The 115,343-nt window shown below is 41.3% G+C and carries 97 protein-coding genes (2 of these 97 running past the window's edge); 69 read left to right on the top strand and 28 right to left on the bottom strand.

The window, feature by feature from the left end; genetic code table 11:
* Positions 1 to 202: the 5' end (the start) of a TetR/AcrR family transcriptional regulator gene (locus EQG49_RS01505; RefSeq protein WP_133362306.1), read on the bottom strand. 362 nt of this gene lie to the left of the window's left edge; 202 of the gene's 564 nt are visible here — the first part of the coding sequence; its start codon is at positions 200 to 202; its stop codon lies beyond the left edge, outside the window.
* 177 nt (positions 203 to 379) lie between these two features.
* On the opposite strand from EQG49_RS01505, the gene EQG49_RS01500 reads away from it, so the two are divergent.
* The 4 genes from EQG49_RS01500 (at position 380) to EQG49_RS01485 (ending at position 3,541) form a co-directional block, all read left to right on the top strand.
* Entirely contained in the window at positions 380 to 1,114 is a 735-nt protein-coding gene (locus EQG49_RS01500; RefSeq protein WP_133362305.1) for an SDR family NAD(P)-dependent oxidoreductase, read from the top strand.
* Positions 1,114 to 1,482, top strand: a complete 369-nt coding sequence (locus EQG49_RS01495) for an exonuclease/endonuclease/phosphatase family protein (protein ID WP_133362304.1) — start codon at positions 1,114 to 1,116, stop codon at positions 1,480 to 1,482. The genes EQG49_RS01500 and EQG49_RS01495 overlap by 1 nt, the downstream gene beginning before the upstream one ends.
* Before the next feature lie 224 nt (positions 1,483 to 1,706).
* On the top strand, positions 1,707 to 2,192 hold the full coding sequence (locus EQG49_RS01490; protein ID WP_133362303.1) for a phosphatidylglycerophosphatase A family protein: 486 nt from the start codon (positions 1,707 to 1,709) through the stop codon (positions 2,190 to 2,192).
* A gap of 122 nt (positions 2,193 to 2,314) precedes the next feature.
* Positions 2,315 to 3,541, top strand: a complete 1,227-nt coding sequence (locus EQG49_RS01485; RefSeq protein ID WP_133362302.1) for a GH25 family lysozyme — start codon at positions 2,315 to 2,317, stop codon at positions 3,539 to 3,541.
* 105 nt (positions 3,542 to 3,646) lie between these two features.
* Here EQG49_RS01485 and EQG49_RS01480 read toward each other — a convergent pair whose 3' ends face one another.
* Positions 3,647 to 3,859, bottom strand: coding sequence for a hypothetical protein (locus tag EQG49_RS01480; protein WP_133362301.1), 213 nt, complete (start codon positions 3,857 to 3,859; stop codon positions 3,647 to 3,649).
* Positions 3,860 to 4,072: 213 nt separating this feature from the next.
* Between EQG49_RS01480 and EQG49_RS01475 the strand changes: the two genes are divergently transcribed.
* The 5 genes from EQG49_RS01475 (at position 4,073) to EQG49_RS01455 (ending at position 10,747) form a co-directional block, all read left to right on the top strand.
* A complete protein-coding gene (locus tag EQG49_RS01475; RefSeq protein WP_133362300.1) occupies positions 4,073 to 4,633 on the top strand; it encodes a GNAT family N-acetyltransferase in 561 nt (186 codons plus the stop codon).
* 84 nt (positions 4,634 to 4,717) lie between these two features.
* Positions 4,718 to 6,508: a DNA-binding protein gene (locus tag EQG49_RS01470; RefSeq protein ID WP_133362299.1), complete on the top strand. Its 1,791-nt coding sequence runs from the start codon at positions 4,718 to 4,720 to the stop codon at positions 6,506 to 6,508.
* A gap of 918 nt (positions 6,509 to 7,426) precedes the next feature.
* Positions 7,427 to 8,725, top strand: coding sequence for a GntP family permease (locus tag EQG49_RS01465; protein ID WP_133362298.1), 1,299 nt, complete (start codon positions 7,427 to 7,429; stop codon positions 8,723 to 8,725).
* Between the two features lie 33 nt (positions 8,726 to 8,758).
* On the top strand, positions 8,759 to 9,889 hold the full coding sequence (locus EQG49_RS01460; protein ID WP_133362297.1) for a glycerate kinase family protein: 1,131 nt from the start codon (positions 8,759 to 8,761) through the stop codon (positions 9,887 to 9,889).
* A 243-nt stretch (positions 9,890 to 10,132) separates the two neighbouring features.
* Positions 10,133 to 10,747 (top strand): NAD(P)H-binding protein, encoded by a 615-nt coding sequence (locus EQG49_RS01455; RefSeq protein ID WP_165964716.1) that lies wholly within the window; start codon positions 10,133 to 10,135, stop codon positions 10,745 to 10,747.
* A 66-nt stretch (positions 10,748 to 10,813) separates the two neighbouring features.
* Here EQG49_RS01455 and EQG49_RS01450 read toward each other — a convergent pair whose 3' ends face one another.
* On the bottom strand, positions 10,814 to 11,173 hold the full coding sequence (locus EQG49_RS01450; protein ID WP_133362295.1) for a DUF898 family protein: 360 nt from the start codon (positions 11,171 to 11,173) through the stop codon (positions 10,814 to 10,816).
* 319 nt (positions 11,174 to 11,492) lie between these two features.
* Between EQG49_RS01450 and EQG49_RS01445 the strand changes: the two genes are divergently transcribed.
* Complete coding sequence (locus tag EQG49_RS01445) at positions 11,493 to 12,776, top strand: glycerophosphodiester phosphodiesterase family protein (RefSeq protein ID WP_133362294.1); 1,284 nt, start codon at positions 11,493 to 11,495, stop codon at positions 12,774 to 12,776.
* Positions 12,777 to 13,215: 439 nt separating this feature from the next.
* Here the strand turns inward: EQG49_RS01445 and EQG49_RS01440 are convergent, their stop codons facing one another.
* Positions 13,216 to 13,863 (bottom strand): FMN-dependent NADH-azoreductase, encoded by a 648-nt coding sequence (locus EQG49_RS01440; protein WP_133362293.1) that lies wholly within the window; start codon positions 13,861 to 13,863, stop codon positions 13,216 to 13,218.
* Positions 13,864 to 14,022: 159 nt separating this feature from the next.
* Between EQG49_RS01440 and EQG49_RS01435 the strand changes: the two genes are divergently transcribed.
* Positions 14,023 to 14,631, top strand: a complete 609-nt coding sequence (locus EQG49_RS01435) for a MarR family winged helix-turn-helix transcriptional regulator (RefSeq protein WP_165964715.1) — start codon at positions 14,023 to 14,025, stop codon at positions 14,629 to 14,631.
* Between the two features lie 52 nt (positions 14,632 to 14,683).
* Here the strand turns inward: EQG49_RS01435 and EQG49_RS01430 are convergent, their stop codons facing one another.
* The 9 genes from EQG49_RS01430 to EQG49_RS13575 all read right to left on the bottom strand — a co-directional run bounded on the left by EQG49_RS01430 (position 14,684) and on the right by EQG49_RS13575 (position 26,011).
* On the bottom strand, positions 14,684 to 15,517 hold the full coding sequence (locus EQG49_RS01430) for an oxidoreductase (protein WP_133362291.1): 834 nt from the start codon (positions 15,515 to 15,517) through the stop codon (positions 14,684 to 14,686).
* A 105-nt stretch (positions 15,518 to 15,622) separates the two neighbouring features.
* Positions 15,623 to 16,201 (bottom strand): TetR/AcrR family transcriptional regulator, encoded by a 579-nt coding sequence (locus EQG49_RS01425; RefSeq protein ID WP_133362290.1) that lies wholly within the window; start codon positions 16,199 to 16,201, stop codon positions 15,623 to 15,625.
* A 224-nt stretch (positions 16,202 to 16,425) separates the two neighbouring features.
* Complete coding sequence (locus EQG49_RS13580; protein ID WP_165964714.1) at positions 16,426 to 16,590, bottom strand: hypothetical protein; 165 nt, start codon at positions 16,588 to 16,590, stop codon at positions 16,426 to 16,428.
* Between the two features lie 504 nt (positions 16,591 to 17,094).
* Positions 17,095 to 17,613, bottom strand: a complete 519-nt coding sequence (locus tag EQG49_RS01420; protein WP_133362289.1) for a periplasmic substrate-binding domain-containing protein — start codon at positions 17,611 to 17,613, stop codon at positions 17,095 to 17,097.
* A 3-nt stretch (positions 17,614 to 17,616) separates the two neighbouring features.
* Positions 17,617 to 18,879, bottom strand: a complete 1,263-nt coding sequence (locus tag EQG49_RS01415; RefSeq protein WP_133362288.1) for an ABC transporter substrate-binding protein — start codon at positions 18,877 to 18,879, stop codon at positions 17,617 to 17,619.
* A gap of 492 nt (positions 18,880 to 19,371) precedes the next feature.
* A complete protein-coding gene (locus EQG49_RS01410) occupies positions 19,372 to 21,159 on the bottom strand; it encodes an ABC transporter substrate-binding protein (protein WP_133362287.1) in 1,788 nt (595 codons plus the stop codon).
* Between the two features lie 59 nt (positions 21,160 to 21,218).
* Positions 21,219 to 23,003 (bottom strand): ABC transporter substrate-binding protein, encoded by a 1,785-nt coding sequence (locus tag EQG49_RS01405; RefSeq protein ID WP_133362286.1) that lies wholly within the window; start codon positions 23,001 to 23,003, stop codon positions 21,219 to 21,221.
* A gap of 708 nt (positions 23,004 to 23,711) precedes the next feature.
* Positions 23,712 to 25,601 (bottom strand): acyltransferase family protein, encoded by a 1,890-nt coding sequence (locus EQG49_RS01400; RefSeq protein ID WP_133362285.1) that lies wholly within the window; start codon positions 25,599 to 25,601, stop codon positions 23,712 to 23,714.
* 266 nt (positions 25,602 to 25,867) lie between these two features.
* A complete protein-coding gene (locus EQG49_RS13575; protein WP_165964713.1) occupies positions 25,868 to 26,011 on the bottom strand; it encodes a hypothetical protein in 144 nt (47 codons plus the stop codon).
* 273 nt (positions 26,012 to 26,284) lie between these two features.
* On the opposite strand from EQG49_RS13575, the gene EQG49_RS01395 reads away from it, so the two are divergent.
* The 5 genes from EQG49_RS01395 to EQG49_RS01375 all read left to right on the top strand — a co-directional run bounded on the left by EQG49_RS01395 (position 26,285) and on the right by EQG49_RS01375 (position 32,889).
* The gene (locus EQG49_RS01395; protein ID WP_165964712.1) at positions 26,285 to 27,169 is read left to right on the top strand and encodes an ADP-ribosyltransferase; all 885 of its coding nucleotides are present in this window, start codon (positions 26,285 to 26,287) and stop codon (positions 27,167 to 27,169) included.
* A gap of 100 nt (positions 27,170 to 27,269) precedes the next feature.
* Positions 27,270 to 28,382 (top strand): glycerol dehydrogenase, encoded by a 1,113-nt coding sequence (locus tag EQG49_RS01390; RefSeq protein WP_133362283.1) that lies wholly within the window; start codon positions 27,270 to 27,272, stop codon positions 28,380 to 28,382.
* A 106-nt stretch (positions 28,383 to 28,488) separates the two neighbouring features.
* Entirely contained in the window at positions 28,489 to 29,217 is a 729-nt protein-coding gene (locus EQG49_RS01385; RefSeq protein WP_165964711.1) for a LytR/AlgR family response regulator transcription factor, read from the top strand.
* A gap of 109 nt (positions 29,218 to 29,326) precedes the next feature.
* Complete coding sequence (locus EQG49_RS01380) at positions 29,327 to 30,664, top strand: FAD-dependent oxidoreductase (RefSeq protein ID WP_133362281.1); 1,338 nt, start codon at positions 29,327 to 29,329, stop codon at positions 30,662 to 30,664.
* Positions 30,665 to 30,855: 191 nt separating this feature from the next.
* Positions 30,856 to 32,889: a KUP/HAK/KT family potassium transporter gene (locus tag EQG49_RS01375; protein WP_423245968.1), complete on the top strand. Its 2,034-nt coding sequence runs from the start codon at positions 30,856 to 30,858 to the stop codon at positions 32,887 to 32,889.
* Positions 32,890 to 33,355: 466 nt separating this feature from the next.
* Here EQG49_RS01375 and EQG49_RS01370 read toward each other — a convergent pair whose 3' ends face one another.
* Positions 33,356 to 34,660 carry an ISL3 family transposase gene (locus tag EQG49_RS01370; protein ID WP_133362279.1) on the bottom strand — a complete coding sequence of 435 codons (1,305 nt, stop codon included), beginning with the start codon at positions 34,658 to 34,660 and terminating at the stop codon, positions 33,356 to 33,358.
* A 511-nt stretch (positions 34,661 to 35,171) separates the two neighbouring features.
* Here EQG49_RS01370 and EQG49_RS01365 point away from each other — a divergent pair.
* The 7 genes from EQG49_RS01365 (at position 35,172) to EQG49_RS01335 (ending at position 55,182) form a co-directional block, all read left to right on the top strand.
* Positions 35,172 to 37,214, top strand: coding sequence for a cation:proton antiporter (locus tag EQG49_RS01365; protein ID WP_133362278.1), 2,043 nt, complete (start codon positions 35,172 to 35,174; stop codon positions 37,212 to 37,214).
* A gap of 731 nt (positions 37,215 to 37,945) precedes the next feature.
* Positions 37,946 to 39,376 carry a C69 family dipeptidase gene (locus tag EQG49_RS01360; RefSeq protein ID WP_133362277.1) on the top strand — a complete coding sequence of 477 codons (1,431 nt, stop codon included), beginning with the start codon at positions 37,946 to 37,948 and terminating at the stop codon, positions 39,374 to 39,376.
* 356 nt (positions 39,377 to 39,732) lie between these two features.
* Entirely contained in the window at positions 39,733 to 40,920 is a 1,188-nt protein-coding gene (locus EQG49_RS01355) for an acetyl-CoA C-acetyltransferase (protein WP_133362276.1), read from the top strand.
* Positions 40,921 to 41,142: 222 nt separating this feature from the next.
* A complete protein-coding gene (locus tag EQG49_RS01350; protein WP_133362275.1) occupies positions 41,143 to 42,294 on the top strand; it encodes a metallophosphoesterase in 1,152 nt (383 codons plus the stop codon).
* 937 nt (positions 42,295 to 43,231) lie between these two features.
* On the top strand, positions 43,232 to 45,751 hold the full coding sequence (locus tag EQG49_RS01345) for an LPXTG cell wall anchor domain-containing protein (protein WP_133362274.1): 2,520 nt from the start codon (positions 43,232 to 43,234) through the stop codon (positions 45,749 to 45,751).
* Positions 45,752 to 46,658: 907 nt separating this feature from the next.
* Positions 46,659 to 48,722 carry an LPXTG cell wall anchor domain-containing protein gene (locus EQG49_RS01340; RefSeq protein WP_165964710.1) on the top strand — a complete coding sequence of 688 codons (2,064 nt, stop codon included), beginning with the start codon at positions 46,659 to 46,661 and terminating at the stop codon, positions 48,720 to 48,722.
* A gap of 670 nt (positions 48,723 to 49,392) precedes the next feature.
* Complete coding sequence (locus EQG49_RS01335) at positions 49,393 to 55,182, top strand: lectin-like domain-containing protein (RefSeq protein WP_133362272.1); 5,790 nt, start codon at positions 49,393 to 49,395, stop codon at positions 55,180 to 55,182.
* A 908-nt stretch (positions 55,183 to 56,090) separates the two neighbouring features.
* Here EQG49_RS01335 and tkt read toward each other — a convergent pair.
* Positions 56,091 to 58,073, bottom strand: coding sequence for a transketolase (gene tkt / locus EQG49_RS01330; protein WP_133362271.1), 1,983 nt, complete (start codon positions 58,071 to 58,073; stop codon positions 56,091 to 56,093).
* A 414-nt stretch (positions 58,074 to 58,487) separates the two neighbouring features.
* Between tkt and EQG49_RS01325 the strand changes: the two genes are divergently transcribed.
* The 3 genes from EQG49_RS01325 (at position 58,488) to EQG49_RS01315 (ending at position 62,086) form a co-directional block, all read left to right on the top strand.
* Complete coding sequence (locus tag EQG49_RS01325; protein WP_133362270.1) at positions 58,488 to 59,192, top strand: CAP domain-containing protein; 705 nt, start codon at positions 58,488 to 58,490, stop codon at positions 59,190 to 59,192.
* A 339-nt stretch (positions 59,193 to 59,531) separates the two neighbouring features.
* Entirely contained in the window at positions 59,532 to 61,304 is a 1,773-nt protein-coding gene (locus EQG49_RS01320) for an Ig-like domain-containing protein (protein WP_133362269.1), read from the top strand.
* Positions 61,305 to 61,615: 311 nt separating this feature from the next.
* Positions 61,616 to 62,086, top strand: coding sequence for a hypothetical protein (locus tag EQG49_RS01315; protein ID WP_133362268.1), 471 nt, complete (start codon positions 61,616 to 61,618; stop codon positions 62,084 to 62,086).
* Positions 62,087 to 62,198: 112 nt separating this feature from the next.
* Here EQG49_RS01315 and EQG49_RS01310 read toward each other — a convergent pair whose 3' ends face one another.
* Positions 62,199 to 63,191, bottom strand: coding sequence for a phosphatase PAP2 family protein (locus EQG49_RS01310; protein ID WP_165964709.1), 993 nt, complete (start codon positions 63,189 to 63,191; stop codon positions 62,199 to 62,201).
* Positions 63,192 to 63,464: 273 nt separating this feature from the next.
* Between EQG49_RS01310 and EQG49_RS13570 the strand changes: the two genes are divergently transcribed.
* Positions 63,465 to 63,641, top strand: a complete 177-nt coding sequence (locus EQG49_RS13570; RefSeq protein WP_165964708.1) for a hypothetical protein — start codon at positions 63,465 to 63,467, stop codon at positions 63,639 to 63,641.
* 133 nt (positions 63,642 to 63,774) lie between these two features.
* Here the strand turns inward: EQG49_RS13570 and EQG49_RS01305 are convergent, their stop codons facing one another.
* A complete protein-coding gene (locus tag EQG49_RS01305) occupies positions 63,775 to 65,232 on the bottom strand; it encodes a PTS transporter subunit EIIC (RefSeq protein ID WP_133362266.1) in 1,458 nt (485 codons plus the stop codon).
* 86 nt (positions 65,233 to 65,318) lie between these two features.
* On the bottom strand, positions 65,319 to 65,813 hold the full coding sequence (locus EQG49_RS01300) for a PTS sugar transporter subunit IIA (RefSeq protein ID WP_133362265.1): 495 nt from the start codon (positions 65,811 to 65,813) through the stop codon (positions 65,319 to 65,321).
* 218 nt (positions 65,814 to 66,031) lie between these two features.
* Here EQG49_RS01300 and treR point away from each other — a divergent pair, with 218 nt between their 5' ends.
* From treR to EQG49_RS01265, 7 genes are all read left to right on the top strand, one after another.
* The gene (gene treR / locus EQG49_RS01295) at positions 66,032 to 66,745 is read left to right on the top strand and encodes a trehalose operon repressor (RefSeq protein ID WP_133362264.1); all 714 of its coding nucleotides are present in this window, start codon (positions 66,032 to 66,034) and stop codon (positions 66,743 to 66,745) included.
* A 57-nt stretch (positions 66,746 to 66,802) separates the two neighbouring features.
* Positions 66,803 to 68,458, top strand: a complete 1,656-nt coding sequence (gene treC / locus EQG49_RS01290) for an alpha,alpha-phosphotrehalase (protein WP_133362263.1) — start codon at positions 66,803 to 66,805, stop codon at positions 68,456 to 68,458.
* 379 nt (positions 68,459 to 68,837) lie between these two features.
* Positions 68,838 to 69,368 (top strand): hypothetical protein, encoded by a 531-nt coding sequence (locus tag EQG49_RS01285; RefSeq protein WP_133362262.1) that lies wholly within the window; start codon positions 68,838 to 68,840, stop codon positions 69,366 to 69,368.
* Positions 69,369 to 69,804: 436 nt separating this feature from the next.
* Positions 69,805 to 70,755, top strand: a complete 951-nt coding sequence (locus tag EQG49_RS01280; RefSeq protein ID WP_133362261.1) for a glycosyltransferase — start codon at positions 69,805 to 69,807, stop codon at positions 70,753 to 70,755.
* Positions 70,756 to 71,063: 308 nt separating this feature from the next.
* On the top strand, positions 71,064 to 72,275 hold the full coding sequence (coaBC, locus tag EQG49_RS01275) for a bifunctional phosphopantothenoylcysteine decarboxylase/phosphopantothenate--cysteine ligase CoaBC (RefSeq protein ID WP_133362260.1): 1,212 nt from the start codon (positions 71,064 to 71,066) through the stop codon (positions 72,273 to 72,275).
* Between the two features lie 25 nt (positions 72,276 to 72,300).
* Positions 72,301 to 72,924: an ECF transporter S component gene (locus EQG49_RS01270; protein WP_243115721.1), complete on the top strand. Its 624-nt coding sequence runs from the start codon at positions 72,301 to 72,303 to the stop codon at positions 72,922 to 72,924.
* A gap of 632 nt (positions 72,925 to 73,556) precedes the next feature.
* Positions 73,557 to 73,862: a helix-turn-helix domain-containing protein gene (locus EQG49_RS01265; protein WP_165964707.1), complete on the top strand. Its 306-nt coding sequence runs from the start codon at positions 73,557 to 73,559 to the stop codon at positions 73,860 to 73,862.
* Between the two features lie 318 nt (positions 73,863 to 74,180).
* On the opposite strand, the gene EQG49_RS01260 is transcribed toward EQG49_RS01265, so the two are convergent.
* Complete coding sequence (locus EQG49_RS01260) at positions 74,181 to 76,913, bottom strand: leucine-rich repeat protein (RefSeq protein WP_133362258.1); 2,733 nt, start codon at positions 76,911 to 76,913, stop codon at positions 74,181 to 74,183.
* A gap of 249 nt (positions 76,914 to 77,162) precedes the next feature.
* On the opposite strand from EQG49_RS01260, the gene EQG49_RS01255 reads away from it, so the two are divergent.
* From EQG49_RS01255 to EQG49_RS01235, 5 genes are all read left to right on the top strand, one after another.
* Positions 77,163 to 77,855, top strand: a complete 693-nt coding sequence (locus EQG49_RS01255) for a carbonic anhydrase family protein (protein ID WP_133362257.1) — start codon at positions 77,163 to 77,165, stop codon at positions 77,853 to 77,855.
* A 236-nt stretch (positions 77,856 to 78,091) separates the two neighbouring features.
* Positions 78,092 to 78,481 carry a hypothetical protein gene (locus EQG49_RS01250; protein ID WP_133362256.1) on the top strand — a complete coding sequence of 130 codons (390 nt, stop codon included), beginning with the start codon at positions 78,092 to 78,094 and terminating at the stop codon, positions 78,479 to 78,481.
* 139 nt (positions 78,482 to 78,620) lie between these two features.
* Positions 78,621 to 78,944, top strand: coding sequence for a hypothetical protein (locus tag EQG49_RS01245; protein WP_133362255.1), 324 nt, complete (start codon positions 78,621 to 78,623; stop codon positions 78,942 to 78,944).
* A gap of 144 nt (positions 78,945 to 79,088) precedes the next feature.
* Positions 79,089 to 79,610, top strand: coding sequence for a helix-turn-helix domain-containing protein (locus tag EQG49_RS01240; RefSeq protein ID WP_133362254.1), 522 nt, complete (start codon positions 79,089 to 79,091; stop codon positions 79,608 to 79,610).
* Positions 79,535 to 80,482, top strand: coding sequence for an IS3 family transposase (locus EQG49_RS01235; protein WP_133362253.1), 948 nt, complete (start codon positions 79,535 to 79,537; stop codon positions 80,480 to 80,482). Before EQG49_RS01240 ends, EQG49_RS01235 begins: the two co-directional genes overlap by 76 nt.
* A 104-nt stretch (positions 80,483 to 80,586) precedes the next feature.
* Here EQG49_RS01235 and EQG49_RS01230 read toward each other — a convergent pair whose 3' ends face one another.
* Positions 80,587 to 81,024, bottom strand: coding sequence for a hypothetical protein (locus tag EQG49_RS01230; protein ID WP_133362252.1), 438 nt, complete (start codon positions 81,022 to 81,024; stop codon positions 80,587 to 80,589).
* Positions 81,025 to 81,589: 565 nt separating this feature from the next.
* Here EQG49_RS01230 and EQG49_RS01225 point away from each other — a divergent pair.
* The 6 genes from EQG49_RS01225 to EQG49_RS01205 all read left to right on the top strand — a co-directional run bounded on the left by EQG49_RS01225 (position 81,590) and on the right by EQG49_RS01205 (position 86,539).
* Positions 81,590 to 81,919, top strand: coding sequence for a ribonuclease G (locus tag EQG49_RS01225; protein WP_133362251.1), 330 nt, complete (start codon positions 81,590 to 81,592; stop codon positions 81,917 to 81,919).
* 162 nt (positions 81,920 to 82,081) lie between these two features.
* Positions 82,082 to 82,216: a hypothetical protein gene (locus EQG49_RS14020; protein ID WP_279232815.1), complete on the top strand. Its 135-nt coding sequence runs from the start codon at positions 82,082 to 82,084 to the stop codon at positions 82,214 to 82,216.
* A gap of 322 nt (positions 82,217 to 82,538) precedes the next feature.
* Complete coding sequence (locus EQG49_RS01220; protein ID WP_133362250.1) at positions 82,539 to 83,282, top strand: ABC transporter ATP-binding protein; 744 nt, start codon at positions 82,539 to 82,541, stop codon at positions 83,280 to 83,282.
* Positions 83,282 to 84,436, top strand: coding sequence for an ABC transporter permease (locus EQG49_RS01215; protein ID WP_133362249.1), 1,155 nt, complete (start codon positions 83,282 to 83,284; stop codon positions 84,434 to 84,436). Before EQG49_RS01220 ends, EQG49_RS01215 begins: the two co-directional genes overlap by 1 nt.
* Before the next feature lie 335 nt (positions 84,437 to 84,771).
* Positions 84,772 to 85,962, top strand: coding sequence for an MDR family MFS transporter (locus EQG49_RS01210; RefSeq protein ID WP_133362248.1), 1,191 nt, complete (start codon positions 84,772 to 84,774; stop codon positions 85,960 to 85,962).
* 103 nt (positions 85,963 to 86,065) lie between these two features.
* Positions 86,066 to 86,539, top strand: a complete 474-nt coding sequence (locus tag EQG49_RS01205; protein ID WP_133362247.1) for a glutathione peroxidase — start codon at positions 86,066 to 86,068, stop codon at positions 86,537 to 86,539.
* 154 nt (positions 86,540 to 86,693) lie between these two features.
* Here EQG49_RS01205 and EQG49_RS01200 read toward each other — a convergent pair whose 3' ends face one another.
* Positions 86,694 to 87,092 carry a hypothetical protein gene (locus EQG49_RS01200; protein ID WP_133362246.1) on the bottom strand — a complete coding sequence of 133 codons (399 nt, stop codon included), beginning with the start codon at positions 87,090 to 87,092 and terminating at the stop codon, positions 86,694 to 86,696.
* Positions 87,093 to 87,096: 4 nt separating this feature from the next.
* Positions 87,097 to 87,225: a hypothetical protein gene (locus tag EQG49_RS14015; protein WP_279232814.1), complete on the bottom strand. Its 129-nt coding sequence runs from the start codon at positions 87,223 to 87,225 to the stop codon at positions 87,097 to 87,099.
* Between the two features lie 308 nt (positions 87,226 to 87,533).
* Between EQG49_RS14015 and EQG49_RS01195 the strand changes: the two genes are divergently transcribed.
* The 13 genes from EQG49_RS01195 to accA all read left to right on the top strand — a co-directional run bounded on the left by EQG49_RS01195 (position 87,534) and on the right by accA (position 98,280).
* Positions 87,534 to 88,094, top strand: coding sequence for a hypothetical protein (locus EQG49_RS01195; protein WP_133362245.1), 561 nt, complete (start codon positions 87,534 to 87,536; stop codon positions 88,092 to 88,094).
* A gap of 471 nt (positions 88,095 to 88,565) precedes the next feature.
* Positions 88,566 to 89,006: a 3-hydroxyacyl-ACP dehydratase FabZ gene (fabZ, locus tag EQG49_RS01190; RefSeq protein WP_133362244.1), complete on the top strand. Its 441-nt coding sequence runs from the start codon at positions 88,566 to 88,568 to the stop codon at positions 89,004 to 89,006.
* Between the two features lie 4 nt (positions 89,007 to 89,010).
* A complete protein-coding gene (locus EQG49_RS01185) occupies positions 89,011 to 89,994 on the top strand; it encodes a beta-ketoacyl-ACP synthase III (protein WP_133362243.1) in 984 nt (327 codons plus the stop codon).
* Positions 89,995 to 90,024: 30 nt separating this feature from the next.
* Positions 90,025 to 90,264: an acyl carrier protein gene (locus EQG49_RS01180; RefSeq protein ID WP_133362242.1), complete on the top strand. Its 240-nt coding sequence runs from the start codon at positions 90,025 to 90,027 to the stop codon at positions 90,262 to 90,264.
* A 27-nt stretch (positions 90,265 to 90,291) separates the two neighbouring features.
* On the top strand, positions 90,292 to 91,233 hold the full coding sequence (locus tag EQG49_RS01175) for a nitronate monooxygenase (RefSeq protein WP_279232813.1): 942 nt from the start codon (positions 90,292 to 90,294) through the stop codon (positions 91,231 to 91,233).
* A 43-nt stretch (positions 91,234 to 91,276) separates the two neighbouring features.
* Positions 91,277 to 92,236, top strand: a complete 960-nt coding sequence (locus EQG49_RS01170; protein WP_133362241.1) for an ACP S-malonyltransferase — start codon at positions 91,277 to 91,279, stop codon at positions 92,234 to 92,236.
* Positions 92,226 to 92,957, top strand: coding sequence for a 3-oxoacyl-ACP reductase FabG (gene fabG / locus EQG49_RS01165; protein ID WP_133362240.1), 732 nt, complete (start codon positions 92,226 to 92,228; stop codon positions 92,955 to 92,957). The genes EQG49_RS01170 and fabG overlap by 11 nt, the downstream gene beginning before the upstream one ends.
* Before the next feature lie 39 nt (positions 92,958 to 92,996).
* Positions 92,997 to 94,229, top strand: a complete 1,233-nt coding sequence (gene fabF, locus EQG49_RS01160) for a beta-ketoacyl-ACP synthase II (protein WP_133362239.1) — start codon at positions 92,997 to 92,999, stop codon at positions 94,227 to 94,229.
* On the top strand, positions 94,229 to 94,672 hold the full coding sequence (locus tag EQG49_RS01155; RefSeq protein WP_133362238.1) for an acetyl-CoA carboxylase biotin carboxyl carrier protein: 444 nt from the start codon (positions 94,229 to 94,231) through the stop codon (positions 94,670 to 94,672). The genes fabF and EQG49_RS01155 overlap by 1 nt, the downstream gene beginning before the upstream one ends.
* 69 nt (positions 94,673 to 94,741) lie before the next feature.
* Positions 94,742 to 95,176: a 3-hydroxyacyl-ACP dehydratase FabZ gene (gene fabZ, locus EQG49_RS01150; RefSeq protein WP_133362237.1), complete on the top strand. Its 435-nt coding sequence runs from the start codon at positions 94,742 to 94,744 to the stop codon at positions 95,174 to 95,176.
* 83 nt (positions 95,177 to 95,259) lie between these two features.
* Entirely contained in the window at positions 95,260 to 96,681 is a 1,422-nt protein-coding gene (locus tag EQG49_RS01145) for an acetyl-CoA carboxylase biotin carboxylase subunit (RefSeq protein ID WP_133362236.1), read from the top strand.
* Complete coding sequence (locus EQG49_RS01140; RefSeq protein ID WP_133362235.1) at positions 96,665 to 97,492, top strand: acetyl-CoA carboxylase carboxyltransferase subunit beta; 828 nt, start codon at positions 96,665 to 96,667, stop codon at positions 97,490 to 97,492. Before EQG49_RS01145 ends, EQG49_RS01140 begins: the two co-directional genes overlap by 17 nt.
* A gap of 5 nt (positions 97,493 to 97,497) precedes the next feature.
* Entirely contained in the window at positions 97,498 to 98,280 is a 783-nt protein-coding gene (gene accA, locus EQG49_RS01135; protein WP_133362234.1) for a carboxyltransferase subunit alpha, read from the top strand.
* Between the two features lie 287 nt (positions 98,281 to 98,567).
* Here the strand turns inward: accA and EQG49_RS01130 are convergent, their stop codons facing one another.
* Genes EQG49_RS01130 through EQG49_RS01120 form a run of 3 tightly spaced genes read right to left on the bottom strand, consistent with a single transcriptional unit; the run spans position 98,568 to position 100,813 of the window.
* Positions 98,568 to 99,305: a LytR/AlgR family response regulator transcription factor gene (locus EQG49_RS01130; protein ID WP_133362233.1), complete on the bottom strand. Its 738-nt coding sequence runs from the start codon at positions 99,303 to 99,305 to the stop codon at positions 98,568 to 98,570.
* Positions 99,299 to 100,624, bottom strand: a complete 1,326-nt coding sequence (locus tag EQG49_RS01125) for a sensor histidine kinase (protein ID WP_133362232.1) — start codon at positions 100,622 to 100,624, stop codon at positions 99,299 to 99,301. The genes EQG49_RS01130 and EQG49_RS01125 overlap by 7 nt, the downstream gene beginning before the upstream one ends.
* Positions 100,625 to 100,627: 3 nt before the next feature.
* A complete protein-coding gene (locus EQG49_RS01120; RefSeq protein WP_133362231.1) occupies positions 100,628 to 100,813 on the bottom strand; it encodes a hypothetical protein in 186 nt (61 codons plus the stop codon).
* Positions 100,814 to 101,090: 277 nt separating this feature from the next.
* Here EQG49_RS01120 and EQG49_RS01115 point away from each other — a divergent pair, with 277 nt between their 5' ends.
* Together EQG49_RS01115 and EQG49_RS01110 are read left to right on the top strand one after the other, a co-directional pair.
* Positions 101,091 to 101,831 (top strand): hypothetical protein, encoded by a 741-nt coding sequence (locus EQG49_RS01115; RefSeq protein WP_133362230.1) that lies wholly within the window; start codon positions 101,091 to 101,093, stop codon positions 101,829 to 101,831.
* Between the two features lie 282 nt (positions 101,832 to 102,113).
* On the top strand, positions 102,114 to 102,818 hold the full coding sequence (locus EQG49_RS01110; RefSeq protein ID WP_175577943.1) for a YczE/YyaS/YitT family protein: 705 nt from the start codon (positions 102,114 to 102,116) through the stop codon (positions 102,816 to 102,818).
* Between the two features lie 134 nt (positions 102,819 to 102,952).
* Here the strand turns inward: EQG49_RS01110 and EQG49_RS01105 are convergent, their stop codons facing one another.
* Positions 102,953 to 103,354 (bottom strand): hypothetical protein, encoded by a 402-nt coding sequence (locus EQG49_RS01105; protein WP_133362229.1) that lies wholly within the window; start codon positions 103,352 to 103,354, stop codon positions 102,953 to 102,955.
* A gap of 121 nt (positions 103,355 to 103,475) precedes the next feature.
* Between EQG49_RS01105 and EQG49_RS01100 the strand changes: the two genes are divergently transcribed.
* The 3 genes from EQG49_RS01100 to EQG49_RS01090 all read left to right on the top strand — a co-directional run bounded on the left by EQG49_RS01100 (position 103,476) and on the right by EQG49_RS01090 (position 105,742).
* A complete protein-coding gene (locus EQG49_RS01100; RefSeq protein ID WP_133362228.1) occupies positions 103,476 to 103,754 on the top strand; it encodes a hypothetical protein in 279 nt (92 codons plus the stop codon).
* Between the two features lie 307 nt (positions 103,755 to 104,061).
* Entirely contained in the window at positions 104,062 to 105,360 is a 1,299-nt protein-coding gene (locus EQG49_RS01095) for a Y-family DNA polymerase (protein ID WP_133362227.1), read from the top strand.
* Entirely contained in the window at positions 105,353 to 105,742 is a 390-nt protein-coding gene (locus EQG49_RS01090) for a DNA polymerase III subunit alpha (protein WP_133362226.1), read from the top strand. The genes EQG49_RS01095 and EQG49_RS01090 overlap by 8 nt, the downstream gene beginning before the upstream one ends.
* Positions 105,743 to 105,815: 73 nt before the next feature.
* Here EQG49_RS01090 and EQG49_RS01085 read toward each other — a convergent pair whose 3' ends face one another.
* Positions 105,816 to 106,307: a hypothetical protein gene (locus EQG49_RS01085; RefSeq protein WP_133362225.1), complete on the bottom strand. Its 492-nt coding sequence runs from the start codon at positions 106,305 to 106,307 to the stop codon at positions 105,816 to 105,818.
* A 365-nt stretch (positions 106,308 to 106,672) separates the two neighbouring features.
* Here EQG49_RS01085 and EQG49_RS01080 point away from each other — a divergent pair, with 365 nt between their 5' ends.
* Both EQG49_RS01080 and ndk read left to right on the top strand, forming a co-directional pair.
* Positions 106,673 to 107,830, top strand: coding sequence for a helix-turn-helix domain-containing protein (locus EQG49_RS01080; protein ID WP_133362224.1), 1,158 nt, complete (start codon positions 106,673 to 106,675; stop codon positions 107,828 to 107,830).
* 263 nt (positions 107,831 to 108,093) lie between these two features.
* Complete coding sequence (gene ndk / locus EQG49_RS01075; RefSeq protein WP_133362223.1) at positions 108,094 to 108,516, top strand: nucleoside-diphosphate kinase; 423 nt, start codon at positions 108,094 to 108,096, stop codon at positions 108,514 to 108,516.
* 153 nt (positions 108,517 to 108,669) lie between these two features.
* Here ndk and EQG49_RS01070 read toward each other — a convergent pair whose 3' ends face one another.
* Complete coding sequence (locus EQG49_RS01070) at positions 108,670 to 109,269, bottom strand: TetR/AcrR family transcriptional regulator (RefSeq protein ID WP_133362222.1); 600 nt, start codon at positions 109,267 to 109,269, stop codon at positions 108,670 to 108,672.
* 356 nt (positions 109,270 to 109,625) lie between these two features.
* Between EQG49_RS01070 and EQG49_RS01065 the strand changes: the two genes are divergently transcribed.
* The 4 genes from EQG49_RS01065 to EQG49_RS01050 form a co-directional block, all read left to right on the top strand.
* Positions 109,626 to 111,854, top strand: a complete 2,229-nt coding sequence (locus tag EQG49_RS01065) for a YhgE/Pip family protein (protein ID WP_133362221.1) — start codon at positions 109,626 to 109,628, stop codon at positions 111,852 to 111,854.
* A 671-nt stretch (positions 111,855 to 112,525) separates the two neighbouring features.
* On the top strand, positions 112,526 to 114,028 hold the full coding sequence (locus EQG49_RS01060) for a gluconate:H+ symporter (protein WP_133362220.1): 1,503 nt from the start codon (positions 112,526 to 112,528) through the stop codon (positions 114,026 to 114,028).
* 147 nt (positions 114,029 to 114,175) lie between these two features.
* On the top strand, positions 114,176 to 114,673 hold the full coding sequence (locus tag EQG49_RS01055; protein WP_165964706.1) for a hypothetical protein: 498 nt from the start codon (positions 114,176 to 114,178) through the stop codon (positions 114,671 to 114,673).
* Between the two features lie 121 nt (positions 114,674 to 114,794).
* Positions 114,795 to 115,343, top strand: partial view of a dihydrolipoyl dehydrogenase family protein gene (locus EQG49_RS01050; protein WP_175577942.1) — the 5' end (the start) only. The gene runs 777 nt beyond the window's last position; only the first 549 of its 1,326 coding nucleotides appear in the window; the start codon lies at positions 114,795 to 114,797; its stop codon lies beyond the right edge, outside the window.

Raw genomic sequence — 115,343 nt, 5'->3', positions numbered from 1 at the left:
GAATTGGTGCTTCAGTCGTCAATAACCATTGTTTAGTTAGTTCCTCAAATAAATCATCTTTATTTTTGAAATGTTTATATAGCGCTGCATGGGTGGTTCCTAGGCGTTTTGCCACATCGGAAACCCGCGCTTTTTCCATGCCTAGTTCTTCGACGACGGCTTTGGCCGCAGTAAGTATTGAAGCGCGTGTTAGTGTTGCCATTTGCGATTCACCTCGTTCCTTAATGCTTAGTTTAAGGCTTTTAAAATAATATTTCAAGAAAATTAGTTACAGTTGTTGATTTTTGTAACCAGAGCGTTTATAGTATAAAACACCAAGTTACAAAAAGTGGAAAATGTAACTCAAGAACACAATTAACTATTAAAGGTGAAGAAAATTATGACAAACAAAGTATTGATTACTGGCGCAAATAAAGGAATTGGTTTTGAAACGGCACGACAATTAGGTGAATTAGGGTGGTCAATTTTACTTGGTGCCCGCAATGAAGAACGTGGTTTGGCTGCGGTTGCTGAATTACAGCAAGCTGGAATCACGGCTGAATGGATTGAACTTGATTTGAATGCAGTTGCGACAATTCAGCAAGCAGCAGACTACATTAAAACAAATCATGCTGACTTGAATGTCTTGATTAATAATGCAGGCATCCCTGGTGACATGCAAAAATCACCATTAGATTTTACTACGGCTGAATTACGTGAAGTTGTGGATGTCAATTTCTTTGGAAACTTTGAAATGATTAAAGCCTTCACACCAATTTTACAAGCAAATAACGGGCGGATTTTGAATTTGAGTATACCAACGGTTGCCAGTCCTTATTTCCATCCCTTTGCGTACATGACGAGTAAGGCACCGTTGAATGCAATGATTCAAGCATTTGGTATGGAGTATACGCAAAGGAACATTGCAGTTGAAATTTTTGGTGTGATGCCGGGTGGGGTTACGACTGATCTGAATGGTAATGCGGAGGGGAGCTTCATGAAGACGTTACCCGAAGGCGGTAAGGTGATTGTAGATCTTTTAACAGATGGTAAACATCGTCAAGGACAAGTCGTGAACGAATACGGCGTTGCGATGGACTATGAAGCTAATTACTTATTGAAGGAAGAAATGTAATGAAATTAACAACTTATCAAGAACTAGCAATTGGATACAATGCGCATGCTTTAGCGAACTTGCGATTACCAAATGAACCTACCGCACACGTTTCAAATGGTGAAGAAACTCTTGATTTAACCCTGACAGGTGATGAAGTAACTATGATTACTATTTCGGCGACTGATCCAAAAGCCAAAGCGTATGGCACCACATTCATGGCGTTTGAACATGGGATGGATTGGGGTTCAATCAATTTCTACAACGCTTATAAAGCCAGTTTGGTCCAACCGAATGAAGTTATCATCGGTAAAGCCCACGGGTTGATTGCTGAACATGTTTTTGATGGTGCGGGTTTGATTGTAAAAATCTACCCAGATACAAAATAAAATTGCCGGCTAGGTTTTATGTGGCCGAAAGCTACTACGTCAATTTTTTATTTGGGCGCGCAGTAGCACTTACTCACGCATAATATTATGGTGAAAAAGCCGAACCGAATTCTTAATTGAGTTCGGTTTTTTTATGCTAACAGCGTATAATGGCAATTATTATACGAAGTGTGGCGGGTTATTTATACGTTGTAAAAAATAGGGAAACTATGAGGGCATAGATAATGGAACAATTACAACAAGCAAGTATTGATCGATTAGCGCAACGTGGGGTTGCAATTAGCGATATTGAGGCGGGGACACGCGCATTTTTGGAGCCTAAGTATCATTTGACTGTCGAGGCGGTGCGCTTGAGTGAAGCGGTTACTAAGGTGCTACATAAGGATGAAGTTGCCGATATTATTTTGACAGCATTGTACATTGATGAACAGGCTGAAACGATGTCTGATAGTAACCCACTCAAAGCGCGCTTGGCACGTGATGCCAATGGTCACAATGTTGACGAATTGATGGCCATCGGGATTACGCAACAATTTTCGGCCGCGGCTACGGTGCACTATGGTTTGCTAGATGATCAAAAGCCAGGCTTAATTGGTGAAATCAATGATCGCACGGATTCAGTTAACGTCTATTTGGATGATATATTAGCGGCATTAATTGCGAGTGCTGCGATGACTTATTTGGAGCTGGCAGGTGGCAATAACTACTAGGTCCGGTATTTCTCAACCTGAGGTATGAATCGTAATTTTGTTGCCTTTGCTAATCCAATTTGTCGGGTAACTAATAAATTCATGAAATTACGCTATTACATTTGAAAAAAGAGGTGGGAAGAATGAAAAAAGGTTTGTTAGTGGCAATGTTGTCGGTCGTGGCACTTGGTGGTATGGTAGCCACGCCACAAGTTGATGCCAGCACTAAGTATGTCCAAACGAGTCAAAAAAAGGTAAAAAAGGCGACGTACCATGCTAAAAAAGCTAGCGGAGTCATTTACCGCCTTGGCGGGTCGAAAAAAGCTCGGACATTGAAAGCTAAGCGGGTGCTAAAGAATTACTATCATAAAAAACTAACGGTCACTAAGACGCTTAATTTGAAAAAAGGTCATAAGACAACTAAATACTATTATGTTAGTAATTTAAAAGGTTATGTGAAGACTAGCGTACTCAAAAAAGGTGGACCAGTAGCGAAATATGTTACATCGAGCAAGAAGGTGGCTAAGAAGGCGTATCACGCAAAGTTAGCACAAGGGACCATCTACACGTTCAAAGGCAAGCAAACCGGTAAGACGGCTAACATGCAGCTTAAAACGGTCGCTAAACTCACCAATGCTAATAATGCAACTAGAACCTACAATGTTACCAAGCAACTGAAGGTAGTTGAAGGGACGAAAACTAATAAATATTATTATGTAACGACTAATAACACCAAAGTAAAAGGGTATGTTAAAGCCAGTTACTTAACGAGTGGACAATACAAACGTATCATTGATGTTTCGGAATTTCAAAATACCATCAATTGGGCGCAGCTAAAGCCAACGACCCGTCTGGCAATTATTCGGATGCAACACGACGCGAAATCCGATACACAAAGTAACAACAATGTTGCCCAAGCCAAAAAGTACGGAATTGCATTTGCCCAATACAAGGTCGTGGCGTTTGGCAGTGTTGCGGATGCTAAAAAAGAAGCTGATGACTTTGCTAAGGGTAGCGACGGCACTAAAATGGATCCAGCGGCAAAATTCTATGCAGTCGATGATGAATACCGCCAGCAAGCCAATGCCTCTGAAACGGCGATGTTGAATGCGTATTATACGCAGTTACGTAAGTACACGAAAAAGCCAATTGTTTTGTTTACGTTTCAGTCATATGTATTAGACAATAAGATTAATTACAGCAAGTTCAGTGGGGCGTGGATTGCCAATTATTCAGCCAATGCCACCCTCCAAACAAACGGTCAACCTGTTGATCTATGGCAATTCAGCGAAAGCAGTACGCTTGGTGGGGTACCAACTAAGGTCGATGAAAGTGTATTAATGAGTAACAAAGCTAATCAATGGTTTTAATTAAATCATACTAAAAAAGCACAGCCGGCAAACGAATTGTCAGCTGTGCTTTTGATATTGTAAGGTCACATAAATAATAGTGTGTTTTTTGCCACGGCGAATCTGTTATTTTATGCGGCGTTGCGTATCACTAAAGCGTGTCCGGTATGAAACAACCAGATATAAAGCTGCCGCAAAAACTAATAGCATTACCGCGATAATGTTTGCGTTAGTGAATGGTTCCCCCCAAGTCATACCTACGATTGTCAGAATGATAGTAACAAGTACAAGGATGCTGACATTTTGCATGGTTAACAGTTTGTTGACTATATTGTGCATTGGTTCTCCCTTTAAATGTATTGAATATATATTATAGTAACATACAAATGGGTTAATGAAAAAATGAAAAGTGTTATTATTCTAATTTTATTTTAATATTGGTGCCCATTTTCTAATGTGGATACTGTATAATCAGACTAATTGAAGCACGCCAAATTTCAGATATTGGTATGGCGTAAGCTAAGCGTTTTGGGAAATAGATGAGGTAGACAAATGACTTTGAAAGCACAGTTAGCGGCATATACGACAATTACAACGGAACGGTTAACTTTACGACCAGTAACGTTAGCCGATGCGGCAGATATTTATGCGTACTTACGCGACGAAGAAACCGTCAAATTTATTTCTGTACCGCCGGCTAAATCAATTGAGGATGTAATCGAAAATAGTATTAAGAGTTACTTCATGCTCAATCCATTGGGAAAGTGGGGGATTGAGTATGCTGGTAAATTGGTAGGAACAATTGATTTACGGCTGGATGATAATAATCGGTCTGCCGAAATCGGATATGTTTTGAATCAAGCGTACTGGGGACAAGGAATTATGCCGGAAGCTGCTAATGCAATCGTGCAACTTGGTTTTGAGAAGTTGAATTTAGTGCGCATCCATGCGGAACACGATGTCCTTAACCCCAAGTCTGGTCGCGTAATGATTAAAATAGGCATGCAACGCGAAGGAATTGCTTTAAAGTCGTTGATTGTCAAAGGCATCGTTAGTGATACGGTGCAATATGCTATTACTGATGAAATGTATGCTAATTACAAATTAATGTAAAATAACGAATGTCTCGAGGATTACTGCGGCTCGAGGCATTTTTTAGTATAATGAATATATTATGCAAATCGAAAGGAATAATAAATGCTTTTAAATTTACTTAATGTTACCGTCGTTTTTGGGGGTGGCTTGTTACTAGCTAACCTGATTGCGTTATTCTATAGTCGTAAGTGGAAGTGGTTTATCGGCTCAACCGTGATTGAGCTGGTTGTAATCATGGCGTTCTTGTATGTTTCATTGCCCGCTAAAAACCTCTCAACGTTGCTTGCGGTGAACTTGTTCTTGGGCTTTATGGCAAGCGTTATCAACTTGATGAGTTTGTCAGTGGGTGACTCACTAGCTAGCATGCTTGAATCACTCATGGATCGGGCCAATAGTAATCACAAAAATCGCAAGCACACGCCGAGTGGTTTTGCGAAAAAATACATTTTAATCACCGTTTTGTTCGTGCTTTTGGGAATTGTCTTAGTGGCAACACAATCAGTCACACGGGTAACGAGCATTAATAATGTCTATGACACGCTACCAAGCAAAACTGAAAATAAATCAGAACTCTTAACGTCGGCGCGGGACATGCCAATTGCGATTGCACCAGATACTGCAAAACGTAAAATGCAACAAAAATTCAGTGTAATCCCTAACTCGAACATGTACTCACTGGGTGGAATTACCGCACAAGTGTATCAAGGCAAATACGTGTATGTCGCAACCGTTGAATTTAACGGGTTCTGGCGCTGGTTGAAGAATCGTGATGTCCCAGGATACTTCATTATTAGTGCGACTGATGTCGACGCACAACCGGAATTTATTCAAAAGCCGTTGAAATATTCACCTTCAGCATATTTAAATTATGATGCTGCCCGGCGAATTTATGCAGCATTCCCAACATATGCAAGCACGGGTGCGTTGAATTTAGAACTCGATGATCAGGGAACCCCATACTACGTGCAAACACTTTACAAAGAATATGGTGTTTCAGGTCGGATGCATTTTAATGAATTTAAGACCGCTATTTTAAATGCTACCACTGGCCAAGTGAAATTGTATGATGCAAATAAAGCACCGAAGTTTGTTGATGCGCCAATCACTAGTGCTGCCGCGAATGATATGAATGAATATTTCGGTCGTTATGGTAAAGGTTGGTGGAACCAAACATCATTTGGTGCCAAACGTGGCGTGAAAATTCCAACTGACAATGGTATCTATGAAGGTGGTAAATTGACCCCATTATTAGATACGAAGGGCCAATTGATGTACTTCACCGATTTCACAAGTGGTAATTCGGAACAAGATTCAGCACTAGGGTACAGCTTAATCAACGCTCGGACAGGTAAATTAACATATTACCGTGATGCCAATTCTGGGATTATGGATTCCGATGGGGCAATTTCGATTGCTGATAAAATTTATCCGGAAAAGAAATGGGAAGCGAAGATGCCAATCTTGTATAACATCGATGGCGTGCCAACGTGGATTATCTCATTACTTGATTCAAAGGGAATTTTCAAAAAGTACGTTTACATTAATGCGATTGATAATGATATTGTAATTGATGGTGACTCGGCCCAAGAAGCACTCGATGGCTATCGCAATGAGTTGGCAACTAAGGGTAGCAATAACCACTCAACTGACCCAACGCAAATGAAAGACATTACGGGTAAGGTTTATCGGACGGCAACTGTTAGTGATACAAAACAAACAATTGTCAGTTTCGTATTGGCTGGTCGTCCAACCGTGTTCAACGTGAATACTGCCAACGCCCCAGATGCGTTGTTCTTACAAGCTGGTGATGAAGTGAGTTTCAAGGCCGATGTCCTCGATGACACCAAGGTCGCAACTATTGATACAATAGAGATTAAGAATTTTAATAAGTAATTATGGCAAGGGAAGTGGGACAAAAGGCGATCTGCAACCTTGATATAATGAAACTTAATTCGTCAGCGATAGCGAGCAAAGCGAGCGTGGTGATGAATTAAGTGAGTTATATCAACGATTGCAGCCTTTTATTCGTTAATAAGCCGAATTTCTACCTTACTAAGATAAGGAGAAATTCGGCTTATTTTGCGGGCTGGACTTTAGCTCGCACCGTGATGGCATAATCAGTAACGGGTTTCGTTACTGGTTATGGATTTGTGAAGATGGTTAGCGCGTTAGCGAACCAAGCTTCGCAAATATTTGAAGACCGCACTGTGGCTTCAAATGCTTGTCTTCCATCACGGTGTCCAGACTGGTTCCAGCCTCGTAGTGGGAATCAATCTGAGACACATATCTAAATTCCGCGCTAGAAAAATTTTAGTCATTTTTCATTGCCCCAAGTATTGGCGGCGGCCAAAACGTTACACGAATAGCTGACTAATAGTATTCTAAGTAGTTAGTGTGTTAGAGTTAACGGAGGGGGATGAAAAACATGCTAATATTTTTAACTATTTTACTAATTGTTGGTTTTTTGCTATTGTTTTTTGGTAAAGATCACCATAACCCAAAAATTATTTGGGTTTCGGCGGGCTTTCTAGTGATTATCGTAATCTTGTTTGCGCTATATTTGCATTTTAATTAACAGGTCATGGGCTGGACATTTTGTCGGGCCTTTTTTAGTATGTTCAATTGAGGATATTGAACGAATATGGGAGCTGCTTAGACACATAATTGTGGAAAATTGGCACACATGTGAAAAATATAACAACAAAATACGTGCAATTTTGAATCCACAGAGTATAATTGGAAAAGTCGTTAAGTTAAACGTTTTACTTAACTTATCATTACTATTATATATTTTATTGGAGGAATTCAAAGATGCCTGGTGTCTCAGTTAGCTGGATTGGCGCTTTAGTCGGCTTGGCTTTAGCAATTATTCTTATTTTACGACGTCTCAATCCCGTCTATGCATTGTTGTTAGGAGCCGTGATTGGTTCGCTTGTTGGTGGGGCTAATTTAGTTCAGACCACACAAATTGTTATCACTGGTTCACAAAGTGTCATGGGGACAGTAGTTCGTGTGATTGCTGCCGGTGTTTTGGCTGGTGCAATGATGGAAAGTGGTGCCGCTGATGTGATTGCGCGGACAATTGTTAATAAACTCGGCGATAACATGGCAATCTTTGCCTTAGCACTGGCGACAATGTTGATTACCTCCGTTGGTGTGTTCATCACGGTTTCAATCATTATTGTTGCACCAATTGCGATGGCAGTTGGGAAAAAGCTGAATATTTCGAAGCTTGCCTTACTGGTAGCCTTGTCTGGTGGTGGTAAAGCAGGGAATATTATTTCACCTAATCCCAACACGATTGCTGCAGCAAGTGGTTTCCACATTGAAACAAGCGCATTGATGATTGCCGACTTTGTTCCTGCCTTGTTTGGTTTGGCAATGGCTGTCTTGGTTGCGTCACTTCTCCGGAACAAAGGGGAAATGCCAACTGATCGTGATATTGTTGAAAAAGAAGAAGAAAATCAAAATCACCCAAGTGTTGGTGCATCATTTGTCGCTCCCGTAGTGGCAATTGTCTTATTATTGATTAATCCGATTGGTGAAATCCTCCACGTGCATGCGTTAGAAGCTTTCCAAGTTGACGCGATGTATATTTTGCCATTTGCAGGGATTGTCGGTATCTTGGCAATGAAGCAAGGTAAACACATTATGGACTACACGCGTGCCGGTTTGATGCGCATGACTGATGTGGTCTTAATTTTGATTGGTGCCGGAGCCATTGGTGGCTTGATTTCATCATCAAACTTGTCAGTTGAAATTGTTAAATTAATCAATGAAGCAGGTATTTCTGGTACCTTATTAGCACCAATTGCTGGTATTTTGATGGCTGCAGCAACTGCCTCAACTTCAACTGGGGTTATCTTGGGAACTGGTTCATTTGGTAAAACTATCTTGTCATTTGGGGTTTCACCAGTTGGTGCTGCCGTAATGATGCACACTGGTGCCACTGTGATTGATGAATTACCACATGGGAACTATTTCCACGTTACTGGTAACGCGATGCACATGGATATCAAACAACGTTTACGCGTTATTCCATATGAAGCAATTGTTGGGTTAACGATGACAATTGTCGGTACGATTATGTACGGTTACTTAATGAAGTAGGAAATTACTTTATCAAATATGAGGTGAAAAACGATGAAATTTGTAATTGCGCCGGATTCCTTTAAACAAAGCATGACGGCTAAGGAAGCAGCTAATGCCATTAAACGTGGTTTGCTCAAAGTTTTCCCTAACGCCGAATACGAACTTGTTCCCATGGCTGATGGTGGTGAAGGAACGGTTCAATCATTGGTTGATTCCACTGATGGGGTTTTGAAAACTGCTACTGTGATGAATCCACTCGGTGAAATGGTGAGTGCCGAATACGGTATTTTAGGAAATGGCACGACAGCCGCTATCGAAATGGCAGCAGCCTCAGGAATCCAATTCATTGACGAAAACACGGCTAACCCATTAATTGCAACGACTTACGGGACTGGTCAATTGATTAAGGCAGCTCTTGATGATGGCATGCAAGAAATCATTATTGGTATTGGTGGCTCAGCGACTAACGATGGTGGTCAAGGGATGGCTGAAGCATTGGGGGTTAAATTCCTCGATGCCGCAGGTGAACCAATTAAACGTGGTGGTGGTGATCTTAATCGCTTAGTTACCATTGATATGAGTGCGGTTGATGCGCGTCTTGCGAACGTGAACATTCGGATTGCCTCTGATGTGACGAATCCCTTGGTTGGTGAAAAGGGTGCATCATACGTCTTTGGTCCCCAAAAGGGTGCAACCCCAGCAATGGTAGCAACGTTGGACGCCAACTTGACGCACTATGCGCAAGTTATCAAGGAACAACTCGGCAAGGACTTGGCTGATTATCCTGGTGCCGGTGCTGCCGGCGGCTTGGGTGCTGGTTTGTTAGCATTTACAAATGCCAACCTCGAACCTGGGATTCAAATCGTTGTCGAAGCGACAGGTTTAGTTGCTAAAGCTAAGGACGCCGATTATGCTTTCGTTGGTGAAGGTGGAATTGATTTCCAAACGCAATACGGTAAAACGCCAATTGGTTCAGCCAAGGCGATTAAACAGGCCAGTGCAAACGCCAAAGTCATTGGTTTAGCCGGTTATGTTGGTGAAGGTATTGACGTGTTGTACGATCTTGGCATTGATGCAATCTTTGGGATTGTGCCTAGTGCAATGGACTTGAAAAAAGCCATGACAACTGGTGAAGCCAACCTCGAACGGACAGCTGAAAATATTGCACGATTAATTAAATAGTTTATTAATGCTGGGGTACATTGTATCTTAAGCCAAAAAAGCACCGATTCTGTCATAGGATCGGTGCTTTTTCGTAATGGAGTACTTAATATTAGTGGCATGTTGATTCCACGGCCAAACTTTCACAACACCCATAATTTCATTTTTGGGAACTAGTCTCCAGTAGCGGCCATTTTATGTATTCACTATTAGTAAGCAAAGTGCTATCATTGAAACTTCAGAATGAAACGAGGAAATCATAATATGACAAAAGTACTAGTATTGGGTGCGACAGGGACAATTGCACAACACGCAGTGAAGTTCATGCATGCGAATGGCACGGACGTAATTCAGTTTGTGCGGACGCCAAGCAAATTGCGCCAATCTTTGAACGTAATTCAAGGGGATGCAGCCGATGTAGTTGCACTTAAGGAGGCCATGACGGGAGTTGATGTAGTGTATGCCAACCTTGGACCAACAAACATGCCTGTTTTTGCGCAAGCTGTTATGGATGCAATGCACGCAACTGGTGTGACCCGGTTGATTTGGACAGCGACAGCGGGGGTTCATGATGAACTACCTGTCAGCCACCAAGCTAACGCAGCGAAGATGTTAGGCACTACCGATGATCCAACATCTTACATGGGTGATCAAGCAGCTGCGGTTAAATTAATTATGGCGAGTGACTTGGATTATACGATTATTCGCCCGAATTGGTTAACCAATGATGATCAAGTCCAAGCGGTCATCATTGCGCAATTTGGGACTGAATTACCAGATGGGGCCATCAGCCGTAAAACGGTCGGCCACTTTGTCAGTGATTTAGTTAATAATTTAACACAACACCAACGTGGATCAATTTCATTAAGTGGCAAATAAATATGCTAAAAATGACGGCTCACTAGAAAATTAGTGAGTCGTCATTTTTAGGGAGACATAAGAAGGTTAATTGCTGAAAGTGGTGTTCTTAGCTTTCCAGTCTTCCAGTTTAATTTGGACCCAGAAAAGGTAAATGCCAATAGTGATGATACTGAGTAATAACCATTTAATCCAATTACCGAATAAACCAACCGCAGAGCCGCTAAAGTGCATGCGATGGCCATCAATAACGGTATGATTTATTTTCCAGCCATAGACCATTGTGATTGACCACGGATAACAAATTCCCAAGGTCAATGCAGTCACAAAAAAGCCGAGAATGTACCAGCCAATGAGCGAAACAACGCCACCATCGAAAAATGAATTGCGACCGTGTTTCATTTCGCCACCAGTTCCGCTGTTCACAGTAATATTAATGTCTGCCATGAGACTAATCCTCCTTCCAAATTTTATTACATGATAATTACTTGGAATACCTAAAGTAATATGTATCTAGCATAACTTTTTAATGTGAAGAAATCGGCATAAAAATGGAGATTATTGTGGTAAGTCAATTGTGTATTTGGCATACCAGGAAACATGAAGCGCTCTCATTAAAACCGGCAAGCATCTGACCACATTTCGTAATGAAGATTGTGCTAAACTGAAACACAAAGAACGAAAAATTATTGTAAAATATTTAGTATTAGGGAAATTATGAGGGTGTGGATATCATCATTGATGGAATACGAGGAGGTAGGCACATTTGAATCGGGAAATGAACCATCAAGAATTAGAAGCAAAACGGAAAGTATTGCAGCGTAAAAGAATGAACTGGAGTTTTCGGATAGCGGGAATTTTGTTAGTAATTGCGCTAGTTGTCTTAGGCACAATCGACTATCGCGCGAATGCCACCGCTGCTCGCCAACAAGAGGCCAAGCGGGCATTGAAGGCTAAGCAATTCCAAGCGGCTAAAGTTTTGGCTAATACCGGCTTTGTAAATTTAGATACGGTTATGAAATTAGCCGGGTATCAAGTGGGAACAACTGAAAACCCAAAACAGTTAAAGTACTTGAAGAGTGAACATGGTGTCAACGAAGATATTGTGTTTGATCAAGCAACCGGCCAAGCACATAAGGGACCATTTAACTACGAAATTAAGGATAAAATCAAGCAAGAAAACGGTGCATACTACATGCAAACCGACGCGCTTGCACCAATCATCAACAAGGTGATTACCGCCAATTATGGGCAACCAACCGTCGCTGATATTAGTCATACAACGACGTCATGGCGTTCACAGTCAGTGATTGCACACGCGGGTGGTGCATTGCGTAAGGATGGGAAGACATTGAGTTATACGAATTCCTATGATGCAATGGTCCAAAGCTATAACTTAGGTTATCGGACAATTGAACTCGACATGTGTTTAACGAGTGATGGTAAATTAGCGTTGGTGCACGACTGGCAAGATGCAGGGTATGCCAAAGCTCCCACGGCAGCCGAATGGATGAAAGATGGCGTTCGTAATCCTCAGGACGGAATCCACTATCAACCGATGTTACTTGATGATGTATTTAAGTTAATGGAAATGAACAAAGACTTGTATATCATCACGGATAGTAAATCATTTGAATATACGAATGCTCAAATCAAAGAGCAATTCCGTGATATGGTTGATGCCGCTAAGCAATATAGTCCCGATGTGCTCGATCGCGTGATTCCCCAAATTTACAATGAACAGATGTATCCTGTGATGACGAGTGTCCACAAGTTTCCGTCAGTCATTTACACGTTATATCGTTCAAAAGATTTGGAATGGCAAGTGGTTGATTTTGTAAAAGCACACCCCGAAATCAACACAGTCACCGTACCCAAGGCGCGTCTTGATAAGTATTTATACTCATTAGTGAAAAATAACGTGGTAGTTTATACGCATACCATTGATGACATTAATCAGTTAAAAGCTTTGCATAGCAATGGAGTACGTGGTTTCTACTCAAACGATATTACCCCGCAAGCATATAATAGTATTTTTGCTGGATCGTAATCAGGTAGGAAATGTGAAAATAGGCTTTATTCCGCCTGGCGTGGGATTGAATAGACTTGACCACTACGCGCCAGTAAATTGCTTGGCGCACCACGCTGGAAGCAACCTCCCAAGCCAAAGTGCGGTCTTGGGAGGTTCGGATAAGCTGGGACTCTAAGGAATAAATTCCTAAGACTCCTCATCTCATCCTCAGCGGCGATATGTGTTGCACACATATCACCCCAGTCGTGGTGTAAAGGCTGCGCCCGCCAAGCAATTTACCGGCGCTCCGCTAGTTAGTAATAATTCTCAGACTAGTGTCCAAAGTATATTCCATGGTAAATGAATATACCTTGGACAAAAGTACAGAAATGAGAATTCTACACTAGAATAAAAATAGAGAAAAAAAGGACGAATCGGATTATCGATTCGTCCTTTTATTTTCTTAATGCCCGCTAGCTTATAAAGTTACCGCCAAATTTTGAGCTTCCGTTTTGGCAGCTGTGATGATGGCATCACGTTGCGCTGGATTAGAGTCTGCTCCTTCGATAAAAATAGTGTGGTATTCATCATCAATACTCAAACCGATAAATTCGACCATTGCTTGCAAGTAAGCATCACCAAAGTCTGCGCGCATTGAAGTGTGATCGTAAACACCGCCAGCTGATTGAATGTGGATGATTTGCTTATCACTAAGTAACCCGACTGGACCATGTGCAGTGTATTTGAAGGCGACACCAGCTTGTAGGACATCATCCAAATATTGCTTCAAAATAGCGGGCAAGAAGTGGTTCCACATTGGGTTAGCGAAGACGACAACATCAGCGTTAACAAATTGGTCAATCAACGTGTTGAATTGGCTCAATAAGGCGTTTTCATCCGCTGACATTGCAAGCGGTGCGCCTAAACCAATCTTCTTTTGCTTCAACCACGTACCAAAAACATCCTTATCTAAAGTTGGAATGTTAGCTTCTGATAATTTTAAAGTTTCAATGTGACCAGTAGGGTTAGCCGTTTGCCAAGCCGCGACAAAGGCATCAGCAACTTGTAAAGTTTTTGATTCAGCAGCGGTAAGTGGGTGAGCATCGACGTAAAGTAAAGTTTTCATGTTAATAATTATCTCCAATTTTAATATTGTTTCATTTGCAACTATTTGGTTGCTGTGGAATAATATAGTACAATGTAACAATAAAGTCAAATATTATTTCTCGAGAAAACAAAATTAAAATTAATGTTTCTTGAAAAACAAAAAAGAAAGGTAACTATTATGCAAAACGAATTAGTTATTACCGATGTACTTGAAAATTTCTATGCATTGGAAAAACGGCTACAAGCAGAGCAAGATGATGAACAAAAATGGTTACAAGCACAGATACACGACGCGACGTTGGGTGATGTGTTTGAACAGTTAAGCACTTTGAAATTACACGTGTTAGCGGCGATTGGTCAGTTACAACCAGCCAATGGGACGTTGATTGCGCAAACAACTGCCATTCCCAAGGGAACGGTTTCGAAGACGACTAAGAGTTTAATTGCACTTGGACTGGTCGTAGCTGAATCAATGCCAAATAATAAGAAAGAAGTTTTATTCGCGTTAACGGCGAAAGGAATCGCAATCGACACGCAACATGCCGCATTGCATCGCCGTATCGAACAAAATTTGACGATGTATCTACAATCCTTTGATGATAATGAGTTGCAGTTAATTAATCATTTCTTACGGCAAGTTGCTACGCGGTCGTGGCTGGATACTGAAGCAGCAGTACCAGACTTGTCAGCAAAAGATCAAATTGCCCAACAAGTTCACCAAAAAATTAATCAGTTAAACGCCACAGACTTAAATAAAGTCGCGGGTTTACTGGAAATTTTGTTTTAAAATAGACAAAAATCCTAGCCGCCTTAAAGTTGGCGACTAGGATTTTTCGTGATTATTTCATCATGCGTTTAAACGTACTCATGGTGAGAGCTTGGTACGTGCGAACTGGGAGGTGACGGGCGGCAAATACCATCGCCCGTTCAAAGAACCCAGGTAAGTAGCGTAGCTTGGGTTTCTTGGCAGTCGCAGCTTGCCACATTAGTTCAGCAATCTTTTCTGGTGTGGCTAATGGAACTGATGTGTTACCGGTAGTGACTTGGTCGAAGGCGGTCATGTATTTTGCATAAGGAGAGGTGTTAGCGGTGGAAGCTTTTCCGGCTTTCATGGCGACATCGGCCCATTCGGTGGCAGTTCCACCAGGTTCGATGACCGAAACATTAATCCCAAATTCTTGGACTTCCATGCGTAAAACGTCTGAATAAACTTCTAACGCATGCTTTGAGGCGTGATACCAGCCACCAATTGGCATATAGACACGGCCACCAATCGAAGAGTTATTGATAATTCGGCCCGAATGTTGTGCACGCATGGTTGGTAAAACCAGTTGTGTCATATTGGCGAGGCCGAAGACATTCACGTCAAATTGTGCTTTGGCTTTCGCCATTGTAACTTCTTCAAGTGCACCATATTCGCCGTAACCAGCATTGTTAATAAGCACATCAATCCGGCCTTGGTCAGCAATAACACGATTAACAATGGCTTGAGTTGATGCTTCATCGGTGACATCAAGTGCTTGAACGTGAATCCCCGCCGCGGCTAAATCGGCCATTTGATCAATTCGCCGTGCCCCACCATAGACAATCCAATTGCGCTGATTGAATAAGAGGGCGGCAGCGCGGCCCATGCCTGAACTAATTCCAGTAATGATTACAACTTGTTTGGTCATGTTATTATTCCTATTCCTTTTGTGTGGTTAGAGTTAGTGTGAGTTACGCGTAGTAGTTAATTAAATGAATACTCATTCACTTAATGATGAAAATAAATGCCGAACTTAATCGGCAAAAACAGCATGCAATGTGAGGTTGATTAAATCATCAAGATCGGCATCACTAACGGGTTGTTTGTTTTGAAATTTTTGTTGCAAGTAAGTCGTCATGGCGCCAAACGTCAACGCAATAATCTTGTCCACATCGTTGGTTCGCAAGGTTTCAGTTGCTAGCGCCTTCGTCAATAAATCAGTTAGCGGTTGGGCCAGTGCAAATGACTGTTCATATGCTTTAGCATTGATTTCATCCGGATTAGCTTGAACAGCTTGCATGAAGTTAGCTTCCAAGGGGTATTGAATGAAACGGTGGCCAAAGTGCCGTAACGCTGCTGCTACTTGTTGACGTAAATCATGTTGTGACAAGAGGCTTTCAGCCAAACCGGTATCCATCAAGACTTTGACTTCAAGGAAAATTTGACTTAACATGTCAGTTTTGTCAGCATAGTAGATGTAGGCTGTTGCAGGACTAACACCAGCGGCTTTGGCAATCTTACCAATGGAGAGGTGGGCGAGTCCTTCATGCAAAGTGATTTCAAAAACCGCCGTCGAAATAGCTTTTATTTTATTTTCATCTCGTGTTCGCATGAGGTAATAATAAATGATTATTCATTTATGGTCAAGCATAATATAAAAATATTTCTGATTTACTGTCACTGCGTTAGTTAATTATTTACTTTTTTGAGAAGATCCAATACAAAATTCTGCAACCAATACAAAAAGTGCCTTACCAATCAAATGACTGGCAAGGGCACTTTTTGTATAGCTGGTAGGCCAAGTATCCATCTACATAAAGACGGAATATTGGCTAGTTAGTTTTGGTTACGGTGTTGTTGCACGTCGTCTTTAGTCACAATAGGGGCTAAGGCGGGACGGGCATTTTGATCAGTGAGCAGGTCAAGTGCTTTACGTGCTAACTTAAGGCCAGCAGCAATTAAAATGAACGCAAAGATCAGAATATTGATTAAATTAAACATAATTAACCCTCCTATATTTTTTTATGCAAGCCAGTGCTTACGAGTTCCCCAAACCATCAGTTTAGATGATAGTGTTATTATACACTTGCCAAGGTTAAATGAAAGTAAAAATGAAGCATTTATGACAAAAATGTTGCGAAAACATTTCGACGGCTTGTCTAGTATGTGCGGTAAGTTAGACAAAACAGGGCAAACAAACTAACACAAAATGTATCGTAGCTGATACGAAATACTGGGCAATCATAAAATTTAGTTACCGCCGATAAAGATGTAACGACAAAAGGTCACGCTTACACTAACGTAAGGGTGACCTTTTGTAGGGATGCGGGTGTAATTCTCAGTTACACCAGGAAAGAATAATGGGGGTTATTACGGCGGGAAGAGCTAAGCAAGCACAACTACTCATTTCTTCCCATAATCAAAGGCCACCGCAGTGACCTCATTAAAATTTGCAACCCATTTGACTGAAGTGGCTAGCTAATGGGATGACTGCTAAAACAAAGATTATTTAGGTGAAGTGGCTGAAACGGCTAAATTACCGTAGTTATTATACGCACTGGCCGCATTGTTCCAACCAATCACGCGTTTGTTGACCGGCTTCCAATCAATTGAGAAATTCAGTGGAATTACGGCAGCTTCGCGTTGCATATATTCCTGGAAAGCATTAAATTGTGTTTTCCGGTAGTTCGTATCAAAAGATTTCTCTGAATCAATATTGGCGATGATTTTTGTTAATTCAGGTGAGGTGAAGTGACCGAGATTATATGGCGTGGTTGGAATAAATAATTTTGGTGAAGGGTCTTGGTTCAATGACCAACCTCCTTCAGTGATATCCCAATCGCCGGAATTCCCCAAAACAATCTGTGCCCAAGTGTTGAAGTCAGTTAGGCGATCTTTATACAACGCAACATTGATTCCAATAGCTTTCCATTGCTGAATATTATTTTGTGCTATTACTTTTGTATTAGCATTTTTGTCAGCGACTAAGTAAGTTAACTGGAATGGCTTGCCATCCGTATTCAACCGCTATTCATGTTTGGCATCCCATTTAAAGCCGGCCGCATCAAGTAAACTATCAGCCTTTTTAACGTCAAATGGGAAACCTTTAACAGCCTTGTCATTATATCCTTCGAAGGCCGTTGGAATCATTGTATTGGCCCGTGTTTGTAAACCGTGATTAAATTTCTTGTTAACTTGATCAGTATTTAAGGCATAGCCCATGGCTGCGCGTAAAGCTTTGTTTTGCAGCGGTGTTTTACGATCTTGGATGTTACGGTCTTTTTGCTGATCAAAATGTCCCAGGTTGAAGTAGGTCGCACTAATTTGTAATGCGGATTGACCAGTTTGAACAAAATCTGCCAAATTTTTTATTGTAGGATATGCGTTCCCTGGTACTAAATAGGCCACAGCAAACTTCTTGGCTTTTAGTGCGGCTGCGATACTAGTTGTTGAAACAACTTGCAGATTAATTTTAGCTAGCTTGGGTTTGGCACCATAGTAGTAAGGGTTACGGGCATATTCAACTGCTTGACCGGCAACCACTTTAGTGACTTTGAAAGGTCCCCATGAAAGTGGCGCTTGGCGAACTTGTTTAGATCCAGAAAAATCAGCCGGCTTAATGTTCTTATAGTAATGGTAGGGGGCAACTGTTTGCATGTAATTGCCTGAGCCAATTTGGGTCAAACTAGGTGTGAGTTTAGTGAATTGAATCTTAATAGCTTGCCCGTTTTGACCATCCGGGTAGGTAATGCCACTAATAGTTTTGGCTTTACCAGTATGAAAAGCATCCATTCCCTTGATATTGGCAGTTGCATCCGCATAAGTTGTGCCACCATAAGCTGGATTACCAACAATTTCGTAAGGAAATTCAAGATCCTTAGCGACAACCGGATGACCATCGGACCAAGTTAAGCCCTTACGCAAGGTAATCGTGGCGGTTTTTGTTGCCTTATCAAGCTTGAAGTTGGCGGCTCCACCATCAACAATTTTGAATGAATCATCGGACTTGAAAATGTCGTTTCCCAATGGTTCAGCGAGAATTGTATCGGTGGTTGAAGTTGCGAGTTCTTGTGCAAACATACCGGTGAAGGGCTGATCGAGAGTTAAACCAACGTTCAAAGTGCCATCTTTAAGGGGCTTGGCATGATTCGTGTAGGCTAATTTAAAATCGCCCACCTGGGCATCTGCGACTTGTGTGTTGTTACTGGTATGATGACTGATTGCGTACGCTCCACCCGCAACCGCTATGATAGCAATGGCACCAATTGTGTAGCCTTTTTTCTTTCCCATAATACATATCTCCCTCTTGCTAACAAAAAATAGTAGAACACGTGAACGCTCCTAAACTAGTTCGTTATTTAAATGTGTGTTTATAGAATAATGGCAAATATTGGCGTTGTCAATAAATAAATATCACATTAACATTATTGTATATTGTAAATATAATATTAAGGGAAGGATTATCAGCAATAAAACGGGTTTTTGTTCCACATTAAAAGGCACGATTACTTCCTTATATCAGATAAGGAGAAATCGTGCCTTCGTAGGGGTTTGGGGGGTGTGATGTCGCACCCCCCAAAGTGTGAGTGCAATGCAATTCTCAGTTACATTACTTTCATAATTAAAACCATTTGGACATTAATGGTGGGAAATCGACGAACACTGGTAAACCGATGTAAACGGGGATTACATCCAACTTATCCAGGTTCAGTTTCCCATAATCATCGGGTGCCTGTTCTGGTACCCGAATAAAATTGAGCAAGGTAGTAGTTAGAATAAGAATTACTCAGGTGAATTAGCTGAAACGGCTAAAGTAGCGTAATCATTGTAGCTATTGGCTTCATTTGTCCAGCCAATTACCCGTTTGTTAACTGGAATCCAGCCAATGCCGAAGCTTTGTGGAATAACCACGGCTTCTTTTTGGACGTATTGCTGGTAAGCATTGACTTGTGCTTTCCGGTAAGTTGGATCCAATGCTTTGGTTGAATCAATATTAGTAAGAATTTTCGTAAGTTCGGGTGAAACATAGTGGCCTAAGTTGTACTGAGCGCCGACTGAGAAAAGGTCTGCTGGTGAAGGGTCGGGATTAATCGACCAACTACCATCAGTGATATCCCAATCGCCGGTGCCACTAGTGACAACTTGAGCCCAACTGTTAAAGTCCGTTAATCGGTCTTTGTAGAGATGCACTTTAACCCCAACAGCTTTCCATTGTTGGATGTTGTTCTGGGCAATTGGTTCCGAGTTAGCGGTTGAGTTTTGCGCCATGTAAGTCAATTGGAATGGCTTACCATCGGTATTCAACCGATATTCGTGCTTCGCATCCCATTTAAAGCCGGCCTTATCGAGTAACGAATTAGCTTTTTTAACATCCAAGGGGAACCCTTTGACTGATTTATCATTGGCTCCTTTAATTGCGGTTGGAATCGTCGAGTTAGCACGGGTTTTAAGGCCATTACTGAACTTTTTGTTAACTTGTTCAATATTTAAGGCATACCCTAATGCTTGTCGAAGTGCCGTATTTTGCAAAGGGGTTTTCCGATCTTGGACGTTCACGCCTTTTTTAGTATCATAGTGCCCTAAGTTAAAGTATGTTGCTGAAAATGACAATGCTTTCTTCCCAGTTTGGACATAATCAGTGAGTGCCTTAATCTTGGGATAAGCAGTCGAGGATTGACCGTAAGCAATGTCAAATTTTTTGGCTTTCAAGGCCGCTGCAGCACTTGCACTAGAGGATACTTGGGTATCTATCCTAGCTAGTTTCGCTTTGGGACCATAGTAGTATGGGTTCCGGACGTATTGGACTGATTGCCCAGCGATAATTTTTTCAACTTTGAAAGGGCCCCATGAAAGTGGTGCTTGGCGGACGGCTTTTGAACCAGCTAACTTGGCGGGGGCGATGTCTTTCATATAGTGATATGGTTCAGCGGATTCCAAGAAATTACCTGAACCAGTTTGTTCCATACTGGGGGTCAAGCGGCCAAATTGTAACTTAATGGAATTACCAGTTTCACCGTTTGGATAAGTGATACCGCTAATGGTTTTTGCTTTGCCAGCGTGATAAGCAGCCATGCCTTTAATATTGGCTAACGTATCAGTATAGGTAATGCCACCGTACGCTTGATTGGCTACGATTTCGTAGGCAAATTCCAAATCTTTGGCAGTTACAGGCTTACCATCTGACCACGTGACACCTTTACGCAAAGTAATTGTGGCAGATTTCGTTGCCTTATCAAGCTTGAAGTTAGCGGCACCACCATCAACAATTTTGTAAGACTCATCGTTTTTGAAGAGCCCACTCCCCAGTGGTCCGGTTAGGAAACCATCAACCGTCTGGGAAATTAAATCTGGTGCGAAAATTCCGGTGAAGGGTTCATCTTGAAACAAACCAATTTTAAGGGTACCGTCCTTAATTGGTTTAGCGTTGTTAGTATATGAAATTTTAAAATCACCAACGGTAGCATCTTTGTGGGTCTGTGCTTTAGTTGGGTGGTGTAATATTGCAAATGCACCGGCAGCGATTACGACAACGGCAACCGTGCCTACTGTATAAATTGTTTTCTTTCCCATAATATATAATCTCCTATTAACTCTGTATCTTGGTAAATTCCAAATTTGAGTGTCACGAGTTATTCTGGTGAATCCGCTGAAACAGCTAAGTTCCCGTACATATTATAAACGCCAACATCTTTACTCCAACCAATGACACGTCTGTTAATTGGTGTCCAACTAATGCTGAAACTTTGGGGAATCACGACAGCTTCGTCCTGAATGTATTGCTGATAGGCGGCAAATTGGGCTTTCCGGTAAGTTGTATCCAATGACTTTTCAGAATCAATATTGTTAATGATTTTGGTCAGTTCAGGTGATACATAGTGCCCCAAGTTGTATTGAGCAGAAGCTGAGAAGAGGTCAGATTGTGACGGGTCAGGATTTAAGCTCCAGGTCGCATTCGTAATGTCCCAATCATTCGAGTTAGTCGTAACTTTTTGGACCCAGCTATTAAAATCGATTAAGCGATTCTTATATAAGTGCACATTAAGGCCAACGGATTTCCATTGTTGTAAATTATTTTGCGCTAAGGTCGTAGAAATCGCCCCGGCGTTTTGCGCCAAGTAGGTTAAAGAAAATGGCTTGCCATCCGGATTCAGCCGGTATTCATGCTTTGCGTCCCATTTGAAACCAGCTTTATCGAGGATTGCATTGGCTTTTTTAATATCCAAGGGGAAGCCTTTGACTGCTTTATCGTTGTAACCACTGTAAACCGGTGGCACCGTTGAATTTGCAAAGGTTTGAAGCCCATTATTGAATTTCTTGTTAACTTGATCAGTATTCAATGCATACCCCAAAGCTTGCCGAATACTTTTATTTTGCAGAATTGTTTTCCGGTCTTGCACATTAACGCCTTGCTTTGCGTCAAAGTGACCTAAGTTAAAGTAAGTTGCAGAAAATGATAATGACTGCCGGCCAGTTTGGACATAATCTGGTAATTTTTTGACAGCCGGGTATGAAGTCGTTGGCACTTGATACGCAATATCATATTGTTTGGTTTTTAGACCTTCCACAATTGATGAACTCGCAACTACTTGTAAGTCAATTTTGGCTAATTTCGCCTTGGCTGCGTAGTAGTAGGGGTTTCGAACATAGGTGATGTTTTGACCCGTGAGGACTTTTTCAACTTTAAATGGACCCCATGAAAGGGGGGCTTGACGAATTTGCTTTGACCCAGCGAGCTTGGCAGGTTTAATGTCTTTCAAGTAGTGGTATGGTTCGGCGGTGGATAGATAATCACCTGATCCCGCTTGTGTTAAGCCTGGTGAAAGTTTGTTAAAGGCCAATTTAATTGAATTACCGTTTTCGCCATCTGGATAGGTGATCCCACTAATCGATTTTGCGCGACCTTTGTGAAACGCGGCCATACCTTTAATATTTTCTAATGAATCAGTGTACGTAATACCACCGTAAGCTAAATTACCAACAATTTCATAAGCAAACTCTAAGTCCTTGGCGATGACTGGTTTACCATCTGACCACGTTAAACCTTTGTGCAACGTAATCGTAGCGGTTTTAGTTGCCTTATCGAGCTTAAAGTTAGCAGCCCCACCATCGACGACTTGGTACGATGAGTTATTTTTGAGTAAACCAGTACCTAATGGTTGGGCAATGAGACTATCAACTTGTTGGGTAACTAGCTCCGGCGCAAATACACCGGTAAAAGCCTGAGCGAGGCCAATTTTTAAAGTGCCATCTTTAATCGGTTTGGCCTTGTTTGTATAAGTTACTTTGAAATCACCAATTTTAGCATCGGCTTTTGGTTTGGTGTTAGCACTCGGTTTGTGCAAGAGCGCAACGGCACCAGCGATTACTGCAAGAACCGCGATGGTACTAAGTGTGTAAGTGAGTTTCTTTCCCATAGTGTCTATATCTCCAATTTGGTTACTGTGGCAATTGATGCGAGATTGCGTGCCTACATCATTGTGGCACTCCCCCTGGTGCTATTATGTGGCGCTACAAATCGTAATTCGCTTGATTCTCATAACCTAATCTTCCCCAATTCATGAGCAATGCTCGAATATATTAAACGCAGTACGCAATGAATGCAAAAAAACTCATTCCTAATTAATTTAGAAACGAGCTTGTCGTGTTACCATTCTATCTTTTGATGATAGATTGCTCGATCATCCTTAGCAACGGACTGTTATGATATAGCAATCCGTGTGTTGTGATAACGGTAACCACCCCGTTATAGTTTTAAACTCGTAAACGAGGTTCAACTATACCAATCACAGGCCATTTTCATTATGCTAGGCAGGGTTCACTTCCATCAACGTGAACTTTCTGGGCGAGCGCCACATAATTACTTTCCTGATCAACTTGTTTATTTTCATTCAATTGCGTAACTACAGAATAATGGCAAATTGATTAAAAGTCAATGGACGATTTTAATTATTTTAATCGTTATTTAATTAATTGTCGGACTTTTTTTGCAAATTTGTCTTGTAACGTCTGTGAAGTGACTATTTAAGATTCGTTGAGGTGACACCTACATTAAGGAATTTGTTGTAAATGGGACAAAAAAGAGTACGCTTCTATTACTAGAAACGTACTCAGTAGTTATTGCCTTATCCCTTTGCGTTAACGCGGGCAACTTCACTGGCAATCAGGTTAGTTAAGTGGATATCGCCAACCGTATTCGGGTGGATGCCATCCGGACCTAACCAATCTTGGTGCGTGCGAACTAGGGCATGCCAATTTATCAAGTGGAAATTAGCTTGATGCTGCTTGGCGAGTATTTTCACATTTGGCGCAATCCATGATTTATTGGCGACAAAATTATTGACCCAGAACACTTGGCGTTTAGTACCCGCCAGCTTCATTACTTGGTCGATGGTTAGCTGATTAACTAGGCCGTTTGTACCAAGCATGACTAAAATATTGGGCATTAATTTACGTTGGTGAAGTAAGTCAGGCGCCACCCCAGGTTGGCGACCAATTTGACCGTCAATCACAGTTGGGACGATTTTTTGCAGGCTTGGGCCAACGTTGATAAGCATTGAGTCACCAATAGCAGTGATTTGTGTGTTTACTAATGTTTGTGCAGCTGGGTAAGACAAGTTATAAGTACGAGCAATGCGTCGCTGTTTGGCACTTAGGTGCGTTTTTGTAGGTGCGGTGGTTGCTTCTTTTTTTGTTTTGCTTTTTGGTTGTTTTAATTTTGCCGCTTGTGCTTCGGTAACGACTTTATTGGCACGTTTAGCTTCCCGTTCCCGTTTGGCCAATTGGACCTGTAAGGGTGATTGATAACCAGTAGCAGCTTGCGGTTGAAATAGACCGAAACTAAAAATGGCAATAACGACAATCGCAACCCCGGTCGCAATTAAGACGTGCCGATCGTTATGCATGAAGCGCCCGTAGACCGTTTTTGTTTTGGCAACATTAATGTGTTGTAAAGGTCGTTCGAGGTAGCGGTAGCTAAGTTCACTAATTACACCAATGATAATTAGTTCGACAAGTCCGTAGAGAATATGGTGGCTTTGATAATTTGGTACCGCATGTTCAAAGAAAACGAGCACGGGGTACTGATACAAATAAATACCATATGAACGGGTACCAATCCAACGAAAGACACGATTACTCAAAGGCTTTGCGAGAAAAGCACTTGGGTGAGCAATTGTCCCGACAAAAATCATTGCGACAAAACCAAAGACAAACATCCCACCATAGTAGGTCAGTGATGCTTGTCCATTTAGGACGAAGAATCCTAATAAAATAAGTCCCAATGCGCCAAAGCTGAGGTAATTTAAAAACTTTTTACTTGTAGCATTCAAAGTTTCGCTCAAATGGGTTGATGGCCAGATATAAGCTAGAGCAGCACCGAAAATAATGGTGAAGAGGCGCGTATCAGTCCCGTAATAAACACGATTAATATTTTCGGGGTTATATTTTAGCGCCATTAGGGCTGCGGAAACAAACGCTAGAATCATAAGACCTTTGAAGATATTACTGGCTCGCAGTTTAAATTTAGCAAGTAACCATACTAATACCGGCCACACTAAATAAAATTGACCTTCAATCGATAATGACCAGAGGTGGGTAAAAGGTGATGGGGCGGTAAATTGTTGAAAATACGATTGCCCGTGATTAATTTCCCAGAAATTATAGACGTAAACCAGATTAGTTAAGATGGTTGCCCGTAATCCCAACAGTGCCCCACGGTCAAACAAAGTAATGTAGGCTGCAGTTAAGACAAGCATAACTAGTAGTGCCGGGTAGAGTCGCTTAATCCGGCGTTCATAAAAACTCCGAAGATTAATTTTATTGGTATTGGCGAGCTCTTGTCGTAGTAAATCGGTAATTAAATAACCGGAAACTACAAAGAAAATTGGCACCCCCAAATAACCCCCAGGTAATGCGTTTGGAAAAATATGATATAAAATAACAGCGAGCACGGCAATCGCGCGAACCCCGTCAAAGCCACTAATATAGCGGCGGTGTAGATGTGTTTCCCCCATGATAAAACTCCCTTATAGTTCTAGTAATAAATGATATGTGCTTGATTTTGAAGGCATTGCATGTGGATGATAGCTAATACATTAATAAAGCAAGTGACAACCATCGATAAAACTCAATGTTACACTATTGTAATAAATGACGCAATGCTGTAATGAGATTATTTACCGGCAAGACAAACTCGCTTTTAGTGAACGAAAAAAACGTGGCGCCATTAATAGACGACACGTTTTAAGTTTAATCGAATATATGCGTTGTAAACTAGTTACTATGCTTGGTTTAACTTAGCTTCTTGATCGCGAAGTTTATCGAAGCCAGATTCTTTACTAGTATCCTTTGGGTCCTTATCGCGAGCAGCCATTTCTGCTTCAATCAATGCTTTACGTTCTTCTTTACTGTGCTTTTTTACCATGGTATAAGCCTCTTTCGTCGAACTAAATTTTTGTAGAATGCAATCTACTCTTCTAACGATAGACCTTTTTTAGATTAATACCAGTGATATGACTCATTATTAGGAATTAACTTGACGATTGCCATTTTAATTGTCAAATTTTTTTTGTGATTTTAGGCGTTGACCGGGGTAAATGTGCCAAATTTAAAAAGTAGTTGAAGAAACATTACGGTAATGTTACATTTATTTTTGTTACATGACGACAATACAATTTATTTTGGGGAGAAATGCATAATGAATGGAATGAAGAAGTTTGGAATTACGACGTTGGGGGTTGCAACGTTGGCGATGGGTGTTGGGGTCAGCGTCCATGCGGATGGTATGTCACAGGCTAATTTGGGTAAGGCGGTTAAAAAGGGGCATAAGCTACAAGTAACTGCTAAGACGATTAAAGTTTACCAAGTTAAGAAGAGTAATCAGAAAGTAGTGAAAACTTTCAAATTGTCAAAGAATTCGGTTGTTAAGGTTGGGGCGAAGGTCAAAGCACTAAATGGGCACCGAATTATCATTAAATCTAAAACGTTAAAGGCTTCACAAATGTATGTGACACCAGCAAAACAATTTACGTATGATACGAAAACGACTAATTTGACAGCAAAGCAGCATGCTTTAGTTTTGCAAGCCAGTCACAAATGGGCCAAAAAATTAACAAAACCACAAAAGAAAGCCATCTATCATTACACATCGGATGGCTATAAAGATATTAATAGTTACCTCCGGAATTTGATTCCTGGAACTAAGCAAGTAAAGGGCGAAGTGGGCAAGATTGACCGCGGTTTGAATAAATTCGCGATGCCACTCAATGTGACGGTATGGCGTGGCACTAGCGTGCAATCAATCGGTTATGGGGTCAAAGGTGGTCAGATTAAGGTTGGAGCGCGTTATTCAGACCAAGCATATATGTCGACGTCATTTGATCGTGAAATTGCAAACTCCTTCAATAGTGATGCAATTTTGAAAATTCAATTGCCTGCCGGTAAATACGGGGCTGCAATTGCGCCACTGTCAGATTATCAAAGTGAAGATGAATTTTTGGTTAAGCACGGTGCAAAAATGATTGTCACGGGAGTCGATAAGAAAAAATCTAAAACGGTAGTGACATTGAATTTTGTTAAGTGATTTTGGCAGAACCGTGTGTGATAAGTGTTCACGGCGGAAACGCTTACATGTTTTGTGATATAATTAACATATTAAATTCACGACACATGAGGAAGTTCAAATGACACAAATTTTTGCTAGTCCATCAACTTATATTCAAGGTAAAGACGTTTTAAACGAAGGTTCGCAATATATCGAAAAATTTGGTAAGAACGTGCTGATGTTGGCGGGTGGTTCTGCGAAGAAATACGCAGGTAACACGCTGATTGCTAATCTGGAAGCCAATGGTTTTAAGGTTAATGTGGCGGATTTCCAAGGGGAAGCATCCGATAATGAAATCAACCGCATTGCCCAAATTGGTAAAGCTGCCGGTGCCGAAGTTGTCATCGGGGTTGGTGGTGGTAAGGCGATCGATTCAGCAAAATCAATTGCCGATATCTTGGGAACACCTGTTGTAATTGTGCCAACGATTGCTTCAACTGATGCACCAACATCACGGTTGTCAGTGCTGTATACTGATGAAGGAAATTTTGATCGTTATGAATTCTATCAAAAAAATCCTGAATTAGTGCTCGTTGATACCCGTGTGATTGCGAATGCCCCAGTGCGGATGTTGGCTTCAGGAATTGCCGATGCTTTGGCAACCTTTGTCGAAGTACGCGATGTCCAAACTGCATATGGTGATACGATGTTAGGCGCAAAGCAAACTTTAGCTTCAATTGCGATTGGCCAAATGGCCGAAGATACCTTGTTTGCATATGGGCATGCGGCAATCGAATCTAACAAAGTCCACGCTGTTACACCAGCATTGGAAAAAATCGTCGAAGCGAATACATTACTTTCGGGCCTCGGTTTTGAAAGTGGTGGTCTCGCAGCAGCTCACTCAATTCACAATGGTTTCACAGCGTTGAAGGGCGATATTCACCACTTAACACATGGTGAAAAAGTTGCGTATGGAATTTTAACGGAACTATTTCTTGATGGGGCTGATGAAGCAACGTTTGAAAAATATCTCGAGTTCATTTATTCATTAGGTTTACCAACTACTTTGGCGGATTTACATCTTGCAGACGCTTCTGATGAAGACTTGTTACTTGTCGGTCAGCAAGCAACGGCTGCAGGTGAAACTATCAAACAAATGCCATATGAAGTAACCGCTGATGATGTTGTCAGTGCACTAAAAGGTGTTGATGGCTATGTCCGAAACTGGAAAGCTGTACGTGGCTTGAACTAAAGCTTGTGTATTAAGGGTGTTCTTTTGGGACACTCTTTTTTTATTTGTCCCTAATATGCTAAAATTAGTTATAGTTGAAATCGTAATCGAAGGGGGATGGGTCGTAATGAATATATATGTCGTTGATGATCAGTTAGCCACCGCCACACAAATTGGGCAATTGGCTAAAGAAATAAAAAGAGCTCAAAAAATCACAAATTGTGTTGTGGAAGTGTTTACAAAATTGGCGGATTTTACGGCTGCTGTTCATAATCACTCCGGTGAAAATAACGTGTATTTCATTGACGTTGATGTCCACGGGGTCAAGCTACGTGGCTTGGAAGTCGCTAGTAAGTTACGGCAACACGATCCATTTGGGACAATTTCATTTATTTCCAGTTTTGAAAAATTTGCACCAGTAACGTTTGAATATCGGGTAGCAGCATTTGATTATATTGATAAACGTCTCCCAGTTGATGAGTTGCGACAACGGTTGGCATATACAATTAACTATCAAGCCAAGCGCTCAGCCCAGATTACACCCGCAGAAAACTTAGTACTTGATGGAAAGGCACAACAACATAAAGTGCCATTTGATAAGATATTGTATATAGAAACAACCCCGGTTCCGCATCAATTACGCCTAGTTACTGATGATGGAGTTGTTGAGTTTTATGGGAAATTAAGTGAGCTGGCTGAACAAAATACTGAGCTAGTGCGTTGTCACCGAGCATGTCTGGTTAATCCGGCCAAAATTAGCGCCTTTAACAAAACGGAGCATTTATTAGAGGTAAGTAATGGTGAAACCTTGCCAGTTGCACGTAACATGATGAAAACAATGACGGAACGATTTTAGCATTTAATAACCGTTTAGGACGTTTGAAAGACCGTTTAGGAAAGTGGAGCCTAAACGGTCTTTTTGAGTTGTATAATTCTTCACATACGGAAGTTAAAAGGAGATTAACATGAAAGTTATTGTAGTAGGAAGTACACACGCGGGAACGGCTGCCATCAAGCAAACGCTCACAAATTATCCAGATACAGATATTACTGTTTATGAAAAAAATGATAATGTTTCATTCTTGTCATGTGGGATTGCTTTGTATTTACAAGGTGAAGTGAAAGATGTCAACGGCTTGTTCTATTCAAGTCCTGAAGAATTGGCTAGTTTAGGTGCTAATTTGAAAATGGGTCACGAAGTCTTGAAAATTGATGCAGCCAATAAGACTGTGCAAGTTCGTGATTTAGCCACTGGTACTGAAATTACTGATACGTATGACAAACTTATTATGACGACTGGTTCATTGCCAATTGTGCCACCAATCGATGGTATCAAAAATGACAATATCTACTTGTGCAAAAACTATCACGACGCCCAAACACTCTTTGCCAAAGCCGATGATATTGAATCAGTGATTGTTATCGGAGCGGGATACATTGGGGTTGAATTAGTTGAAGCATTTGAAAAACGTGGTAAGAAGGTCACTGTAATTGACGGCATGCCACGGATTATGAACAAGTATTTCGACGCAGCATTTACGGATAAAGCTACCAAGCAATTTGAAGAACACGGTGTTAAAGTTGTGACCGGTGAAATGGTCAAGGGCTTTAGTGGTGACAAACAAGTTATAGTTACAACTGATGGTGGTGAATATACTGCTGATATTGCAATTCTTTCAATTGGTTTCAAGCCAAACACTGCCTTGTTGAAGGGCCAAGTTGACATGTTGCCAAACGGTGCCATTATGACCAACAACTACATGCAAACTTCAAACCCTGATATTTTTGGTGCTGGGGATTCAGTGGCAGTGCACTACAACCCAACTCATGATAACGCTTATATTCCATTGGCAACGAATGCCGTGCGTCAAGGTACATTAGTTGGTATGAACATTGTTGAACCAACCCTTGAATATATGGGGACGCAAGCAAGTTCTGGTTTGAAATTGTATGACTTGAACTTTGCTGCTTCTGGATTGACGAAGGAAGCTGCCGAAATGCAAGATATGGACGTCCAAAGTGTTACAGTTGAAGATAACTTCCGCCCTGAATTTATGTCATCAACAACTCCAGTTTTGATGACATTAGTTTGGGAAACTAAGACCCACCGGATTGTCGGTGCCCAATTAGTTAGTGAATACGACATCTCGCAATCAGCCAATGCCGTTTCAATTGCAATCCAAGCAAACTTTACGATTGAGCAATTAGCCATGGTTGATATGTTATTCCAACCTTGGTTTGACCGTCCATTTAACTACTTGAACATTTTGGGCCAAGCTGCGGTAGCAAAAGCCGGAAAATAAGAACAGATAAGCGACGGTGGGAGCTTACAAGTGGTGGCATTTAATTACTAGGGGACAAGTACTGTTAATAGTATTTTGATCAAGGTTCTAACCTGTTGATGTTAACGGGTTAGAACTTTTTTGAATTTGTAATTCGCTACACTAGCTTTAATTGATTTAGGTGATATACTGATTTTGTTTATAAGAAAAATATGTATCGAGGAATGGAAATGAATGCGAAAACAAGGCAACGCGTAACGGCGGCCGGTCTTTTAGTGACACTTGGAATTGTTTACGGAGATATTGGTACATCACCACTATATACGATGAAAACAATTGTAGAAGACAACGGCGGTCTGGCAAGTGTGTCACGTGATTTGATTTTTGGTGCAATCTCATTAATTTTTTGGACGATTATGTTATTGACGACCATAAAGTATGTGGTGATTGCATTAAAGGCGGATAACCGCGGTGAAGGGGGGATTTTTGCTCTTTACACTTTGGTTCGTAAACGTAAACGTTGGTTAATAGTTCCAGCGTTGATTGGTGGCGCAGCATTACTAGCTGATGGAACGCTGACGCCAGCCGTGACTGTCACAACGGCAGTTGAAGGCCTTAAAGGCATGCATTTTGGTTCGATCATACCGATTAGTGCTCAGTCCGAAGTTGTGATTGTAACCATGGTCGTGTTACTGGCATTGTTCAGTATTCAACGGTTTGGCTCTGAATGGATTGGCAAATCGTTTGGACCAGCCATGTTCGTTTGGTTTAGTTTTCTTGGCGTGATTGGCATCCTGAATATCGCGGGTAATATTGAAATTCTCCAAGCATTGAATCCATATTATGCGATTCATGTCTTGTTTAGTCCAGATAACAAAGTCGGAATATTCATTTTGGGTAGTGTGTTCTTGGCGACAACCGGGGCTGAAGCGTTGTATTCGGATCTCGGGCATGTCGGCCGGTTTAATATCTATAACACGTGGCCATTTGTCTTCTTAACATTGACGTTGAACTATTTGGGTCAAGGAGCTTGGATAATCAATAATCGCACGGCCACAATTGCAAATTTGAATCCGTTTTTTGAAATCGTACCAGCACCAATTCGCTTTCCAGCGATTATCTTGGCAACTGTGGCAGCCATTATTGCTTCACAAGCATTGATTTCGGGTTCGTTTACATTGGTTGCCGAGGCAATGCGGCTCAAGATTTTACCACGCTTCAAGGTGCTCTATCCAACCCAACATCGTGGTCAACTCTACATGCCTTCGATTAATTGGATTATTGCGGCTGTGACTTTGTCAATTGTTGCTTTCTTCCAAACTTCGGCGCACATGGAAGCTGCCTATGGACTGGCAATTACGGTGACGATGTTAATGACGACAATTCTGCTATATCAATATTTACGGATGCAGAACGTGAAGCGTGTATTTGCCATTGGTTTAGTTGGGTTCTTTGGAACGTTGGAAACGCTGTTCTTTATTGCTTCATTAGTTAAGTTTATCCATGGTGGGTACGTCACTGTAATTATCGCAGGCGTTATTCTATTAGTAATGTTCATTTGGCACCATGGTAAGTACTTACGGGAATCAGAAGATTATTCAGTTGAGTACGCTTCCTTATATGCATACAAAGATCAATTGAACAAATTAGCCGAAGATAACAACTATGATGTCTATGCTCAAAATTTGATTTTCTTAGTGAATGTCAAAAATAATACAGACATCAAAAAAGAAATTATGTACTCAATTCTGGATAAACGGCCAAAGCGCGCGGATATATATTGGTTTGTATCAGTTAATGTTACAGATTATCCTGATACGGCGGAATATTCATATGAAAAATTTGGTGAACATGTCATGTTAATCAATATCAATCTCGGCTTCCGGCGCAATCAAAGTATCAATATTTATTTGCGACAGATTGTGAATGATTTGATGAAAAATAAAATCGTGCATAAGCAACCGCAAAAATACACAACAATTCCGAATCGCCAGGTGGGTGACTTTATGTTTATTTTAATTCATGAAGAGTTATCGCCAGAGTCTGAATTGAAGTGGTTTGATAAATGGGTGATTCAATCTCGGTTCTGGTTGGAACGCGTCTCAAGTTCGCAAAAAACGTGGTACGGGTTGGATTATAGTGATGTGGTTGATGAAACCGTACCATTGCAATTGGGATTCAGGAAGCACATTAAGTTGCGTCCAATTGAGCGAGAAGACAATATATCAGAAAATGAAATAAAATAGTTGCGTTGTAAACGCTTACATGATATTATATATCTTGTAAGGAAGAACCATAAGAATCCGATACCAGATAATCGTTTAGTAGTTGTGAGTGATTGTGGCCGGATTTGCTGGAGGTTTGCTCTCGACTAATACCAGGTAGATTACCAAGTTAGCGACAACTAATCGTAGTTAGATTAGCATGAAGCACAGGATGTTTTCGGTGCATAAAGTTATTAGCCAGGCAAAGTAGTTTCGTAAGACTTGTGGGTGTCCACGTCCCATGTTTTGATCAAGCGGAAACGCCAACAGTTTTAATGAAGTCCATTTCTCGGGTAAGTAAACGTTGAATTGGCGTGATTCTTCCGTTAAATAAAAGTAGCCCCGCTCGCGAGAGTTAGGGGCCTTTTATGGCTCTATTCCGTCTGACGTGGGTTGGGCGAAATTAAGCTTGTGAAATAACCCTGGAATCTTAACGGATTTCGGGGTTTTATTCTGTCATCAATTTAGTGAATTGTGATGTTAAAACGTGTTTATTTAATAATTGGAGACGAATTCGATGGAAGAAGTTAGCGGGTTTAGCGTAACCATAGGCGGTCCGTTTCATTTGTTTGATACGTCGATTAATGCCTTCAATACGCCCGTTACTGGCTTTAACTCTAAACGATTCAATGATGCCACGTCTGTATTTCTTATAAGTTTTGATGACCGTATCCATGGGCGTGCCAGTAGTTTTATAGTTTTTAAGTAGCGCGACGAATTCATCTTCCTTGCGGCTGTTTACGGCCCGTAAAATAAGCTGATAGATTTCGCAAGCAATGCCCAAGTTTGGGCATTGGGTATAGACCTCATCAAGGATGTCGATGGTGAAAGCGTATTGATTAATGCCTTTGAACCAGCGCGATGCGAAAATATCATACTTTGACTCGTTGGTTAAGAAAAGTTTCCAGTTGGACTTGAGAATTTTGTAGATTCGAGTACGGTTGTCGACAGTGTTTTGGTACCCAGTTCGGACAGATTGAACGGCTTTCATCGCCAGTTGGACAGTATGAAAGCGGTCGATAACGACCTGTGCGTTAGGAAACATCGCCGGACAACAGTTTTGATAGTTGGCGTTCATATCAGTGACCACAAGTTTCACACATTTACGATTTTTTAACGAGAAATTCGCCAAATAGCCCCTAACTTTAGCGTTCGTGCGCTCTGGGAAAATCTCGATAAAATCAGAATTCGAGCCATTGATCATTTCGAAGCCGTAGCGATTTTTCATGTATTGAACTTCATCAATACAAATAACTGGTGGGAGTTGTTGTTCATAGTTTGGCCGGTAACGGTCAGCTGTGGCGTTGAGAAGTTTATGAATCTTAGTGTGTGATAGTTTGAGGATATATGAAATCAACTTGGCTGAGATATCAAATCGTGCGAGGTCGAGTATTTGAAGCAATAAAGGGCGTGTAATTTTAGAATTGTCCCGTAAATCATGGGATTGGGCGACAACAGTACGGGCGCAGCCGTTACACTTATAACGTTTTTTGTCGAGATGTAGGACTTGATGATAACCGTTTGTGGAAGGCAATACGTGAACCGAATATTCCGTGGAATGGCGATACAAACTTGAATGAGCACAGTAAGGGCAACATTCAGGCATAACATCAAGCGTAGCGGCGTAATTAAGGGTTGCGTAATCATGTTTGTCATTCTGAGTAAGATAGTTGAACTCACCATCATCAGTAATGTGAAAATTGAAATTTGGGTCTGTTAATCCAGTGGCACGTAAGATAGAATATAGTGGCATATGTCGTATTTCCTTTTCTGTTTGTGTGAGAACTTCAGAATAACAAGGAAAGACGATGTATGTCTTTTTATTTTGGGAAAAGTTTGTGAAATTTGAATACCAAAAAAGCGTGAGATATTGAAATCCCACGCTAAAAAAAATACAGCCCCTTTTATTTGTGTTTTTTTATTTTGGCTGCGGTGAGTTGGACGAAAATAAGAATTGCGGGCTCTATTTATGCTAACGTGAGATTCTCATTTCTGTACCTTTGGTTAAGAATACTCACCTATCACGGAATGTGCATTAAGCACTAGTTTGGGCGCATCACAAAATTAACGATAACGGATTTGCTTGAATATACACCTTATTACTTTTTTTACTAGTTTATTCAATCCCCCGTCAGACAGAAAAGAACCTAATTGCGGAATTTGAGCATAAAATATAAATTTGAATAATAAACGGTCGATTGCTGAATACTGCCTGGTGCGTGTGGTAAAATTAGCCATTATCTAAAGTAAAGGACACGTAATATATGGCTATTTTTTATTTATTAGCACTCTTAGTCGTCGGGGTAATCGCGGCGAATATGCTCCATGAAGTTTTTCCAAAGGTTCCGGACGCATTTGTCTTGATAGTCATTGGAGTATTGTTGTCGCTGACTTCGATTATGCGGAATTTTGAGTTGGAACCAGAGTATTTTATGCTCCTGATTATTGCGCCGCTGATGTTTAATGATGGACAGAAAACTTCATTAAAAGGGGTTCGGAAAAATGTACGGGCAATATTTTTATTGGCAGTTGTATTGGCTGTGGTGACGGTTGCCATTGTTGGTATGCTTGCAAATCGCTTAGAGGTACAATGGACCTTACCGTTGGCGCTTGCTTTGGCGGCAATTGTTACACCCACTGATGCGGTTGCAGTTAAGTCGCTTACTGCTCAATCTAAAATTGATACGGGAGTGGATAATGCGCTAGAATATGAAGCTCTGTTCAACGATGCAAGTGGCCTAGTGATGCTTGATTTGGCATTATCGGTGATGGCAAAGGGTTCGATTTCGGTCTGGGATGGCTTGGGGCATTTTGTGTTTGTTGCGGTTGGTGGTATTGCTGTTGGTGCAATTACAGGATTTTTGCTTGTTACGGTTCGTACGTTTTTTAATCGTCGGGCTGTTACGCCAGAATTGACAATTATTCCGATTGCGTTGCTGACACCATTTGTCGTTTATTTGTTAGCCGAACATGTTGGAACTTCTGGAATCATTGCCGTAGTGACAGCTGGAATGATTCACAATTTTGAGTCAGAAAACTTAAAGCTCACGGCGACCAGGGTACAACTTGTTTCAACCACGATTTGGGATACTATTAGTGCGTTATTGAATAGTTTCGTATTCATTTTATTGGGCGTTAGTTTGCCAAGGGTGTTCGAGGAGTTTGGAGAATTGGGCGCTCGAGCGAGTTGGCAGTTGATAGGCTTGGGCTTCGTGATCTATGTAGTGATGTTGCTAATTCGGTTCTTAGCTGGACGAATCGGTGATATTCCAGAAAGCACCTTGTACTTTGGCCCGCATAACTCTAAAAAAAGAAATACGAACTCAGCAGTTTTTGCGCTAAGTGGAGTACATGGAACAATTACCTTAGCGATGGCATTCTCATTACCACTAATGATCGCTGGGCATGCATTTCCGTATCGTGAAGAACTTTTAATTCTCGCGACAGTAATTATTCTGTTGAGTATGATTGTACCAGCGTTGGTATTACCGCGAATTTTACCTGCGAAGGATTTATCTTTTAATGAAACGGAACTTGAAAATGCGCGTGTTCAAATGATTGATTACGCTAGTTTGCATTTGACGGAACAAATTACTGTTGATGATGTCCGTTTTGCCGTAATCGGGCAACTACAATCACAAAAGGGATTTGGTGATGAAACCCAACACCGTCAACAATATTATCAAATCTGGTCAATGGTGGGACAGCTTGAAGATGATTTTTTGAATAGTAATGAAGTCAAGGAAATGTATGAACCACGAGTACTAAGCGTTTATCGTAAGATTTTGAATACCTATTCAGGGCAACGGTTTAATATCTTGCGTAAATTTAATGATATTAAGCATGTTGTTGCACATGAACTTTGGCATGCGAAACAAGGGCAGTTTACCCATAAACAGCGACTGAATTCCCGGCAGGAGTGGCAAAAAGCGCATGCGGATGCGGCGCAACAACATGACGATTTTCGGGAACAGTTGTGGCAACTTGAAACGCAATTGCATGAGCGCTTAGAAAATTATCTAACAGATTTAGCTAAAGAGCGCCTAACCAATTCACATGAGGAAATTACCGATATTCAATTCGTACAACGAACCTTAGAAGAACGGCAGCGATATTTCCGGCAAGATTATGTGGAAAATGAAAAAATTCCCGTTGATCTTTTTATTCAAGCGTTTCAGTTGGAATATAATTATGTGCAGACCCAATTTGTGGCGGGGAATCTTAATGAGGCGTTAGCTAATAAGTTGTATGATGAAATCAATCAGGCACAAACATTGCAATTACAGCAACTGGCAGTGGAAAACTAAAATTTGTATTAGCATGATTGTGGATACTTTTTTTGAATCTATTCCGTCTGACGTAGGGTGTAGATTCAAGCAAATCAGTTATCGCTGATTTCATGCTGTACTCAAACTAGTGACTAGGATATATTCCGTGGTACGAGAGTATCCCTAAACAAAAGTACAGAAATGAGAATCTCACGCTAGAAGAAATAGAGACAATTTTTTTACTTTTTAAATTAAACTTACAAAACGTCATTCCCGATGGAGTGGCGTTTTTTTGCTCTATTTCGTCTGACGTGGAATTTATAAAATATGATGAGATGTATGATGCCACTGCGTGGAATTATTGATTACCGCTAAACTTGCAGCGACAAGGATTACGGCATATTACTAGTCAGACTGCCTACTCAAACTAACGAAGGGGCTGGAAACAGGCTGGACTTTAGCTCGCACCGTGATGGCATAATCAGTAACGGGTTTCGTTACTGATTATGGATTTGTGAAGATGGTTAGCGCGTTAGCGAACCCAAGCTTCGCAAACATTTGAAGACCGCACTGTGGCTTCAAATGCTTGTCTTCCATCACGGTGTCCAGACTGGTTCCAGCCTCGTAGTGGGAATCAATCTGAGATGCATATCCAAATTCCACACTAGAAAAATTTTAGCGCTTTGTTTCGAGTCGGTTACACGCACAGAGATGCGATTGAATAGGCTATAATACTAATAGCAAACAAAAAGAAAAGTGGGGTAAATGAAATGATGGATAATACATTTAATTTCAAAGCATGTACCAGTATTTTGATTGGGAAGGACGCATCAATTGATGGCTCAACGATGATTGGCCGCAATGAAGATTCACGGGCCGCGTGGGCGAAAGCATTGGTTGTGCGGCCACATGAAGAATTCCTTGAACCACAAACTTTTGTTTCAAAAGACAATGGGTTTACGATGGAATTACCCAAAGTTCGTGGCAAGTACACCGCAACGCCTGAATGGACGAAGGAATTTGGCCTGTTTGAAGAAGCAGGCATTAATGAATATGGCGTTGCGATGAGTGCAACTGAATCAACATATACTAACGAACGCGCATTAGCGGTTGATCCATTGGAGACTGACGGAATTGGTGAAGAAGCTATGGTGACCGTAGTATTGCCATACGTCCAATCAGCACGTGAAGGTGTGCGTCGGTTGGGTATGATTATCGAAGAATACGGAACGTGCGAATCGAATGGCGTACTCTTTAGTGATCGTGAAGAAGTCTGGTATTTTGAATCTGCCGGTGGACACCAGTGGGTTGCACAACGGATTCCAGATGATGCCTATGCAGTAGTGGCTAATCAAATGGCAATCCAAGAAATTGATTTCGACGATGCAGATAACTTCATATATAAGTCTGATTTACGGGATGTAGTTTCGCAAAACCATCTAAATCCTAATCCTGAAACCTTTAACTGGCGGAATATTTTTGGCACGCATGATTTATCAGATGCCTATTACAACACGCCACGGGTCTGGTATGGCCAGCAAATGTTTAATCCTGAAATTGCGCAAGTCCCAGCTAGTGATGACATGCCATTTATTCGCAAGGCCAATCGCAAAATTTCACGGTTGGAAGCTCAACAGTTTCTCGCATCGCACTTTGAAGGAACGGCATTTGATCCAATTGGCGTGGGAAGCGAACAAGAAAAACGCCAATTTCGGCCAGTTAGTCTAGCGAAGACGCAAGAATCCCATATTTTACAAATTCGGCCCAACATGCCAACAGAAGTAGCTGGCATTCACTGGATAGCACAAGGGGTGGCGGCACAATCAGTTTATGTACCATTCTATGCGGGAGCAACAACAACGCCAGCGGAATATCAACTCGCCACTGAAAAATATCACCCTCAATCTGCATACTGGATTTTTAAACTTGTGGGTGTGCTTGTTGATCCACACTATTTACAATTTGGTCGGACGCTACAAGATACCCAAAAGAAATTAAATGTAATCTTAGCAGCCAATGTGGCAAGAGCTGATTGCCAAGCTCGTCAATTGACTGGGGATACCCTGATTGAATACTTGACCGCACAAAGCAATGCCAATGCAAAACTAGCCTTAGCTGAGTACCAAAAGTTGGCAGCGGAATTAATTACCACAGCTACCGACTTGTCACCATTGAATTTTAAGCAAGACATGAATTTGTAAAATGCTTTCATTATAAAAGTATTTATCTGCAGCTGCGAGGGTGACGCCATCATTAATGCTTGTAGTTGGAATATTATGGAGATGGGTGAACAACTATCACTTATTTTTCCAGATCTAGATGGCCACTATTTTGCAAGGGTACAGGTATTGAGTAACTAAACAAGTAATATGATACCAGCGTCCTAACTACTAATGGGTGGTTAAGACGCTGTTTTTTGACCGCAAAAAGTGACGGGTTAGACAGATGATTGCAGTCAAAATTAAGTATGATAAAATAGATAACGGAGTAGCTACAAAAAGTTAGTGAATTTATTGAAGGCAACTGTCATAGACAAGGACAGCGGGGTATATAAAAAATGGAATTAAATAAGGTAGTGATTGTTAGTGCGATGCGGACACCAATTGGTAAACTTGGTGGTCAATTCAAAGATTATTCGGCTACTGAGCTTGGAAGTATTGCGATTGAAGCGGCCTTGGACAATGCTGGCGTTGCTCCTGAATTGATTGAAGAAGTCTACATGGGGAATGTCTTACAAGCCGGTGGTGGTCAAAATCCCGCACGCCAAGCAGCAATTGGCGCGGGAATTCCAGTTACGGTTCCCGCAACGACAGTAAATGTTGTCTGCGCATCAGGTCTTGAAAGTATTAATCTTGCTGCTAAAAGCATTTTACTTGGAGATGCCGATATTGTGGTTGCTGGGGGGATGGAAAGCATGTCAAGTGCACCATTTTTAGTACGCAATGCGCGTTTTGGTTATAAATTTGGCAATGGTGCGTTTGAAGATGTGATTTTGGCCGATGGGTTAAATGATGCGTACTCTGATATTCAAATGGGCCACACAGCAGAAAATGTCGCCAAAATGTTTGATTTCACCCGGACGGATTTTGATGAATTTGCGTTGAACAGTCAAAATAAAGCCATTAATGCAATCGACAATAATCTTTTTGCCGATGAAATCGTGGCAGTGCCATCACGAGCAAAAGCGACACGTGGCGAAGCGATTACGCAAGATGAAGCACCACGGCGAAATGTGGAACTTGAAAAGATGGCAAAGTTAAAGCCTGCATTTATTGAAGACGGTGTGGTTACTGCTGGTAATGCTGCTGGTTTAAATGATGGGGCAGCGGCAGTCGTCTTAATGTCGGCTGATAAAGCAGCAGAACTCGGCTTGACACCTTTGGTTGAATGGGAAGCATCAACTTTGATTGGACTCGACCCTAATATTATGGGCTTGGGACCAATTAAAGCGACCGAAAAGTTGTTAGCAAAGACCGATTTGGCAGTTGATGATATTGATTTGTTCGAAATCAACGAAGCTTTTGCAGCCCAAGCAGTACCAGTTGTTGCTGAATTGGGTGTGGATCCCGCGAAAGTCAACATTAACGGTGGGGCGATTGCCTTGGGACATCCATTAGGTGCCTCCGGAGCACGCATCTTAGTAACTTTAATTCATAATATGAAGCGCACCGATAAGCAATTGGGTGTCGCAACCTTATGCGTTGGTGGTGGCATGGGTGTCGCAACCTTGGTTAAGCGCATCTAAATCTAAATTTGGACAAAAGTATGAATGGTATAACAGCAGCGTTCTCAATGCTTAGGGAATGATGCTGTTTTTTTTGAGTAGTACTGCTCAGTTGAAAATTATGAGTATGTTAAAATTAAGTTATTAAATGATTAATGTGGCGGAAACGATTGTCCATGGTATATGAAATTAAAAAATGTAAAAACTTGGTAACGAGTTTGATGAAAAAGGAGATGAGACAAAATGTGGTTATTGATGTTAATTCCAATCGCCGTGTTAGTCGTCGCATTGACGAATACTGGGCGATTATTACGAAAATGGGCTACAGTTTGGTGGTCACAAGTGAAGCGCTGGCTGTTTAATAGTATTTATGTCGTCGTAGTACTGGGGATTGTTTTGGGCTTTACGTTGTTTCGTGATCCGAACTCAGCAGTCGGCCGACAAGTGGTGGTCATTTTTCTTGCACTCCTTGGTGTGCTACTGTATCTAGTGCTATTTACAAATCTAGTGGGCTTGTTGGCGTGGCTAGCGCAGAAATTAATTTGGCGTCAAAAAAGTCAGCAACGGCAAGTGTTGAAATATAGTGGACTGTTAGCAGTGGTCATTACAGTTTTGGTAACGGGATACGGTTTAATCCACGCGCAAACGATTGAGCAAAAAGACTATAATGTGACACTAACAACTGCCCAAGTGCATGCCAAGCCGCTACGAATTACGCTCATCAGTGATTTGCATATCGGGTACGTAACGGGTAATCAACATTTAGCTAGAATTGTTAAACAAGTTAATGAGACCAAGCCGGATGTCATTTTGATTGCGGGCGATGTGTTCGATGGTAATGATGCGGCACTTAATCAGCCACAGAAAACGGCATCAATATTACGTCAATTTAAAGCCAACGATGGTGTTTATGCAAGCTTAGGTAACCATGATAGTGGTAAGGACTTTAATTTATTCTTACAGACTTTGGCACAAGGTAATGTTAAATTGTTACGTGATAATGAGCAACAAGTGGCTGATGAGTTTATCTTAGCTGGGCGCCGGGATTCACGACCAATTTATAATGACGTACCTAAGCGGCAGATGTTGCAAACGTTAACTAGGGCTAAAAACGATTTACCAACAATCGTGATGGATCACCAACCAAGCAATTATCACGATTATGACGGACAAACAAACACACTAGTATTAAGTGGGCATACGCATAATGGACAATTGTGGCCGGGAAATTGGATTGTTAAACAAATGTATCCAGCCGCGTATGGTTACTATCGCGAAAATAAAAAAGCACCGCAAATGGTTGTTACATCGGGAGTTGGTACTTGGGGCCCACCAATGCGGATTGGTTCCGATAGCGAGATTGCTGTAATTAATGTGAATTTTAAACAACGTTAAATTAAGTACCTTTATATAGAAGCTATTTCTTAGAATAATCTGAGAAATGGCTTCTTTTTGTATTTAATGGGGTTTGTTATCACAATTTCAAGTGCATTAGCGACGTTGAAAGTGAACATTAACAAATTTGTTGCGTTTAGGGGTTATTTGCCGTGAGAATTAAAAAAGAGATAATTTAGTGAAGATAATTAAAGAATGATGAATGTATTTAAAAAAGCATTGTCGTTTACCCGAGCTAACAAACGGGAACCCCGAATTTCATACTAACGATACTTAAACATAATGCAATTTCTTCCTATGAATAATGCATTCATTTTGCAAGTTTGTTAATATTTCACAAAATCCGCTGCCCGCATAACGTAATCAGAAGGAGAGTGGGCGTAAAAATACCATTATTTTTACCGGAATTACGCGTGTTAACTCAGAAGAACTATGTGTAATGTTCGAAAGTTGGGGAATTACTGATAAATAATAAGTATGAGTGCAAAAAGGGCTTCTGCAAACAGCTATAGTGCGGAGCGATGTTGCTTAACTTATGTGAGTTTATGAGCATACGCAAAGAAGATTTACATGCTAAAAAATGCCCGTTAAATTTACACAAAATTATTTATTTTAGCTAACGGTTGTATTTAATGGCCCTTACATATTACTGGATTGGATAGGTTATCGTTGTATTGAATAACTATTATTTGTTGTAAAGGGTTTCATTAGTTTTTTCTATGAACTTGATACAAATTTTGATAAATGCTTGATAAATATTATAGATATGTTAAATTGTATACAAGGAAAAAGGTAGTAATGTGATAACTATAAGTAATGTGTTAAATAAAAACGTTTACTTATTTATAATCATCCATTAATTATCTTTGTATAAGGAAATGGCTGGGGATGTTTAGGGATGGACGGAACCGCTACATAAAAAGGGGATTAATTTACTATGGAAAAGAAAAATATTGTTAAGCATGTTGTTACTGTGGCGGGGGTGTCGATGGCAGCGGTGAGTGTCAGTGCAGTTGCGGCAACTGTTGATGCTCATGCCGACAGCACAGTTAAGAATACTAACGAAAAAGTTGCAACTGCTGATAAGGTAGCGCAACAAGTTGTGACAGAACACCATGAAACTGATGATAAAGCCGTTGCTGATCAAGCTAAAAAAGATGGATACGACGTTAAAACTAGCGCGACTGAAACCACGGATGTTGTGAAGAGCGACGTGGTTACTACTGATAAAGTACCAGCTGATGCCAAAAACGTCACTGAAGTCGGTTCAAAGACAGTAAAAGATGATGACAAAGTTGTAACTGATGTAACTAGTGACGAAATTCCAGCTGACGCGCAAAACGTTACTAAAACTGGTGAAAAAACGGTTACTGATCCAAATAAGAAACCCGATGTTGCTGTGACAGCGGATCAATTAGAAGATGCTGTTAAGAATGGTGCCGAAAACATTACGGCAATTCCTGGTGCAACGGTGACTGTGCAAGACCCTAACAAAAGTATTGATGCACCAATTACCAAGGATCAAATTGCTGATGCTGAAGCTAATGGTGCCGAAAATATCAAAGCTATTCCTGGTGCAACTATCACGGTAAAAGATCCAGATGTCGCATCAGGTGTGGAAATTACCAAGGATCAAATTGCCGATGCAGAAGCCAATGATGGTGCTATTAATGTGCACGAAATCGATGGTAAGACAGTGACCGTAAAAGATCCAGATGTCGCATCAGGCGTGGAAATTACTAAGGATCAAATTGCCGATGCAGAAGCCAATGATGGTGCTATTAATGTGCACGAAATCGATGGTAAGACAGTGACCGTAAAAGATCCAGATGTTGCATCAGGCGTGGAAATTACCAAGGATCAAATTGCCGATGCAGAAGTGAAAGATGGTGCTATTAATGTGCACGAAATCGATGGCAAGACAGTGACTGTAAAAGATCCTGATACAATTGTTACTGGCGTTGCTGAAAAAGACTTGCCAGCCGGCGCGGATTCATTTGTTGATGGTGATAAAACAGTGACAATCAAGGTACCAGTTACTGTTACCGGTGTTGCTGATAATGCTGACAATCGTCAAATTGCTAAAAATCTCGGTGCAACTGTAATCAAAAATGTTAATGGTACTAATCACACAACAACTGATAAGAGTGTTGCAGATGCTGCAACTAAAGCAGGTTATACAGTTACAAGTTCAACGACACCAAGTAAATTAGTTAAGGATACAAAAGATATCCCAGCGGATGCTAAGAATGTACAAATCGTTTATGCCTTAGACACTAACAAGAGTACTTTAACGCTCAAAGCTGATAGTAAGGGTGTTGATTTAAGTAAAATGACTTACACTGATCCAAAAACTGGCACGGTTTACCAATTAATCAAGTCAGAAAATGGTAAAAGTGAACTAGATAGTGTTCAAGATAACGTAAACAATGGTACTGGTACATTGAACACTTGGTACCAATTCACTAATAGCGGTAAAACTAATGGCGGTATTTTAGGTTGGGCTGTTGGCCAATTTAAATTCTCACAAATTACGACTGGTGATGACCACATTTCAAGTGATGAACTTAAAGCTGATGCGGACAAGGGTGTTTTGGTATACCGGACTAAGATTAGCGACTATCCTGCAATGAAGGGTGTTAGCAGCTCAGTTAAATACTTGTACATGACGGTTACGCCAACGGGTAAAACCGATGATAAGGGTGCTACGATTTACACATGGAACAAGTTCTATTTTGATGACACTCCGATCTATTATGCTGCCCAAGGTTACACATATGACGCAACGCAATATTCATGGACTGATAACAACATTAGCTACACTTATGAAGGAACACAAAACGTCCAATCATATGGTTATAAGATTCATAACAGCCACCAAGAACAAGTGTATACTTACGACCGAGCAGCGTCACACCAAGAACAGCTCTATACGTATGATTTGGCAGCATCACACCAAGAACAGCTTTATACGTATGACCGAGCAGCATCACATGAGGAACAATTGTACTCATACGAATTACCAGCATCACACCAAGAACAACTTTATCGTTATGAATTGCCAGCAAGCCACCAAGAAGATATCTTCCAATATAGCTTGCCACAATCACACGAAGAAAAATTATATCAATTTAGTACCGAAGCTGTTGGGCAAAAGTTACATTACAGCTGGGAAAAGACTATTGTTACTTTAACGCCACTTAAGGTAACGCCTACGAAACAAACAAAGAAAACGCCAGTAAAACATGTTGCAGCTAAGACGCCAAAAGTGGTCCAAGTAGCGACGACAACACCACAAAAGCAAGCTACGATTCACCTTGCAACTGGTGCTACAACTACGGCAAAACGTTTACCACAAACTGGTGATTCAGCTGAAAATACGGTGCTTTCTGTAATTGGTTTGGCAATGTTGGGCCTCCTTGGTTTATTCGGTATCAAGCGTCGGAAACAAAATTAAGGTTAATATATGAACTAGATGAATTAATATAACAACGAACGGTGCCATGTCGCGATTACTGCGAGAGGGCACTGTTTTTTTGCATTTTTTAATATAACAAAGTGTCGTGAAAGCACCATGTGATTGCCGGAAATATCGGCTGTATTTCGTCTGACATGGAATTTATAAAATGGGATGAGATGTATGATGCCACTGCGTGCCTGAAAATCACATTGTGCACCGAGATGGAAGCACATGCCCAAGCCGCTTGCTTATGCCTGCGAACCGGCAACGCAAAACATCCCAGCATTTTGTTGCACAAAATACTGAATCTAATCCTAACGCGATTAGATTAGCCTTGCAGGCTGGATGTCTGTCTTGGGCAATTCGGGATAGCTGGCAGTCTAATGGCTAAAGCCAAAAGACTGCTCATCTACCCTCAGCGACAAACTCGACACGTGGTGTCAAGTTCGTCCCATCACGGTGTAAAGCCTGCCGGCCACAGAGTGATTTTCAGGCACTCCGCTAGATAAGCGTGGAATTACTGATTACCGCGAAACCTGCAGCGACAAGGATTACGGCATAGTACTAGTCAGATTGCCTGCTCAAATTAACGAAGAGGCTGGTTCCAGACACGTAGTGGGAATCAACCTGAGACACATATCCAAATTCCACGCTAGAAAAAACTTAGCCGAAATGCCGTGAAACTCAACGATAGCAGGGCAAAGATAACAACCCCAAATGGAGCCCACTGAATAAAAATGCGTAAAGTACGCAAAAAAACTGGATATTTTCTCATTTAATAATCAATACTCTTGTTAAGCTGAAGGAGGAGGGATGGTTAAAGCTTTTACCGGCGACATCCAAAATTAGCACGAGATGATGGGGTTTAGAGGAAATTTCAAACTAGTTAATGGGGGAAAATGTAATGAAATCAAATATAAAACAAACAACCAGGCGAATTGCCGTTGTAACTGGGGTATCAATATTAACGCTGAATGCCGGTACAACGTTGGTATTGGCAAAAGATATGGGACAATCAACACCGTTGCAAACGAAGGTAGCGGTATCCCATAATGCGTCAAGTAATTCAGCGCAGCATAAAATACATTACACAGACAATAAGGCTGAAGCTGACGCAGCTCGTAAGGCTGGATATGCGGTCACTACGAGTAAAAAACAAACAACCAATACCACTCGGAGTCCATTAGTAACTACCGGCCAAATACCAACAGGGGCACAAAATGTTCAGTATGTAAAAACTGACACCGTTCAAGATGCTGATTTAGTTTTTGAAAATGTGGCGTGGGAAGCGATTCCGAGCGCGGCACATGGGGTGAAACAGACAGGTGAGGAAACTATTCACGATCCGAATCAAAAATTCACGGATGGGGTGACTCATGCTGAACTTGAGCAGTTGCGGGAACAAGGTGCAATCAATATTACTAAATTACCAGATAAGACAATCACAGTTCATGATCCTAACCAAAAAGTCGACACAGGTATTACCGCTGCTGAAATTGAAAAAGTCAAAGCGGATGGCGCAGTCAATATCGAACAAATTCCGGATGCCTTTCAAACAGTGTTAGATGAACAAGGTAAGCCAAAGAAAGTGCTACTTGATCAGGTTCCGGCTGGTCATAAACCAACCGCGACAGATGAAAAACAAACCGTAGTTGATGGAAAAGGGCCAATTCAGACAATTAAGAACACACCAGAAAATTTACAAAAGCTGCATGATCAAGGTGCTGTTGACATTACCGAAGTAGCCGGCGCAAAACATGATTTTACATCAACTAAGCAAGCAGATATTCCAGCAGATGCTCAAGATGTCACGACAACAACTGAGAAAGGGACGGCAACTCGAAAGGTTGATATTCCAGCGACGGCAACGAATATTCAGACGCTATTTGTTAAAGATGGCAATGGTAGTAATTTGGTGTTAAAGGATAGCAGCACCGGGGTTAATGTGGCTGATATGACTTATTTCGCCGGTGGGAAAGTTTATGATTTATATGAATCAACTGATGGGAAGAGCGAACTTTCAAATGTTCAAGATAGTTTGAATAATGGAACTGGAACATTGTACACGTACCACCAATTTACGGGTGGCGGCCGAATTAATACTGGGATTTTGAGTTGGGCGGAGCGACAATTCAAGTTCAAACAAATGGATAACGGTGATGAAAATATTAGCGCCGACCAGCTAGCAAATTTTGATAAGGACGGTGTCTTAGTCTACAAAACGTCGATTGGTAATTATCCAGTTAGCGGTGTGGGAAAATCCGTCACAAGTGTCTATATGACCTTAACGCCCACTGGTGGTAAGGATAAAGGGGATATTGTCTACACGTGGAATAAATTTTATTACGACAAAGACAATACGATTTATTACGGGGTCAAAGAATATACCTTTAATCAAACGATGTATCATTGGTCAATTACAGATCAGGAACTTTCATACCGCTTGCCAATTACTCACGAGGAAACCGTCTACACGTATGGAGAACCGCTGTATGCATATGAACTACCAGTAAGTCATGAAGAACCGTTGTATGCTTACGAATTACCTGCAAGCCACCAAGAAAAACGGTACCAATATAGCTTGTCTCAATCCCATGAAGAAAAGTTATTTCAATATGATGTAATTAAGTTAGGGGAGAAATTGTACTACAGTTGGCCCGAAGTGGAAATCGGCTTGAAGCCACGGGAACCCAAGGAGCCGGGTGCAGATATTGCCGCCGAAGCTGGTACGACCCCGGCGGTCATGTCAGAGCTCGATTTTCCAGCAACTGAACCAGCTACCGGAAACTTAAAGGCGCTCAATAATCCGACTGAATTTGAACCAGAATTAAATGCGGATACCAGTGCACGATTGCCACAAACTGGTGTATCTCAAACAGATGGCATTGTGTCAGTAATCGGAGCCATATTACTAGGGAGCCTTGTAGCATTTGGAATTTCAAGAAAGAGAGTCAATGATAAGCGTTAAGCCTTGTTAAAGGAGACATAACACGTCTAATCTGAAAAAATAAACCTGATTTCGCCTTGTTGTAAGGTGGAAATCAGGTTTATTAGCGTGCACCAAAATCCGGCACTGTTACTATAAACGACACACTTGGTGATTATCATTATTTGATTAAAATATGTGCGTTACGGACATAAAAAGGATGTAAATAAATTCATTAATTATTAGTTTATAATAAATAACGAAGGCTGGTTATGCTATTTTGTTGAAAAAGTAAAAATTAGGGGTGTTTTTCGTCTATTGCTCAAAGAAGCACAAACGATAAGGGCGCGTATGCCGATAGTAAAAGAGAACGCTTTCACTAAAAAAAGTTAACGATATTAACTTTCTTAAAGTAAGTGGGTTATGATGGCAAATGTTGATATATCAGTGTTTGTGATTCGAAAAAATTACCAATCCTACAAAATCAATAACTATAAGAAAAAGCTTTGAGTTTTCTACAAGTTTGGCTAGTTGCTTGAAAAAATTCGTGAATATGCTAAATTTAATACAAGCTTATAAGTTATTTTAATTCAATTATTATTTTTATGTTAAAAACACGATAATAACAAATTGAGTTAGGTTTTAATTATCTTATAATAAGGCAACTAAACAATTGCTTCGGGATGGGCAAAGGATAGGGAGATTATTAATCATGGATACAAAAACATTAAAGAACGGTGCGTTATTTGCAGGAGCGGTGGTCGCGACTGCAGGAGTTGGTTTGGCCACCCAAACAACTACGTACGCAGATACAGCTAGTGACAATGATGCAGCGGCAGCCAAAAATGCCGCCGCACAAGACACGACAACAGTAAAAACTGATACAACCGGTACCGTAACAAGTAGTACCAAAACTACGGTTACCCCTAGCTCAAATGGTGGTAAATTAGTTTCGACCGATACCACATATTCAACTAATGACGCGAGTGCCGCGGCTAAGGCAACGGCGGCTGGTAACAACGTAACGGCAACCGTTGTGGAACCTGCACAATCATCAACAACGCCAACAACTAATGCGGCAGCCAATGCAAAAGACGCGGCCGCTGCTGGTTCGGATGCCGTAATTACGTCAGCACCCGCAAAATCAACTGAAACAACGGCGACTGGTTCTTACGATCAATACACAGATGCAACCAAAAAAGTTGCTGATGATAATGATGCTGCAACTAAGACGGGGGACTCAACGACAACGACGATTTCCTCAGTTGCCGCACCTGCCGATAATGATAAAGACGGTGATTACGCTGGCACTACTTTGCCAGATGTGCTAAAGGATAAAAACGAAGCACAAGTCACTAATGATAATGGTTCAGTGACGACATTTTACGCGGATAAAGATTCGTATGATACTGATAAGCAAGCCTTGGATAATCAAGATTTCGATGTAACCAATCCACTCTATACGGATGATATGCAAAAAATGACATTGGTTGATGCTGATGGCAACTCATATACCGGTAACGCGATTACAGATTATTTGTCAGATTCAAGCAAGGTTTTATATGATGTAACGAATCACACCGCGTACAAATTTGGGTCAGCTGCAGTCGTTGATAAACCAGCAACCCAACAAGATGTTGATAATGCAAACGTTACAATCGATGACACAACGGGTACTGGTACGACGACGGATGAAAATGGCGTAGTTACCACGTACACGTTGGATCTCGATGGTACAACGAATAACCTAGATGATTTGACTGTAACTCAACTTGAAAATGATAGTAACCGGACAACGGCGACTATCAGCGGTGCGTTATATTATAAGGCGGCCGATGGTACGGTTGCTAAAATTAGCGATGCAAGTCAAATGTTGACCGATGGTACTAAGTATTACGCTTACGACAATGATAGTGACGTAGCGCTCGATAACGCTGATTTTAAACTTGCTAACCACGTTTATGTTCGCACAGCCGTCGATCAAATTGCCGCACACGGCGAAGATGATCAAACACCTTCAACTATTTTGTCGGCCGATGAGCTCAAGAAGGACGGTTACACTGTTGATACGGCAGTGCCAGTTTCTGCAAATGTGAACGAAACAGATTATTCCAAAGTTGTTGCTGGTTCTGATGACGGCTCAACGACTTACATGGTTAAGCAAATTACAACTTATGATGATGAAAGTACTAAGAATACAATTGATAATTTGGTCAATGGCCTTGAATTAACATCAACTAGCGCTGATGGAACTACGCGTTACTACGCTAATGCTGACAATACAGAATTTGCCACTTTAACGGTTACGCCTAAGCAAAACAAGACTGCCGGAAATGTCACGACTGATATTCAATTAGTAGTTACCAGCTCAGCGACTGCGAGTCAAAAGCAAGCAGTTGATGCAGTTGATGGTAACGATACACCAGTTAATGGAACCACGGTTGCCGATACGACCATAGATGGTGTTGATGCAACAATCACAAAAACCACGACGGTTGATGCCACCACACAACAAGATGTCAAAGATTTGTTAGCCGGTTTTGTGGCAACTGACAATGTTAATGTTGATACTTTGGCTGGTACGTACACCAAAGCAGATGGTTCAAAAGCAGTGGTGACAGTTTTGGCCAGTGCGACTGATTCTACCAAAGATACAACGACCAAGGTTGTCTTTACGACCCCAGTTAGCGCCACGGATACAGCGACGTTGGCTGAATTTGACGGGGTAGCTGGTGTTGTTGATGGCAATACTACGACTTACACATCTGCTGATGGTAAAAGTACACTTACTAAGACTACACAAGCCGGTTCAGAAGCTGGGATTGTGGCGGTCTTAGATGGCTACGATGCAACCGGGGATGTAACCGATGCTAATGGAGTTGTGACCACCACATATACGAATGGTGGATTGACTGCAACTAAGACTGTGACACCTGTAGTGGCGACTGATGGTTCTAAGACTACGACCACTAAGGTTGTGGTCAGTGGTATTCCTGATATTGCCGCCATTAAAAATGATGGTTATAGCTTGGATGAAAAACAATCAACGGCTGCACAAGCGGTTTATACAAAAAACGTTGACGGTGCACAATATACAATCACCGTTAATTCAACGACGGATGATGCAGTTGCTGCCCAATCGATTACCGCGATGTTGGCAGGCTATGCTAAAGATTCTTCAACGACGAATGGCAATGTTGTCACAACTAAGTACACTAAAAACGGCGCAGCTGACATCATTGTGACCGAAACCACGACAACGAATGCAACGACGGGGACTGTGGCAACAACAACAGCACTTGCAGTTGATAGCAGTGTCGATGCATCAAAGACGATGCTTGAAGGTTACACGCAAGTTGGTGCATCTAACGTTTATACGAAAACTGTTGCTGGTGTGACGAGCACTATTACGTTGATGACTGGTAACGCCACAGATGCCACAACAACGAATAAAGCAGATATTGACAGCGCAATTGCTACTAATAATACTGATGTAGCAACGACGACAACTGGGAATACTACGACTTATACTTTTACTACCTACAGTAATAACGCTGCAACAGAAGTTACGAAGACGGTCACAACTGACCCAAGTGGTAAAGGTGATGCAGCCGCTTATGATACAGCCGTAGCGAATAAAGCAGATGATCAAACAATCAGTGATAAGAGTTTTTCAGCTTATGATGTAAACTCAGTTACCGCAGCAGATTTCACCACACCAGTAGCGCAAACTGATGTGAAATCAAAAACACTTTACACCGATGCTAATACGCAAACTGCTGCCACGCAAATGGTCGGTCAAGCCGCACTGGACTATTTGGCTAAGGACACCAATAACGTGTTATACGATGCCGCTGGTGTTGCATATAAACAAACTTATGCAGCGAGTGATGTAACTAATAATGACCAAGCTAACACGGATTACACACCAACGTATGTGTCATATGATTTTTCAAAAGCAACGCCAAATACTGACCGAATTGCGGATAACACTAAGCTTTACACTAAGAGCGGTGATGGCGCAACGGCCACTTACACGTTAGCACTTGGGACTGATGGAAAACAATTGAGTGTTGAAGCGATGGATAAGAATGTTATTTATTACAATGCTGACGGATCAATTGCGTATAAATACAATGGTACAAAGGATGACACCCAAGCAACTATTGCTAGCTCGTTAACCGACTTAGACGCTGCGGTTGCTCAAACGAGTGCTACAAACAGCGCATCAATGAAGCTTGGAACCGTATATCAAAACGCTGACAAGACAATCTCAGCTGAAATGACGGCGGATTCTGATACAAGTTCAACTTATGTTGTGACGACTACCGCCAAAAATGGTGACGTTACAACTACGACCTTCACGAAGACCAAGCAAACAACTGCTAATCCGATTACGCCAGATGACTTTACAACAGCCAATGCAGTTGGGTTAACATTGAGCGATTTAGAAGGCGCTGGATATACGTATGCCAATGGAATCTATACCAATACTGCCACTGGTTCACAATACAAACTTGTTGCACCAGCAGTTGAATTGAACGCTAACAATACAGTTACGCTCAATCCAACTACTGACAAAGACATGGTTGTATATGAATACAACGATGGAACTGGTAAGTTAACTGCAGTCAATGTTTTCAAGGCTGACGGCACGTTAAATGTTACGGCTACCAAAACGTACTTCTCTCAAGATGGTATGATTTCGTATGCGTTCGATAATAGTACCGAAATTAACGACGAAAACTTCAACATAACCTTTAATTTGAATGGTTTGAAGTACTACAAGAATACTGGTAATGTGGTGGCAGGCTACAATCCAGCAAGCTATAATGCTGACAACGGTGTAGTTACGTTAACGGATGCAGGTGATACTGCGTATAACGATCGCAACAATAATAATGAATCTGGTAACGTAACTTTCAAAGACGCCTCAATGGAAATTAATTTTGATGGTGACTTTGATTTTAAGGGAGCCGTTAACCTCGGTGATAAATCACAACAACAGGGTGGTGCTGACGGGGTCACCTTTGCATTCAACCCATCAACTGATGTTTCAGCCAAGGGTAGCGATGGTGGTTCAATGGGTATCGGTGATTTACCAGGTGCCTTTGGATTTAAATTAGACACTTACCTTAATGAAACTAAGCCTGGGACATCACGGTATGATGAACACAACCCATACTACAACATGGATCCAACGGGTGCTGATTACGATAAAAATGGGGCGGCAACTGGTCAAAGTTACGGCTCACAAACTGGTAATGGTAATGCATTTGGGGCATTCATGTACTCAAATCCAAAGCCAGAAGCCACTTTGGCTGGTGACAAAACGGGTGTAGTTTCCACATACACTGGTGATAACACCAAGGGTGGCGATATTATTGCGGCACCAAGCCAAAATAAATTTGGTAACTTTGAAATGCATTACAGTGCTGAAACCCATGTCATGACAGTTTCTTATACTGATGATGCGGGGGTTGCCCACGAATGGTCACGAGATATTTCAGACTGGTTGCAATCTGGTAAGACATACTCATTTATCATTTCAGCTTCAACTGGTGGTTCTTCAAACGTGCAACAAGTTAAGTGGACTTCAATGACATACACGAACTCCAATAGTGTTGTTAAGCAAGCCACTGGTACACCAAGCATCATCGGTGCCCCACAAACGTATTCTGATACTAGTACGTATGCCGCTCAAACTACGACTGCAGTTCGTCAATATGAAACTACCAATGGTACAAAGGTGCAACATTATACAGCGGTCCGTTATGATTCTGCGACATTGAAGCCAGTTTATACGTGGACAACTATGACAACGAATTATGCTGCCAAGACCACCACGAATAAATTAAAGCAACAAGCAAATGCGACTACGACGGATACTTATCATTTGGCTGCCCATGCTGAATCTGCGACTACGGTAGCTTACAATCTTGAAAAAGACGCCCAAACAACGCAACACGACGAATATGCTGTCAAGGGTGCTGCGAGCGTCAAGCAAATTGACAAGTTTACTATTTCAGATAAAGTATTTGGACACAAGTATTTCAGTGCAAATGGTACACCAGTTAAGGCTTACAAGGTTAATACGCCAGCAACGTTTGATGAGGCAACGATGACACCTACTAAGCACTGGCACAAAACTACAGCTTATACTTGGACGACTAAGACAACTGGTACGGAATACAGTTGGCACACACCAGGTAAGGTTTTGTACACTTGGAATAAGAAGACGCAAAGCTTCATTCCTGGTTCAAATGCCACGACACCACGTAAACCTGAAAAGCACCAAGTACCAACCGAAGTAAAAACTGCTACGCCAACTCAAGTAACACAAAAGTTAACGCCAGCAGCAGAAACGCCAAATGTGGTTAAGGCTTCAATCTTGCCGCAAACTGGTGATTCAAAGGAAAATACGGTGTTGTCAGTGATCGGTTTAGCCATGCTTGGCTTCATGGGTTTAGCTGGGGTAGCTAAACGCCGGAAGCAAGATTAATTTTGCGAAACATGATTACAAATTAACTGATTGGGATTGATGACCCATGAGGCAATAAAGTCAGGGGATTGAGCCACACATGGTCAGCCCGCAACTGGCTTAAAACTACCGCGACTAATTAATTTAGAAGCACATTCGATTAATTAATCCCCTTTAATCGAAAACATCCCATAAAAATGGACCGCTAGCTTAAGTGCTGCGGTCTTTTTTTGTATCTACTTCGTCTGACGTGGAATTTATAAAATGCGATGAGATGTATGATGCCACTGCGTGCCTGAAAATCACATTGTGCACCGAGATGGAAGCACATGCCCAAGCCGCTTGCTTATGCCTGAGGTACGGCAACGCAAAACATTCCAGCAGTTTGTTTGCAACAAACAACTGAATCTAATCAAAAACCGATTAGATTAGCCTTCCAGGCTGAATGTCTGTCTTGGGCAATTCGGGATAGCTGGCAGTCTAATGGCTAAAGCCAAAAGACTGCTCACATTTGTAGCTACGCTGGACAAATAAGGCCCGGTCGGCTCTACCCTCAGCGACAAACTCGACACGTGGTGTCACGTCCCATTTCGGTGTAAAGCCTGCCGGCCACAAAGTGATTTTCAGTCACTCCGCTAGATAAGCGTTGAACTATTGATTACCGCTAAATTTACAACGACAGGGATTACGGCATATTGCTAGTCAGAATGCCTACGCAAACTAACGAAGAGGCTGGAACCAGGCTTGTCTTCCATCACGGTGTCCAGACTGGTTCCAGCCTCGTAGTGGAAATTAAATGTTCAAAAATAAAAATAAGCGGAATGTTTCTCGTATATTATTAGTGTACGTAACTTGTGAACGCAAAAAAGGCAGTTAACATGGGTTAATTGCCTTGGAGGTATAGCATTAATTGTTCAATAATTAGCGTTTTAGCTTAATTTCAAATATTGGGCAACCACGTTTTCAGCGGTAATACCGTACTTGATCATCAATTCAGCGTCAGTCCCAGACGTACCAAATTGATCAATACCAACAATCGCACCATCGAGGCCAACGTAGCGTTCCCAGCCAAGTGTGCTACCAGCTTCAACCGCAATGCGGCGACGTGTGTTTGGAGGTAGAACGCTAGCTTGATACGCAGTATCTTGAGCTACAAAGAGTTCAAATGATGGCATTGAAACGACAGCAACATTATGGCCAGCTGCACGTAATTGTTCAGCGGCAGCTAATGCCACTTGAACTTCAGAACCAGTGCCGATGATAATGCCTTCGGGTTTGTCGTTGGCAGCTGGTGATAGGGTGTACGCGCCACGGCGGACACCGGTGGTAGTGGTATTTGCCAGCGTTGGTACAACTTGACGGGGTTCACTGATAATTGTGGGCGTACTTGAACTTTCGAGCGCAATTTGCCAAGCGGCGACCGCTTCAGTGGCGTCAGCAGGACGAATTACGGTTAAATTCGGTACGTTCCGAAATTGCATCAATTGTTCGATAGCTTGGTGAGTGGCGCCATCTTGGCCTGCACCAATTGAGTCATGACTCAATAAGTAAATTAAAGGTAGTTGTTGCAATGCCGCTAAACGAATACTGTTTTTGGCGTAATCAGCAAAAGCGAGGAATGTTGAACCGAAAACATGCGAACCGCCATGTAAGGCAATACCGCTCATGATTGTGCTCATTGCAAATTCACGAACACCAAAAGCAAGATTACGGGCAGCTCGATTATCTGCTTCAAACAAGCCACTGTCACTAACTCGTGCGTAGGTAGAACCAGCTAAATCAGCTGAGCCACCCCACAAATCAGGTATACGCTTGGAAATTGCGTCGATAACATCGCCATTAACGGCCAGGATGCTTTGGTCGGAACCAACGGTGTAGGTTGGCAAAATATCTGTCACATCAGCCAATTCATGGTTGAAACTCATATTCAAGGCTTCAAATTTGGCTGGGGCTTTGTCAGCAAATGCTTCGTAGTCACTAACCCATTGGTCATAGGCTGCAATACCACGATCATAAACGTGAGTTATAAAACGGGTTGCGACTGCCGCTGGTACAGTCCAAGCTGGGTAATCCCAGTCCAAATTTGCGGCTAATATTTGCAGGCCTTCATCGGAGACTGGGGTGCCGTGGGCTTGTTTTTGTCCAGCGTCAGGTGAACCAAAGCCAATGGTTGTATTAACTTCAATTAATGTGGGTTTATCGGTGGTTTTTGCAAATGTGATGGCCGCATCAATCGCTTCCAAATCATTACCATCGGCAACCATCAAGGTATCCCAACCATAAGCGCGGAAACGTGTTTGGGCATCGGTGATGGTTTCTCGACTAATTGCACCATCAATATCAATGTTATTTGAATCATATAGCAAAATTAACTTGGATAAGGCTTGTTTACCAGCAAAATCAGCTGCTTCGTGAGAGATGCCTTCCATTAATTCACCGTCTGATACAAGTGCGTAGGTATAATGATCCATTACTGTGACATCAGCCAAGTTAAATTGAGCAGCTAAGTGTGTTTCAGCGGCAGCCATCCCAGCGCTCATACCGATACCTTGTCCAAGCGGTCCGGTCGTGGCTTCGATTCCAGGCACGGAACCAACAACTTCTGGGTGACCAGTGGTAATCGAATCTGTTGTCCGAAAAGCTTGTAAATCAGCCATCGTTAATGCAAAACCACTTAAATAGAGCAAAGGAAAATATAGTGGGGTAGCATGACCGGCTGATAGCACGAATCGATCGCGATTAATCCATCGTGGTTTATCAGGATTTACGTTTAAGTGGCGCGTCCACAAAACATATAGCATTGGTGCAGCACCTAGTGAAATGCCAGGATGACCACTATGCGCTTTGTTAGTCATTTGTGCGGCAAGCATCCGCAAAGTCTTGACACTTAATTCGTCAGTTTGATCAAACATAATGTTCCTCCTCATATTCCGTAAAAAACTGCATGAATGAGGATGCCCGAACGGCTCCTCATATTCCGTAAAAACTGCATGAATGAGGATGCTTAAGTGGCTCCTCAGTTTCTGCAAACATTTTAAAATTGTTTAGTTGTCACTGTCGTTATTATACAACGTATTGGTGATTTGGTTTGTTAATGGTACACAATTGAATTTAGAAACTAAGCGCTACCAACTGGATAATCGGTTAGTTGGTAAGGTCTAAGTCGTCATCTAAAAAATATTCATATCTTTATTTAACAATTATAGGGATACCTGAAGTTGGATAGTGGTGACAAAAAATGGCATCGAGTTATCGGAATATACAATCCAGACACGGTGCAACTGCATAAAAACTTCAAGTGTAAGAATTACGAGGTTGTAAAAATAATGAAAACACGAATTGGATTGCTGGTGGGACTACTGCTAGCACTGGTCGTTGGGTTATTGGTGATCGATATAGATACGCAAGCCCAATCGAAAAATACCATACCACAGCAAGCAGCGGTTGGGCGCACTATGCCGAGTGAAAAAGCCGTGCAACGAGCAGTTTTGCGGTATACGAATAAATTTCGCCAGTTGAATGGCTATAAGCTACTTAAGCAAAATACGCAATTAAACCAATTTGCTAAACACAAAGTACAACAACAGGCGCAGCAAGGGTACTTAAGTCATGGCAATGTCAGTGCGGAACTCGTACAGCGTAATTTTTATCTGAACGGTGAGAACTTGGCATGTATCCGGGGGCTGGATTGGCGTGATTATACAGCAGATCAACTAGGTAAAAAATTAGTTGAATTATATTTAAAGGATGTCGGGCACCGTGAAAATATGACCAATCCCCATTTTAAACTGATCGGAATTGGGGTGCAGTTGACAGCTAGTGGACAAGTCTGGAACGTCCAGAACTTTGGGACAAAAGGTAACCCGCAAAAACAAGTTGATAAGTGGTTTGACACGCTCCCGTATAAAAAAGCGATGAAAAAATATCGCAAATTGCAAAAAAAGCTGCGCGAAGGTCGAAATTGGAACAAGAAGCGGCCGATTCCATCCCGCATTGAGTTTGATGGTAAGCGGCATACGTATCAACGTTAATGGAATAAAATAGCAGATTATTAGATAATCGGTGTGGCTATGAAAGAAAATTCGATGAGTAAGCATTGACTTATGATTAGATGATGAACAGTGAATGTTTTTTGCGCCGACGCTGAGATGTTTTCACTAGCAGTGCAAGCCTGGCAAGCGATTACCGACCATATGGTTTGATTTGAAGGACTGATAGAGTTAACCATTCGCCATGTAAAACGCACGGCGCCGAATTATTTTAGCCGAATAGTCTTTTAAACTTCAAAGCCTGTATCACAGTTTCTTCGTACGCGTTTGGGATAATTAATCCACTAGGAAAATACAAACGCGTTGGAACGGAGAAGACAGATGGAAAAAAAGAAAATTATTGCAGTCGGAATGACGGCGACCATGCTGTTCTCAACGGCAAGTGTCCCGGGTAATGTGTTAGCTGCGAGTCATGCTGAGTCTAAAATGGAAATTAACACGATGATGCAGGTCAAGCAGTCAAAAACGAACCTAGCAGTTTCAAGTACATTTGCTGAGTTAATTCCGGATGTTCAATTACAACAGGCAATTATCGAGTATGCAACAACCGATGAAGGATACCTAACGGACAGCCAAAAACAAAGTTTAATTAGCGGTGATAAGGCTCAAGCTCAAGCTGTATTAGCGACAATTACGCGGTTGAACTTAATGAATTGTGGCTTGGATTTTATGACAATTGCCGGCATTAATCAGTTACGTAATCTACAATTTTTGAATTTACAAGGAAATACACTTGCTTCGATTGGTGCGCAAACGTTTGTGGGGATGAATCACTTACAATTTTTATACCTAGATAATATCGGTTTAATTACGCTTAATCAGGATGCTTTCGGTAAATTACCACAATTGAAAACATTAGGATTAACGCAAAATGCGGCATTAATTAATTTCGATGCGTTATATACTTTGGATGAAACGGCCAATATTAATGGGGGCACGTTTGGTGGTGTAAATGTTTCGCTCTGGGAAGCCGCGATTAATAAAGTCGCTGGGATGGGAGATTTAGCACCACTGGTTGCGAGTGGTAGTAATTTAAGTAAAGCGATTCAATTTGCCCAGTTCAAGTATAAATTGCTTCAATTGGAAAACATGAAAATTGGTATGGTTGAAGTCCTGGAGTTAAAGCCCGTGTTGGGTGCATCAGTGGTCATCAAAAATACCATAAATGATTTAAAAGCCGCAGTAGAAGCTAATGATACGGCGTGGTTTACTCGTGCAGGTGCGCAACTTTATGCTGAAATCCACGCAGAAATTATGGCACTAGAAAACAGGCAAATCGGTCAACTTGGTGTCAATATTGTCCATTTTCCGGCAGTAGCTCAGGCTAAAGCTGCACTTGAAGCTACCAATACGAGTCCAGATTACCATCATTTGGCTGAGTGTGTAGTGCAACTTGAAACTGCAATCGCAGCATTTGTTAGTAACACACGGGCGCAAACTGCCGATGCAATTAAGAATGCGCAAAGTAAAAAAGAACATACCGCAGTCAAGGAGTTACTTGTAAAGGCGCAAATTGCACTGGCAGGGTATAACTACGACCAAATGATTAAGGTGACTAACAATCTGAATACAACCGTCAAGCAAATTACGAAAAGTGAGAAGTCGCCTGTTCAGCTCAAACAAGCTTATCATTTACACAAATACGTGACGGGTACGGCAGTAGTGGGTACTAAAATTGTCGTGAAAAAAGCAGGTAAAGTAGCACGCAGTACAGTTGGTGCGAGTGGAAAATTCAAAGTTAAGATGGGGAAGCTGAAAAACGGCCAACAAATCACGATAACTGCTGATACTCCTGACTCAGTAACAACGCTATACAAACTTGCATCAAAATCAATGACAGTTAAACAATCACCCAAACCAACCTTGAAACAGCTAAAAATCAAAGGTAAAAAAGTTACGGGGAAAACAACTACCGGCGCGACTGTGAAAGTTTACAAGGGGAAAAAGTTGGTGTCCAAGAAGGTCGTTAAAACCGGTAATATTAAATTTAAGGTGAAACAAAAATTCGCTAAGAAAACCAAACTAACTGTGAAAATTCAGAATGATGATGAACATGGTCTAGCAGTAAAGAAGTGGACGACACGGGTTCGATAATGCTGGAGCTCGAAAAGGTGTGGAATTTTGCATTCGGGCACACGATACCGTCCATGAAAGAGTCACCGAGCAGATTGCTTAGTGGAACTTAAAGCGGGGGATTCTTTGAGCTAGGTACGAGCTGAACAATTCACGAACCGCTTTACTGGTGGCTTTTACTGTCTCTATAAGAGAATTGCAAGCAAACCTAACACCACTTTTATCGTTTAGGACTATAATTAACGGGTAGACAAAGTAAGCTTGAAAAAGATAATTTGTGAAAACTACGAATTGTTCGCCTAACTCAGTTTATTGAATATGAGGTGATATCGATGAAAAAAACAATAAAAATTTTGACGGGGTTACTTGTAGCTATCCTAATGGTGATGGTATTTAGTTCAACGGCAAATGCAGCGAGTAACGTAGCACCCAAAGCAATGCGCGGAACGTGGTATGCGTATTGTCGGATGCCTAATGCAGGTACACACACTTATAAGATTGTAGTGGGTAAAAATAACATTAAAGAGTATTGCGCTCAAAATAGTTCATGGACGTTCAATAAAAGTGAGATACACACAATCAAATATGGTGCGGATGGTTTGTTTTACAAAACACAAAGTGCTGCCAATGTAGCAATTGCTAAGCCAAGTAGTATTGGCCGTGCGTACTACAAAGGAACACATAACGTAAATGGCAAGAAAAAGACGTACCTTTTCTGGGTAGGCTTGGATGGTTCTAGTGTGAATTACGCACGTACCAAGACCTTAGCTAAAGCATATCCCATGATTATGCCAATTATGTAAAGCAACACGAATCTAAAGGAAAAAGCACGCGTCATCTATGCAACTGCAAGATGATGTGTGCTTTTTTGAATTAGTTGATGGATTTTTAAACTACCAATTCACTTACGGATCATTAATTCTGTGGCAAAGTTTCATTATTTTCGATAAAATGTGCGCCAAGGAGGCGGCTACCAGCAAAGATAATTGTCACCACAATCGTCGAACTCACAATCGTGTCAGAGGCCCAGTGAGCGCCAATCCGAATGCGACTCAATGCGACGACGATTCCAAAAATAATTCCAAAGGCCGTCAGATATTTTTGTGATTTTAGATTTTGGCGATCGACGAAGAATGTTGCCCATAATACGAGCCAACCGGCCATCGTATGTCCAGATGGAAATGACTTATGGCCGTTAATGCCATTTAGATGATACCACGGTGTAAATTTTTCGGCGGGGTTATTATTGGAATATTCGTAAGGACGAAAGCGCCCCCAGATATCCTTCATTTTGTTGATTGCTAATTCGGCAGCTTCAACAACGAAGATACCAACGAGCGCTGCTTTTAGTAAATAATCAAATTGTGCGTCGTTTTTGTTGCGTAACCACAGATGAATTAGGTACGTAAAAATCACGAAAGATACAATTGCTGTTGTCCACTGTAGCGTGGCAGAAAACAAAGGGGCACCGGTACCGTCATTGTTCGCTAACCCAAGTGGTAGGTGGTGCCGATAGTTGTTAATCATTGAAGCCGTATAATATAGGTAATCCCGCCCCCAGACATTGAACATCTGATTGTATGCAAAGGCAAATGCCCCCAAGGCAACCGTGTATTTAACCCCAACATGCTTAAATTTGTGTAATGCGTAGAAACCGATAATTTCACTGGCAATAAATAAAATGATTAAATCACCAGCATCGCCATAGTTTTGAAAGAAATTTCCAAACCAGGAGTTTTGATTCATAACTGCCTCAGAAATTTGTTGATCAAAAAAAGTTGCAATCAATAATAGTATGAGCGCTACACCCCAGAAAATCTTGATGCCTTTTACTTCGCCACGCGTTACTTCATTGTCCATCTTCATGCTTCCTTTCAAACCAATTTCAACAAGTGCTTTGCTGTACATTAAGTGTAGCAAGACAATATCTGCAATTAACGTGTTTTGTGTATTGAGCTAGTGTTGTTTTAGTAAAGGTTTGCTTTGAATATTAATATGAGCATATGCCAAAACTAAAGTATTAATTAAATAGCGGGGTGCTTGAAAAGGAATTTCTGCACGTCGTTTTTTACTTTGTCTAGTGCCTAGGTTGTTTAGTGAAAATTTGCTAGAAGGAGTACCTTATTTAACTATTACGTGTTAAAATTAATGTAATGATGATAATTCGATAAGGAGGTATATATGGACGGAAAGAAGAAGTTTAGTGGAACGAATCGAGAACGGCTCGTTGATGAAATGGATACATGGCTAGATGCCAATGGATATTCATTATATGGGTCAAACTCAATTGTATCAAAGCAAATTACGGCTGGTAAATGGGAACTTACTGTATCTTGGCAAGGTACGGATAAGGCCTAAGTGGCAGCACACAAAAAATAAAAACGAGTGCGGAAGTTTGCTTCTGCGCTCGTTTTTATTTTTTATGTGTATTGTTTTACTGTCCCCCGTGAGAAAATCCAAAATAATTTGCGCTCCCCCCGAAGCGGATTAATTACTTAGTACCAGGTTTCTTGGCGCGTTCAACAGCTGTACCTTCTTGCATTTTGTCGTTGTAACCCCAGAGATAAGCGATTGTGAAACCGACAATCAATGAAGCTGCGCTGGCGATTAAAAAGCCGTAGAAACTACCGTCGATACCAACTTTTGGGTTGATGAATGAAGGGAAGCCGATTAGTGAACCGGTAAAGCCCCACATGTCGACATGGAGTAGGCCGGTGATAAAGCCACCGACTGCACTCCCAATTAATCCGGAAATGAAGACCCGTTTGAAGCGCAAGTTAACCCCGTAAATCGCTGGTTCCGTAACCCCACAGAAAGCTGAGATTGCAGCCCCCCATGACAGGGCTTTTAGGTTAGTTTTACGCGATTTGATGGCAACTGCTAAGACTGCGGCCCCTTGAGCAACCATTGTTTGACAGATAATCGCGTTTAGGTAACTGTGACCGGTTGTTGCAATATCATTGGCAACCAGTGGTACGACACCCCAGTGAAGGCCAAAGATAACCAGGATTTGATAGAGGCCACCGAGAATTAAGCCTCCAAACCAACTACTTGAAGTTAAAATCCATGAGATACCGGATGCTAAACCGTCTGCAAGCCAAGTAATGACAGGACCGGTTACTAATAATGTGATGGCACTAACAACTAGGATAACAACCAAGGGGGTAAAGATCATTGCCAAGTAGCTTGGCATCCAAGTTTTTACCCATGCTTGAAGTCGTTTAGCCATGTAGGCTGCTAGAATCATCGGGAAGATGGTATAGGTGTAGGTGACAAACGGAAAGTTGATACCGGCAAAGGTTACGATTTCAGCGCCTTTACCAGCGGCTGTCAGAATTGTAGGATAAGCAATTGCGCCCCCAATAACAGCAGTAATGATTGGATCGCCACCAAGTTTTTTGGCGGCCGAGTAACCAACAAGAATTGGTAGGAAGTAGAAGGCCGAGTCGCCAATTGCGTTAAGAATTAGGTAAAGATTACTCGTGTCAGATAACCAGTGGAAACCGGTAAACATGGCCAGGAGACCTTTTAGAATCCCTGAAGCGGCTAAGATACCAACAATTGGTGACAGGGAGCCTGTGATGACCCCGATAAAATTATCAAAGCCCGAGCGGATGAGTGCCCAACCATGGAGCTTGGGCTGATCGGCGGTATCCTTGATGGCGGCTGAGGTAGCAGCATCGTCGCCAAAGTCGGGACCAAGTTGAGCAATGACAGCGTCGTAAACGTCTGTGACAGCATTACCGATAACAACTTGGTATTGGCCTTGCGCTTCACGCACATCAATGACACCATCAAGATTTTTAATCGATTCGGTTTGTGCTTTTGTGATGTCTTTGAGATAGAAGCGTAGGCGAGTGATACAGTGAATTAAACTATCGATATTTCCTTTACCACCGACATCGCTAATGATATTTGTTGCCAGTGATGAATAATCAGTTGTAGGCATGTTGATTTCCTCCTCTTAATTCCAATGCACTTGAAGCTATCTGGTCACGTAAATTTTACGCTTGAATGATGGCTTCTAAATGAGTGCTACTTAGCTGCGACCGTGCCAATTGGAGCTCCATTTGTCGTCAAACCCAAAGTGACGTTTAAGTTATCAAGTTTATCTGCAGTATTGGTAATAATAATCATAATAGTATCTTCTAGTTTTGCATTGATGATGGCATCACGATCCATATTCGCAAGCGGGGCACCACCAGCGACGATATCGCCAACTTTAACATCTAAGTTAAATGGGGTACCGTTCATTTCAACCGTATCAATTCCCATGTGCACCAAGACTTCTAAACCGTTGCTCATTGTGAGACCGACGGCATGCTTAGTTTCAGCAACCATGGTAACTTTTCCAGCAACCGGGCTTGAAACGGCATCGCTAGTTGGTTGAATTGCGAAACCTTTACCCATGACTTCTTGGGCGAAAACTGGATCGCTCACGTCGGCGAGGTTAATGATGGTACCATCGGTAGGTGCGTATAGTGTGTTATCGAGTTCTGGTTCCGATTGCTTCTTGAACATTTTGAACATAATTTAGTTCCCCCTTATCTAATCAAGTAAGCGCTTTCATCTTGTTTCTAAACTAATTGTATAACTTGTCTAGTCAAGTGTCAATTATAAAAATTAATAAATATCATTGGTGTTTTGATGGCGCTTACATGTATAATGAAGGTACGAACTAGATTACGTTGTGGATAGTTAAGCGCGAAACACAACTTGTCTATATATGTTTAGGGAAGGTGAGAATTATGTTGAATAAGCATGAAATAATTTACCGTGATTTAACACAAAAGATTGTCCACGGAATTTATCAAAAGGGAGACTTAATTCCCAGCGAAAATGAATTGTGTGAATTATATGGTGGTTCACGTGAAACCATTCGTAAAGCGGTTAAAGATTTAAATGAAAATGGCTTTGTTCAAACAATTCGGGGGAAGGGTTCAATTGTGTTGGACTTGGAACGCTTTGTATTTCCAGTTTCGGGACTAACTAGCTATAAGGAGTTGGACGCGTCATTGCACATGCACAGCGCCACGCGAGTAATTGGGATTAGTGATACGTTAGTGCCAGCGGCCAAGTTTGAATTTGCAACTGAGCTTGATTTAGCAGCAACTTATATTGAGCGTGTCCGGGTAGTCCATGATGAACCAATTGTAGTAGATCGTGACTATCTGCTTAAAGATGTCGTAACTGCGGTACCACTTGCAGCAGCGCAAAATTCATTGTATGAATATGTGGAGCACGATTTAGGGTTGGAAGTTTCATATGCCCGTAAAATCATCACGGTCGAACAACCTGATACCGAAGTCCAAGATCTGTTGGAACTTACTGGTAATGAACCAGTGGTAATTGTTCGTTCCGAAGTACACCTGAATGATACGACCTTGTTTCAATTCACGGAATCACTGCACCGGATTGATAAGTTTAAGTTCACGGATTTTGCTCGGCGCCATGTTCAATAATTGAGAAGCACTGATTTGGTCGATGGATGCATGCAAGAATTAAGAGGAGGATAAGAGATGGATTTTCATGACAAAGTAATTTATCAGATTTACCCAAAAAGTTTTTACGATAGTAACGATGATGGTATCGGTGATTTACGTGGGATTATCGCAAAAATTCCCTATCTCGCAAAACTCAATATTGATATGATTTGGTTTAATCCATTCTTCGTGTCCCCCCAAAATGACAACGGCTATGATATTGCCGATTATTATGCAATTGATCCACGGTTTGGCACGATGGCCGACTTTGATGAATTAGTTGCTAAATTAAAAGAGCATGACATCGAAGTCATGCTTGATATGGTTTTCAATCATACGTCAACGGCGCATGAGTGGTTTCAAAAAGCTTTGGCAGGGGATGTAAAATATCAGGACTATTATATTTTACGTGAAACACAGGAGGATGGTAGTTTACCCACGAATTGGGAATCTAAGTTTGGTGGTTCCGCGTGGGCACCATTTGGGAAAACTGGTAAATACTACCTGCACTTGTATGATGTGACCCAAGCTGATTTGAATTGGCACAATCCAGCGGTACGGCAAGCAGTTTATGATGTTTTGAATTTTTGGCGGGCAAAAGGCGTCCACGGCTTCCGGTTTGATGTTATCAATGTGATTGGTAAGGACACACAGTTAGTTGACGCACCAGTTGGGGTTGCAAGCAAAACGTTATATACTGACAAACCAATCGTACAAGATTATCTGCAAGAAATGAACGCTGCCACATTTGGTCAGGATGCTGAATCAATAACTGTTGGGGAAATGTCGTCGACTTCAATTGCGAATAGTGTCGCTTACACGCAACCAGAAAATCATGAACTAGGAATGGTGTTCACGTTCCACCACTTAAAGACCGATTATCGCAATGGTGAAAAATGGAGCAAGATGCCGTTTGATTTTAAAATGTTGAAAAAAACGTTAAATGATTGGCAAGTTGGCATGAATGATGGTCACGGCTGGAATGCCTTATTCTGGAATAACCACGACCAACCCCGGGCACTAAATCGGTTCGGTGATCCGGTTAAATATCGTGAAAAATCGGCAGAAATGCTCGCAACAGTGATGCATTTATTGCGCGGGACACCATACATTTACATGGGTGAAGAAATCGGAATGACTGATCCTGAATATCAATCAATGGCGGAATATGTTGATATCGAATCGCTGAATGCGTATCAAGAATTGCTAACAGCAGGGAATACGCCAGCCAAAGCGTTTGAAATCGTGCAAACTAAATCGCGCGATAATTCACGAACGCCAATGCAATGGGACGCCTCAAAATATGCTGGCTTTTCAAATGTGAAACCATGGTTGACGTCAACCAATCAAGTAGCGATTAATGTCGAAGCAGAACTAGCGCATGGTGAGGTATTTAACTACTATCAAAAATTAATTGCATTACGCAAAAACTTGCCAATAGTGGCTGAAGGCGATTATCAATCCTTACTGATGGAACATGAAACAATCTTTGCTTTTGAGCGTAATCTAGATAATAAAAAATTAGTTGTATTAACCAATTTCTATGGTGAACCGGCAAAAGTGACTTTACCAAGCAATTTAGATGTCATCCATGCAACTGTTCTTTTAGGAAATTATCAGGATACGCCAAGGCTGACGACTGAGTTAAACTTGCGCCCATATGAAGCGGTGGCATATTTAATCGAGTTATAAATAGTAGTATGGAAAAACACTGACAATAGAGCCTCAGTAATTCGATGATTGAAAGTACAGAAACGACAATCCCACGCTAGAAAAATATAGTGATTGAAAGTACGGAGTTATTTCTGTGCTTTTTTCTTTGTACACTTCGTTGGTCTTTTGGAGTAATTGATGATTATTGATGGAGCTAGGACTGGATTGTTCACTGAAGTGTTGCAATCAGAAACGCACCAGTTCAAAGTGTGAAAAAGATTAAAAAATTAGATTGACATTAGTTATTTGACAAAGTATATTCATAAGTGAAATATTTAACAAGCTAACCGGATGGATTAGGGGAAAATGTTTCATAAGCATTGAGGTGTTAATCACAATATTAGGGAGAGTATGAGACATGAAGGCAAAGGTTAAGCAAATTTCTAAAGCACTAGCGGTGGTTACATTGGTTGCTAGTTTCGGAACGGCAGTTGCACCAGCAGTTGTAGGTAGTGCAAGTTCAAAAGTTGTTAAGGTGATGCCAGCAGCTTATCGTCACACTTGGTATGCAGTGGGGACAGAAAAGGGATCAGGCTACCAATTTGGTTTAAAAGCCAAGCTTAAGCTAACTAAAACTAACTACAGCATGAAAATGGATACCTTATATGAGGGGGTTACTCTGAATAGCTATCACGAAGGATATAAGAAATATAGCGCGCATAAAACCGCTAGTGGTGCTTACAAGCTGACCATGTACAAAAAGTCTAGCGGTGTTTGGAAGCCAGATGCAACCGACACGTTGAAAATTGTTACCAAGAAATTTTCTGGCAAGAAGTACACCGTTTTGAAAGAGGGTACTGGCAGTGATTCATTGTATTTCTTTAAAAGTGTCAGCCAAGCTAAAAGCTCAAAATACAATGTTGCAAAAGCGATGGGATTAGACGAATAGATTTGGTGTAGGGACAACCGTGTTGTGCCAGCCCGGGTTTTATCAGCGGATGTGTCGCTGTCGTGGCTGCAAGACGAGAATGCTAATGAGTTCTAGAAAAATAAATAGTGTAACTGTACGCCGTTCATGTCAATGCTGATATGGACGGTGTTTTTTAATCTGAGGGGACTACTGCATAAATAATAAAAAGTATTAGTAATTTCTAAAAAAGGTGCTAGAATACAGCTTAACCAAATAATATTCATTGATTTGCGTTACTTTTTAAACCGGTATTAAGAAATATCCTCAATTTGCCTGTTTCAAGGCGGTTAAACAAAAATCGCCGAAGCATCCTTATTGCGCAATACAAAAGAAGCCACCTGGATATCCTTATTGCATAAAGTAGAAGGAATCACCTTGGTATTCTTTTTCACGAAGTAAAAGGAGTGTTAAAGTTATGCGGAAATATATTATTCACCAAGATAGTCATAAAGTGATGTCGAGCGGAAAAGTCCGTGAAGACATGGTATTAATTGCTGCGCGACTTGGTTATGAAAAACTCGAGGAAGACGTGGCTCTAGAAACGAATGCTGATGAAAATGACATCATTCTCTTTGCATATCCAAGTCGTAAAGGTTCAGAGAAAGCTGATCAAAAACTAATTAAGCATTTTAAGAAAAATGGCGCGCGAATTATTATCGTGACGCTAAACGTTGACTATTTACGCTATGAAGATGTTGATTCCCAGTTAGTTGTAGATACATTTAATAATGTCGACGTTATCATTACTTTATCACGTAAAATGCAGATGCGATTAGCTGAAGATGGGGTGCTGACACCAATGATTTTATTGGAACTGCATGATTATCTTGCAACCGGTGCGGCGCGGCGGCCATTATTTGAAAAACACTTAATTTTTGCCGGGAGCCCCTATAAAGCTGAATATCTACAGAATTGGGCGAATACGACGCCGGTGGATGTCTTTGCACGTCCAGAAGCGATAAATGATGAAGAATTACTTGCCAACAACGTGACTTATGTCGGTTATTTACACCCAGATCACATTGCCAAAGTTCTTAATTATGGTTTTGGCTTGGCGTTTGACGAAGATTCAGCGACTGGAAATTTTGCTGAATACCAGACGATGAACCTCAGTCACAAAGTGAGCATGTTTTTAGCTGCTGGGATTCCGCTGATTCTGAATGCGAAGGCTGCTAGTGCGCCGATGATTGAAGCCGCACATGCCGGCGTGTTAATTGGTAGCTTGGATGAGATTGACGATGTGATGTATAACATGACTGAGCAAGACTATGTACATTATAGTAATGGCGCCAGCCGATTAAGCGCGCTTGTCCGTCACGGGTTCTTCTATCGCAAAGCAATTGTCGAAGCCGAACAAATTTTGTAATATCAATGTTGGTAAAACACCGCTGAAACCTCGTGAGAAGGTATCGGCGGTGTTTTTTGAAATTAACTAACCAATTGTAAACCAAAAGAAAAAATGAGATAATTCTAATGGATGATGTTAGCGTAATTAAGCAACTATGAGGCAAGGGATTTACTTAACCGCAAGCGAAATAATATACTTACAGTTAATCAGTTCAACTAATCAACAAATATGGTAAAAAAGTCTTTTACAATATTTATGCATGTAGTATACTGATTACAAACAACTCATGTGATTAAATTCACATGAGTTGAAATGGGGAGGTAGTAATGCTAAAAAACAAAAAAATTATTGTCTTTGTAACTGGTGGTATTGCAGCCTATAAAGCCGTGACGCTCGTTCGATTATTGGTGAAACAAGGGGCGCAAGTGCGGGTGGTGATGACACAAAGTGCGACCGAGTTTATAACACCGCTGACATTTGCGACGGTCACTAAGCATCAGGTACTAACAGATTTGTTTGCTACAGATATTCAAGGAACTGTGCCACATATCGAATGGGCGGATTGGGCAGATTTAGCGGTTGTTGTACCAGCCACCGCAAATATCATCGCCAAAATAGCTAATGGCTTGGCTGATGATGTTGTCAGTACGACAATCCTGGCGACTGCCGCCCCTAAATACGTAATTCCGGCGATGAATAATCATATGTGGGATAATCCGGCGACACAGCGGAATTTGGCTTTATTAGTAGCTGACGGCGTTCATGTACTCGAACCAGCAGTTGGCTTGCTCGCAGAAGGCTATAGCGGTAAAGGACGAATGCCGGAACCAGATGCAATTGTTGCATGGTTGAATGCAGCAACTGGAATGGCTCAAGCTGACCAGCCATTAACTGGCAAACACGTGTTAATTACGGCCGGTGGAACACGGGAATACTTAGATCCCGTGCGCTATCTCGGCAATGAATCATCAGGGAAAATGGGTGTGGCACTGGCGACCGTTGCGCGTGATTTAGGGGCACAAGTAACGTTAATCAAAACTGCTAGCGTCCATGAAACAATGCCAACTGATATTAAGATTTTGACGGCAGTGACGACGGCTGAATTAGCGCAAGTAGTTAAACAGGAATTTGTAACGAGTGATGTGGTTATAATGGCAGCAGCCGTGGCCGATTATCGACCAGTAACTACCGCCACACAGAAGTTAAAAAAGACTGACGGGACAAATCATCTCACCGTGGATTTAGTTAAAAATGAAGATATTCTACAATATTTGGGTAGTTACAAGACACATCAAGTTGTGGTCGGTTTTGCGGCCGAAACTAATGATTTGTTAGCTAATGCGACAAATAAACTAGTGAAGAAACAGGTCGACATGCTTGTGGCGAATGATGTTAGTCAGGTAGGAATTGGATTTGGTAGCAATGAGAATGCGGTAACGCTGTTACAACCAGGGCGAGAACCAATTCAATTAGTTCAAGCAAGTAAAGAGCAAATTGCTCATGGAATTTTGACAAATATTGTGCCATTACTGAATTAGGAAAGAAAAAGAGGAGTATCCAGCAATGATTACAACACAACAAAATGTTTCAAAAGTGCGGACATTGACAGTGACGGCGTTATTTTTAGCCACCATCTTATTACAAACACAAGTACCGTTTCTTGGGTACATTCCCTTGGGTGCATTCATAATTGGGGTGGCACCGACCATCATTCAATTTACCGTTGCCATTGGAACGATTGTCTTAGGTACGAAGCAGGGAATTATTTTAGCTGGGTTCTTTGGCTTAATTTCATTCATCCGCGCGTGGACGAATCCCGTTTCAATTGGGGCGTTGATGTTTCAAAATCCATTAACGGCAATTGGTGCTCGGCTGATGATTGCGGTAGTGATTGGCGTTTTTGCCCGGAAGTTTATTATTGGGGAAACCGGGACAAAATTGGTGAGTCGCTTAGCAATTGCCGGGTTCTTGGCAGCCTTCACCAATACATTCTTCGTCGTGTTATCGACATGGCTTGGATTCAACGTTATGCATACAACTTTTGTTGGCATCCCCGACAGCAACTTGTTGCACTGGTTATTAATTTCAATCGTTGGGGTCAACGGAATCGCCGAAATGGTGGTTGGAATTTTCTATGTGCCCGCAATTGCTGCGCCGTTACTGGCATTCTTGAAGCACCATAAATAATTAACTAGTAGACGTAATTAATCACGATTTAAATATCATGACTAATTGCGTTTTTTTGTTGGAAATATAATTCCAGCCTACATGGGCGAAGCGAGAATAATTAACGGCTGTATTCCAGCTGACGTGGGATTGGCCACTGCGTGCCAGTAAATTACTTGGCGCACCACGCTGGAAGCACATGTTCAAGCCGAAGTGCGGTCTTGAACAACTCGGACAAGCTGGGAGTCTAAGGGATAAATCCCCAAGACTCCTCATCTTATCCTCAGCGGGAATATGTGCTACACACATATTCCCCCAGTTGCGGTGTAAAGGCTGCGCCCGCCAAGTGATTTGCTGTCACTCCGTTAGTTAGGAATAATGCTCAGACTAGCAAAAGACAGTTATCAACCACAGGCTGTAGTGGCATGAAAAAGCATTGATAATAGAACCTCAGTAATTGGATGATTAAAAAGTACAGAAACGACAATCCCATGCTAGGAAAAATATAGACCAATTAACGCTATGGAAAATCCAATTTGTAGTACAATTGACCTATGGAAATTAGTAGTTTATTAAAATAGATACAATGAAAGTCTGGGCAACTTGAATCGCCTGAGGATGTTGCATGTTATCTAGAAACTATGGGGAAGCAAATGAAAGTTATCAAGCAAAACAATGAAGTTGCGCACATACCAAAAACGGCACAACTATTTAGAAATCGAATCAAACAACTACGCAATGAACGTGGTATCACGATTCGGGAGTTAGCGGAAGCAACAGGAATTGAACGCTCCTTGATTTCTAATTATGAAAACTGGCTCCGTGATCCGAATAAATATGTTTACTACGTTTTGGCACAATATTTCAACGTCGAGCTGTGGTATATCGAAGGATTTGAACATAGCTCAATCCATTCAGTCGATGAACATTCTGAACAGATTGAATTGTACTTGGAGTAATATTTGACGGGGGTTACTATAATAAAATAATCCGTCTCCTGCTAACCGAAAAAACGGATCCTATTTCGTCTGACGTAAGATTGAATAAAATTGGCCACTGCGTGCCGGTAAATTAGTAATAATACTCAAACTAGCTAAAAACAGTTACCAACAATAGGCTGCGGTAGCATGGAAAAACATTGATAATAGACCCCATTAATTCGATGATTGAAGAGTACAGAAATAACAATCCCGCGTTAGAATAATATAATCGAAAAACGTACGTCATCCGCTTGAATGGGATGACGTACGTTTTTTGCTATTTTGTATAAATAATAATCATGATTGCCGACGCTTAATAAATGCGAACCAACCAAGAACGGTTGCGAGAATCATGAACCCAAAAGTAGTGAGTAGGTTACTGTTGGAATTTCCAGCTTTTGGTAGGGTTCCTGTTGCTTGGCCACCGTTAACACTTGTTGCATTGCTATTGGTACGGACGTTTCCATTGGCTGTATTACCAGCACTTGAATTACCACTAGCTGTCTTGCCACCAGAACTAGGTAACTTAGTTGGTTGCTTACCAGTGGTAGTACCAGGAGTTGTGCCATTAGTAGTTACAGGCTTTGGTGTAGGTTTGTTAGTAGTAGAACCTGGTAGTTTACCAGGAGTCAAATCAGTTCCGAGATTTGGTGTATCACCAGGTTTTACCGTATCATCTGGTGAAGTTGGAGTTGGCACTTGGGTACCATTATCAGGAGTCCCGTCGCCATTTTCGCCACCAGTTGAACTATCACCAGTATTCCCGTTAGTTGACTTAGCTGAATAAACAAATTTATAACTCCGACCGTTATTATCGCCAAATGTCAGTTGAGTTTTGGCGAGATCATCGTCACGTAACCATTCATAGTCAGTGATGTCTCGTGAAGCTGCAGCACTCATATTACTACCGTAGAGTTCAACAAAGTCGTAACCATCAATATTTTTTGGCGTCAAATCTAGTATCGCCGTCAGGTCACCGTCTTCAAACGTTTCAGTTCCAAGGTCGGCGCCGGTATCTTTATCAACTCGGTAAATGGTGAACGTTTTTGCGTTAGTTGGAATTGCTCGGTAGCGGTAAACGATTTCTTGTGGTCCGCCGGTTAAAGTACCAGTAACATTACCGGAAACATATTCGGGGGCACCGTACCCAGCAATCTCAGGGGCAGCAGGGGCTTCATATGGATCGGTGATTAAGCCCTCATATGTCCAAGGGGTGACACTCATATTAGTATTGTCAGTAATAATTTCTTGACCGTTTTGGTCGATATACTTGTGTGAAACCGTGCCACTAATCTTCCACGCGTCATTGCCGTGAAAGGCATTAATAGCATTGCCATTCATGTTATCAACAAATTTGTGGGCAGTTACAAGGGCGGCATCAACATTAGTTGGGCGCACGATACCGTCACTCTTTGTACGCTCGAATGCATTGTCAGCAATTTGTAAGCTGGGGTTAAGATCATCAACAGTGATATGGTTTAAATTAAGTGAACCATCGTAAGCTCCTTTTGAAAAAGCTAAAGAACCAATTGAAGCTAAACTCGGAAGGCTAGTTAAACTCACGGTTTCTAATGCACCACATGTATAAAACATATAAGTTGGGAGTGCTGTTAGTAAGGGCAAGTTGTCGAGAACAACTGTTTTTAAACTTGAGCAGTAACTAAATGCATAACTGTCAATAGATTGCAGATATTCTAGATTACTTAGGTTAAGATTTGTTAACTGGGTCTTACTGAATGCAGAGGAACCAATCGTAGTTAAAGCTGGTAAGCTATTAAAATCAAACGAGGCTAGTTTTGTGGAAAGAAAAGCTTGACTGCCAATTGTCTTTAATGAAGGCAAGGTACCAAAAGTAACACTTTGTAATTTAGAACAGTCACGGAAAGCTTCTGTATCAATAGTTACCAAGCTCGTTAGTGAACTAAAATCGAGGTGCGTAAGCGCGCCATCGTTTTCAAATGCGTAGGCACCAATGGTTTGCAGTTTCGTTAAGTTATCAAAATTAACTTCGGCAAGGGCTGTACAACTTCGAAATGCGGTTGGCATAATTGTAACTAAGTTTATTAAGGGGCTTAAGTCCAAGGACTTAAGTGCGGTACAGCCAGAAAAAGCAGTGTCGCCGATAGTGGTTAGCTGAGTTAAATTAGTAAAATCAATTGCGGTGAGGCTAGTATTTTCTTCAAACGCAGATTTCCCAATTGATTGTAGCTTAATTAATGGGCTCAAATCGAGATTTGTGAGTGCGTAGCTATATTGGAATGCATAAGTTCCAATTGAAGTTAAATTTGTTAAATTGCTAAAATTTATGTTTTGCATTGTTTTGTTACTGGCAAAAGCATGGTCGTCGATGGTTTCTAAGTTAGCTAACGGGCTCAAATCAAGGCTGCTAAGATTATTAGCGCCAAAAGCACTGGCACCGATGTTTTTTATATTCGGCAAATTGGTAAAATCAATAACTGTGATAGTTTTATATGAAAACGCAGAAGCACCAATAGCGGTGATATCGCTTAAATCGGCAGGAAATGATAACACTCCATCCCAATTTTTGTAGTCTCCGCTTAAAAAAGTATTACTGAAACCAGTAATAGTCGAACCATCAAAAGTAAAATCAGTGCGAGCAAATGTGTGGCTGACAGTGCCTCGTGGTGTTTTACTTTTGACAGGGGCACTTGCCAGTGTATCAGCGCTGGTAGTAATGGGATTTTGTTTGCTTGCCGCTGGTTTAGCAGGTTGTTCTGCAGGTTGTTGAACAGGTGTAACATCTGATATATCGGTAGTAGTACTTTCGGTTACTACCGGCGTAATATCGGCAGCCGGGAGCTCGTCTGGGGATGCCAAGGTAGGGACGGATTCATCTTCTACAGTAGTGCCATTTTCCGCAACTTCAGTTCGCTCAGCTGCCACTTCTTCTGCCAAGACAAGTGGGGCCGAACCAAGACCACTAACTAGCATAATCGTGGCGAGACTGGCGTAAATCCATTGTTTACCATGCTTATACATTTTGTAGTGTTGCTTATTTTCTTTTTCCATGTCGGACACTCCATTATTATTAGAATATTATCATTTACTAATTCTACGGCGTGAATATGAAAATAGTATGTGATTCAGCTGAAAAATTTAATATTTTAGATAGTAAAGCAATTGTTAAGGTGATAAACTGATTTACAACCATATTGGTCACGCTTACACATAAAAAGTGTGTAGATTTGTATTTGTTAGTAATTAGACGCAAAAAGGTCTAACAAAATATTATATCAATGATTTTCGGGGGGATTTCGCGTGTTAAAATTTCAACAACCGTTCCCAGCATGGGACTACACAACTGCTAAGGGACCAACCAATTGGGCGCATCTGTGTGATACGTTTACACGGGCAGCGCAATATGCCTATCAATCACCAATCGCATTGACAACAGTGCAAGCCACCGTAACTAAGCAATCAAGTCAGTTAGCGATGTATTATCAAGCGCAGGACTATCAAATCGTGCGTTTCACGCAAAGCGTCCACTTGGTACCCAATGCAGCTATTAGTTGGATCGAATTAAATGGTCAGACGTATAATCTCACCGATATCCATTTTCATTTGCCCAGCGAACATATTTTAGATGGCCGGACGTATCCACTGGAAGTTCACTTAGTCCATCGAAATGCTCAGCGCCAAGGGGTGGTAATTGCGGTCTTTATTACTTTAACTGCTGACGAACTGACCGTGCCAATGGGAAACGACTGGCAATTTGGTGATTTTATTAAGTTTAATGTTGGAATTTTTTTACCACAAATTCGACAAGCAATTCAATATACAGGGACGCTTACGACACCACCAACGCGGGGGCCGGTTACATGGTTGGTGATGACCAATACATTGGAGTTACCACAAACATGGTTTCAATATTTAAAGCAACAAGCACCATTGAAAAATAATGCACGTCCAGTCCAACCACAACGCGGGCGCCCCATTTACTTGCGTGATTGATAATATTAAAAAAGAGGTGCTTCATGTGCCGCGATAGTCCGATATTCCCTGAGTTGGAAATTGGGCTTTTTTTATTGAAATACGGTTCAGGACGGCTAGTTAGCGGATTAGCTCAAATCATTTGGTATGGTGTGTTAGAATAGCAAGAAGATTAGATTAACTAATGACAACATTGATTAAGTGCGAATTAGCTATAATAACCAACATCAAATAAACGGAACATGGGGAAATGCAAGATGGATAGTGCGCATACTGAAATGACAAATGGACAAATACTGCAAGGAAGCAACCGTGAAAAATACGTTGTGTTAGATGGTAAGAAATTACCAATTAGTGATACTGCGACGGAAAATAAGTTGTATGGTGGCGATGTATTAGCGCTTGATGGTGACAATACAATCCTAGATAGTCTCAAAACTGGGGCAGCGTTGACGACTGCTGTTCACTTGATTCATTTAATATCTGGAGCACGCGAGTATTGGTTATTGGTCGAAGCGGCCCACTATTTAACGATTATTCGTGATGATCAATTGGCGGACTGGCATTTTGGCGCAACGTTTACTGAATCAGCGGAACTGCGTGAAATCTCTGCTCGTGAATTGGATATGTATATTCACACATTTTAACCTCGGAGTAAGTTGACACATTTGCATGAAAAAGCACTGCCATCACTGTAATATTAATGGTAAGATTAATACCTATTACATAAATGAATATGGTAGCGCAACATGTACCTATGTTCAATGAAATTTTGAGGAGCAGTTTATGATGACAACAGAACAAAACACGGCAACAACATTTACGGACAGCCAAAAGCACAAAGCTAAGCGGACCGCGATAATTTTAGGAATCGCTAGTTTAGTGTGGATGGTTGTGGTTACTATCTCCGGGCGCATTGGCGACACGGGTGATATTACACTTGGGCGAACAATTTTTGATTCAATCATGGCCGTGTCAATTGTTTCGGTGGCGTTTGATTTAGTCCGCATCTATATGAAGACGAATCGGAAGCAATTCCGCCAACCAATGATTTACTTAGCAGGTTTTCACGTGGTGACGCTAATTATTGGAATTATTGGCGCACGTTAAAGTGATTGGAAATGTGAAGGCGCACTGAGAAGTAGCGGTGCATGCCACAATTTAGCAAATTAAAAAAACAGCACGCTCAACGCCTAAACTTGAAGGGCTCCAGGAAAGTTAGACAAAATCTAACTGACTTGGAGCCCTTTTATTATGGCAAAATATACAATCGAACAAAAAATTGAGATAGTGAAAGAATATCGAACTGGAAGTATTAGCCAGCGCGGATTGAGTAAGAAATATAACATTCCTGATTCAGTGATAAGGCGTTGGATCAGAAAAGCAGAACTTCATGGTTTTGATTCATTAAAGCGTAAGCAATCAAAGAGATTTTTTGATGGTAATGAAAAGCTATCTATATTAGACTACATGTTAACTAATGGCTTAAGCATTACAGAAACTGCGATTAAATTCGACATTGAACCGAGTATGGTGATTCACTGGCAAACGCGATTCGATGTAGGCGGAATTGATGCGCTAAAAGCCAAGCGAGGCAGGCCTAATAAGCATATGACAAATCCTAAACCACAACCTAAATCTGAAACTGACAAGTTAATTCAAGAAAATCTAGAGTTAAAACAGCGACTTTACCGTGCCGAATTGGAGCTAGCGGTCTCAAAAAAATTAGAAGCCTTGGCGATGGAAAAGCAACGAATAAAGAACTTACGCAAGTAGTTGAATCGTTAAGGCATCAATTCAAACTGGAAGATTTACTTGAGTTCATAGGTTTAAATCGCAAGACATTTTACTACAATCGAGCACGTTTGAATTACGACAAATATAGTGAAGTCAAAGATCTTATTAAATGGCTTTACGCTGGTAGTGATGAAACTTATGGTTATCGCCGGATCCAAGATGAACTATTCTTATTTGGCTATGTCTTCGATGATGAAACTGTCCGCCGTATTATGCGTTCAATCAAGCTAATGCCAACGTGTTACTGGACAAAATCTGGCAAGTTTTCATCTTACAAAGGAGAGCACGGAAAAGTCGCTGAGAACCTAGTTCGTCGTGACTACGTAGTTACAAGTGGGCGTAAGAGTAAGTTTGTGGTTACACAGCCGTACACCGTGTTAACCACTGATGTGACTCAAATAAATTTATTAGGTACCAAACTATATTTAGCTGCGATTATCGACATGTATAGCAAAGAAATATTGGCATATGATATTCGGACGTCACCAAATATGGCACAAGTAACCGCCTGTGTTGATCAATTACAACAAGTATTACCTGATGGCGTCCAACCAATTCTGCATAGCGACCAGGGAACACTGTATCAACTTCCACGTTACCAAAACCGTCTAGATGAAGTAGGTTTAATTCAAAGTATGTCTCGTAAAGGAAACTGTTTGGATAATGCGCCAATGGAAAGTTTCTTTAGCTTGGCTAAACGTGAATTCATTTGGCGAAAAGAATTCGTATCAATTGATCAATTCAAAGAAAGCTTTTCGCGATATGTCTCACGGTTCAACAACGTTCGCATCTCACGAAAAAACAAGGGCTTGACCCCTGTTGAAATTCGGAATCAAGCCCTTGCGGCATAAATATTAAATTGTCTAAGTTTTTTGGAGCCCTTCAACTTGTGAAGGCGTGAGTGATGCTGTTTTTTGGTTAAATTGTATCAATGTTTATGTGGATTATGCGCCGGTTATTGAGCAATCACAACAACCTTTTCACCGGCTTTAAGGTCAAATACAAGATTATTTTTGAAATGCTTGTCACTATCTGCCCGCTGATCGTGCCAGACAATTTTGGAGTCATCGCGTTTACTGATCATCGTTGTTGTGTGGGCATTGTCAATAATGGTGGTACCAACGCCGGCGGTTAGCTCCACGCCGTAAACTTTTAAGCTTTCAATTAAGCGGCTGTTGGCTGCATAAACTTTAAGGGTTTTGGGTTGATTGAGGGTATAAACGGTGATAGCTTTTGTCAATGTAAAACAAAATGGCGTGAGTAGGCCGAGGAAAATTAAGCTAGCCGCCACTTTTGAGTAATTCCGTTTTGCTTTGACAATACTATAAATGAATACTAAGAGGGCACTCAACCCAATCAGAAGAAAAAAGAAGTTACGTGTGCCAATAATCATAAGGGATTCCTTTCACTATGAGCTTGCTAGGATGCAAGCTCGGTTGTGGGTGTTGATTGGTGTGGGTCAGTCAAGTTGACTTGATGACGATAATATACAAATTTTTTAAAATAACACCACTTGCTCATTTTAGCACAATCTAGGGCCGATGGTACGAATATTTCTGACATAAGTGATAAAAGGGGAATAGTACTAGGCAAAGTGCATGTAACTTGATGATTAATATTAACGGCACTGATATTCAAGTAGATACGTTCCAATCTAGTAAATGATTGTTAAACAAATGTGATTGGGCTGTGTTTTGGTGAATAATAACACTAACCACATGACAAATTGGTCGTACATAGAGTAAGAAACCGGTAAGGACAAAAGAGAAAATAATAGCGGGAAATGTAAATGAAATTAATAATAGATACATAGGAAATGTCTGGGTAATGTGCTATTATATAACAAGTAATTGTCTTTTTAACGTAGCTATTAAGTCAAAATTGTACATAATGGTAATAAATCAGCACATAGTTTTAGTGACATAACTTTGAATGCTTAGAAAATGGGGAAATTGGGTATGCGTAATGAACGTGATAAGTTACATAGGTGGAGTTGGGGTGCATTTACACTCAATTGGATTTGGGGAATAGGGAATAGCACCTACATCATGCTGTTAGGCTTAATTCCAGGGTTGGGGTTAATCATGTCAATCATTGGTGGCATTAAGGGCTACGAATGGGCATATGATAATGGCGATTGGGATAGTATTGATGATTTTCTCGCGCAGCAAAAAGGTTGGAATACCGCTGGGGTAGTAATTTTGATTGTCGGCTTAGTTGTGACTATTGGGCTAGCCGTTCTTGGAATAGTCAGCTATTCACTGACAAAAACACAAGTTAATGGTTAAACTATGCTACCTCGCGGATTGAGAAGGAAGCGATTAGTAAGTAAGCCAAGTATGGTATGTTATTTTAAATAACTAGCAATGTAAACTCAATATTGGGGGAGAGGTATGTTAACCGTAATTTTATTACTCCTTGGGGGAGTGTGCTGTCTGGGTGGTGGTCTCTTGACCCGCCAGGATACAGCGAATGAATCTGAAAAAAGATACCAACAACGTTATTGGTTGATGATGATTCTTGCGACGGTCGGGCTGTTGATGCTTGGCGTTGGTTCGTTTCGGATTATTGGCTGGTGGCAGTAATTTTGTAAATATAGAACGAAAAAAGATGCGCAATCAACTTGGAGTTGGTGGCGCATCTTTTTGTAGGATTAGAACTTATGCTATTGGTGTGTTACTGATAGGATTTCGATGATTACAATGATTTAGAGAGCACTGGGTATTATTTTGGTTAATTTTGATATAATTAAATCAGCAAGTGTACACTCACTTGATGCTATTGGCTGACACGGGATTTGTTAGCGATAAATGAAAAAGAGAATAAGTTCTAGGTGAGCAATTATGTTTGTTAAAAGCAAGCAGGTAGGACTCCTGGTACTCATTGAAGGCATGAAGGCGGACACCGATGACAACAATTATTGAAGTTAAACGAATTGAAAAAAGCTTTGGCAAATTCCAGGCCTTAAAGGATGTTGATTTGCAAGTCGATACAGGGGAGATTCTGGCATTGATTGGACCATCTGGTTCTGGTAAGTCAACCTTGGTTAAGGCGATTATGGGTATGCTTACAGTTGATAGTGGCAGCGTGCGAGTTTTTGCCCAAACAATGCCTAATCGGAATCTATTAAACCGGCTGGGGTATATGGCACAAAATGATGCACTTTATCCGACTTTGACAGGACGAGAAAATCTTAATTTTTTTGGTGAGCTGACTGGTTTAACCAAGGATAGACTAAAACAGCGAATTGAGGAAGTCGCCACAGTCGTCAAACTCAACCAGCATCTCGACAAAAAAACTGGTAGCTACTCTGGTGGTATGTTGCGTCGTTTGTCATTAGCGATTGCTTTGTTGGCAGAACCTGAATTACTGATTTTAGATGAGCCAACAGTTGGAATTGATCCTGAATTACGCCAACAAATTTGGCTGGAACTCCATCGTTTGGCTAGTTTGGGCACGGCTATTTTATTGACAACGCATGTGATGGAAGATGCACTAGAAAGTGACCAAGTCTTGATGCTGCGTAACGGTGCCACGATTAGTCGGGGGACGCCAACTGAATTAATGACGCGCAACCACGTTGATAATTTGGACGCCGTCTTTATCGTAGCTGGGCAAGTGCAAGATAGTACGACAGGAGGGCTAGCCTAATGCGCCAACAAGCGATTACAAAGCGGATACTATTACAATTACGACGGGATAAACGGACAATTGCGTTAATTTTCTTTGCCCCGCTGATGTTGCTCACTTTAATGTACTTTCTGTTCCAGCAATCCTCAGATACCACGGCTACGGTAGGCTACAATCAGAGTGTTTCAGCACCCGTTGTAAAACAGCTAAAAAAAGCCAAACACGTGAAGTATGTTGAGTATCATGACCAGCAAACCCCTAAAAAGCATATTCAAAATGCTGATTTAACAGGTTTTATTAAGCAAGATGGGCACAAATTAATCGTGACTTATCAAAATGCTGATCAAAGTAAAACGGCGGTCTTGAAGCAAACAATCCAAGGTGTTATGGGTAAGCTGCAAGCGCAACAATTAACCAGTGCTTTGGCTAAACAAGTGCGGGCAAATGAAAAAATAATGACGACAATGGCTCAAAGTAGTCAGATACCAGCTCAAAAAAAGCCAACTGAAACCGGCGAATCCGCAAAGGTTAAGTATTCCAGCCAAGCTAAGTACATTTATAGTAATGGCAGCGCGACGTTTTTCACCACGATGCTACCGGTTCTGATGGGCTTTATCGTATTTTTCTTTGTTTTCCTGATTACTGGTATGAGTTTATTAGGCGAACGTTCATCGGGAACCTTGGAACGTGTGTTAGCCACACCAATTAAGCGGTGGGAAGTTATCGCTGGATATATTCAAGGGTATGGATTATTCGCAGTAGTCCAAACATTGCTGATTTTGAGTTATACAATTATCGTCTTAAAAATTGAAATCCTCGGTGCGCTATGGTTAGTGGGATTAACGGATATATTGATTGCCTTAGTGGCCTTATCCTTGGGTTTATTTGTTTCAACATTTGCCGCCTCTGAATTTCAAATGGTCCAATTCATTCCGCTACTTGTCTTACCACAAATTTTCTTTGCAGGTATTGTTCCCGTAGAAAATATGGCTGGCTGGTTGCAAGCCATTGCCCATGTGATGCCACTGTATTATGGTGCAAATGCGTTGAGTGCGGTAATTGCCAAGGGAGCAACCTTTAGTGATGTTTGGGTTAACTTAAGCGTCCTGTTTGGGTTCTTTATCCTCTTGACCGGATTGAACATTCTGGGGCTGAAGCGTTATCGAAAGGTGTAAGTAGATGGCAAACACCGCATTATATCTTTATTTGCACAGGCTTTGAATCAAAATGACATGTTGTCTGTAAAAATAAAATAAGGAATTCCACGCTAGAAAAAATATAACCCCAAAAACTAGGAGGCATTAAGTCCTAGTTTTTTGCTGTTTTTTGGATGTTAAAAAACGGGTAAGCTCAATTATTTTTTAGTGATTAATCGGGGTATTTGTATGCGATAATGGCGATAAGAACAGGAGTGGCGGAGTACTTAAAAATAAGCTATGATATTCTGATGTTAAGTAAAATGAAGCGTGGTACCAAACGTTATTTTTTTACAGAAAAAGGGGGATGAGTCATGCAACAAACACTAACAAAAAACGAAACACCACTTCGCTGGTTATTAATTGCTGGCTTTGTGAATAGTTTTGCGCTCAGCTTTGTCTGGCCGCTTACAACAATTTACCTGCATGATGATTTGCATAAATCGCTAATTATGATTGGGAATATTTTATTAGTGAATTCATTTGCAGCTGTCTTTGGAAATCTTTTGGGTGGGAGACTTTTCGATAAATTTTCACCATATCATTTATTTATTGCTAGTATTATTGGAATGATGTTAACACAATTAACGCTGGTGTTTTTTCATGGTTGGCCGGCTTATCCTATTTTATTAATCGCGCAAGGGTTTTTCAGTGGCTTAATTTCGACGATGATTAATTCGTATGGTACGAATGTGAAGCAACGGGACGGACGATATGTTTTTAATATGCTGTACTTCACCAGTAATTTTGGAATGGTTTTTGGCACATTAGTGGTGGGGTACTTATTTAAAATTAACGTGGCGCTCTTGTTCTTACTAGCATTTGTCGTCTATGTTGGCTTGCTATTCTTAGCAACCAAGCAATTCAATATAAAAATTGAGCGTACAACCACAGTCCGAAATAAGAAAGATGTCAAAGTACCACGAGTAAATGCAATTATCATTTATACGTTCTTAGCGAGTTTAGTCGTTATTTGGATAATGTATGCACAGTGGCTGGGAAATCTGTCGGTGTACATGACATCACTTGGGTTTAGCATGAGTCAATATAGTGTCTTGTGGTCAATCAACGGGGTCTTGATTGCGGCCGTGCAATTAATTTTGAACTTCACTAATGCAACTGAACGGCGAGGCATGATGTTTGTCCAAATCTTTGGTGGCTTTATCTTCATTGCGGGATCATTCTTGGTTTTAAGTCATAGTATCCACTATGTCGGGTTTATTGTTGCCATGGCAGTGATTACAATTGGGGAAGCCACGGCCTTTCCAATGATTCCAGCCTTAGTCAATGAACTATCGCCATATGAGAAAAAAGGCTATTTCCAAGGCGTAGCCGGTTCTGCGAGTGGTTTAGGGCGGGCTTTTGGCCCACTCATGGGTGGAATTGTCATTCAATCAGCGGGTTATCGGCCCTTGTTCTTACTGGGAGTATATGTCGTAGCGTTTGTTTTAGTAGCCACGCTGATAATTTGGGCAATTTACTACAAACGAACGGTTAAATATTAAGTCAGTTCATTAGTTACAAATCAATTGACGGCTCCTAGTAATCAGACTAGACTATGGATAAATAACAAGTAGGCAGATTAATAAGTTGATTGGAGGCCCTAAAATGTCAATTTATGATTTTAAAGTAACGCAAATGGATGGTGAAGAAGTGTCACTAGCCAAATATGCGGGTAAACCAGTGATTATTGTAAACACCGCCAGTAAGTGTGGCTTTGCACCTCAACTAGGGGATTTAGAAGCTATGTATAAACGGTATCATGATCAAGGTTTGGTGGTTCTTGGCTTTCCGTGTGCCCAGTTTATGCATCAGGAATTTGATAATGAAAAAGAAATTGAAGACTTCTGTCAGGTGAATTACGGTGTGACGTTCCAGATGCACAAGCGCATTGATGTCCGTGGCGCTAACCAGTCAGATTTATTCAAATATTTAATTGAGCAAACTGGTGGTAAGTCAATCAAATGGAATTTTACTAAATTTTTGATTGATTCGCAGGGCAATGTTGTTAAGCGGTTGGCACCAATCACTAACCCCCATGAACTTGATCCATTGATTGAAAAAATGCTGGTAACTAAATAATATTAGCTAAAATGTAAATTAACCGAACAGGTGTATTCAGCCTTTTGTTCGTTAACAAGCCTGATTTCTACCTTACTTTGATAAGGAGAAATCAGGCTTGTTTTGCAGGCTGGACAAGCTTATGCCTTAGCCGCTGGATGCTTTTATTCGCTGATTAATCAATTAATTTATTTTTAAGCACCTTTTTTAAGATTAATTGAGCGGTGTAATGAGCGATAATTCCAAATACTGGTAAAGCTAAGACCACGAGCAGCATTAGAATAATATTAAATATGATTGCTAAAATTACCGAGCTACTAACTAAGATAATAAAAAGTATTTTTTCAAGCGAGCTGACAGCCACGTTGAATGAATATTGATCGTAGACACCCGCAAATTTTGTGAATTTTACTGATTGCCCCCAAAGCATAGGTTTTAGTAATGAAAATACGCTGATAACCAATAAAATTAGCACAAATATCGTAAGAAAGATGACGGGTATTGCAACGTTAACGAACATCAATAAAAAACTCAAAACAGTTAGAAATAAACCAATAAGTAATGTTTTTCCCATATCGTTAACCGACACCGTTGTACCCGTTAATTTTATAGCGGGTAGTGGCGGGTGATGAAGATACAGATACTGCGAAAATGGTAGGCAAGGTTGGTGCGACAAAAAGCGCCACAAATTTTCTAGAAGTAGTCATGCAATAACCTCCTATTGTTAAATTGAGAAAGAAACGAATTGACATTATGTGAACACTCTAACCTTTTACTAATGATTTTACAACCAAAAGTGATGATTAGATAGGATGTGATTAGCGTTATTAGGAATTAAAAATCATTTAGTCATCCGAATCTGGTATTTAGTCAAAATTATTGGTCCATTGTGGTGATCAACGTGACGAGGTTTAATAAATTGCGAAGTTTTACTGACATTTTATCAGTGAAAAGAGTAGACTGAATTCTGTAGTAAAGTTGTTAACTGAACTTGTAATAGAAGTGGGGTAAATCAATGGATGATTTAATGAAGATGCCAGATGGTTATGAGTTGGTTAGTTCGATGCCACATATGCGGAATGGACAGTCAGTAATGGTCAATCGCTATCAACCAGCGGGAGAATATGTTGAATTTGGACCGCGTGAAATTGTGATTACCGATGACCAAGGCGAGCTGGTGTCTATCTCGAATTTGACACGTAGTGATTTTGAGGGGAAATTTGCAAGTCGCACAGCGTTGGTTGAACGGGCGATGGATATTTGGGAACAAGTATTACCACATTATGCGACCGGATTAACGTTCTTGCGAATCGAACGTCAAACGCGCGAATTTGTGGCTGACGGGGTGAGCCAAAGTTTTCCAGTTGTGTGGATTAAATTTGGTCACACGAATGGTAGTTATAATTGGGTTACGCTTGCGACTGATGGAAGTGTAATTGAAATCGAACGCGAAAGTGAATGGGATTATGGTCGTGGTCGGCGTGCTACTGAAATGTGGGACAATGACGCATGGGTCGCAGCCTATGAAAACCGTGGTCCACAGTTGGCCGCTCCCGGTGCGGTGGCGCGTGCTTAATATAGTAGAAACTATTTAATATGCGTGAATAATAGTAACAACGTTGTTTTCAGACAGTTGAACAAGTAGCACGACAATAGCTCCGATTTCAATCCGATTAGGATATGAAATCGGGGCTATTTTTTTACTAGCATCGTGAAGAAAGTACGTTTAGCTGTAGTTTGGAAAACGAGATTATGGAGGTGCTACGCCATTTTGGTATTAGGAACAGATTAACAGAGTAGTAATAAAAGAGCATTTTAAGCTCGAAAAAGTTGAAATGCTTTCTTGAACGCGCGTTTTTCTTCTTAAGCGAAAAAAACAGCACTCAGGGGAAGGTGATTTTGCCGTTTAAGAACGAAAATAGCGACTTAAGCAAAAATGTGTTATTCGAAAATAGGGGGCATATACTTATCTGTGTGCTAAAGTACAACAAGATGTTAACGGCGTTAACAAATTTTAGCGCATTCACAGATAGATGGAGGTAATCAAGTGGTACTACTAAATGCAACTGAAATCATGGAGCTCATTCCTAACCGTTATCCGCTGCTTTACATGGATTACGTTGATGCAATGACGCCCGGTGAATCAATCATCGCGACGAAAAATGTGACGATTAATGAACAATTCTTTCAAGGACATTTTCCAGGAAATCCGGTAATGCCGGGTGTGCTAATCATTGAATCATTGGCACAAGCTGCTTCAATTTTAATCTTATCGTCACCGGACTTTAAGAATAAAACCGCCTATTTAGGGGGGATTACGAACGCGAAATTCCGCCAAATGGTCAAGCCAGGTGATGTGTTGAAGTTACACGTTGAGTTTGTCAAGCAACGGGCCAACATGGGAATTGTGGCCGCCAAAGCATACGTTAACGATAAAGTTGCCACAAGTGCGGAATTGATGTTCATCGTTGCGCCGACAGCGGGGTAATGTGATGACAACGCAATTGGCACGCGGATTACGAATTCAAGCAAGTGCGCATTATGTACCGAACCGGGTTGTAAAAAATGCGGAACTAACGCAACTGATGGACACGAGCGATGAATGGATTCAGACACGCACGGGTATTCGGCAACGGCATGTTGTTATTGATGAAAATACTAGTGATTTGGCATTGCATGTTGCAACTGATTTGTTGGGACAAAGTGGGTTATCAGCGCATCGACTTGATTTCATTATTGTCGCAACAATGTCACCTGACTATCAAACACCGAGTGTGGCCGCCCAAGTTCAAGGTGAATTAGGTGCCACGAATGCTTTTGCATTTGATATTAATGCGGCCTGTTCAGGATTTGAATATGCGCTCAAGATTGCTAATGATTTAATTAATAGTGGCAGCCAGCGCGGAATTGTAATTGGAGCTGAGGTGTTATCAAAGTTAGTTGATTGGCATGATCGCACAACCGCGGTGTTGTTTGGCGATGGTGCTGGTGGCGTATTAGTCGAAGGTGTTGAGAGTAACAGTCGCGTGTTAGCTACAGATTTAGCCACATTTGGTGCCAGTGGTCAGAAATTAACCGCTGGAAAAATGGCCAATGGCAATGCATTTGGTGCCAATCAACAGGCACAGCCATTCTTCCAAATGGATGGTCGGGCGATATATTCGTTTGCGGTGCGCCAAGTACCGGCGTCAATTGAGTTAACGGTAGCCAAAGCTAATTTGATGCTTGCAGACATTGATAAGTTTGTCTTGCATCAAGCGAATGGGCGAATTATTGAGCGCGTTGCTAAGGGGATGGATATCGCCGCGATTAAGTTTCCTACTAATGTTGCAAATTATGGGAATACTTCAGCGGCCTCCGTCCCAATCCTGTTTGACGAATTAGTCAAAACAGGTCAAATAACTAGAGGTGACACGATTGCGCTCGCCGGATTTGGTGGCGGCTTAACGGTCGGTACCATCATTATCAAATACTAAACATAAAAAGAAAATAAAGAGGATTTTAACATGACTGATGAACAAATTTTTGCCAAAGTATCAACTATTTTACAAGATCAATTTGATTTAGAAGCTGACGAGATTAAATTAGCAACTGATTTACGCAATGACATTGAATCAGATTCATTAGATATTTTTGAATTGATTAATCAAGTTGAAGATGAATTTGACGTTAAACTCGACAATGAAAATGGTGTGGATACAGTGGCCGAATTAGTGGCAGTTATTCAAAAGCATTTAGCCGCATAAGTGTGGCAGGGAAAGAAGGCTGAATAAGTGAAGGAATTAGATACGTTCTATCAAGAGCTTGGCTTAAAGTACCCAATTTTTCAAGGGGGGATGGCATGGGCAGCAGACGGGAAGTTGGCTGCTGCAGTCTCAGAAGCAGGTGGCTTAGGAATTATTGGTTCCGGTCACTTTGATGGCGAACAGACGCGTGCCCAAATCCAAATCGCAAAGTCACTTACTGACAAACCTTTTGGGGTTAACGTGATGTTATTGAATCGGCATGTTGAGGAAGTATTGGATGCAATTGTTGAAGAAGGTGTCGCCGTTGTTACGACAGGGGCTGGGAATCCAGCAAAGCATATCGAACGGTTACACGCTGCTGGAATTAAGGTTATCCCAGTTGTGCCGTCAGTTGGTCTCGCTAAAATTATGGAGCGGACTGGGGTCGACGCAGTGATTGCTGAAGGAATGGAATCTGGTGGGCATATTGGTAAACTCACAACGATGGCAATAGTACCCCAAGTAGTCGATGCAGTGAATATTCCGGTAATTGCAGCTGGTGGGATTGCTGATGGTCGTGGTGTGGCAGCTGCATTTATGCTAGGTGCAATCGGTGTGCAAATGGGAACTCGTTTCTTAACGGCGCAAGAGTCACATATTCACCGTAATTACAAAGATGCGGTGTTAAAAGCGAAAGACGTCGATACTTTGGTAACGGGTGCGTATGCGGGACATGCCGCCCGCGTTTTAAAAAATAAAATGTCGAAAAATTTTATTAAGTTTGAAAAAGCTGAATCAACCAAAGAAGAACCAGATATGTTGGCACTAGAACAACTGGGCAATGGTGCGTTACGGACAGCAGTCCAAGATGGTGATGCGGAACACGGATCATTTATGGCCGGTGAAGTTGCTGGAATGATTCATGATGAGCCAACTGCGGCCGAAATTTTGGAACGGACCTGGGCGCAAGCAACCGAATTGTTAGGTTAAGAGCACGGTGAATTTAATTTACTAGCTCAGGAAGGATTTAAAAATGCAGTTAGGATATTTATTCGGTGGACAAGGCGGGCAAGTTGTTGGAATGGGGAATGATCTCTATGCTAATGAACCGGCTTACCGCCAAGTGATTGATGCCGCATCAGCAGTGTTAGGTTACGATGTGTTAGCAAAAATGAATGACAAAGTAGCACTCCAAACGACAAAATTTACGCAGCCTTTAGTGGTTGCACATAGTTTAGGCTTGCTAGCGACGGTTAAAGACGAGGCCCCAGCACCGACAGTGGCCTTGGGATTAAGTTTAGGGGAATACACCGCATTGATTGCTAGTGGTGCGTTAACTTTTGAAGCTGGTCTAGAATTAGTAGCGCAACGAGGGCTGTTGATGCAAGCAGTTGTTGGGCATACTGCAGGAAATATGGCAGCTGTTGTGACCGATGATTTTGCAACAGTTGAAGCAGCACTTACGCAGTTGCAAGAACAGGGTGAACAAGTTTATCCAGCTAATTACAATAGTGCCCAACAATTAGTAATTGGTGGAACACCGGCAAGTTTAACAGTGGCAATTGCAGCACTACTAGAGTTACCAACTGTTAGCCGGGTAGTACCGTTAAATGTAGCGGGTGCGTTTCACACACCACTATTGGCAGCGGCTAGTGAACCATTTCGCAGGGCCATAGCGGGTGTTGAGTTTCATGATTGTACCTTTCCGGTGTACAGTAACACAACTGAAAAAATCTTTGAACGTGCAACGATTAAAGAGACCTTGGTTGATCAATTAACAAACCCAACTTACTTTGCGCAAGATTTACAGTATCTGGTAGCCGATGGGGTCACTGAGTTATTGGAATTTGGTCCAGATGCGACTTTGACAAAATTTGCGCGGAAAACAGTGAAAACGACCAAGCGCTTGAGCATTTTTGATGCGAATTCGCTACAAAAAGTACGGGCAGCTGGCTTAGGCGTAATTACAGAGGGAGTTGGAAATGCAAATTAAAGATCAAGTTGTGTTAGTGACCGGGTCGACGCGCGGAATTGGGCTCGCAGTGGCGCGGGCGTTTGCTGCAGCCGGAGCTAAAGTTGTGCTCCATGGGCGCAGTCAACCCAGTACAGATGTGCTCGCACTTTTTACGGCAGCTGATTATCAACCATTCGTAGTTACAGGCGATATTAGTGACGTTGATAGCGTGGCTAACATCCTGAAGCAAATTCATGAAAAACTTGGTGATATTAATATCTTAATTAATAACGCAGGTATTACAGATGATATGTTAGCGATGGGGATGACACCAGCAAGTTTTCATCAAGTCATTGCGGTCAACTTGGAAGGCACATTTAATGTAACCCAACCAATTTTTAAACGCATGTTAAAGCTACGTGCTGGGGTAATCGTTAATTTGAGTAGCGTCGTTGGTTTGACTGGAAACATTGGGCAGGCCAATTATGCTGCAAGTAAAGCAGGTATTATCGGCTTAACTAAAACATTAGCGCAAGAGGGCGCTATGCGTGGTATTCGGGTAAATGCGATTGCACCAGGAATGATTGCAACGGACATGACGGGTGCCTTGACTGAAAAGGTACGCGATGAAATTATTAGTAAAATTCCATTGAAACGTTTTGGGCTACCAAGTGAAATTGCACAAACGGCATTGTTTTTAGCACAAAATGACTACATTACTAGTCAAACAATTGTGGTTGATGGTGGCTTAATTAACTAACTGTTTTGTGTCAAGATTGAGAACGGTAAGGGGATTAATATGAAAAGAGTTGTGATTACAGGCCTTGGGGCAGTGACGCCACTAGGTAATAGTGTGACAGAGTTTGCGGATGGTATTTTTGCTAGTAAATTAGGTTTTGGTGAAATTACGAAATTCGACAAGACTTTGACACCAGTTAAGTTTGTTGGCGAAGTCAAAGATTTTGATACCAATCAATATGTTGGGAAAAAAGAAGCTCGGCGGATGGATTTATTTTCACAATACGCTGTGCATGCGGCAACAGAAGCGTATCAACAAAGTGGTTTAACTGATGATAATTTGGAACGGGAACGTTTTGGTGTAATTTTAGGTTCCGGGATTGGTGGTTTGACGACCATTCAAGACCAAGTTATTAAAATGCACGATAAGGGAATGGATCGAGTATCACCAATGTTTGTTCCTAATTCGATTGTCAATATGGCGGCGGGAAATGTTGCATTACGTTTTCAAGCTAAGAATATTTCGACAGTGGTTGTGACGGCATGTGCTAGTGCAACTAATGCAATCGGGGATGCTTATAACCGGATTCGCTTGGGGTATGCTGATGCCATGATTACTGGTGGTTCAGAAGCGTCAATTAATCAAATTGGGATTGCTGGATTCGACGCGTTGAGTACCTTGTCACGTGCTACTGAAATCGAAGATGCCTCAATTCCATTTGACGCTAATCGTCATGGATTTGTGATGGGAGAAGGTGCCGGGATTCTAATCTTAGAAGAACTGGAACATGCCGTCAATCGCGGGGCTGAAATTTTAGGTGAGGTGCTCGGCTTTGGGGCGACGACCGATGCTTATCATATGACGTCACCCGATCCCCAAGGTGCCGGAGCAGCACGGGCCATCCAAGAAGCGTTGCGCGATGCCGAGATTGAACCTGATGAAGTTGACTATATTAACGCACATGGAACAGCAACCGGAGCAAATGATAGTGCTGAAGCGTTAGCAATTGAGCATGTTTTTGGAGCGGATACGCACGCATTGACTAGTTCAACCAAATCAATGACTGGGCATTTGCTTGGTGCAGCGGGTGGGATTGAAGCTGTGATTACGACAATGGCATTATTAAAGCAACAATTACCCGTCAATGTCGGCGTACGTGAACTTGATCCAGTTGTTAAGATTCCGTTGGTGACGGTTGATACTCCAAAAACTACGACCAACATTGCGATTTCTAATTCATTTGGATTTGGTGGTCACAATGCCGTAGTTGTGCTGAAACGGTGGGCTGACTAATGGAATTGAGTGAAATTAAAGAACTAATTAACGACTTTGAGCAAGGTTCAATGCGCGAATTACAAATTAGTGACGGTGATTTCCAACTAGTCCTCAGTAAAAATGAAGCATTACAACCAGTGCCAGTAGCTACAATACCTAGTGCAGCGCCCCGCATGACTGAGGTGAATACACCAGCAGACACGGCCGAACCAATGGCTACTGCTGATTTAATTACGGCACCACTGGTTGGTAGTATTTATTTACAAGCAAGTACTGACGCAGCACCATTTGTGCAAGTTGGTGATCATGTGCAAGTCGGTCAAACGGTAGCCGTGATTGAAGCAATGAAGATGATGACTGATATACCAAGCCCCGTGGCTGGCACGATTAGTGAAATTCTGGTTGCTAACGAGGATATTGTTGATTTTGATAAACCGGTATTTAAGGTAATTCGTGATTAAAAGTGAGGGTAGCTGGCAACAGTTGCCCTTTTTTGAAAAAATGATGAACAAATAGAGAGGTGTACACACATGACAGAAGTTATTTTAGATTCAGTTGCAATTCAAAAAATCTTGCCACATCGTTATCCAATGCTGATGATTGATCAAGTTATCGATTTGGAACCAGGTGTGAAGGCCACCGCATTGAAAAACGTTTCCGTTAACGAGGAAATATTTGTTGGGCATTTCCCAGGTGATCCAGTGATGCCAGGAGCGTTGGTTGTTGAAGCCCTTGCTCAAACTGGGGCGGTCGCCTTGTTGACGATGCCTGAATTTGCCGGCAAAACTGTTTATTTTGGGGGCATCAAAAGTGCCAAGTTTCGCAAAATGAGTCGTCCGGGTACGCAGTTACGCTTAGAAGTTACGCTAGAACGTATCCGGGGCAACATCGGTGCTGGTAAAGGGATTGCGTATATTGGTGATAAAAAGGCGGTCGATGCGGAATTAACCTTTGTAATTGAATAATTGTGAAGCGGCATTCTAACGTACCACATCAATGAAACAATGGTACGTCGATGACCAAACTTAATGGAGTTATGAGGTAAATCATGTTTAAAAAAGTATTAGTCGCTAATCGTGGGGATATTGCGGCCCGGATGATGCGAGTGTTACGCGAAATGGGAATTGCTTCGGTGGCTATTTATTCTAGTGCCGATGCTCAAAGTTTACATGTCCAGTTAGCCGATGAAGCCATTTGTGTCGGTGGACCTAAGGCGACAGATTCGTATTTGAACATGCAAAATATTTTAAGCGCCGCGGTGATTACCGGTGCCGAAGCAATTTATCCTGGGTATGGATTTTTAGCTGAAAATAGTATGTTTGCGCAAATGGTAGCCGACCTTAATTTGGTGTTCATTGGCCCTAAGCCTGAGACGATTGATTTGATGGGGAACAAAGCCAATGCTCGTGAATATATGCGTCAAGCCGAAATTCCCGTCATTCCTGGCTCAACTGGTTTTTTACACGATGCTACGGAAGCACAAAGCGTCGCACAACAAGTCGGTTTGCCAGTACTGTTGAAAGCGGCGGCTGGTGGCGGTGGTAAAGGGATGCGGATGATTAAAACGTTAGCAGAACTACCAGGGAAATTTGTTGAAGCGCAACGTGAAGCTCAGCAAGCATTTGGTAATGGGGCGATGTATCTAGAAAAAGTTCTCACGAATGTCCGGCATATTGAAGTTCAAATTTTACGTGATAACTTTGGACATGCCGTTTATTTGCCCGAACGGAACTGTTCATTACAACGTAACAATCAAAAAGTTTTAGAGGAAAGTCCAGCGAGTGGTATTACAGCTAAGCAGCGGGCGTATCTTGGGGAGTTGGCAGTCAAAGCGGCGGATACCTTAGATTACCGTGGCACTGGGACGATTGAATTTTTGGAAGATACTGATGGCAGTTTTTATTTCATGGAAATGAACACCCGAATTCAAGTTGAACACCCTGTTACGGAGATGGTAACTGGCTTAGATTTGTTACAATTTCAAATTATGATTGCCGCTAATCGTGAACTTAACTTGAAACAAACGGATATTCAGATACACGGGCATGCTGTTGAAGTGCGGTTAAATGCAGAACGACCCGCCCGCAATTTTGCTCCTAGTGCAGGGACGATTGAATATTTGTATCTGCCGACTGGTGGGAATGGTGTGCGGATTGATACCGATTTATTCACGGGTGGCAAAGTGCAACCATTTTATGATTCGATGCTCGGTAAAATCATTGCGAGTGCGCCAACACGTACGGCGACATTTACGCGCTTGCAACGTTTGTTGGACGAATTAGTTATTCAAGGGGTGGAAACCAATGCCGAGTTTCAACGCGCACTTGTGCATGATGAACAAGTGCTCAACGGACAATTCAATACCAAATATCTTGAAGACGCATTTTTACCTAAATGGCAGCAAACGCTAACACAAGCTCAGGATATTGAAATTACACAGGAGGTCGCAGGCAATGGAACTCTTTCATAAAGATCACACCTTACCACAAGTCGCCGTACAAACGTTACATGACAAAATTCCTGACGACATGTGGGTCGCGTGTCCAATCTGTCAGCATTCAATCTATCGGCAGGAATTAGGTGAACTGCAAGTTTGTCCGCAATGTGGCTATGGATTTCGCCTGACCGCACGGCAACGGGTGACGCAATTAACGACTGCATTTACGGAAATTGATGCGGATGTGACGGTCGATAAAACTGAATTTCCTGGTTATGCTGATAAATTAACGCGGGCCAAGCAAATCACTAGTCTCAATGAGGCGGTGTTGACTGGTATCGCAACAATTGATGGTCAAAAAGTGGCTCTTGGAATCATGGATGCGCATTTTATCATGGGATCACTTGGCGCTAAAACTGGTGAGAAAATTACGCGTTTATTTGAACGGGCGACGCTAGAAAAGTTACCGGTCATATTGCTGACAGCTTCAGGTGGTGCCCGGATGCAAGAAGGAATTAATTCATTGATGCAGATGGCCAAAGTTTCTGGGGCGGTCGCGCAACACAGTATGGCGGGCTTACTATATGTATCCGTGTTAACTGACCCAACTACTGGTGGGGTTATGGCGAGTTTTGCGATGCAAGCCGATGTGATTTTAGCTGAACCGCATGCTTTGATTGGCTTTGCCGGGCGCCGGGTAATTGAACAAACGCTCCACGAAAAGCTACCGGCAGATTTTCAACGAGCTGAAATGCTACAAACGTGTGGTTTTTTGGATGCGATTGTTCCAAGAGTAGACTTACCAGTGACCATTAGTAAACTAATAAAAATGAGTCGAGGTTAACATAAATGAGCATTTTTAAACGAGAATTAACACCCACTGAAGTGGTTAAATTGGCGCGCGAGGATCGGTATTCGGCACTTGAATTGATAAACGGAGTGGTGCATGATTTTATCGAACTACATGGAGATCGCCAAGCTTTCGATGATCCAGCAATTGTTGGCGGCATCGGAATGCTAGCCGAGCAACCAGTGACAATCATCGCAATTGATAAGGGGCGTGAATTTGCGGACAAAATGCGGACCCATAATGGTTCACCATTACCTAGTGGATATCGGAAAGCGCAACGCTTGATGCAACAAGCGGCTAAATTTAATCGGCCAGTGATTACTTTGATTAATACTCCGGGGGCATATCCAGGTAAAGACGCCGAGGAAATGGGCCAAGGTCAAGCAATTGCCGAAAGTATCCTCCAAAGCATCACGCTACCAGTACCTATGATTGCGATTGTTTACGGGGAAGGTGGTTCAGGTGGTGCATTGGCGCTAGCGACTAGTGATCAAGTGTGGATGTTTGAACATGCAACTTATTCCGTATTATCACCAGAGGGCTTTGCCGCAATTTTGTGGAAAGATGCAAGCCGGAGTAGTGAGGCTGCTGATTTACTCGGATTGACGCCAAAGGATTTACTAGGAAAAGGCGTCATTGAACAAATTGTGCCTGACCAACGCCGAACCGACAAGTTATTTGCCTGGTTACAGAAGCAATTAACCGCGGAAATAGCAACTTTACAAGCTTTAACACCAGCGGAATTGGTGGCACAACGTTATCAACGGTTCCGCCAATTTTAGGTCCATTTCGTCTGACGTGGGATTGGCCATGGTCACTGCGTGCTAGTAATAGTGCTCAAACCAGCGAAAAACAGGCCGCAGTAGCATGGAAAAAATGATAGCAGAATCTCAGTAATTTGATGATTGAGAAGTACAGAACCGACAGGACCACGTTAATAAGCCGAATTTCTACCTTACTAAGATAAGGAGAAATTCGGCTTATTTTACCGGCTGGACAATTTATGTCCCAGCGACAAGTAATTAGGATTACGGCATATTACCCATTAATGTACGACAAAAGACTAATGCTACATGCGATTTTTAATAAGCTCCTTCATGTAGTGCGTGGAAATTGGTAGTTCGATACCATTCGTTAGTGTCACGGTACGTGCTTTAGTGTCAACCGTAACAATTTTGTTGACATTAACCAAGATGCTACGGTAAATACGCACTAGAAAATCGTAGTCTTTTTCAAAGACGTTGAGATTCCCGTTTAAATCATTGATTTCGTTGACTTGATGCAAAATTAATTTGTGGTCACTGGCGGCTGATTCAAGATAGAGGACGTCGTCAGGTTGTGCCGTGAACTTTTTGGTGCCAATTGAATAAACAAAACCGGTGCGTTGTTTATTGATTTGAATATTGCGCTTAATTGCCAACGCTAAATCTTCGGTAATCCGTTGCTTTGATTTCTCAAGTCCTGAAGTTTTAATGATGTAATCCAGCATGGTGACTTTCGCTTCAATTGCCGGCATCACCATCTCATCATGGGAAGTTAAAAAAACAATTGCAGCATCAATATCGAGATTACGAATGGCCATGGCTAAATCAATACCATTAGTCACTTTATCGGCAATTTCAATATCTAAGAAATATAAACCACCCTGAATTTGTTGCGCTTTGAGCTGTTCTAAAACGGGGGCTGAATTGTTACAAACGAGTGTAACAGCAGCGTTATAGTCGTTGATAAAAATTTGTTTATTAATATGCGCTTCATAGGTTGTTGCTAACTCTGGTGTGTCTTCAACAATAAATACGTTTAACATGGGGTTGCCTCCTGAACGGTCAGGGTAATTTGAAAATAATTAGGTGTTGCTTGGAGACTGAGTAGGGCGACGTCGTATTGATTAACAATGTCGCGAACAGTGTTGAGCCCAATTCCGCTATGGTTAGGTTTCGTACTATGCCCAAAGTCGTATAGGTGTTCAATATCAACGGATTCCGTGATTGTATTTTTGATGACCAACCGATTTTCTTCGGGGAGATGGACGAGCGCAATCACAATCTGACCATTTTCGGGATTGGTTTGCGTCGCTTCAATCGCATTGTCCACTAAGATGCTAAGTAATCGTACGGCTTCAACATCAGTCAAGCCAAGATTAAAGTCGGTGTCAACTACGAGCGAAACATGAATACCAAGTTGCTGAGCGAGGCGGATTTTGCGCAATAGGATGTGCTTAATCCCCAAATTTGTTACTTTGGCTAATTCAGTTGAAATTGCATCAGAACCAAAACGTTGGTTGGTGAGATCCAAAACTTGTTTGAGATAATTACTTAAGCCAGGAATATCACCTTCATCAGCGTAGCCTTCAATCCCCAATAACAAATTAGAAATATCATGGCGAAAAGCATGCGCTTGTTTATCAGAATCAACTAATAATTCATTGTATTGCTGTAAAAATTCATAGTTGGCAATATCAAGTTTCTGCTGAACTAGGCGTTGATACATTCGATTAAACATTCGGTAGAGCCAAATACTAATGATGATAATAAAAAAGAAAGCAATGACAACGATACCGCTGTTATAACCTTTGTAATGCACGGTATGGACAATGAAAATTAAGCTAGTTCCAACCAATGCTAAAACAACGGCGGCGCCGAGCATGCTACGTTTGAATTCCGCTTCAAAAAAAGCGAAGTTTTGCGAGGCAACAGCGAGTTGTGATTTGACGAACAATCCAGTTAAGACAATCAGGATGAGTCCGAGCCCGTCATCACTTAACATCGGTACCCAGCCAAAAGATCCAACATCAGCAGCTTGTTTAAAAAGAAAGTTAGTACAAAGCCAATCAGCAGTTAGTTCAGACAACGCCCAAATCATCCAAGCAAATGAAATACCGATAATGTACTGTTCGTATTGCGTGGTTTTACGCACAATAATCAGACATAACAAGGCGATATAGCTTAAGTACACGATAAAACTTGTATTACCGAGGAGCGGTAAGACGAAAAGCATCACGAGATTAAAAATATTAAAGAGTTTGACGGCCCGCAGTTCAGGGACGAACCAGTAGATGAGAATAATTAAGCTCCAAGAGTTAATGATTTCTTCGACTAGGCCTTGAACCGGTGAGATTGCAATCATTGTTTATAATTTTTTAAACCAGTCAACAATTAAATCAAGTGTTGATGTGGTTTTACGGTTACTAACGGACAAACTCGTGATTTTGTTCGTTGAAGTTTCGATAGCTGTGGCATGAACTGGCGTATGTGATAGTGCGAGTGTCAGGCTTAGTGTGATAATGGTTAAAGTTATTAAACGTGATTTATACATATTTTACAGATTCCTCCATTTTGATAAGTAAAGGATACAATATTTTGAGGTGTTTGTGCCATATTTTCTTAAAAGGCGGTTTTCTTTCTTAAGATAAAATTATATGCCTTAAAGCAAGTCGATTTTGTCGTTTAAGCGCAAAAAACGTGGTTTAAGCAAATATGTGTCGCTGGGCGAAATTTCATTTATGATTATAGTAGGGGATATAATCATAAATGTAGATTATTGTTGGGGTAATCGTTTAATTAGGTTGGAAAATGAACGAGGAAAAGCGTAAATGACATTTTTGGGGATTAATAATAGTATCGTGACCGGAGTTTTAGGAATCATAATTGTTGGTACGATTGGGTTGCTGATTGACGCGTTATTGTTTCATTCAAAACGTAAAATCGTTTATCAAATTACGCAATTACGATTTGAACATGGCGAGAAAACGGGGCCGATGGTTGATGATAGTGAGTCACTAGCAACTAATATGACAATCCTATATAAAAAAATGTCATTTCGCCTGCAACTACAGGCGGGGACAATTGATCAGGTAGCGTTAATTTTGGCAGCACCGAACACGAAATTTGAATTAGATGCGGCGACTTGTAATGATATCATTCCGACAGAATTGGAATTAATTGATAATGGTACATGTTTTCGCGGCCCAGTGTATCGCGTAACCGCAGATTTTGACTTGCTAGTCGATGAGCCAATTAACTATCAGTTATTCTACGTAATTACGCAAGGATTGGGCGCCGCTCGGTTGGATTATTTAGTTGCTAAATTGGATTTGCATTGCTATATCCATACAAAATCATTCATAGCTAATGATGGTGGGGTAGCACAACGAGTTTTGGTAAGCGAGTGGGAGCCAATTATTAACTATCGGTTTTTGACTAGTGGGCAAACACCACAATTGAAGGCATTAACGTATCCAGATGGTGGCGGGCTGAATGTCAGTTTACGGATATTACGCAAGGATACTCGGTTAATTCAGACGATTCTTTATCCGCAACAGTTTATTGGCTAGCTAAAAAGTTAAGTTAACGTGAAAAAACAATTGTGATTAAGCGACTCATGATTGTTTTTGCGTGCTGATTCACAGAAAAGTCATCATTACTTCATGCAACTGTTAATTGTAACCGCTATTATGAAAAGAACGTATTAGTAAAACGTTTTATTAGATGGTAAAATATAATAGCGGCAGGCGAGCGTGTTGGCTACGGGGTACCGCATAGTAGCCATTAATCCAGACACGCACCTAGCAGAACGAATTAATTAAGTAATTATTTAAAGGGAGTATGTTTAGGATATGAAAAAGTTAATTAACGAAAATTTGTCAGTCAAATCAGTGCTTGTTTCACTGATCGGAATTTTCTTCATCTCAGTTGGGGTGGCATTTAATAGTAATACGGCATTGGGTAACGACCCGATTGGGATTTTTTACGATGGGATTCGCGCGATTTTAGGTTTGGATTTGAGTCAACTAGGATTCATCTCAAACTTCATTAATATTGGTTTGTTGTTAGTATTGTTCGTCTTGAATCGTAAATTAATCAACATTGGGACGTTCTTGTACATGATTCCTTATGGTTTCTTTGTATCAATTGGTAGTAAGCTCCATCCCATGATTTTTACTAACGATGCCTTAGTAACGCGTTTACTGTGTGGTGCGAGTGGAATTACGCTAATCTACGTTGGATTAGGTATGTTCATTGCTAGTAACATTGGTGTGGATGCATTCTCTGGCTTTTTCCTCACAATTGCTGAAAAGACCGGTTGGAGCATTCAACGTTCAAAAATTACGATGGATGTTTGCTTGACAATCATTGGCTTTGCACTTGGTGGTACCTTTGGTCTGATTACGGTTGTCTGCGCAGCAACTTGTGGCCCAGCCGTACAATTTTTAACAGCTTTCTTTAAAAAGGTGATCTACGACGTCAACCCAATCGCAGTGGTTGAAGAAGCTGTCGAAGGATTAGTTGAAGAAACACAAAATAAAGTTGAATTTGATTAGGTAATCAATGGGCGTCTACATAAATTTGTAGGCGTCTTTTTTGTTGAGGTTATTAATTTCTGGGCGATTAATATGAAAAAAAACGCAGCAACAAACTCCAAAAAGAGTCGTTTCTGCGTTTTTAAACTATTGTATTATGCTTCTACCTGATTAAATTCAGCTTCAATGGTTTTCAAGTCAGCAGGCTTGAGGATACTCATCATGTCTTCAAAAGCTGCATCAATTTCGTCAACGCTGGTATCGGCATGTTCATCGTACCAAGTCATGTATTCATCTTGGAGTTGTTCGATGGCACTCATATCGGGGTATTTAAGCCGTAATGCTTGAATGGTGCTAGTTTGGGCATCTTCCCAGGCATTGTTAGCGGTCGCCCATTCTTCGTACAAAGTAACAAAAGCTGTTTTCAGATTGGTTTTATTTTCACCGTCACGCAGGCTAAATTCAATTGTCTTATCGAACATTTTGTTTAAACGATCACTACCGGTACCATCATTTGCTTTGGCATAGAGGGTTGCCATAATTTCTTCAGTATCCATGTTTTCCATCCTTTAGGTTGCTTAATAATAATTAGTATACCTTATTAAGGGTTCATTCAAAAAATTTTCACATTTTCTTGGGATAATTAAGTTAACAAATTAAAACCACGAGGAAATTACAATGAAAATTACCCACTATGATGATAAATTTTATTATCCTGACCAAATCGTTGCGACGGTGGAGTTGGATGACAAGTACTACATGTATTCAGATTGTCGGGCGCGTAAAACGCTACAACGCGTACATCCAGCGTACATTCCGTCACGCACGGATGGAATCAGTTCTGACACCGTTGATTTTGGTATTGATGCTACTTGGCAACAAGCGATGGAGGCATTTATCCTAGCCAATGTCCATAGCGCTGATGAAGCGTATGAAAAAGGTGGTGTGACTTATTGATTTAAAAGCGGAAATAATTGAGATCCTTAAATCATACAAATTACAATTTGATATTTTTACACGGTTAACGGAGGGCAAAGCCTACGTTGACTATCTCGAAAAACAAATTGAAGAAGATTAAAAGTAGTGTATCCTGTGGAATTCGCATCGGGTACACTTTTTTGCATTGTGCTGAAAAATTTAAGCGCAAGATAGCGTAATTAGCCCAAGTACATACTTAACAATTTGTTTTCTTGCGAATTATTGTTCGTATGTATATAATAAAAGAAAACAAAGGGGAACGAATGTTTATGAAAGGGTGACGATAATGTATGACTACAGTAATGAACAGCATTCAGTGATATTTTTGATTGATATGAAGTCGTTTTATGCGAGTTGTGAAGCTGTATCTCGTGGCGATGATCCTTTGACGGTGCCGTTAGTGGTCGCGTCGATGGCTAAAAACACCGGTGCTGGTCTGATTTTGGCAACATCGCCAGCCGCTAAAAAGAAATACGGGATTACCAACGTGTCCCGAGTGAAGGACTTACCTGATGCCCCTGATTTAGTGATTGTTGAGCCCCGGATGAATTATTATATTGCCATGAATATGAAGGTTAATGAAATTTTTAAAGAATACGTGGCCGAAGAAGATTTACATCGTTATTCTATTGATGAATCAATTCTTGATTTAACACACTCGTGGAAATTATTTGGTGCGACACCAACTGAAGTAGCACACCGTATCCAACGCGAAGTCTTTGATAAGTTGGGATTGTATGTGACCGTTGGTATTGGTGATAATCCGACGTTGGCAAAATTAGCACTAGATTTAGTCGCTAAGCACGAAAGCACGATGATTGGTACAATTCATTATCAAGACGTGCCAACGGTATTGTGGCCGATTACAGAACTTGATGAGGTGTGGTCAATTGGACGCAGAACCGCAATAAAACTACGAGCATTAGGAATTAATTCGCTTGGTGATTTAGCCCATTATAATCCATATAAATTCAAACAAAAATTGGGGGTCATTGGACAACAACTATTTCTGTTAAGCTGGGGAATTGATCGGGCGGTTGTGCGTGAGAAAGTTTTTGCTAAGTCCAAGTCGTATGGTAATTCACAAGTCTTACCACGTGATTATCAAAGAGCGGCTGAACTAGTGATTGTGATTCGTGAAATTGCAGAACAAGTAGCAGCACGAATTCGCAAGCATCAGTATCAAGCAACACAGGCCTCATTATATGTAGGCTTTTCAAATCATAGCGCAGCTACGGGACGAAATGGTTTCACTAACCAAGTCCGAATTACGGCGACTAACAATTCACGTGAGCTGACTAATGCAATTTTCGAATTATTCCATAAAAATTGGGCCGGTGAACCAGTGCGCCATATTGGCATTTATTACAGTCAACTGGTTCCAGACGTTGGGCAACAATTAGATTTATTTACCGCTCCCGAACGACAAATTCAGAACAATCAGGTTGACCGAGTTGTTGATAATATCCGTAAGCGCTTCGGTTTTACTGCTTTGGTTAAAGCAAGTAGTTTATTAGCAGGTGGGACGGCAATTGAGCGGGCCGGGTTAGTTGGTGGTCATCGCGGTGGAAATAGCTATGAGTGAAGTTTATTTTGATGATGATGCGTACGATGAAGAACGGACCAATATTTTCATTCGCGATGCTAGTGACCGTGGCATGTTGAAATGGGGTGGCTTTTATCTGAGTGACCATACCAAGGTAATTGAACAAACTCAAGCAGATGAGATGGCCGTTGAGGCGCGCCAGCAGCATCCGCAACAATCGCTATCAGAAATTGGCCAAGTGCTACTACAGGCTCAGCTAAAAAATAAAACGGTGTTGTTACAACGTGCTAGTCAAGACCAAGAACATCACATTGCGGCTGACATTATTGGCAACCTCAATGGTTATACAGATACAGGAATTGTAATTGCTGAGACCCAAGTTGCTTATGACGATATTTGGTATGTGGAATTGATGGGATAGTTGCGTAAAGTTAGCAGAATTTATTTTCTGGGCCAATAAAAAAACGACCCCAAAAAGGTCGTTCGTAAATACGTTAGAGATTATTGTCTGCGATGCTAAAAGTTGGCTGTCCATTGATAACAGAATAGAGGAGGCTACTATGATCAGCAGGATCGATAACATTAACACTGGTCGTTGGCGAGATAGCACCAATCGCAAGTGAAATTTGCGTCACGTCCAACATATAGTCAGCCCAATCTGCAGCTGAGAGCTGACCATCAAGATATTCTTCAACTTCAAGTGCTTTATTGCCGATTGGCGTTAGATTAACGGTGTTTTCGGTTTTATTGTATTGAAAGATGTAATCATGGTCTGCTTGATTCTGATGGGTTAAGTATTCCCGAAGTGGCTTTGGTGTTAGCTTGTTTTCGGAAAGATTTGTGACATCAGTTTTATTAATTTGTACAGAGCTGTTTTGAGTAGTGGGATTAGTTTCCGCATTCTTTGATTCACACCCTGTCAAAGAAATCATTGCAAGCATTATAAATGCAATGGTAGTAAATTTAAATGTGCGTAATGTTTTCATTATTTTGTCCATCCTTTCAGTATTGTCCCTAATACGTATGAAAGAAGTCCAATATTCCTTACCTTCATTTTATCGAAGTTGGTTGAATAAGTGAAACTATAAGCCTTAACTAGTAATAGCTGTTAATTGGGTTAAAGTTAATATACGATATGTTGTTATATACAAACAACAACAAACATGGCTATTGGTTATTGTTATTGCCGCGTGATGTTAATGCTTTTTGTGCATAACAAGTAGCGCATTGAAAGCTACGCTAACGAATTTGAATGAAATACACAAAAAAGCCGGAGACGTGCTTTCATATTCACGAATATGACTAAACTAGTGTAAAATGAATAGTATGATGAAACGGAGGAAGGTTGACGGTGTTTAATGGATTAAAATTAAAACAGGTACGTGAATTACATAATCTAACTGTGGAATATTTAGCAGAGCAATTAGAAAGTAACGCGAAATTTTTTCGCAATGTAGAAGCGGGTTTCATGCAGCCACCTATTGAGATTGTAAATGATTTGGCAGAATTCTTTTTTGTACAGCCGGATTTCTTTTATGCGGCAAGCTTTTTAGAAGATAGTGTCGATGAAGAAGCAATATTTTTTGATCGCGATGACTGGAAATTACGTACAAAAACGAAGGCACAATTACGCCGGGTGCAGTTTGTTGATGCGATTATTAACCGGGCAGCAGCCGGATTAGTTTTTCCTAAGTTCACAATCGATGAATTGCGCAAATACGCGTTAAATCAGTATTTGCTAGGTACAAGTATCGCCACAATTGCGGAAACAGTCCGCGAAAAATTAAAAATACAACAAAATTATGAACTTTTGCAAGCGTTGGAAATTGCTGGCATCCGCGTACTAGACTATAAGACTGATACTGAAATTAAGCCATATAGTTTGTGGACGGATAACGGTACGGCGTATATTGCTTTTGGCAATGCGCTGTACGCACAAGTTGATCGTAATTTTGTCTTGGCACAACAGCTTGGTCATTTACTATTACATCAAGGCATTGATATGAATACAATTTCGGCGCAAGATTTTCGTGATTTGACGCATGAAGCGATTGAATTTGCATATGAACTGTTGTTACCGACGGAAGAATTTGTGAAGACGTTTAATAAAGCAATTAAGGATCCGACGCATTTGGTTGAGTATTTGCCAATTCGAGAGCATTTTCAGGTTTCTGTGAAAAATATTCAACGCCGCGCTTTAATTTTGGAGATGTATGAACCAGATGTTGCAGGCAAGCTCATGACGGAATTACGGCGTGAAAAATGGGAACGTCGTGAACCCGGTGATGATACTGATATGATTTATTTGGCCGGCCGGAATATTTCAATTTTGACGGGACTCTTTAGAATGTCACCAATGACATTAGCGATGTTTTTAAAGGAGTTCCAGATTAAACTTGAATTTTTACAGTCACTATTCGGTACTAAAATGGAATATTTAGAAGACTTAGAGAATCCAGCCGTCAAACCAGACGGAAAGCCGAAGCAAACTTATATGCATTTGTTATAAATTGCTGGAATTAAAATGTAGCCTAATTCACATTGTGAGTTGGGCTTTTTGTTATAGTTGAGCGTAAGCGTTTTCAAAATTTGCTGATTATTGATATACTTAAATCAATGAAAAAATATTTTGCGGAACCACATTAGGTATCCGAATTAAATAAGGCGATAAGGTGTCACTAAGATACCGGACGCGTGGTATTTACGAAATAAGAGGAGCTGGTTGGGCATTCTCGTGTATGGAAAATGGAATAAGACAAGAGGAGAAAATACATGACAGAACGAACTTTAGTAATTGTTAAGCCAGATGGTGTGCAACGAGGCAAAACCGGTGATATTATTCGGCGGATTGAACGTAAGGGTTATTGCCTAGTGGCTTTAGAAATGGTCCAAGCAACGGAAACAATCTTGCGAGAACATTATGCAGAGCTGGTTGAAAAATCATTTTTCCCAGAAATTGTTAGTTATATGACGGAAAGCCCCGTAGTTGCAATTATTATTGAAGGTGAGAATGTGGTAGAAGGTTGGCGTTCATTAATGGGAACGACCATGCCCACACAAGCAGCTCCAGGAACTGTGCGGGGGGATTTCGGGCGTGATTGGCCAGGCAACGCGGTTAAAAACGTTGTGCATGGTTCCGATTCACCAGCCAGTGCGGAACGCGAAATTGCCATCTGGTTCCCAAACTTAGCTTAATGAAATAACTAAATAAGAAGTGTAACAAAAGGCGGTTTGCGGCCTTTTGTTGCATATTAATAAGCCTGATTTCTACCTTAATAAGGAGAAGTCAGGCTTATTTTGTGGGCTGGATAAGTTATGTTCCAGCCCATAGCTCATGGCTTTAGGTGCTTACAGATGGATTGGAGCTATGACGAGCGTTTGCAAAAGAATGACTGCAAACTCGGCGGGGGTTTCCGGGTTGTCTTTGTTAAGCCAGTACGCAATCATGGATAACATGCTGGTAACAATTAGTTCTTCAACATAATCATCTGGGACAGCAGACATTGATTCGACAATATCTGCATGAAAGAGGTTACGGCGAAAAAGCATGGTATGAAACTTGTCGTGCAATGATTTACGAAAATCGGCGTAACCGGCATTCGTCGCAAGACCATGAATTGATTTACGCAAATTAAACGCATTGACTAAGCCGGGCTCCAGATGAACCGCTAAGCTCGGAATATCATGGTTGCCATGTTGATAATCATCTACCATCGCAATTAAACCATCACGGGTCTTAGTCCCAAGCTGTTGGAGAATGACAGCTTGGGTTTGTTTGCGTAACGCGTAAATATCTTCATAGTGGACGTAGAACGTTCCGCGACTGACACCAGCTTCTTTGACGAGCATATTAATCGTGATTTGAGTGAAGTAGTGCTCGTTTAATAAATGTAAGAAAGCTTGCCGGATTTTTTCTTCAGTCCGCTTATTGATTGCTGTTTGTTTCATAATGACCACCTCATAATTTCATTGACCGGATTGGCGCGTTAGATGGATCGATTTTTCAATTTTAATTGCATCACATTCAGTGTTAATTATCAAAAATATTGTACCATAAAACGTTGAACAATATGTACAATATTGTACATTGAACGCCGGTCTAATGCGATTTACAATAACTTATATATTGAACAGGTTGTTTAACGAATGCAATTTTAATGTTTGGAAATCTGAATGTAATAATTAAAAAATACAGTCGAATGTAAAACGATTTTAAACCGTTTTAAACTTGGACAGTTCTGTAATTAAAATTATGAGGAGCTAACTGGGTATCCGAGTGTAAGAATTATGAGGAGGAAAGAGCAATGGTATCGATAGAATGGCGTCGCGTACTAAAAAGTAAATTTTTGTTAATTGGCGCAATTTTAGTTGTGTTATTGCCAGCAGTCTACGGAATGATTTTTGTGGGCTCAATGTGGGATCCATATGGGAAGGTTAATCAATTGCCCGTGGCGGTTGTAAATCAGGATGAGACAGCCCAAATTAATGGCAAACAACTCAAAATTGGTGATGAATTAGTTACCGGAATGAAGAAAACGAAAGCGCTAGATTATCATTTTGTCAGCGAAGCAACCGCGCAAAATGGTTTGGAAAAAGGCAAGTATTACATGGTTGTCACGTTTCCAAAGGATTTTTCAAAAAATGCAACAACGGTGTTAACCAAGCACCCCAAGCAAATGGTCTTGAAATACGATACCGCAGCGGGGCGTAATTATATTGCTGAGAAAATGACATCGCAAGCCGCTTCAATATTAAAGGAACAGGTTGCTGCCAATATTACGAAGTTATACGCCCAAAGTATCCTCGATAGTATTCACAAGACAGGTCAAGGAATGGCGAAGGCTGCCGATGGGAGTCAACAACTTGCTAACGGCGGACAAAAACTCGCTGATGGCAGTGGCAAACTAACTAATGGCCTTGATGAATTAAATGATCAGATGTTGTCATTTTCAAATGGTCAGGAAACTTTGAGTTTGGGTTTAAAGAAGTATTTGGCAGGCGCGACCGAATTAGCTAGTGGTAGTCAAAAAGTCGCAACTGGTACGGCCGCATTTGCTAAGAATTTAAAAAAGGTGAATACCGGTGTCCAAAAACTTAATCAAAATTCACAACAACTTAATGCGGGAGCCAAGGCCGCCAAGAATGGCACTAGTGAATTGCAAACGGGTAGTGCACAACTGACTAGCGGATTAAATGAACTGGCGGGTAAAATTGACACTACCAGTTTGAAACAATTGCAAAGCGGAAGCAGTGATTTTGCTAGCAACATAGCGGCTTTAAGCAAAGCTGCAACGGCTGGCGCGACTGCTGGTGATCCTGGCTTAGCAAAAATTGCTCCACAATTGGCAGCCTTGAGTTCAGGTTACCAAGCAAAATTAAACCCTGGCGTGCAAGCAACAACGACAGGGATGACAACAGTAAAGACTGCCATCACTAGTAAGTTACAACCTGGTTCACAAAAAGTGACCAGTGGTCTTGGAAAAATGACGACAGGATTACAGAACTTACAAACTGGCTTAACAACTTATACTGGCGGTGTCGCTAAATTAGCTACTGGTATCGGTGAACTAAATGCCCAAGCACCTAAATTAAATAATGGTGCCCAACAAGTCGCCAGTGGTTTAGGGACCTTAACTGGGTCTAATGGCCAATTAGCGAGTGGTAGTGAGAAGTTGGCAACTGGAGCGACTGCATTGGCTGCTGGAACGGATAAACTCGGGACAGGTGCAAAAACTTTAGATACCGGGTTAGGCAAGTTAATGACCGGTCAAAACAGTTTAACGGATTCATTGAATAGTGGGGCCGATAAGTTAAACGCAATTCCTACGAAAAAGGCCAATGGGAATGCTGTTGCTAACCCAGTGGCTGCCAAACAACACGAAACCGCGCCTGTCCCTAACAATGGGACAGCTATGGCACCATACATGTTATCAGTTGCGCTATGGACGGGTTCAATTGTGCTGACAACATTGTTTGATGTTAAACGGCGGTATGCTCAAGTTAAGACTGCGGGCCAAATGTGGTTATCAAAATTCATTATCTTGGGACCACTTGCGATTTTGCAAGGCTTGGGAATTTACTTAGCATTACACTTTATCTGGGGCTTTAATGCCAACCATCCGGTAATAACGGTTGGGATATTAAGTTTAGCTGCATTGACGTATTTGAGCCTGATTACGTTCTTGAAGCTAGGCTTAGGTCCACTAGGAATGTTGGTGGCGTTAGTCTACATGTTCTTGCAGCTATCGGTTGCGGGTGGAACGTATCCCGTGTTCTTGACGACACACTTTTATCAAGCCGTACACCCATTTGTGCCAATGACGTACGCCGTGGATGCATTACGGCACACGATTTCAATTGGTTATCTGAGTCAAATAAATGGGGATGTACTAATCTTGCTGGCTTCAATTATTGGTTTGCAAGTATTAGTTTACCTATTGTATGTCCGGATGTTTAAGCACGGCGCTAAAACCGTCGTCGCCAATGCCACTAGTGATGCTGCTGAAGCCAAAGAATTACTCGGACAAGATTAATAACAAAATTAAATCAAGCCAAAAACTCGCAAAATCGTTGTCGATAATGGATTTTGCGAGTTTTTATTGGCTGTATTTCGTCTGACGTGGAATTTATAAAATGTGATGAGATGTATGATACCACTAAACGTGTAGCGACAAGGATTACGGCATATTACTAGTCAGACTACCTACTCAAACTAACGAAGAGGCTGGAAACAGGCTGGACTTTAGCTCGCACCGTGATGGCATAATCAGTAACGGGTTTCGTTACTGATTATGGATTTGTGAAGATGGTTACCGCGTTAGCGAACCAAGCTTCGCAAACATTTGAAGACCGCACTGTGGCTTCAAATGCTTGTCTTCCATCACGGTGTCCAGACTGGTTCCAGACTCGTAGTGGGAATCAGTCTGAGACACATATTCAAAGTCCACGCTAGAAAAATTTTAGCCGTGAATTTACGGTAACGTAAGTATGTTATTGGGTGCTTGAAAAATATGTTATCAGTTAAAGCGAGGTGAAACTTACGCTATGATAACTATGAAATAAATTTTCAACAGAACTCAACAATTTTGAAAACTTTTTTCAAAAAACGCTTGCAAATGAGAAGTGATGTAACTAACATATACTTGTACTAGAAAAAGCGGTTTCAGAAATAAATACAAAATAATAGTAATAGGAGAAAGTTAAAATGGTAATTTTAGCAGGGCTGACAAGCGATCCTAAAACTGGATTGTTCGCATTAGCCGTTAATGGTTTTAACATTTGGCCATTTTTAATATTAGTTTTAGGTATTGCACTTTTGTTGACGTTAATCTTGAAGTATAAGATTAATACATTTGTAACGCTGATTGTTGTTTCAATCTTAGTTGCCTTGGCGTTGGGGATGAACCCCGCCGGGATCGCCGATGCATTGAAGAACGGTATCGGTGGTACATTAGGGGAACTGGTCGTCGTCTTTGGTTTCGGATCAATGATTGGCCGTTTAGTTTCTGACTCAGGTGGTTCATATCGGATTGCCCGCACTTTGATTGATAAATTTGGTAAAAAGCGGCTCCAATGGGCAGTTGCCTTTGCTTCATTTATCATTGGAATTTCATTGCTCTTTGAAGTTGGATTGGTTGTTTTGATTCCAATCGTCTTCACCATTGCGCTTGAAGCTGGTGTACCTTTGCTCTTCTTGGGTATTCCAATGGCAACTGCTTTATCAGCTGCCCAAGGTTTCTTGCCTCCACAACCATCACCAACTGCCGTGGCTAACATCTTGGGTGCGCCAATTGGCATGGTCTTAGTATATGGGATTCTTGTTGCGATTCCTGCAATGATTGTGGCTGGTCCATTATTCACACGGGTTGCGCGTAAGTATGTGCCTGATGCTTTCAAGATTACTAAACACTTGGATGCTTTAGGTGATGTTAAGCAATTTAAGTTAGAAGAAACACCAACCTTTGCAATGTCAATTTTGACAAGTTTGATGGCCGTAATCTTCATGGTTGCGACGACCATTATCACAATGGTAGTTAATGGTGGTAAACAAGTTTATGGTGGTGTGATTGGTGATGCTAATTGGGCTGCCATGACTAAAGCTGCTCAACACGGTTACTTAACTGACCCAACGACTTTCCAACGGATTATCGCCTTCTTGGGTAACCCACTAATTGCGATGGTTATTGCGTTACTCTTTGCCTTATGGTCAATGGGTAAGCACCAAGGCCGGACAATGGGTGAAGTTAACACGACTTTGAGTGACGCAGTTAAGTCGATTGCCAACTTGCTCTTAGTTATTGGTGGTGGTGCAGCATTTAAGGGTGTATTGACGGCTGGTGGTATCTCACAAGCAATTGCCGATGCGTTCGCACACTCATCAATGTCACCAATCTTGTTCGCTTGGTTGATTGCCGTGATCATCCGTGTCTCAGTTGGTTCTGCCACTGTTGCCGGTATGACTGCCGCTGGTATCGTTGCGCCAATCGTTGCTGCACAAACAGCTGTTAACCCAGTGTTCGTTGTACTCGCAATTGGTGCCGGTTCATTAGCTGCTTCACACGTTAATGATGCTGGTTTCTGGATGTTCAAGGAATTCTTTGATTTGGATGTTAAGCAAACATTGAAAACTTGGACCGTGCTTGAAACATTGATTTCCGTTGTTGGTTTGATTGTAATTATGATTCTTTCAGCCATCGTTGGTAACTAATAGTAGATATAGATAGCTAAAATTAAGCATTCGATTTTAATTAATCGGGTGCTTTTTGTTTGCAATAAATTAAGTAACAGTACTAAAAAAGTTGTAAAATTAATTAACTTAGCTAATACGTGAGGAAAAATGACAATGGAAAACCGAATGATTTACACTGAAAAAGAAGTAAAAGCCATGCGCATGGGGTTAAGTGAGTTAACGCATTACCGTGACGACGTGATAATTGACGAATTATGGGGTGGTTTTCAAGATATTAAGACCCGCGAACTCTATATTTCGTTTGATGCTTTTGGGGCACCCGATGTTGTGCTTGGGGACGTCATCAAAGTCTTTAGTAGTTTTCTGCAAATTACGGGGATAACTACCAAAGAAGACTATTTGATGGTGAGCACAGTGAAGACTACTGAACCAGTGCAGAATTCGATTGCGGCATTGTTAACACGGTTAGATAGACAAGTCGGGGACGTGGAAACGCAACAACCACTATTACGCCAAATGTACACGCTACTGGTTGATTTAATGACGGCGGGGGAAGCGTTAAAGCCTGGCGAACTTGCAATCTATAACGAAGTATTGGCCAATTATGCTGAAATTCAAGTGACGGTTAGTGCGCTAGTGTATAAGTACTTGATGAACGAATGATAGTTTAAAATATTTATCTTAGGCGGATGGTGGTATGCTTGAGGTAGTACGTATTTCACGGATGTTCGCAGTTCTTACTTTGAACGGCGCGCACCCAAACAGAATTAGAGGGGTGAACAGTATGGATTTTGATGTATTATTTATTGGGAGTGGTCACGCAGCATTTGATGGCGCAGTACCATTGGGGCTGAACGGTCAAAAAGTTGGTGTAGTTGAAGAAAATCTAGTTGGCGGAACGTGTCCAAATTATGGCTGTAACGCGAAGATTACTTTAGAAGAACCTGCTGAAATTTCCCATTTACTCAAGCAAATGGCGGGACGTGGCTTGGCTGCACAAACGATGAATTGGCATGATACGATGATTCATAAGCATGAAATCATTAAAAAAATGCCCGCACTTATCGAATCAGTGTTGGCATCAGGTCAGGTAAAAATTATTCGGGGGCATGCACGGTTACAAGATGCACATACAGTCATCGTTGATGGTCAAGCATATACGGCCGAAAAATTAGTCATTGCGACTGGTGCACGGCCACATGAATTAGCAATCGTCGGTGCTGAATACTTGCACGATAGCCAAGATTTCATGAGCTTAGCTGAAATACCAGCCCACATCACAATTTTAGGTGGTGGCTACATTGGGATGGAATTTGCCACAATCGCTTTAGCT

This window comes from Periweissella cryptocerci (assembly GCF_004358325.1).
In the GTDB taxonomy this organism is placed as follows: Bacteria; Bacillota; Bacilli; order Lactobacillales; family Lactobacillaceae; genus Periweissella; species Periweissella cryptocerci.
The sequence above is the reverse complement of the archived record's forward strand: the minus strand, read 5'-3'. Positions and strand labels throughout refer to the sequence as shown.

Bases quoted from the DNA above. Each gene is read 5' to 3' on its own strand.
- EQG49_RS01495 (WP_133362304.1), top strand. From the start codon at position 1,114: ATGAAATTAACAACTTATCAAGAACTAGCAATTGGATACAATGCGCAT.
- EQG49_RS01120 (WP_133362231.1), bottom strand. From the start codon at position 100,813: ATGTATAAATCACGTTTAATAACTTTAACCATTATCACACTAAGCCTG.
- EQG49_RS01425 (WP_133362290.1), bottom strand. From the start codon at position 16,201: ATGCGAACACGAGATGAAAATAAAATAAAAGCTATTTCGACGGCGGTT.
- EQG49_RS01470 (WP_133362299.1), top strand. From the start codon at position 4,718: ATGCTTTTAAATTTACTTAATGTTACCGTCGTTTTTGGGGGTGGCTTG.
- EQG49_RS01500 (WP_133362305.1), top strand. From the start codon at position 380: ATGACAAACAAAGTATTGATTACTGGCGCAAATAAAGGAATTGGTTTT.
- EQG49_RS01110 (WP_175577943.1), top strand. From the start codon at position 102,114: ATGAAAAAGTTAATTAACGAAAATTTGTCAGTCAAATCAGTGCTTGTT.
- treR (WP_133362264.1), top strand. From the start codon at position 66,032: ATGTTGAATAAGCATGAAATAATTTACCGTGATTTAACACAAAAGATT.
- EQG49_RS01485 (WP_133362302.1), top strand. From the start codon at position 2,315: ATGAAAAAAGGTTTGTTAGTGGCAATGTTGTCGGTCGTGGCACTTGGT.
- EQG49_RS01270 (WP_243115721.1), top strand. From the start codon at position 72,301: ATGATTACAACACAACAAAATGTTTCAAAAGTGCGGACATTGACAGTG.
- EQG49_RS01085 (WP_133362225.1), bottom strand. From the start codon at position 106,307: ATGAAAACATTACGCACATTTAAATTTACTACCATTGCATTTATAATG.
- EQG49_RS01465 (WP_133362298.1), top strand. From the start codon at position 7,427: ATGCCTGGTGTCTCAGTTAGCTGGATTGGCGCTTTAGTCGGCTTGGCT.
- EQG49_RS01205 (WP_133362247.1), top strand. From the start codon at position 86,066: ATGTCAATTTATGATTTTAAAGTAACGCAAATGGATGGTGAAGAAGTG.
- EQG49_RS01195 (WP_133362245.1), top strand. From the start codon at position 87,534: ATGGATGATTTAATGAAGATGCCAGATGGTTATGAGTTGGTTAGTTCG.
- EQG49_RS13570 (WP_165964708.1), top strand. From the start codon at position 63,465: ATGGACGGAAAGAAGAAGTTTAGTGGAACGAATCGAGAACGGCTCGTT.
- EQG49_RS01390 (WP_133362283.1), top strand. From the start codon at position 27,270: ATGACACAAATTTTTGCTAGTCCATCAACTTATATTCAAGGTAAAGAC.
- EQG49_RS13575 (WP_165964713.1), bottom strand. From the start codon at position 26,011: ATGGTAAAAAAGCACAGTAAAGAAGAACGTAAAGCATTGATTGAAGCA.
- EQG49_RS01385 (WP_165964711.1), top strand. From the start codon at position 28,489: ATGAATATATATGTCGTTGATGATCAGTTAGCCACCGCCACACAAATT.
- EQG49_RS01230 (WP_133362252.1), bottom strand. From the start codon at position 81,024: ATGATTATTGGCACACGTAACTTCTTTTTTCTTCTGATTGGGTTGAGT.
- EQG49_RS01095 (WP_133362227.1), top strand. From the start codon at position 104,062: ATGTATGACTACAGTAATGAACAGCATTCAGTGATATTTTTGATTGAT.
- EQG49_RS01315 (WP_133362268.1), top strand. From the start codon at position 61,616: ATGAAAAAAACAATAAAAATTTTGACGGGGTTACTTGTAGCTATCCTA.
- EQG49_RS13580 (WP_165964714.1), bottom strand. From the start codon at position 16,590: ATGTTTAATTTAATCAATATTCTGATCTTTGCGTTCATTTTAATTGCT.
- EQG49_RS01280 (WP_133362261.1), top strand. From the start codon at position 69,805: ATGCGGAAATATATTATTCACCAAGATAGTCATAAAGTGATGTCGAGC.
- fabG (WP_133362240.1), top strand. From the start codon at position 92,226: ATGCAAATTAAAGATCAAGTTGTGTTAGTGACCGGGTCGACGCGCGGA.
- EQG49_RS01400 (WP_133362285.1), bottom strand. From the start codon at position 25,601: ATGGGGGAAACACATCTACACCGCCGCTATATTAGTGGCTTTGACGGG.
- fabF (WP_133362239.1), top strand. From the start codon at position 92,997: ATGAAAAGAGTTGTGATTACAGGCCTTGGGGCAGTGACGCCACTAGGT.
- EQG49_RS01305 (WP_133362266.1), bottom strand. From the start codon at position 65,232: ATGCCTACAACTGATTATTCATCACTGGCAACAAATATCATTAGCGAT.
- EQG49_RS01450 (WP_133362295.1), bottom strand. From the start codon at position 11,173: ATGGCAGACATTAATATTACTGTGAACAGCGGAACTGGTGGCGAAATG.
- EQG49_RS01285 (WP_133362262.1), top strand. From the start codon at position 68,838: ATGAAGGCAAAGGTTAAGCAAATTTCTAAAGCACTAGCGGTGGTTACA.
- EQG49_RS01370 (WP_133362279.1), bottom strand. From the start codon at position 34,660: ATGCCACTATATTCTATCTTACGTGCCACTGGATTAACAGACCCAAAT.
- EQG49_RS01435 (WP_165964715.1), top strand. From the start codon at position 14,023: ATGCAAAACGAATTAGTTATTACCGATGTACTTGAAAATTTCTATGCA.
- EQG49_RS01180 (WP_133362242.1), top strand. From the start codon at position 90,025: ATGACTGATGAACAAATTTTTGCCAAAGTATCAACTATTTTACAAGAT.
- EQG49_RS01395 (WP_165964712.1), top strand. From the start codon at position 26,285: ATGAATGGAATGAAGAAGTTTGGAATTACGACGTTGGGGGTTGCAACG.
- EQG49_RS01260 (WP_133362258.1), bottom strand. From the start codon at position 76,913: ATGGAAAAAGAAAATAAGCAACACTACAAAATGTATAAGCATGGTAAA.
- coaBC (WP_133362260.1), top strand. From the start codon at position 71,064: ATGCTAAAAAACAAAAAAATTATTGTCTTTGTAACTGGTGGTATTGCA.
- EQG49_RS01140 (WP_133362235.1), top strand. From the start codon at position 96,665: ATGGAACTCTTTCATAAAGATCACACCTTACCACAAGTCGCCGTACAA.
- EQG49_RS01220 (WP_133362250.1), top strand. From the start codon at position 82,539: ATGACAACAATTATTGAAGTTAAACGAATTGAAAAAAGCTTTGGCAAA.
- EQG49_RS01105 (WP_133362229.1), bottom strand. From the start codon at position 103,354: ATGGATACTGAAGAAATTATGGCAACCCTCTATGCCAAAGCAAATGAT.
- EQG49_RS01340 (WP_165964710.1), top strand. From the start codon at position 46,659: ATGAAATCAAATATAAAACAAACAACCAGGCGAATTGCCGTTGTAACT.
- EQG49_RS01375 (WP_423245968.1), top strand. From the start codon at position 30,856: ATGTATCGAGGAATGGAAATGAATGCGAAAACAAGGCAACGCGTAACG.
- EQG49_RS01185 (WP_133362243.1), top strand. From the start codon at position 89,011: ATGACAACGCAATTGGCACGCGGATTACGAATTCAAGCAAGTGCGCAT.
- EQG49_RS01265 (WP_165964707.1), top strand. From the start codon at position 73,557: ATGAAAGTTATCAAGCAAAACAATGAAGTTGCGCACATACCAAAAACG.
- EQG49_RS01345 (WP_133362274.1), top strand. From the start codon at position 43,232: ATGGAAAAGAAAAATATTGTTAAGCATGTTGTTACTGTGGCGGGGGTG.
- EQG49_RS01225 (WP_133362251.1), top strand. From the start codon at position 81,590: ATGCGTAATGAACGTGATAAGTTACATAGGTGGAGTTGGGGTGCATTT.
- EQG49_RS01170 (WP_133362241.1), top strand. From the start codon at position 91,277: ATGCAGTTAGGATATTTATTCGGTGGACAAGGCGGGCAAGTTGTTGGA.
- treC (WP_133362263.1), top strand. From the start codon at position 66,803: ATGGATTTTCATGACAAAGTAATTTATCAGATTTACCCAAAAAGTTTT.
- ndk (WP_133362223.1), top strand. From the start codon at position 108,094: ATGACAGAACGAACTTTAGTAATTGTTAAGCCAGATGGTGTGCAACGA.
- accA (WP_133362234.1), top strand. From the start codon at position 97,498: ATGAGCATTTTTAAACGAGAATTAACACCCACTGAAGTGGTTAAATTG.
- EQG49_RS01115 (WP_133362230.1), top strand. From the start codon at position 101,091: ATGACATTTTTGGGGATTAATAATAGTATCGTGACCGGAGTTTTAGGA.
- EQG49_RS01060 (WP_133362220.1), top strand. From the start codon at position 112,526: ATGGTAATTTTAGCAGGGCTGACAAGCGATCCTAAAACTGGATTGTTC.
- EQG49_RS01480 (WP_133362301.1), bottom strand. From the start codon at position 3,859: ATGCACAATATAGTCAACAAACTGTTAACCATGCAAAATGTCAGCATC.
- EQG49_RS01245 (WP_133362255.1), top strand. From the start codon at position 78,621: ATGATGACAACAGAACAAAACACGGCAACAACATTTACGGACAGCCAA.
- EQG49_RS01090 (WP_133362226.1), top strand. From the start codon at position 105,353: ATGAGTGAAGTTTATTTTGATGATGATGCGTACGATGAAGAACGGACC.
- EQG49_RS01300 (WP_133362265.1), bottom strand. From the start codon at position 65,813: ATGTTCAAAATGTTCAAGAAGCAATCGGAACCAGAACTCGATAACACA.
- EQG49_RS01365 (WP_133362278.1), top strand. From the start codon at position 35,172: ATGGCTATTTTTTATTTATTAGCACTCTTAGTCGTCGGGGTAATCGCG.
- EQG49_RS01380 (WP_133362281.1), top strand. From the start codon at position 29,327: ATGAAAGTTATTGTAGTAGGAAGTACACACGCGGGAACGGCTGCCATC.
- EQG49_RS01250 (WP_133362256.1), top strand. From the start codon at position 78,092: ATGGATAGTGCGCATACTGAAATGACAAATGGACAAATACTGCAAGGA.
- EQG49_RS01065 (WP_133362221.1), top strand. From the start codon at position 109,626: ATGGTATCGATAGAATGGCGTCGCGTACTAAAAAGTAAATTTTTGTTA.
- EQG49_RS01430 (WP_133362291.1), bottom strand. From the start codon at position 15,517: ATGACCAAACAAGTTGTAATCATTACTGGAATTAGTTCAGGCATGGGC.
- EQG49_RS01055 (WP_165964706.1), top strand. From the start codon at position 114,176: ATGATTTACACTGAAAAAGAAGTAAAAGCCATGCGCATGGGGTTAAGT.
- EQG49_RS01455 (WP_165964716.1), top strand. From the start codon at position 10,133: ATGACAAAAGTACTAGTATTGGGTGCGACAGGGACAATTGCACAACAC.
- EQG49_RS01360 (WP_133362277.1), top strand. From the start codon at position 37,946: ATGATGGATAATACATTTAATTTCAAAGCATGTACCAGTATTTTGATT.
- EQG49_RS01325 (WP_133362270.1), top strand. From the start codon at position 58,488: ATGAAAACACGAATTGGATTGCTGGTGGGACTACTGCTAGCACTGGTC.
- EQG49_RS01210 (WP_133362248.1), top strand. From the start codon at position 84,772: ATGCAACAAACACTAACAAAAAACGAAACACCACTTCGCTGGTTATTA.
- EQG49_RS01335 (WP_133362272.1), top strand. From the start codon at position 49,393: ATGGATACAAAAACATTAAAGAACGGTGCGTTATTTGCAGGAGCGGTG.
- EQG49_RS01155 (WP_133362238.1), top strand. From the start codon at position 94,229: ATGGAATTGAGTGAAATTAAAGAACTAATTAACGACTTTGAGCAAGGT.
- EQG49_RS01460 (WP_133362297.1), top strand. From the start codon at position 8,759: ATGAAATTTGTAATTGCGCCGGATTCCTTTAAACAAAGCATGACGGCT.
- EQG49_RS01475 (WP_133362300.1), top strand. From the start codon at position 4,073: ATGACTTTGAAAGCACAGTTAGCGGCATATACGACAATTACAACGGAA.
- EQG49_RS01415 (WP_133362288.1), bottom strand. From the start codon at position 18,879: ATGGGAAAGAAAAAAGGCTACACAATTGGTGCCATTGCTATCATAGCG.
- EQG49_RS01200 (WP_133362246.1), bottom strand. From the start codon at position 87,092: ATGGGAAAAACATTACTTATTGGTTTATTTCTAACTGTTTTGAGTTTT.
- EQG49_RS01215 (WP_133362249.1), top strand. From the start codon at position 83,282: ATGCGCCAACAAGCGATTACAAAGCGGATACTATTACAATTACGACGG.
- EQG49_RS01125 (WP_133362232.1), bottom strand. From the start codon at position 100,624: ATGATTGCAATCTCACCGGTTCAAGGCCTAGTCGAAGAAATCATTAAC.
- fabZ (WP_133362237.1), top strand. From the start codon at position 94,742: ATGACAGAAGTTATTTTAGATTCAGTTGCAATTCAAAAAATCTTGCCA.
- EQG49_RS01320 (WP_133362269.1), top strand. From the start codon at position 59,532: ATGGAAAAAAAGAAAATTATTGCAGTCGGAATGACGGCGACCATGCTG.
- EQG49_RS01310 (WP_165964709.1), bottom strand. From the start codon at position 63,191: ATGTACAGCAAAGCACTTGTTGAAATTGGTTTGAAAGGAAGCATGAAG.
- EQG49_RS01440 (WP_133362293.1), bottom strand. From the start codon at position 13,863: ATGAAAACTTTACTTTACGTCGATGCTCACCCACTTACCGCTGCTGAA.
- EQG49_RS01145 (WP_133362236.1), top strand. From the start codon at position 95,260: ATGTTTAAAAAAGTATTAGTCGCTAATCGTGGGGATATTGCGGCCCGG.
- EQG49_RS01130 (WP_133362233.1), bottom strand. From the start codon at position 99,305: ATGTTAAACGTATTTATTGTTGAAGACACACCAGAGTTAGCAACAACC.
- EQG49_RS01405 (WP_133362286.1), bottom strand. From the start codon at position 23,003: ATGGGAAAGAAACTCACTTACACACTTAGTACCATCGCGGTTCTTGCA.
- EQG49_RS01100 (WP_133362228.1), top strand. From the start codon at position 103,476: ATGAAAATTACCCACTATGATGATAAATTTTATTATCCTGACCAAATC.
- EQG49_RS01350 (WP_133362275.1), top strand. From the start codon at position 41,143: ATGTGGTTATTGATGTTAATTCCAATCGCCGTGTTAGTCGTCGCATTG.
- EQG49_RS01240 (WP_133362254.1), top strand. From the start codon at position 79,089: ATGGCAAAATATACAATCGAACAAAAAATTGAGATAGTGAAAGAATAT.
- EQG49_RS01070 (WP_133362222.1), bottom strand. From the start codon at position 109,269: ATGAAACAAACAGCAATCAATAAGCGGACTGAAGAAAAAATCCGGCAA.
- EQG49_RS14015 (WP_279232814.1), bottom strand. From the start codon at position 87,225: ATGACTACTTCTAGAAAATTTGTGGCGCTTTTTGTCGCACCAACCTTG.
- EQG49_RS01410 (WP_133362287.1), bottom strand. From the start codon at position 21,159: ATGGGAAAGAAAACAATTTATACAGTAGGCACGGTTGCCGTTGTCGTA.
- tkt (WP_133362271.1), bottom strand. From the start codon at position 58,073: ATGTTTGATCAAACTGACGAATTAAGTGTCAAGACTTTGCGGATGCTT.
- EQG49_RS01490 (WP_133362303.1), top strand. From the start codon at position 1,707: ATGGAACAATTACAACAAGCAAGTATTGATCGATTAGCGCAACGTGGG.
- EQG49_RS01355 (WP_133362276.1), top strand. From the start codon at position 39,733: ATGGAATTAAATAAGGTAGTGATTGTTAGTGCGATGCGGACACCAATT.